Origin of the sequence: Microbacterium gawkjiense (assembly GCF_031932225.1) — a bacterium.
Classification (GTDB): domain Bacteria; phylum Actinomycetota; class Actinomycetes; order Actinomycetales; family Microbacteriaceae; genus Microbacterium; species Microbacterium gawkjiense.
In genome coordinates, this window is sequence record NZ_JAUZVV010000001.1 from 846,304 (window position 1) to 957,361 (window position 111,058).

General features: G+C 71.0%; 112 protein-coding genes (2 of these 112 running past the window's edge). 48 read left to right on the top strand and 64 right to left on the bottom strand.

The genetic code is table 11. From position 1 onward, the window contains the following. From Q9S71_RS04060 to Q9S71_RS04070, 3 genes are all read right to left on the bottom strand, one after another. Window positions 1-386, bottom strand: partial view of an ABC transporter permease gene (locus Q9S71_RS04060; RefSeq protein WP_311861688.1) — the beginning only. It extends 622 nt beyond the left edge of the window; 386 of the gene's 1,008 nt are visible here — the first part of the coding sequence; its start codon is at window positions 384-386; its stop codon lies off the left edge, out of view. Between the two features lie 73 nt (window positions 387-459). Next, window positions 460-2,115 (bottom strand): TIGR04028 family ABC transporter substrate-binding protein, encoded by a 1,656-nt coding sequence (locus tag Q9S71_RS04065; RefSeq protein ID WP_311860680.1) that lies wholly within the window; start codon window positions 2,113-2,115, stop codon window positions 460-462. Window positions 2,116-2,224: 109 nt separating this feature from the next. Further along, window positions 2,225-2,593 carry a VOC family protein gene (locus tag Q9S71_RS04070; protein WP_311860682.1) on the bottom strand — a complete coding sequence of 123 codons (369 nt, stop codon included), beginning with the start codon at window positions 2,591-2,593 and terminating at the stop codon, window positions 2,225-2,227. A 60-nt stretch (window positions 2,594-2,653) separates the two neighbouring features. On the opposite strand from Q9S71_RS04070, the gene Q9S71_RS04075 reads away from it, so the two are divergent. Next, window positions 2,654-3,097 (top strand): MarR family winged helix-turn-helix transcriptional regulator, encoded by a 444-nt coding sequence (locus Q9S71_RS04075; RefSeq protein WP_311860684.1) that lies wholly within the window; start codon window positions 2,654-2,656, stop codon window positions 3,095-3,097. 75 nt (window positions 3,098-3,172) lie between these two features. Here the strand turns inward: Q9S71_RS04075 and recQ are convergent, their stop codons facing one another. Then, window positions 3,173-5,230 (bottom strand): DNA helicase RecQ, encoded by a 2,058-nt coding sequence (recQ, locus tag Q9S71_RS04080; protein ID WP_311860685.1) that lies wholly within the window; start codon window positions 5,228-5,230, stop codon window positions 3,173-3,175. 188 nt (window positions 5,231-5,418) lie between these two features. Here recQ and Q9S71_RS04085 point away from each other — a divergent pair, with 188 nt between their 5' ends. After that, window positions 5,419-5,877 (top strand): GNAT family N-acetyltransferase, encoded by a 459-nt coding sequence (locus tag Q9S71_RS04085; protein WP_311860686.1) that lies wholly within the window; start codon window positions 5,419-5,421, stop codon window positions 5,875-5,877. 103 nt (window positions 5,878-5,980) lie between these two features. After that, window positions 5,981-7,222, top strand: a complete 1,242-nt coding sequence (locus Q9S71_RS04090) for an HNH endonuclease signature motif containing protein (protein WP_311860688.1) — start codon at window positions 5,981-5,983, stop codon at window positions 7,220-7,222. Here Q9S71_RS04090 and Q9S71_RS04095 read toward each other — a convergent pair. Genes Q9S71_RS04095 through Q9S71_RS04110 form a run of 4 tightly spaced genes read right to left on the bottom strand, consistent with a single transcriptional unit; the run spans window position 7,219 to window position 8,500 of the window. Further along, window positions 7,219-7,491, bottom strand: a complete 273-nt coding sequence (locus tag Q9S71_RS04095) for a hypothetical protein (protein WP_311860690.1) — start codon at window positions 7,489-7,491, stop codon at window positions 7,219-7,221. The two genes, Q9S71_RS04090 and Q9S71_RS04095, sit on opposite strands and share 4 nt — an antisense overlap. Next, a complete protein-coding gene (locus Q9S71_RS04100) occupies window positions 7,488-7,685 on the bottom strand; it encodes an N-acetyltransferase (protein ID WP_311860692.1) in 198 nt (65 codons plus the stop codon). The genes Q9S71_RS04095 and Q9S71_RS04100 overlap by 4 nt, the downstream gene beginning before the upstream one ends. Window positions 7,686-7,688: 3 nt before the next feature. After that, the gene (locus Q9S71_RS04105) at window positions 7,689-7,961 is read right to left on the bottom strand and encodes a hypothetical protein (RefSeq protein ID WP_311860695.1); all 273 of its coding nucleotides are present in this window, start codon (window positions 7,959-7,961) and stop codon (window positions 7,689-7,691) included. Then, the gene (locus tag Q9S71_RS04110; protein WP_311860696.1) at window positions 7,958-8,500 is read right to left on the bottom strand and encodes a DUF1697 domain-containing protein; all 543 of its coding nucleotides are present in this window, start codon (window positions 8,498-8,500) and stop codon (window positions 7,958-7,960) included. Before Q9S71_RS04110 ends, Q9S71_RS04105 begins: the two co-directional genes overlap by 4 nt. Window positions 8,501-8,556: 56 nt before the next feature. On the opposite strand from Q9S71_RS04110, the gene Q9S71_RS04115 reads away from it, so the two are divergent. Beyond that, window positions 8,557-9,099 (top strand): pyridoxine/pyridoxamine 5'-phosphate oxidase, encoded by a 543-nt coding sequence (locus Q9S71_RS04115; RefSeq protein WP_311860697.1) that lies wholly within the window; start codon window positions 8,557-8,559, stop codon window positions 9,097-9,099. Here Q9S71_RS04115 and Q9S71_RS04120 read toward each other — a convergent pair. The 8 genes from Q9S71_RS04120 to Q9S71_RS04155 form a co-directional block, all read right to left on the bottom strand. Continuing rightward, window positions 9,096-11,594 carry a DEAD/DEAH box helicase gene (locus Q9S71_RS04120; protein ID WP_311860698.1) on the bottom strand — a complete coding sequence of 833 codons (2,499 nt, stop codon included), beginning with the start codon at window positions 11,592-11,594 and terminating at the stop codon, window positions 9,096-9,098. The genes Q9S71_RS04115 and Q9S71_RS04120 overlap by 4 nt on opposite strands. A 121-nt stretch (window positions 11,595-11,715) precedes the next feature. Next, window positions 11,716-12,897, bottom strand: a complete 1,182-nt coding sequence (locus Q9S71_RS04125) for a glycoside hydrolase family 3 N-terminal domain-containing protein (protein WP_311860699.1) — start codon at window positions 12,895-12,897, stop codon at window positions 11,716-11,718. Window positions 12,898-13,083: 186 nt separating this feature from the next. Next, the gene (locus tag Q9S71_RS04130; protein WP_311860700.1) at window positions 13,084-14,541 is read right to left on the bottom strand and encodes a sodium/solute symporter; all 1,458 of its coding nucleotides are present in this window, start codon (window positions 14,539-14,541) and stop codon (window positions 13,084-13,086) included. Further along, window positions 14,538-14,903: a heavy metal transporter gene (locus tag Q9S71_RS04135; RefSeq protein WP_311860701.1), complete on the bottom strand. Its 366-nt coding sequence runs from the start codon at window positions 14,901-14,903 to the stop codon at window positions 14,538-14,540. The genes Q9S71_RS04130 and Q9S71_RS04135 overlap by 4 nt, the downstream gene beginning before the upstream one ends. Continuing rightward, window positions 14,900-15,619, bottom strand: a complete 720-nt coding sequence (locus tag Q9S71_RS04140) for a LytR/AlgR family response regulator transcription factor (RefSeq protein WP_311860702.1) — start codon at window positions 15,617-15,619, stop codon at window positions 14,900-14,902. The genes Q9S71_RS04135 and Q9S71_RS04140 overlap by 4 nt, the downstream gene beginning before the upstream one ends. After that, window positions 15,616-16,803, bottom strand: a complete 1,188-nt coding sequence (locus tag Q9S71_RS04145) for a sensor histidine kinase (RefSeq protein WP_217529950.1) — start codon at window positions 16,801-16,803, stop codon at window positions 15,616-15,618. Before Q9S71_RS04145 ends, Q9S71_RS04140 begins: the two co-directional genes overlap by 4 nt. Before the next feature lie 23 nt (window positions 16,804-16,826). Continuing rightward, window positions 16,827-17,063 carry a YbdD/YjiX family protein gene (locus tag Q9S71_RS04150; protein WP_311860704.1) on the bottom strand — a complete coding sequence of 79 codons (237 nt, stop codon included), beginning with the start codon at window positions 17,061-17,063 and terminating at the stop codon, window positions 16,827-16,829. A gap of 13 nt (window positions 17,064-17,076) precedes the next feature. Further along, window positions 17,077-19,338 carry a carbon starvation CstA family protein gene (locus Q9S71_RS04155; RefSeq protein WP_311860706.1) on the bottom strand — a complete coding sequence of 754 codons (2,262 nt, stop codon included), beginning with the start codon at window positions 19,336-19,338 and terminating at the stop codon, window positions 17,077-17,079. A gap of 195 nt (window positions 19,339-19,533) precedes the next feature. Here Q9S71_RS04155 and Q9S71_RS04160 point away from each other — a divergent pair, with 195 nt between their 5' ends. The 9 genes from Q9S71_RS04160 (at window position 19,534) to Q9S71_RS04200 (ending at window position 28,384) form a co-directional block, all read left to right on the top strand. Continuing rightward, window positions 19,534-19,842, top strand: a complete 309-nt coding sequence (locus tag Q9S71_RS04160) for a GNAT family N-acetyltransferase (RefSeq protein WP_311860707.1) — start codon at window positions 19,534-19,536, stop codon at window positions 19,840-19,842. 4 nt (window positions 19,843-19,846) lie between these two features. After that, complete coding sequence (locus Q9S71_RS04165; RefSeq protein ID WP_311860708.1) at window positions 19,847-20,818, top strand: pirin family protein; 972 nt, start codon at window positions 19,847-19,849, stop codon at window positions 20,816-20,818. A 45-nt stretch (window positions 20,819-20,863) separates the two neighbouring features. Continuing rightward, entirely contained in the window at window positions 20,864-21,415 is a 552-nt protein-coding gene (locus Q9S71_RS04170) for an ECF transporter S component (RefSeq protein WP_311860710.1), read from the top strand. Between the two features lie 36 nt (window positions 21,416-21,451). Further along, complete coding sequence (locus tag Q9S71_RS04175) at window positions 21,452-23,239, top strand: ABC transporter ATP-binding protein (RefSeq protein WP_422880329.1); 1,788 nt, start codon at window positions 21,452-21,454, stop codon at window positions 23,237-23,239. Further along, a complete protein-coding gene (locus tag Q9S71_RS04180) occupies window positions 23,236-24,039 on the top strand; it encodes an energy-coupling factor transporter transmembrane component T (RefSeq protein ID WP_311860711.1) in 804 nt (267 codons plus the stop codon). The genes Q9S71_RS04175 and Q9S71_RS04180 overlap by 4 nt, the downstream gene beginning before the upstream one ends. Before the next feature lie 21 nt (window positions 24,040-24,060). Further along, a complete protein-coding gene (locus tag Q9S71_RS04185; RefSeq protein ID WP_311860712.1) occupies window positions 24,061-24,897 on the top strand; it encodes a siderophore-interacting protein in 837 nt (278 codons plus the stop codon). A gap of 1 nt (window position 24,898) precedes the next feature. Next, window positions 24,899-25,450 (top strand): ECF transporter S component, encoded by a 552-nt coding sequence (locus Q9S71_RS04190; protein ID WP_311860713.1) that lies wholly within the window; start codon window positions 24,899-24,901, stop codon window positions 25,448-25,450. A 125-nt stretch (window positions 25,451-25,575) separates the two neighbouring features. Then, the gene (locus Q9S71_RS04195) at window positions 25,576-27,120 is read left to right on the top strand and encodes an APC family permease (protein WP_311860714.1); all 1,545 of its coding nucleotides are present in this window, start codon (window positions 25,576-25,578) and stop codon (window positions 27,118-27,120) included. 19 nt (window positions 27,121-27,139) lie between these two features. After that, window positions 27,140-28,384, top strand: coding sequence for a saccharopine dehydrogenase family protein (locus tag Q9S71_RS04200; RefSeq protein WP_311860715.1), 1,245 nt, complete (start codon window positions 27,140-27,142; stop codon window positions 28,382-28,384). Window positions 28,385-28,464: 80 nt separating this feature from the next. On the opposite strand, the gene iolG is transcribed toward Q9S71_RS04200, so the two are convergent. The 7 genes from iolG to iolC are packed head-to-tail and all read right to left on the bottom strand — an operon-like array spanning window position 28,465 to window position 36,690. Then, on the bottom strand, window positions 28,465-29,475 hold the full coding sequence (iolG, locus tag Q9S71_RS04205; protein WP_311860716.1) for an inositol 2-dehydrogenase: 1,011 nt from the start codon (window positions 29,473-29,475) through the stop codon (window positions 28,465-28,467). A gap of 31 nt (window positions 29,476-29,506) precedes the next feature. Beyond that, window positions 29,507-30,424 carry a sugar phosphate isomerase/epimerase family protein gene (locus Q9S71_RS04210; RefSeq protein ID WP_311860717.1) on the bottom strand — a complete coding sequence of 306 codons (918 nt, stop codon included), beginning with the start codon at window positions 30,422-30,424 and terminating at the stop codon, window positions 29,507-29,509. Next, the gene (iolD, locus tag Q9S71_RS04215; protein ID WP_311860718.1) at window positions 30,421-32,346 is read right to left on the bottom strand and encodes a 3D-(3,5/4)-trihydroxycyclohexane-1,2-dione acylhydrolase (decyclizing); all 1,926 of its coding nucleotides are present in this window, start codon (window positions 32,344-32,346) and stop codon (window positions 30,421-30,423) included. Before iolD ends, Q9S71_RS04210 begins: the two co-directional genes overlap by 4 nt. Continuing rightward, on the bottom strand, window positions 32,346-33,254 hold the full coding sequence (gene iolB / locus Q9S71_RS04220; protein ID WP_311860719.1) for a 5-deoxy-glucuronate isomerase: 909 nt from the start codon (window positions 33,252-33,254) through the stop codon (window positions 32,346-32,348). Before iolB ends, iolD begins: the two co-directional genes overlap by 1 nt. 39 nt (window positions 33,255-33,293) lie before the next feature. Further along, window positions 33,294-34,817, bottom strand: coding sequence for a CoA-acylating methylmalonate-semialdehyde dehydrogenase (locus Q9S71_RS04225; protein WP_311860720.1), 1,524 nt, complete (start codon window positions 34,815-34,817; stop codon window positions 33,294-33,296). Further along, entirely contained in the window at window positions 34,814-35,731 is a 918-nt protein-coding gene (locus Q9S71_RS04230) for a class I fructose-bisphosphate aldolase (RefSeq protein WP_311860721.1), read from the bottom strand. The genes Q9S71_RS04225 and Q9S71_RS04230 overlap by 4 nt, the downstream gene beginning before the upstream one ends. Next, window positions 35,728-36,690 carry a 5-dehydro-2-deoxygluconokinase gene (gene iolC, locus Q9S71_RS04235; protein WP_064003527.1) on the bottom strand — a complete coding sequence of 321 codons (963 nt, stop codon included), beginning with the start codon at window positions 36,688-36,690 and terminating at the stop codon, window positions 35,728-35,730. The genes Q9S71_RS04230 and iolC overlap by 4 nt, the downstream gene beginning before the upstream one ends. 151 nt (window positions 36,691-36,841) lie before the next feature. Between iolC and Q9S71_RS04240 the strand changes: the two genes are divergently transcribed. Continuing rightward, window positions 36,842-37,603, top strand: a complete 762-nt coding sequence (locus Q9S71_RS04240; RefSeq protein WP_064003526.1) for a GntR family transcriptional regulator — start codon at window positions 36,842-36,844, stop codon at window positions 37,601-37,603. A 21-nt stretch (window positions 37,604-37,624) separates the two neighbouring features. On the opposite strand, the gene Q9S71_RS04245 is transcribed toward Q9S71_RS04240, so the two are convergent. From Q9S71_RS04245 to Q9S71_RS04255, 3 genes are all read right to left on the bottom strand, one after another. Further along, the gene (locus tag Q9S71_RS04245) at window positions 37,625-38,980 is read right to left on the bottom strand and encodes a CotH kinase family protein (RefSeq protein ID WP_311860723.1); all 1,356 of its coding nucleotides are present in this window, start codon (window positions 38,978-38,980) and stop codon (window positions 37,625-37,627) included. Between the two features lie 146 nt (window positions 38,981-39,126). Further along, the gene (locus tag Q9S71_RS04250; RefSeq protein WP_311860725.1) at window positions 39,127-40,290 is read right to left on the bottom strand and encodes an acyl-CoA dehydrogenase family protein; all 1,164 of its coding nucleotides are present in this window, start codon (window positions 40,288-40,290) and stop codon (window positions 39,127-39,129) included. Between the two features lie 120 nt (window positions 40,291-40,410). Next, window positions 40,411-41,361, bottom strand: coding sequence for a M15 family metallopeptidase (locus Q9S71_RS04255; protein ID WP_311860726.1), 951 nt, complete (start codon window positions 41,359-41,361; stop codon window positions 40,411-40,413). 96 nt (window positions 41,362-41,457) lie between these two features. On the opposite strand from Q9S71_RS04255, the gene Q9S71_RS04260 reads away from it, so the two are divergent. After that, on the top strand, window positions 41,458-42,516 hold the full coding sequence (locus Q9S71_RS04260) for an Rv2578c family radical SAM protein (RefSeq protein WP_311860727.1): 1,059 nt from the start codon (window positions 41,458-41,460) through the stop codon (window positions 42,514-42,516). 1 nt (window position 42,517) lies between these two features. Here the strand turns inward: Q9S71_RS04260 and Q9S71_RS04265 are convergent, their stop codons facing one another. Next, the gene (locus tag Q9S71_RS04265) at window positions 42,518-42,943 is read right to left on the bottom strand and encodes a GNAT family acetyltransferase (protein WP_253035873.1); all 426 of its coding nucleotides are present in this window, start codon (window positions 42,941-42,943) and stop codon (window positions 42,518-42,520) included. 22 nt (window positions 42,944-42,965) lie between these two features. Then, complete coding sequence (locus Q9S71_RS04270; RefSeq protein ID WP_311860730.1) at window positions 42,966-44,981, bottom strand: DEAD/DEAH box helicase; 2,016 nt, start codon at window positions 44,979-44,981, stop codon at window positions 42,966-42,968. A 233-nt stretch (window positions 44,982-45,214) separates the two neighbouring features. On the opposite strand from Q9S71_RS04270, the gene Q9S71_RS04275 reads away from it, so the two are divergent. Then, complete coding sequence (locus Q9S71_RS04275) at window positions 45,215-46,117, top strand: aldose 1-epimerase family protein (protein ID WP_311860732.1); 903 nt, start codon at window positions 45,215-45,217, stop codon at window positions 46,115-46,117. Window positions 46,118-46,120: 3 nt separating this feature from the next. On the opposite strand, the gene Q9S71_RS04280 is transcribed toward Q9S71_RS04275, so the two are convergent. The 3 genes from Q9S71_RS04280 to Q9S71_RS04290 all read right to left on the bottom strand — a co-directional run bounded on the left by Q9S71_RS04280 (window position 46,121) and on the right by Q9S71_RS04290 (window position 50,734). Continuing rightward, window positions 46,121-49,414 (bottom strand): efflux RND transporter permease subunit, encoded by a 3,294-nt coding sequence (locus Q9S71_RS04280; RefSeq protein WP_311860734.1) that lies wholly within the window; start codon window positions 49,412-49,414, stop codon window positions 46,121-46,123. An 86-nt stretch (window positions 49,415-49,500) separates the two neighbouring features. Beyond that, window positions 49,501-50,463, bottom strand: coding sequence for a DNA topoisomerase IB (locus Q9S71_RS04285; RefSeq protein WP_311860736.1), 963 nt, complete (start codon window positions 50,461-50,463; stop codon window positions 49,501-49,503). Window position 50,464: 1 nt separating this feature from the next. Continuing rightward, window positions 50,465-50,734 (bottom strand): DUF7218 family protein, encoded by a 270-nt coding sequence (locus tag Q9S71_RS04290; RefSeq protein ID WP_217529101.1) that lies wholly within the window; start codon window positions 50,732-50,734, stop codon window positions 50,465-50,467. Between the two features lie 185 nt (window positions 50,735-50,919). Here Q9S71_RS04290 and Q9S71_RS04295 point away from each other — a divergent pair, with 185 nt between their 5' ends. Then, entirely contained in the window at window positions 50,920-51,078 is a 159-nt protein-coding gene (locus Q9S71_RS04295) for a hypothetical protein (RefSeq protein ID WP_164499361.1), read from the top strand. Between the two features lie 100 nt (window positions 51,079-51,178). Here Q9S71_RS04295 and Q9S71_RS04300 read toward each other — a convergent pair whose 3' ends face one another. Further along, window positions 51,179-51,937, bottom strand: coding sequence for a MerR family transcriptional regulator (locus Q9S71_RS04300; RefSeq protein WP_311860740.1), 759 nt, complete (start codon window positions 51,935-51,937; stop codon window positions 51,179-51,181). Window positions 51,938-52,073: 136 nt separating this feature from the next. Here Q9S71_RS04300 and Q9S71_RS04305 point away from each other — a divergent pair, with 136 nt between their 5' ends. Both Q9S71_RS04305 and Q9S71_RS04310 read left to right on the top strand, forming a co-directional pair. Then, complete coding sequence (locus Q9S71_RS04305) at window positions 52,074-52,925, top strand: DUF4097 family beta strand repeat-containing protein (protein ID WP_217529097.1); 852 nt, start codon at window positions 52,074-52,076, stop codon at window positions 52,923-52,925. 1 nt (window position 52,926) lies between these two features. Further along, window positions 52,927-53,529 carry a PadR family transcriptional regulator gene (locus tag Q9S71_RS04310; RefSeq protein WP_311860743.1) on the top strand — a complete coding sequence of 201 codons (603 nt, stop codon included), beginning with the start codon at window positions 52,927-52,929 and terminating at the stop codon, window positions 53,527-53,529. 1 nt (window position 53,530) lies between these two features. On the opposite strand, the gene Q9S71_RS04315 is transcribed toward Q9S71_RS04310, so the two are convergent. Then, the gene (locus Q9S71_RS04315) at window positions 53,531-54,091 is read right to left on the bottom strand and encodes a universal stress protein (RefSeq protein ID WP_311860744.1); all 561 of its coding nucleotides are present in this window, start codon (window positions 54,089-54,091) and stop codon (window positions 53,531-53,533) included. A 146-nt stretch (window positions 54,092-54,237) separates the two neighbouring features. Between Q9S71_RS04315 and Q9S71_RS04320 the strand changes: the two genes are divergently transcribed. After that, complete coding sequence (locus Q9S71_RS04320; RefSeq protein WP_064003512.1) at window positions 54,238-54,447, top strand: DUF3073 family protein; 210 nt, start codon at window positions 54,238-54,240, stop codon at window positions 54,445-54,447. A 16-nt stretch (window positions 54,448-54,463) separates the two neighbouring features. Here Q9S71_RS04320 and Q9S71_RS04325 read toward each other — a convergent pair whose 3' ends face one another. Genes Q9S71_RS04325 through purM form a run of 3 tightly spaced genes read right to left on the bottom strand, consistent with a single transcriptional unit; the run spans window position 54,464 to window position 58,306 of the window. Continuing rightward, window positions 54,464-55,696, bottom strand: a complete 1,233-nt coding sequence (locus tag Q9S71_RS04325) for an MFS transporter (RefSeq protein ID WP_311860746.1) — start codon at window positions 55,694-55,696, stop codon at window positions 54,464-54,466. A gap of 18 nt (window positions 55,697-55,714) precedes the next feature. Then, window positions 55,715-57,178: an amidophosphoribosyltransferase gene (gene purF, locus Q9S71_RS04330; RefSeq protein ID WP_311860747.1), complete on the bottom strand. Its 1,464-nt coding sequence runs from the start codon at window positions 57,176-57,178 to the stop codon at window positions 55,715-55,717. A 9-nt stretch (window positions 57,179-57,187) separates the two neighbouring features. Continuing rightward, complete coding sequence (gene purM / locus Q9S71_RS04335; protein ID WP_311860748.1) at window positions 57,188-58,306, bottom strand: phosphoribosylformylglycinamidine cyclo-ligase; 1,119 nt, start codon at window positions 58,304-58,306, stop codon at window positions 57,188-57,190. 88 nt (window positions 58,307-58,394) lie between these two features. On the opposite strand from purM, the gene Q9S71_RS04340 reads away from it, so the two are divergent. Further along, the gene (locus Q9S71_RS04340) at window positions 58,395-59,006 is read left to right on the top strand and encodes a hypothetical protein (RefSeq protein ID WP_064003508.1); all 612 of its coding nucleotides are present in this window, start codon (window positions 58,395-58,397) and stop codon (window positions 59,004-59,006) included. A gap of 7 nt (window positions 59,007-59,013) precedes the next feature. Here Q9S71_RS04340 and Q9S71_RS04345 read toward each other — a convergent pair whose 3' ends face one another. From Q9S71_RS04345 to Q9S71_RS04355, 3 genes are read right to left on the bottom strand one after another with little or no spacing between them, the layout of a single operon-like run. Further along, window positions 59,014-59,334 (bottom strand): hypothetical protein, encoded by a 321-nt coding sequence (locus tag Q9S71_RS04345; protein ID WP_064003507.1) that lies wholly within the window; start codon window positions 59,332-59,334, stop codon window positions 59,014-59,016. 22 nt (window positions 59,335-59,356) lie between these two features. Continuing rightward, window positions 59,357-60,109, bottom strand: a complete 753-nt coding sequence (locus tag Q9S71_RS04350; RefSeq protein ID WP_311860749.1) for an HtaA domain-containing protein — start codon at window positions 60,107-60,109, stop codon at window positions 59,357-59,359. Window positions 60,110-60,145: 36 nt separating this feature from the next. Then, window positions 60,146-60,499, bottom strand: a complete 354-nt coding sequence (locus Q9S71_RS04355; RefSeq protein WP_311860752.1) for a sterol carrier family protein — start codon at window positions 60,497-60,499, stop codon at window positions 60,146-60,148. A gap of 44 nt (window positions 60,500-60,543) precedes the next feature. Here Q9S71_RS04355 and purD point away from each other — a divergent pair, with 44 nt between their 5' ends. Next, window positions 60,544-61,815, top strand: a complete 1,272-nt coding sequence (gene purD / locus Q9S71_RS04360) for a phosphoribosylamine--glycine ligase (protein WP_311860755.1) — start codon at window positions 60,544-60,546, stop codon at window positions 61,813-61,815. A gap of 28 nt (window positions 61,816-61,843) precedes the next feature. Here the strand turns inward: purD and Q9S71_RS04365 are convergent, their stop codons facing one another. From Q9S71_RS04365 to Q9S71_RS04375, 3 genes are read right to left on the bottom strand one after another with little or no spacing between them, the layout of a single operon-like run. Continuing rightward, window positions 61,844-63,334, bottom strand: a complete 1,491-nt coding sequence (locus Q9S71_RS04365) for an MFS transporter (RefSeq protein ID WP_311860757.1) — start codon at window positions 63,332-63,334, stop codon at window positions 61,844-61,846. After that, window positions 63,331-63,954: a PadR family transcriptional regulator gene (locus Q9S71_RS04370; RefSeq protein WP_311860758.1), complete on the bottom strand. Its 624-nt coding sequence runs from the start codon at window positions 63,952-63,954 to the stop codon at window positions 63,331-63,333. The genes Q9S71_RS04365 and Q9S71_RS04370 overlap by 4 nt, the downstream gene beginning before the upstream one ends. A 57-nt stretch (window positions 63,955-64,011) precedes the next feature. Further along, the gene (locus Q9S71_RS04375) at window positions 64,012-64,554 is read right to left on the bottom strand and encodes a hypothetical protein (protein WP_311860759.1); all 543 of its coding nucleotides are present in this window, start codon (window positions 64,552-64,554) and stop codon (window positions 64,012-64,014) included. A 42-nt stretch (window positions 64,555-64,596) separates the two neighbouring features. Between Q9S71_RS04375 and Q9S71_RS04380 the strand changes: the two genes are divergently transcribed. The 3 genes from Q9S71_RS04380 (at window position 64,597) to Q9S71_RS04390 (ending at window position 67,856) form a co-directional block, all read left to right on the top strand. Beyond that, entirely contained in the window at window positions 64,597-65,487 is an 891-nt protein-coding gene (locus Q9S71_RS04380; protein WP_311860761.1) for a phosphoribosylaminoimidazolesuccinocarboxamide synthase, read from the top strand. A 79-nt stretch (window positions 65,488-65,566) separates the two neighbouring features. Then, complete coding sequence (locus Q9S71_RS04385; RefSeq protein ID WP_311860762.1) at window positions 65,567-66,925, top strand: uracil-xanthine permease family protein; 1,359 nt, start codon at window positions 65,567-65,569, stop codon at window positions 66,923-66,925. A gap of 97 nt (window positions 66,926-67,022) precedes the next feature. Further along, window positions 67,023-67,856: a VOC family protein gene (locus Q9S71_RS04390; RefSeq protein WP_311861692.1), complete on the top strand. Its 834-nt coding sequence runs from the start codon at window positions 67,023-67,025 to the stop codon at window positions 67,854-67,856. A gap of 6 nt (window positions 67,857-67,862) precedes the next feature. On the opposite strand, the gene Q9S71_RS04395 is transcribed toward Q9S71_RS04390, so the two are convergent. The 5 genes from Q9S71_RS04395 to Q9S71_RS04415 form a co-directional block, all read right to left on the bottom strand. Further along, window positions 67,863-68,897: a LacI family DNA-binding transcriptional regulator gene (locus Q9S71_RS04395; RefSeq protein WP_311860764.1), complete on the bottom strand. Its 1,035-nt coding sequence runs from the start codon at window positions 68,895-68,897 to the stop codon at window positions 67,863-67,865. Further along, window positions 68,894-70,339 carry a GH1 family beta-glucosidase gene (locus tag Q9S71_RS04400; RefSeq protein WP_311860765.1) on the bottom strand — a complete coding sequence of 482 codons (1,446 nt, stop codon included), beginning with the start codon at window positions 70,337-70,339 and terminating at the stop codon, window positions 68,894-68,896. Before Q9S71_RS04400 ends, Q9S71_RS04395 begins: the two co-directional genes overlap by 4 nt. 43 nt (window positions 70,340-70,382) lie before the next feature. Then, complete coding sequence (locus Q9S71_RS04405) at window positions 70,383-71,309, bottom strand: carbohydrate ABC transporter permease (RefSeq protein WP_311860766.1); 927 nt, start codon at window positions 71,307-71,309, stop codon at window positions 70,383-70,385. Then, window positions 71,306-72,352 (bottom strand): carbohydrate ABC transporter permease, encoded by a 1,047-nt coding sequence (locus Q9S71_RS04410; protein WP_311860767.1) that lies wholly within the window; start codon window positions 72,350-72,352, stop codon window positions 71,306-71,308. Before Q9S71_RS04410 ends, Q9S71_RS04405 begins: the two co-directional genes overlap by 4 nt. Window positions 72,353-72,421: 69 nt before the next feature. Then, window positions 72,422-73,744: an ABC transporter substrate-binding protein gene (locus Q9S71_RS04415; protein WP_064003492.1), complete on the bottom strand. Its 1,323-nt coding sequence runs from the start codon at window positions 73,742-73,744 to the stop codon at window positions 72,422-72,424. A 231-nt stretch (window positions 73,745-73,975) separates the two neighbouring features. Here Q9S71_RS04415 and purS point away from each other — a divergent pair, with 231 nt between their 5' ends. Both purS and purQ read left to right on the top strand, forming a co-directional pair. Beyond that, on the top strand, window positions 73,976-74,221 hold the full coding sequence (gene purS, locus Q9S71_RS04420) for a phosphoribosylformylglycinamidine synthase subunit PurS (protein ID WP_064003491.1): 246 nt from the start codon (window positions 73,976-73,978) through the stop codon (window positions 74,219-74,221). Then, entirely contained in the window at window positions 74,218-74,925 is a 708-nt protein-coding gene (gene purQ / locus Q9S71_RS04425; RefSeq protein ID WP_064003490.1) for a phosphoribosylformylglycinamidine synthase subunit PurQ, read from the top strand. The genes purS and purQ overlap by 4 nt, the downstream gene beginning before the upstream one ends. Before the next feature lie 4 nt (window positions 74,926-74,929). On the opposite strand, the gene Q9S71_RS04430 is transcribed toward purQ, so the two are convergent. Then, window positions 74,930-75,361, bottom strand: coding sequence for a DUF1761 domain-containing protein (locus Q9S71_RS04430; protein ID WP_311860770.1), 432 nt, complete (start codon window positions 75,359-75,361; stop codon window positions 74,930-74,932). 111 nt (window positions 75,362-75,472) lie between these two features. Here Q9S71_RS04430 and Q9S71_RS04435 point away from each other — a divergent pair, with 111 nt between their 5' ends. Next, entirely contained in the window at window positions 75,473-76,390 is a 918-nt protein-coding gene (locus Q9S71_RS04435) for a 2-hydroxyacid dehydrogenase (RefSeq protein WP_311860772.1), read from the top strand. 9 nt (window positions 76,391-76,399) lie between these two features. On the opposite strand, the gene Q9S71_RS04440 is transcribed toward Q9S71_RS04435, so the two are convergent. Then, on the bottom strand, window positions 76,400-76,918 hold the full coding sequence (locus tag Q9S71_RS04440; RefSeq protein ID WP_311860774.1) for an adenine phosphoribosyltransferase: 519 nt from the start codon (window positions 76,916-76,918) through the stop codon (window positions 76,400-76,402). Window positions 76,919-76,992: 74 nt separating this feature from the next. On the opposite strand from Q9S71_RS04440, the gene Q9S71_RS04445 reads away from it, so the two are divergent. From Q9S71_RS04445 to Q9S71_RS04460, 4 genes are read left to right on the top strand one after another with little or no spacing between them, the layout of a single operon-like run. Beyond that, window positions 76,993-78,666, top strand: a complete 1,674-nt coding sequence (locus Q9S71_RS04445; protein ID WP_311860776.1) for a glycoside hydrolase family 13 protein — start codon at window positions 76,993-76,995, stop codon at window positions 78,664-78,666. 1 nt (window position 78,667) lies between these two features. Beyond that, entirely contained in the window at window positions 78,668-79,693 is a 1,026-nt protein-coding gene (locus Q9S71_RS04450) for a LacI family DNA-binding transcriptional regulator (protein WP_311860779.1), read from the top strand. A gap of 10 nt (window positions 79,694-79,703) precedes the next feature. After that, entirely contained in the window at window positions 79,704-80,918 is a 1,215-nt protein-coding gene (locus Q9S71_RS04455; RefSeq protein WP_311860781.1) for an amidohydrolase, read from the top strand. Further along, window positions 80,915-81,730 (top strand): hypothetical protein, encoded by an 816-nt coding sequence (locus Q9S71_RS04460; protein ID WP_311860782.1) that lies wholly within the window; start codon window positions 80,915-80,917, stop codon window positions 81,728-81,730. The genes Q9S71_RS04455 and Q9S71_RS04460 overlap by 4 nt, the downstream gene beginning before the upstream one ends. Here the strand turns inward: Q9S71_RS04460 and Q9S71_RS04465 are convergent. Next, window positions 81,724-82,794 (bottom strand): VanZ family protein, encoded by a 1,071-nt coding sequence (locus tag Q9S71_RS04465; RefSeq protein ID WP_311860784.1) that lies wholly within the window; start codon window positions 82,792-82,794, stop codon window positions 81,724-81,726. The two genes, Q9S71_RS04460 and Q9S71_RS04465, sit on opposite strands and share 7 nt — an antisense overlap. 62 nt (window positions 82,795-82,856) lie before the next feature. Here Q9S71_RS04465 and Q9S71_RS04470 point away from each other — a divergent pair, with 62 nt between their 5' ends. The 4 genes from Q9S71_RS04470 to sufU are packed head-to-tail and all read left to right on the top strand — an operon-like array spanning window position 82,857 to window position 87,512. Then, window positions 82,857-84,911, top strand: coding sequence for an APC family permease (locus Q9S71_RS04470; RefSeq protein ID WP_311860785.1), 2,055 nt, complete (start codon window positions 82,857-82,859; stop codon window positions 84,909-84,911). A 34-nt stretch (window positions 84,912-84,945) separates the two neighbouring features. Continuing rightward, window positions 84,946-85,704 carry a hypothetical protein gene (locus Q9S71_RS04475; protein ID WP_311860786.1) on the top strand — a complete coding sequence of 253 codons (759 nt, stop codon included), beginning with the start codon at window positions 84,946-84,948 and terminating at the stop codon, window positions 85,702-85,704. A 54-nt stretch (window positions 85,705-85,758) separates the two neighbouring features. Next, window positions 85,759-87,054: a SufS family cysteine desulfurase gene (locus Q9S71_RS04480; RefSeq protein WP_311860788.1), complete on the top strand. Its 1,296-nt coding sequence runs from the start codon at window positions 85,759-85,761 to the stop codon at window positions 87,052-87,054. Then, window positions 87,051-87,512, top strand: coding sequence for a Fe-S cluster assembly sulfur transfer protein SufU (sufU, locus tag Q9S71_RS04485; protein WP_217529033.1), 462 nt, complete (start codon window positions 87,051-87,053; stop codon window positions 87,510-87,512). Before Q9S71_RS04480 ends, sufU begins: the two co-directional genes overlap by 4 nt. A 48-nt stretch (window positions 87,513-87,560) precedes the next feature. Here sufU and Q9S71_RS04490 read toward each other — a convergent pair whose 3' ends face one another. Next, window positions 87,561-88,529: an SRPBCC family protein gene (locus Q9S71_RS04490; RefSeq protein WP_311860789.1), complete on the bottom strand. Its 969-nt coding sequence runs from the start codon at window positions 88,527-88,529 to the stop codon at window positions 87,561-87,563. A gap of 26 nt (window positions 88,530-88,555) precedes the next feature. Then, window positions 88,556-88,897, bottom strand: coding sequence for an ArsR/SmtB family transcription factor (locus Q9S71_RS04495; RefSeq protein WP_311860790.1), 342 nt, complete (start codon window positions 88,895-88,897; stop codon window positions 88,556-88,558). Between the two features lie 146 nt (window positions 88,898-89,043). Between Q9S71_RS04495 and Q9S71_RS04500 the strand changes: the two genes are divergently transcribed. After that, window positions 89,044-90,453 (top strand): HNH endonuclease signature motif containing protein, encoded by a 1,410-nt coding sequence (locus Q9S71_RS04500; protein ID WP_311860792.1) that lies wholly within the window; start codon window positions 89,044-89,046, stop codon window positions 90,451-90,453. 132 nt (window positions 90,454-90,585) lie between these two features. Here Q9S71_RS04500 and Q9S71_RS04505 read toward each other — a convergent pair whose 3' ends face one another. After that, on the bottom strand, window positions 90,586-90,924 hold the full coding sequence (locus tag Q9S71_RS04505) for a TraR/DksA family transcriptional regulator (RefSeq protein ID WP_311860794.1): 339 nt from the start codon (window positions 90,922-90,924) through the stop codon (window positions 90,586-90,588). A 97-nt stretch (window positions 90,925-91,021) separates the two neighbouring features. On the opposite strand from Q9S71_RS04505, the gene Q9S71_RS04510 reads away from it, so the two are divergent. Beyond that, window positions 91,022-91,258 carry a hypothetical protein gene (locus Q9S71_RS04510; protein WP_311860796.1) on the top strand — a complete coding sequence of 79 codons (237 nt, stop codon included), beginning with the start codon at window positions 91,022-91,024 and terminating at the stop codon, window positions 91,256-91,258. Here the strand turns inward: Q9S71_RS04510 and Q9S71_RS04515 are convergent. Beyond that, window positions 91,255-91,833 carry a septum formation family protein gene (locus tag Q9S71_RS04515; protein ID WP_311860798.1) on the bottom strand — a complete coding sequence of 193 codons (579 nt, stop codon included), beginning with the start codon at window positions 91,831-91,833 and terminating at the stop codon, window positions 91,255-91,257. The two genes, Q9S71_RS04510 and Q9S71_RS04515, sit on opposite strands and share 4 nt — an antisense overlap. A 136-nt stretch (window positions 91,834-91,969) precedes the next feature. Here Q9S71_RS04515 and purL point away from each other — a divergent pair, with 136 nt between their 5' ends. From purL to Q9S71_RS04540, 5 genes are read left to right on the top strand one after another with little or no spacing between them, the layout of a single operon-like run. After that, on the top strand, window positions 91,970-94,291 hold the full coding sequence (purL, locus tag Q9S71_RS04520) for a phosphoribosylformylglycinamidine synthase subunit PurL (RefSeq protein ID WP_311860800.1): 2,322 nt from the start codon (window positions 91,970-91,972) through the stop codon (window positions 94,289-94,291). Next, complete coding sequence (locus Q9S71_RS04525) at window positions 94,288-94,422, top strand: hypothetical protein (RefSeq protein WP_311860801.1); 135 nt, start codon at window positions 94,288-94,290, stop codon at window positions 94,420-94,422. Before purL ends, Q9S71_RS04525 begins: the two co-directional genes overlap by 4 nt. Before the next feature lie 8 nt (window positions 94,423-94,430). Then, the gene (locus Q9S71_RS04530; RefSeq protein WP_311860802.1) at window positions 94,431-95,162 is read left to right on the top strand and encodes a YqjF family protein; all 732 of its coding nucleotides are present in this window, start codon (window positions 94,431-94,433) and stop codon (window positions 95,160-95,162) included. A gap of 45 nt (window positions 95,163-95,207) precedes the next feature. Beyond that, window positions 95,208-96,071, top strand: coding sequence for a hypothetical protein (locus tag Q9S71_RS04535; RefSeq protein WP_311860803.1), 864 nt, complete (start codon window positions 95,208-95,210; stop codon window positions 96,069-96,071). Between the two features lie 10 nt (window positions 96,072-96,081). Then, window positions 96,082-96,834, top strand: coding sequence for a hypothetical protein (locus Q9S71_RS04540; protein WP_311860804.1), 753 nt, complete (start codon window positions 96,082-96,084; stop codon window positions 96,832-96,834). Between the two features lie 12 nt (window positions 96,835-96,846). Here Q9S71_RS04540 and Q9S71_RS04545 read toward each other — a convergent pair whose 3' ends face one another. The 3 genes from Q9S71_RS04545 to Q9S71_RS04555 are packed head-to-tail and all read right to left on the bottom strand — an operon-like array spanning window position 96,847 to window position 100,042. After that, window positions 96,847-97,773, bottom strand: coding sequence for a glycine betaine ABC transporter substrate-binding protein (locus tag Q9S71_RS04545; protein WP_311860806.1), 927 nt, complete (start codon window positions 97,771-97,773; stop codon window positions 96,847-96,849). Between the two features lie 53 nt (window positions 97,774-97,826). Continuing rightward, on the bottom strand, window positions 97,827-98,753 hold the full coding sequence (locus Q9S71_RS04550) for an ABC transporter permease (RefSeq protein ID WP_311860807.1): 927 nt from the start codon (window positions 98,751-98,753) through the stop codon (window positions 97,827-97,829). Then, entirely contained in the window at window positions 98,753-100,042 is a 1,290-nt protein-coding gene (locus Q9S71_RS04555) for a quaternary amine ABC transporter ATP-binding protein (protein WP_311860808.1), read from the bottom strand. Before Q9S71_RS04555 ends, Q9S71_RS04550 begins: the two co-directional genes overlap by 1 nt. A 364-nt stretch (window positions 100,043-100,406) precedes the next feature. Here Q9S71_RS04555 and Q9S71_RS04560 point away from each other — a divergent pair, with 364 nt between their 5' ends. The 5 genes from Q9S71_RS04560 to Q9S71_RS04580 all read left to right on the top strand — a co-directional run bounded on the left by Q9S71_RS04560 (window position 100,407) and on the right by Q9S71_RS04580 (window position 105,614). After that, window positions 100,407-101,576, top strand: coding sequence for a MalY/PatB family protein (locus Q9S71_RS04560; RefSeq protein ID WP_311860810.1), 1,170 nt, complete (start codon window positions 100,407-100,409; stop codon window positions 101,574-101,576). An 85-nt stretch (window positions 101,577-101,661) separates the two neighbouring features. Beyond that, window positions 101,662-102,045, top strand: coding sequence for a GntR family transcriptional regulator (locus Q9S71_RS04565; protein ID WP_311860812.1), 384 nt, complete (start codon window positions 101,662-101,664; stop codon window positions 102,043-102,045). After that, a complete protein-coding gene (locus tag Q9S71_RS04570; protein ID WP_064002871.1) occupies window positions 102,042-102,938 on the top strand; it encodes an ABC transporter ATP-binding protein in 897 nt (298 codons plus the stop codon). Before Q9S71_RS04565 ends, Q9S71_RS04570 begins: the two co-directional genes overlap by 4 nt. Continuing rightward, entirely contained in the window at window positions 102,935-103,630 is a 696-nt protein-coding gene (locus Q9S71_RS04575; protein WP_311860815.1) for a hypothetical protein, read from the top strand. Before Q9S71_RS04570 ends, Q9S71_RS04575 begins: the two co-directional genes overlap by 4 nt. Window positions 103,631-103,721: 91 nt before the next feature. Continuing rightward, window positions 103,722-105,614 carry an amylosucrase gene (locus Q9S71_RS04580; RefSeq protein ID WP_311860817.1) on the top strand — a complete coding sequence of 631 codons (1,893 nt, stop codon included), beginning with the start codon at window positions 103,722-103,724 and terminating at the stop codon, window positions 105,612-105,614. Window positions 105,615-105,730: 116 nt separating this feature from the next. On the opposite strand, the gene Q9S71_RS04585 is transcribed toward Q9S71_RS04580, so the two are convergent. The 7 genes in view from Q9S71_RS04585 to Q9S71_RS04615 are tightly spaced (at most 52 nt apart) and all read right to left on the bottom strand, a layout consistent with a single transcriptional unit that may run on beyond the window. Further along, a complete protein-coding gene (locus tag Q9S71_RS04585) occupies window positions 105,731-106,021 on the bottom strand; it encodes a chorismate mutase (RefSeq protein ID WP_064002868.1) in 291 nt (96 codons plus the stop codon). Between the two features lie 41 nt (window positions 106,022-106,062). Further along, window positions 106,063-107,604 carry an alpha-L-fucosidase gene (locus tag Q9S71_RS04590; RefSeq protein WP_311860819.1) on the bottom strand — a complete coding sequence of 514 codons (1,542 nt, stop codon included), beginning with the start codon at window positions 107,602-107,604 and terminating at the stop codon, window positions 106,063-106,065. 52 nt (window positions 107,605-107,656) lie between these two features. Next, complete coding sequence (locus Q9S71_RS04595; RefSeq protein WP_311860821.1) at window positions 107,657-108,400, bottom strand: ComEA family DNA-binding protein; 744 nt, start codon at window positions 108,398-108,400, stop codon at window positions 107,657-107,659. Then, a complete protein-coding gene (locus Q9S71_RS04600; RefSeq protein WP_311860823.1) occupies window positions 108,397-108,903 on the bottom strand; it encodes a hypothetical protein in 507 nt (168 codons plus the stop codon). The genes Q9S71_RS04595 and Q9S71_RS04600 overlap by 4 nt, the downstream gene beginning before the upstream one ends. Further along, the gene (locus Q9S71_RS04605; RefSeq protein WP_311860825.1) at window positions 108,900-109,637 is read right to left on the bottom strand and encodes a 4Fe-4S single cluster domain-containing protein; all 738 of its coding nucleotides are present in this window, start codon (window positions 109,635-109,637) and stop codon (window positions 108,900-108,902) included. The genes Q9S71_RS04600 and Q9S71_RS04605 overlap by 4 nt, the downstream gene beginning before the upstream one ends. Then, complete coding sequence (locus Q9S71_RS04610; RefSeq protein ID WP_064002863.1) at window positions 109,634-109,840, bottom strand: DUF2997 domain-containing protein; 207 nt, start codon at window positions 109,838-109,840, stop codon at window positions 109,634-109,636. Before Q9S71_RS04610 ends, Q9S71_RS04605 begins: the two co-directional genes overlap by 4 nt. Before the next feature lie 11 nt (window positions 109,841-109,851). Beyond that, a protein-coding gene (locus tag Q9S71_RS04615; protein ID WP_311860827.1) for an AAA family ATPase crosses the window boundary here: on the bottom strand, window positions 109,852-111,058 show its 3' portion. The gene runs 413 nt beyond the window's last position; 1,207 of the gene's 1,620 nt are visible here — the last part of the coding sequence; its start codon lies off the right edge, out of view — the gene reads right to left on this strand; its stop codon occupies window positions 109,852-109,854.

Sequence of the window (111,058 nt, forward strand, 5' to 3'; positions counted from 1 at the left end):
GGCCGGAACGCGCCGTAGGTGGCGGTGAACGCGATGACGACCGCGAGGAACACGGCGACCGCGAGTCCCAGCACGGCGAGGGTGAGGGTGGACGGCAGCGCGACGGCGACGAGGTCGGCGACGGCCGCGCCGCTCTGGACCGAGTAGCCGAGGTCGCCGCGCAGGAAGGAAGCGACGGTGTCGGCGTACCGCTCGAACAGGGGCCGGTCGGCGCCGTAGGCGGCCCGGATCTCGTCGAGCTGCGCGGGTGTGAGGCCGAGCTCGGGGCTGCCGTACCGCGCGAGCACGCCGTCGCCCGGGAGGGCCGCGAGCAGCAAATACGCGGCGGTGAACGCGAGCAGCAGGACCAGGAGGGCGCCGCCGGCGCGTCGCAGGGCGAAGAGCATGGTCACCTCTCGAGTCGGAACGGGGTGGATGCGGGGAGGGGTCGCCTCCCCGCATCCGGGTCGGTCGTACTTCTTACTGGGCGAGCCAGGTGTTGTAGAACGACGGGCGGCCGATCGACTCGGTCGCGAAGCCGTGGACGGCGTCGACGTAGCCGTAGACCTGCGGTTCCTCGAAGAAGGGCAGGATGTAGGCCTGCGCGGCGAGGCGCTGCTGGGCCGCGGCGGATGCCTCCTGGCGGCCCTCCTCGGTGGGGCTCGAGGCGATCGCCAGCAGCAGCGCGTCGATCTCCTCATCGGCGACCGACCCGTCGGGGTACCCGTTCAGCAGCGCGTTGCGGTTGCCGGAGTAGTACTGCGACTTCAGGACGTCGTAATCGGCGCGGCCGACCATGGAGTGGTACACCTGCAGCTCGCCGGGGACGCCGCGCGCGGCATCCTGCGCCGCCTGGTCACCGGGAAGCAGGGTGATCTCGACGCCGATGTCCTTCAGCTGGTCCTGGATGAGGGTGATCACCTCGCGGGAGCGCGGCTGCGGCAGCGCCTCGTTGACCGTGAGGGAGAGGCGGGTGCCGTCCTTCTCGCGGATCCCGTCGGAACCGGGCACCCAGCCCGCGTCGTCGAGGAGCTTCGTCGCCTGGTCGGGGTCGTACACGTAGAACTCCGACGTGTCGGTGTACCCGCGCGCCGTGGTCGCGAGGGCGCCGGTGGCGAGGGGGTAGCTGTCGCTGAAGAGGGTGTCGACGATCGCCTGACGATCGATGCCGGCGATGAGCGCCTGGCGAACGGCGAGCTCGGAGGTGATCGGATCGCGCAGGCGGAAGCTCAGCCCGTTGTTGACGCCGTTCGTCGCCGAGGCGAGCAGGTGCAGGCCGTCGGCGGAGAACTGCGCCTCGTCGGGCGCTTCGATGCCGCGGGCGATGTGCGCCTGACGCGAGACGACGGTGCCGACCCGCACGCTGTCCTCGGCGGCCACGACGTAGTCGATGCCGTCGAGGTAGGCGCGTCCCTGGTGCTCGAGAGAGGGGGGTGCCCAGTCGTAGTCATCGCGCGCCGTAAGGCTGATCTTGGTGCCGATCTCCTCGGACGCGACGACGAAGGGGCCGCTCCCGATGATCTCGGTCGCGTTGCCCGGGCCGAACTCCTCGCTCGTGCGGTCGAGCGTCTCGTCGGAGAGGAGGCCCGCGTTGATCGCCGAGGTCGCCTGCGCGAAACCGGGTGCGGGGGCGCTGAAGTGGAAGCGCACCGTGTGCTCGTCGAGGACCTCGCTGCTCTCGTAGTTGGTCACCTGCTCCGAGACGGTGAACTTCCGGTCGGGGTCGCCGAGGCCGAGCAGGTCGAAGTTCTTCGCGACGTTCTCGGCATCGAGCGGCGTGCCGTCGGAGTAGGTGACGTCATCGCGGAGCGTGAACGTGTACTCGGTGGCATCCGCGTTCACCTCGGGCAGCTCGGCGGCGATCCACGGCTCGAGCTCGAGGGTTTCGGGGTCCTGGTAGAGCAGGCGGTCGGTGATGTTGTTGATGACACCGCCGTTCGGGTAGAAACCGCCCGACCCCGGGTACAGCGTGTTCCAGGTCTGCGGTTCGAGGTAGGTCAGGGTGCCACCGGTCTGCGGTTCGCCCGCGGCGGCGTTGGAGCTGGGGGTGGTGCCGGCGCCGGCGCAGCCGGCGAGCGCCGCGACGAGCGCGGCGCCGACTGCGGCGGCGAGGGTGGCGCGGAGGGGACGGGTCATGAGGACTCCAGGACGGATGAGGACGGGTGCAGACCTCATCCGAGCACGCCCGCTCCACGGCCGCACGCCGCGTGGTCACGGGAGGTAAGAGTGTTACGTCACATGGGGATCACGCCTTGTCGTGGAGGGTGATCCGGTAGCCGTCCGGGTCGGCGAAGGTGAACGTGCGGCCGAACGGGCCGTCGATCGGCGCGGCGACGATCGTGTGGCCGTCGGCGACCAGGGTGTCGTGGATCGCCTGCACGTCGGTGGCTCGCATCCAGATGGCAGCTCCGACTCCGGGATGGTCGATCGCCGCAAGGTCGGTTCCGGGCACGAGGTCGCGGAGGGCGAAGGCGATCGGGGCGGTGTCGAACACCACTGCGTGCGGGGGTCCGGCGGGTGAGCGCACGAGTCCGAGGTACTGCTCGTAGAACCGCTGCGAGCCGTCGAGGTCGGTGACCTGCAGGGAGACGAAATCGGGTCCGATGGTGGGCATGAGGCATCCTTTCTTTGTGTCAGTTTTCTGACACCGACCACTGTATGTCAGACTTCTGACATGGTCCAGTCGGAAGAGATCGACCTCCCCACATCGCTCGGCTATCTGCTCAAGGAGGCCTCGAGCGCGCTGCGGATCGCAATGGAGGACGTGCTCCGGCCGCTCGGGATGACCGTCACGTCGTACTCCTGCCTGGAGCTGCTGGCGCAGCGACCCGGTCTCTCGAACTCCGAGCTCGCACGGGGAGCCTTCGTCACGCGGCAGAGCATGAACGTGCTGCTGCAGTCCCTCGAGCGCGAAGGCTGGGTGACCCGCGCGACGACCGCGTCCGAGGGGCGGGCGCTGCCGGTGACGTTGACGGATGCCGGGCGGCGGCAGCGCGCGCAGGCGAGTGCCGCGGTCAAGACGGTCGAGGACCGGATGCTCGCCGAGCTGTCCGCGCCGGAGCGTCGCCAGGCGTTCGAGCTGCTGACCCGGATGACGCGCGCCCTCCGCGACGGCTGATCAGGCGTTCGCGGCTCAGGCGTTCGCGGCTCAGGCGTTCGCGGCTCAGGCGTTCGCGGCTCAGGCGTTCGCGGCTCAGGCGTTCGCGGCGATGACGGCGACGACGGCCTCGCCGTAGGCCTCGCGCTTCTTGGCGCCGATGCCGGTGATGCCGTCGAGGTCGCCGACCGAGCGCGGGCGGTGCTCGGCGAGGGCGCGGAGCGTCGCGTCGCCGAACACGATGTACGCGGGGACGCCCTGCTCGCGGGCCTGCTCGGCCCGCCATGCCCGGAGCGCCTCGAACAGGTCGCGGTCGCCCTCGGGCAACGAGTCGGCCGTCGACGACTTCTTCGCGCGGGTCGCTCCCCCACCGGTGCGGCCGAGGACGTCGCGCCGCAGCGGCACCGGCTCCTCACCGCGCAGCACGGCGGCCCCGGTCTCGCCGACCGTCAGCACCCCGTACTCACCCTGCGCGACGAGGATGCCGCGGGCCAGCAGCTGGCGGACGACGGAGCGCCAGTCCTGCTCGGACAGATCGTTCCCGATCCCGTACGTCGAGAGCTTGTCGTGGCCCTGCTGGCGGATGCGCTCGGTCGAGGCGCCGCGGAGGATGTCGATGAGGTGCCCGGCGCCAAACGCCTGGTTGCGCTCCCGCTGCAGGCGGACGATCGTCGACAGGAGCTTCTGCGCCGCGATGAGGCCGTCCCACGTATCGGGCTGGGTGAGGCAGGTGTCGCAGTTGCCACAGGCATCCGAGGACTGGCCGAAGTAGTTCAGCAGGTTCTGGCGCCGACATGAGACGGTCTCGCAGAGGGCGAGCATCGCGTCGAGGTGCTGCCCCATCCGCATCTTGTAGGTGCGGTCGCCGGGCGACTGGTCGATGAGGCGCCGCTGCTGCACGACGTCGCCGAGCCCGTACGCCATCCACGCGACCGCGGGTTCGCCGTCGCGGCCGGCGCGACCGGTCTCCTGGTAGTAGCCCTCGACGGACTTGGGCAGGTCGATGTGGGCGACGAAACGGACGTCGGGCTTGTCGATGCCCATGCCGAACGCGATCGTGGCGACCATGACGACACCGTCTTCACGGAGGAACCTCGACTGGTGCCGGGCGCGGATCGAGGCATCCAATCCCGCGTGGTACGGCAGCGCGTCGACGCCCTGCGTGCGCAGGTACTCGGCCGTCTGCTCCACCGACTTGCGGCTGAGCGCGTAGACGATGCCGGCGGCGCCCTCGGGCTGCGAGCGCACGAACTGCACGAGCTGGCGACGCATGTCGACCTTGGGCTCGATGCGGTACTGGATGTTCGGGCGGTCGAAGCTCGCGACGAAATGCCGTGCGCCCTGCAGGTGCAGGCGCTCGGTGAGCTCGGTGTGCGTCGCGCGGGTCGCCGTCGCGGTGAGCGCCATGCGCGGAACGCCGGGGAACCGCTCGGCCAGGTCGCCGAGCGCGAGGTAGTCGGGGCGGAAGTCGTGGCCCCACTGCGACACGCAGTGGGCCTCGTCGATCGCGATGACGCTGAGCTGCGCGCGCTGCAGGAGCGCGGTCGTCGCGGGGACCGACAGCCGCTCGGGTGCGACGTAGATGAGGTCGAGTTCGCCGTCGAGGAGCGCCTGCTCGACACCCGCGCGCTCGGCCGGGGTCTGCGTCGAGTTCAGGAACGCCGCGCGCACACCGTTGGCGATGAGCGCGTCGACCTGGTCGTGCATGAGCGCGATCAGCGGGCTGACGACGAGTCCCGTGCCGGGGCGGACGAGCGCGGGCACCTGGTACGTGATCGACTTGCCGCCGCCGGTCGGCATGAGGACGACCGCGTCGCCGCCCGCGATGACGTGCGAGACGATGTCGCCCTGGTCGCCGCGGAACGCCGTGTAGCCGAAGACCTCGGTGAGGACCTTGACCGGATCGTCGCCGACGTGGTCACGCCGCTCGAGACGCAGGACGGATGCCGGGGGTGCGGCGGGGCGTGCGGGCTGGGTTCGCGCGGGCTGGGGGCGTGCCGGTTCGGCGCGCGTCGCGCGGGCGACGGACGCGGCGTAGTCGTCGAACCGCGGGTCGGGCGGAGGCGGCGAGTCGAAGTCGTCCGGTGGCGGAACGTCGTCGGGATCCCACACGAGATCGGCGTAGGGGTCGTTCTGCCATCCGCCGTCACTCACCCGGTCAACCCTAGCCGCGGCATCCGACACGGTCTGCGGATGTGGACGGCGCCCGCGCCCTTGCGAGGATGGGGAGACCGACTCGCGAGACTGCACCCGGGCGACGAGGATGCGGCGCCGAACGCAGTCTCGACTCGCTCGTGCAGTCTCGACGCGGGGGCGCGCCGCGGGAACGGGGAGGAGCGGGGATGGAACTGAGCAGGTGCATGACGGCGGATGCCGGTGAGGTCGAGGCGTTCCTGCGCGAGGTCGACCTGACGGTGACCGGGCTGGACGAGCCGTCGGTGCGGCTGTGGGTCGAGCGGGACGAGTCGGGTCGGATCGTCGGTAGCACGGGCTACGAGCTGAGCCGCGACGGACACCACGCGCTGATCCGGAGCGTGGCGGTGGTGTCTTCTTCACGGGCGCGCGGTCGCGGGACCGATCTGGCGAGATTCGCACTCGATCGCGCCGCGGAAGAAGGTGCGACGACCGCGTGGCTGTTCAGCCGCCGATCGGGCGGGTTCTGGCAGTCGCTCGGGTTCGCCGGCGCGGATCTGTCGGAGCTCGCGCGGGTCCTGGCGGAAACGCACCAGGTGCGGAGGTTCATCGCGACGGGGCAGATTACGCGCGAAGTGGCGTGGATGCGGGGGCTCGGCGGGGTGTGAATGAGGCGCCCGGGTGGGGCGCCGAGAGCGGGCGGCGTGCCCGAGGCTGCGGCGGGATGACGGTGCCGGAGGGGATGTCGGAACCCCGTCCTAGTCTGGGACTATGTCCAGTTCGCCCGCTCCTCGCGACGAGGTCCCGGAGGGGATCCCGACCGCGCTGGACTGGGTGGTGATGTGTGCCGACATGGCGACGGTGCATGCGGCGCAGCGGTATGCGTGCATCGTCGAGTTGTGGGATGACGCGATCGCCGATGCGCGGCGGCGGGAGGAACCGGTCGCGTTCGTGGAACGATCGGTGCGGCTCGAGGTCGCAGCCGCATTGCGGATCACTGAGCACGCCGCGGGACGGTTGATGGGTGTCGGGCATGCGCTGCTGCGTCGGTACCCGCAGGTGTGGGAGGCGATGAGCCGCGCGGACATCACCGAAACGCACGCGACGATCATCGTCGACGAGCTCGACCAGGTCGAGACCGTGACCACCGGACTCGTCCACGAGGTGCTGAGCCTCGCGGAGGAGTTGCCGACTGGGCCGTTCCGGCGCGCGATGAAACGGATCGTCGACCGCGAGCAGGAAGCCAGCCTCGCCGAGCAGCACGCCGCCGCGGTCGCGCACCGGCACGTACGGGTGGATGCGGGGGTGGATGGGATGGCGTGGCTGACCGCGCACCTGCCCGCGGTGGAAGCGCACGCGATCGCCGGGCGTCTCACCGCGATCGCGAAGACTCTCGATTCCGCCGACGATGAGCGCACCCTGGATCAGAAACGCGCCGATGTGTTCGGGGATCTGCTCCTCGACGGCGAAACCGACGCGCTGCCCGAGACCGCGCGCGGGATCCGTCCGACTGTGGCGGTCACCGTCCCCGCCCTCACGCTCCTCACCGGCGACGGCCCGGCCGCGCAGGTCGACGGTGTCGGCCCGATCCCCCTCGACCGCGCCCGGGAGCTGTGCGGGGCAGCATCCGGGTGGATGCGGGTGCTCACCCACCCCGAGACGGGAGTCGTCCTTTCTGTCGGACGCGAGCAGTACCGGCCCCCGGCCGACCTTCGACGGCTGGTCGCCTGGCGGGCCGCCCGGTGTATGGCACCCGGCTGCGGGATCCCCGCCGACCGGTGCGACCTCGACCACACCGTCGACTGGCATCACGGCGGGACCACCGCCGCCGACAACCTCGCACCGCTGTGCCGCGGGCATCACACCCTCAAACACCACTCCGACTGGCAGGTCAGAGCGAAACCCGGCGGCGCACTCGAATGGACCTCACCCGCAGGCCGGGTCTACCTCGTGAGGCCCGAACGCCGCATCCCGCAATTCACCGTCGACCCACCCGGACCACCACCGTTCTAACGCTGCGTCAGGTCGTTCAGGCGTGCGACGAATTCCGTGACGGCGTCCCGGCCGATCACGCCGGTCAGCGGCTCGTTGAACCAGCGTTGCCAGATCCGATCGACATCGTCCACCGTCGCCCTCCCGCGCCTCGTCAGGACCCCCGCGAACGCCGAGGCCTCCGGGGCGTACTCGTCGACCGGGCAGCCGTCCTTCCCGCCGGGCTCGAGACCGTACGGATCCACCTCGTTCAGAACCGCCATCACGGCAGCGGTAAGCGGATGCCTCACCGCACCATCCGCGCCTCGACGATGCCCGGCGTGCCGGGATCCGTCTGCTCCGCGCCGTCGAAGGCGAAACCGTTGCGGCGGTAGAAGGCGATCGCGCGGGGATTCTCCTTCGCGACCCACAGGCCCGCCGGACCCGCGGGGATGACGGCGTCGAACAGTCCCTGCCCGATCCCGCTGCCGTGCTGCGCCGCCACGACTTAGAGCATGTAGAGCTGCGGCATCCCCTCATCGGAGATCCCCGACATCGCGAAACCGATCAGCTCACCGTCCGACTCGGCCACCCGCACGACATGCTCCGGTCGCGGCTCGGCGAGAATCCGGGTCCACATCCGCCGACGCCGCTCCAGGACCTCGTCGGTGAAGAAGTCCTCCGGCAGCAGATGCGCGTACGTCTCCCGCCACGTCGCGACGTGCAGCGCGGCGATCGCCTCGGCATCCGCCGCGACCGGCTCGCGGATCACGGCGCTCACGCGCCGCACCACTTCTCGGCGAGCGTCCCGATGACGTTCGCGTTGCGGTTCGTCGCGACCCCCAGCAACGACGCGGCGCCCAGCGGATCGACCGCACCGTCCTGGTACCCGGGCTGCAGCAGCGCGTGCGCCGCGCGCCCCCGCACCACCATCCCACCGCGCTCGTCCGCACGACCCTCGATCTCCGCGATCTGCGCTGCCGAGAGCTCGTCCTTCAGCAGGTAGACGTAATGGCGCGCGAGCCCGGGGTTCGCATCATCCAGCTCACGCGTCTGCCGTGCGACCTCGCGGAATTCCGCGGTCGAGAACACGATCGTCGGCACCTCGAACCCGCGATTCGCGGCGAAGGCCGCCTCCAATGTCCGCTCGATCCGCTGGCGCGACCGCATCCGCGACTCGAAACGGACGTTGCCCGTGTTGATGTGGGTCGCGACCTCCTCGAACCCGACACTCTCGACGACGCGCCGGATGTCTTCCTTCGGGAACACCCGCTTCGCCCCCAGGTTGATCGCACGCAGGAATGCCAGGTAGGTCGCCACGGGGTCAGTCTGCCCGCCCGCACCGACATCGTGACACCTCGGAGCAGGATGGGAGCATGAACGAGCTCACCCGGTGGCTCCGAGCCCAGCCGTCCCTCACCGGATCTCCGCCGCCGCTCGACCCCTCCGACCTCCCGGCCGACCCCATCACCCTCTTCGAGACGTGGATCCGCCACGCCGCCGACGCCGGTGTCGCCGAACCGCGCGCGACGACCCTCGCCACAGCGGATGCCGGTGGTCGCCCCGACGCGCGCACCCTCATCCTCAAAGGGGTCGATGCGGACGGCTGGCAGTTCGCCGGTCCGCGCTCGTCGGCCAAAGGCGCGCAGCTCGCCGAGAACCCCGCCGCCGCGCTGAGCTTCTGGTGGCAGCCCGTCACGCGCGCCGTGCGCGTCCGCGGCGCCGTGCGCGAGGCCGCACCCGACGAGAGCGCGGCCGACATCGCCGGCAGTCCGGCCGGTGCGCTCCTCGCGCCCGGCGACTGGGTGCTCTGGCGCCTCGTCCCCGAGCGCATCGAGTTCTGGCAGGGCTCCCCCGACCGACGTCACACCCGCATCGTCTTCACACGCGACGGCGAGGATTGGACCCGCGAGCTCTAAAGCCGCACGACCTCGGTCACCCGCACGACCGCAGCGCCCTCTTCGACGGATGCCTCGAGGTCGACCTCCGCGCGGATCCGCCAATCGTGGTCGCCCGCCGGGTCGTCGATGATCTGCTCCACCCGCCACACCCCGTCGGACGCCGACGACTCGTCGATGACGCACAACGCGGGGCTGCGGGCCGCCCCGCCGGTGAGGATCTCGTCGTGATCGTCGAAGTACCGGTCGAGGACGTCGGGCCAGGCGGCATCCGGATCCAACTCGACCAGCGCATCGTCGTCCTGCAGCGCGGCCAACTGCACCCGGCGGAACATCTCGTTGCGCACCAGCACGACGAACGCTCGACGGTTTGTCAGCACCGACGGGGGCGCGGGCGGCACGACGGGAGCCTCGGGGTCGTCCGCCGGGTTCACGAGCGCGTTCCACTCGTCAACGAGGCTCGAATCGACCTGCCGCACCAGCTCGCCGAGCCACTCGATGAGATCGAGCAGGTCGTCGGTGCGGGCCTCGGCCGGCACCGTCTGCCGGATCGCGCGGTACGCGTCGGACAGGTACCGCAGCACCAGCCCCTCGCTGCGCCCCAATTGGTAGAACGAGACGAACTCACCGAACGACATCGCCCGCTCGAACATGTCGCGCACGACCGACTTCGGCGAGAGCTCGAAATCGCGCACCCACGGCTGACTCGACGCGAACGTCTCGTACGCCTGCGCCAGCAGCTCGGCCAGCGGCTTCGGCCACGTCACCGCCTCGAGCAGCTCCATGCGCTCGTCGTACTCGATGCCGTCGCGCTTCATCGCCGCGACCGCCTCGCCGCGCGCCTTGTACTCCTGCTGCGACAGGATCGCGCGCGGATCGTCGAGCGTCGCCTCGATGACGCTCACCACGTCGAGCGCGTAATGCCCCGTCCCTGTCTCGCCGTCCTCCGGCGACAGCAGGTCGATCGCGGCAAGGGCGAACGGCGACAGCGGCTGGTTGAGCGCAAAGTTCGGCTGCAGATCGACGGTGAGACGGATGCCGTCGCTATCCGCCACGACGATGTCCGCCGCCACGAGAGTCCGGAACAACGCAATCGCCCGGCGGGCCAGCTCGTACTTCCGCGCGCGCGGTTCGTGGTTGTCGAAGACGAGCGACCGCACGTTCGCGAACACGTCGCCGCCGCGGCCGATCACGTTGATGAGCATCGCCGAGGTCAGCTTCAACTGCGGCGACAGCGGCTCTGGTTCGGCCGCCACCAACCGCTCGAACGACCCCTCGCCCCAGTTGACGACCCCCGTCGGCGCCTTCTTGCGCACGATCTTCTTGCGCTTCGCCGCATCGTCGCCCGCCTTCGCGAGCGCGACGGCGTTCTCGATCTCCCACTCGGGCGCCATCACCACGACACTGCCGTGGGTGTCGAAGCCCGCACGCCCCGCACGCCCGGCGATCTGGTGGAACTCCCGCGCCGACAGCTGCCGCATCTTCGTGCCGTCGTACTTCGACAGCGCCGTGATCATCACCGTCCGAATCGGCACGTTGATGCCGACGCCGAGCGTGTCGGTGCCGCAGATGACGCGGAGCAGCCCGCGCTGCGCGAGCGTCTCGACGAGCCGCCGGTAGCGCGGCAGCATCCCGGCGTGATGCACCCCGATGCCCGCGCGGACGAGCCGCGACAGCGTTTTGCCGAACCCGGTCGTGAAGCGGAAGCCGCCGATCGTCTCGGCGATCGCGTCACGCTGCTCGCGCGTCGTGATCTTCACGCTCGACAGCGCCTGCGCGCGCTCGAGGGCGGCGGCCTGCGAGAAGTGCACGATGTAGACCGGGGCCTCGCCGTTCTCGAGCAGCCCCTCGAGCACCTCGTGCACGGGGCGGCGCGCGTACGAGAAGTCGAGCGGCACCGGGCGCTCCGCGCCGGCGATGTGCGCGACCGGTCGACCCGTGCGCCGCTCGAGGTCGGCCGAGATCGCCGACACGTCGCCGAGCGTCGCCGACATCAGCAGGAACTGCGCCTTCGGCAGGAGCAGCAGCGGCACCTGCCACGCCCAGCCGCGGTCAGGATCGCCGTAGTAGTGGAATTCGTCCATCACGACCTGGTCGATCTCTGCCTCGGGACCGAGCCGCAGCGCGCTGTTCGCCAGGATCTCGGCCGTGCAACAGATGATCGGCGCGTCGGGGTTCACCGACGAGTCGCCCGTGACCATGCCCACGGCATCCGGTCCGAAGATGTCGACGAGGGCGAAGAACTTCTCGCTGACGAGGGCTTTGATGGGAGCCGTGTAGTACGTGCGGCCGCCGCGGGCGAGGGATGCCGCGTGTGCCGCGACCGCGACGAGCGACTTGCCCGTGCCGGTCGGCGTCGCGAGGATCACGTGCGACCCGGACGCGAGTTCGAGGACCGCCTCGTCCTGTGCGGGGTAGAGCTCGATGCCGCGCTCGATCGTCCATTCGAGGAAACCCTCGTACACCGCGTCGGGGGTCGACCCGACGGGGATGCGGTCCCGGAGCGTCGAGGTCATCCCTCGAGTCTGCCTCACGGGCGGCGGGACGGTGTGCCCGGTGCAGGTCGGATCGACTCCGCCGGCCGCCGATCGGCCACGACGAGGTGTTTCGCCCTGCATCCGGCACGCGACGCGCGGGTCAGGGCATGTCGGCCTTCGCGGCGAGCACCCGCGCGGCCGCGGCATCCACCTGCGCCGCGAACTGCGGGTCGCTCTGCGCCTTCGCCAGCACGGCGTCGTACATGGCGGGGAAGACCGACGGTTTCGCCGACACGAGCACCACGTCGACGCCCGCCGAGATCGCATCGACGGCGCGCTCGGCCGGTGACCACGCCGACACCGCCACGGCGGCGGACAGGTCGTCCGAGAACAGCACGCCGTCGAACCCGATCTCGTCGCGCAGGACGCTCACCACCGTGGGCGAGAAGACCGCCGGCCTCGATCCGTCGATGCGGCCGTAGATCGCCGACGAGACCATGACGGCGCTCGGCCCCGCCTCGGTCAGCGGCCGGTACACGGCGACGTCGGGACCGTCCGGGCTCACCGTCGTGTCGACGACATCCGCCGCGGTGTCGGTGTTCGCCGCGACGTGGCCGAGGCCCGGGAAGTGCTTGAAGGTGGGCAGGATGCCGGCATCCCGCATCCCCTCGGCGAACGCACCCGCCTTCGCCGCCACCGTTTCGGCGTCGTACCCGTACTGCCGGCCGTACCCGCCGATGGGCGGGTTGTCGAAGCGGGTCGCCTTGCTCGTGACGATGTCGGCGACGGGGGCGAGATCGAGGTTGATGCCCGCGGCGGCGAGCTCGCGGCCCCATTCCTCGGCGGATGCGCGCAGCTGCGCGTCGCTGAGGTCGGCCTGACGGATGCCGTAGGGCATCGCGTCGAACCCGGGACCCTGCAGCACCTGCACCTCGCCGCCCTCCTGATCCGTCGCGACCCACAGCGGCGCGCCGTCGGGGTGGCCGAGCGCGGTGAACCTCGCGACGACGTCCGCGGTGGCGGCGATCCCGGCGCGCGACCGGCCGCTGAGGAAGATCCCGCCCGCATGGCGGTCGGCGACGGCGGCGAGGGTCGCCGGCGATGCCGTCGTCGCGTTCGTGCCGACCATGAAGAGCTGACCGACGCGCTGTTCGAGCGTGAGGGCGGCGACCGGGTCGGGGGACGGGTTTGCGGGCGGGGTCGGCGTGGGGCTCGCGGACGGGGACGGCGTGGCGGCCGCGGACGGGGACGACGGAGACGGCGACGAGGACGCGGCGCACCCGCTGAGCAGAGACACGACCACGGCCGCACCGAGGACGGACCACCTCCGAGACCGACGCATGCGCACATTCTGCTCTCCCACAACCGGGACGTGGCCGGTCGGAGCGATCGTTCCGGCGGATCTGCGGGGCCGGGGGCCGACGCGGACACGGAAACCGCGGCGAGCCGTTCTCCGGAGAAAATGGGGCATCCAGCGCGTCGGCAGCCCTGACCCCGCAGAATCTCCGGAGAACGGCCAGCGGCCCGCTCAGCCGCGGCCGGGGGTGTGCAGCCGGGCGAGGTAGGCGCCCGCCCGCACGGGCGCGCCGGCGCGGTCGGTGAGCGACACGACGATCGTGACGGCCGTCGCGAGCGGGATGGTCCAGGCCGCCGGTTGCGCGAGCAGCGGCGCCGCGAGCCCGATCCCGCCGACGGCGGCGTGCACGGCGAACGCGACGGCGCACGCGACGCCGCCGGTCACCATGCCCGCCACGGCGCCGCGCGCCGTCAACCGTGACCACCAGATCGACAGCAGCAACACGGGAGACAGAGCGGATGCCGCGAACACGAACACGACTCCGACCGAAGCGACCAGCCCCGCCGGCGCCGTGAGCAGGGCGATCGCGAGCGGCACGACGGCGACGACGACGGCCGACAGGCGGAACGAGCGGACCGAGCCCGAGAACACGTCCTGGCTGATGACCCCCGCGAGCGAGACCGTGAGCCCGGCCGAGGTCGCGAGGAACGCGGCGAACGCGCCGGCGACCACGAGCGCCGTCAGCAGCTCCCCTACGACGCCGGGGAACACCCGCGCGGGCAGCAGGAGCGCGACCGTGTCGGCCACTCCGGGCTGCGCGAGCTCGGGCGCCACCACCCGCGCGAGAAGCCCGATGACGCTCGAGACGGCGTAGAAGACGCTGACCATGACGATGACGAGCACGGTCGTCCGCCGCGCCGACCCACCCGTCGGGCTCGTGTAGAACCGCACCAGCACGTGCGGCAGGCCCATCGTGCCGAGCAGGAGCGCGAGCAGCAGCGACCCGGCGGCATACGCGTCGATGCCCGCGGGTCCCGCCTCGGCGGGAAAGACCACGAGGGGGTCGATCTCGCGCGCCCCGCCGTTCACGGCGAAGACGATGAGCACGGCCGGCACGAGCAGCGCGGTCAGCTTCAGCCAGTACTGGAACGCCTGCACGTAGGTGATCGCCCGCATCCCCCCGGCCGCCGCCGCGGCGGCGACGAGCACCGCGACGAGTACGGCGCCGACCCACGGCGGGATGTCGGCGACGACCTGCAGCGTGATCCCCGCCCCGTGCAGCTGCGGCACGATGTACAGCCACCCGATGAGCAGGCAGGCGGCGCTCGTCACCCGCCGCGCGAGGCGCGAGTCCAGCCGCGCCTCGATGAAGTCGGGGATCGTGTACGCGCCGCTCCGCCGCAGCGGGGCCGCCACGAACAGCAGCACCAGCAGGTACCCCGCCGCGTACCCGATCGGGAACCAGAATCCCTCCGCCCCGCTCAGCAGCACGAGGCCCGAGAGCCCGAGGAACGTCCCCGCCGAGAGGTACTCGCCGCTGATCGCCGACGCGTTCCACACGGGCCGGACGGTGCGGGATGCCACGAAGAAGTCGCTCGTCGTGCGCGAGACCCGCAGCCCGTAGGCCCCGATCAGGACGGTCGCGCCCACGACGGCCGCGACGGCGAGCAGGTCGAGCACCGCGTTCATGCGCCCTCGTCGCGGAGCGCGCGCCAGCGGCGCTCGTTGCGGTTCGCCCCGCGCAGGTAGAGGACCGCGAACCCCGCGATCACGGGGTAGAACCCGAAGGCGTGCAGCAGCCACGACAGCGGCACCCCCAGCACGACGATCTCGTCGAGTTCGGGGATGAGGGTGATGGCCAGCAGCAGCGCGACGGTCACCGTCACGAACCCGAGCAGCGTCCCGAGCGCGAGCCGCAGCTGCGAGCGCCGCAGGGCGCGTGCGTACGCCGCCTCGGCGTCGTCGACGGGCGCGCCCGGCAGCGCGATGCCGCGCGTGGGAACTCCGGGCCGCCCCGACCCTGCGGTGACGCGCACCCGCTCGCGGGTCACGACCCCGCCCGCCCGACGAGCGCCTCGCGGACGGCGGGCAGCAGCCGCCGGCTCACCGGCAGCGCGGTCCCGTCGACCCAGACCGTCGGTTCGGCACCCGCGAGCCGGACCTCGGTGACGGATGCCGCCCGCACGAGGAACGAGCGATGGATGCGGACGAAACCGGCATCCGCCCACCTCGTCTCGAGCTCGGAGATCGGGATGCGGACGAGGTGCCCGGAGGCGGCGTCGGTGTGGAGGCGCGTGTAGTCGCCCTCGGCCCGCACCCAGCGGACGTCGCGGCGGTGCACGAACCGCACCGCCGAGCCGACGGTCACGGGCAGCACCTCGTCGCTCTCGGCGGGGCGATCGCTCTCGGTGATGCGGTCGACGGCGCGATGCAGCCGCTCGACCCGGACGGGCTTGAGCAGATAGTCGAGCGCCTGCAGTTCGAACGCGTCGACGGCGTGCGCGTCGTCGGCGGTGACGAACACGACCGCCGGCGGGGACGCGAGCCCGCGGAGGGCCGTCGCGAGCTCGAGTCCCGACAGCCCCGGCATGTGGATGTCGAGGAACGCGGCGGCGACCGGCCGCTCGGTGAGCAGTCGCAGCGCCTCGGCGCCCGACGACGCCGTCAGCACCTCGCCGATCCGGTCGTCGGCGCGCAGCAGGAAGGCCAGTTCGTCGAGCGCCGGCTTCTCGTCGTCGGCGACGAGGACGTCGATTACGGCGCTCATGCCTCTTCCCGGGTGAGGTGGTGCGGCTGCGACTTCGGGATCCGCATGCGCACGAGGGTACCCGCGCCCGGCGCCGTCTCGACGACGAGTCCGCCCTCGGCGCCGTACAGCTGGCGCAGCCGCGTGTCGACGTTGCGCAGGCCGACGTTGCGACCGTCGGCGGCGCTCGTGAGCAGCGCGTGCAGCTCGTCGGGATCCATGCCCGCACCGTCGTCCTCGACGGTGATCTCGGTGTGGGTCGCGGCGTCCTCCGACGCGATCAGGATCGTGCCGCCGCCCTCCCCCGGCTCGAGCCCGTGCCGGACGGCGTTCTCGACGAGCGGCTGCACCGACAGGAACGGGATGACGGTGGCGAGCGTCTCGGGCGAGATCCGCAGCGTCACCGACAGCCGTCCGCCGAAGCGCGCGTGCTCGAGTTCGAGGTAGGAGTGGATGCTGCGCAGCTCCTCGGCGAGCGTCGTGAACTCCCCCTGGCGCCGGAACGAGTACCGCGTGAAGTCGGCGAACTCGAGCACCAGTTCGCGGGCGCGCGGCGGGTCGGTGGAGATGAACGAGGCGATCGCGGTCAGCGCGTTGTAGATGAAGTGCGGCGAGATCTGGGCGCGGAGCGAGCGTAGCTCGGCCTCGGCGAGCGCCGCCCGCGAGGCGTCGAGCTCACCGAGCGTGGCCTGCGCCGCGCACCAGTCCGCCACCTCCCCCGCCGCGCGCACGAGCGCCGCCCGGACGGGCGCGGCGAACGCGACGAGCACGCCCGAGACCCGCCCGTCCACGCGGATCGGCGCGCCGACCGCCTCGAGCCCGTCGCCGCCGTCGGCGCGGGGGAAGATGCGGCGCTTGCCCGTCTCGGTCACCTGCGCCGCGATGCGGCGGGCCGCGGCATCCAATCCCTCGGTCTGACCGTCGCGCGCGACGATCACGTCGCCGACGACGAGCACGACGGCGCGGCTGCCGAGCACCGCCCGCAGGTGCTTCGCCGCGCGGGCGACGTCGGGGGTGTCGAGCCCGCCGCGCAGGTAGGGCGCGGCGAGGCTCGCCTGGTGCAGCGCGCGGTAGGTGGCCTCCTCCGCCTCGCTGCCGAGCCCGCCCGCGCCGCGCGCGTAGCGTCGCGCGAGCAGCAGTACGGCCGACAGCACGATGCCGCCGACCACGCCGAGCAGGGCGGCGAGGACGACGGCATCGGTCATGCGACGAGCCTAGATCGCGGGCGTCAGCAGCAGCGGGCGCCCGGGTTGCGGTCCTGGTCGTCCATCTTCTGACGCCAGAACTGCCGCTCGGTCATCGGTTCCTCCCCGGGGTGCACGCGCCGGTGGTGCGCGACGTAGGTCGCGTAGGCCGTGTCGCCCATGAGGGTGGTCATGTACCAGCGGATGCCGCGGCCCGCCCGCACGATCAGGTCGAGCATCGCTCGCATCGGCGAGACCGCGGCATCCGTCCGAGTACTCATTTCCGGGGCCCTCTCAGTGCCGGTTCGCCGCGCGCTCGTCGGCGAGGATCGGCTCCCACTGCTTGTCGAGCTCGCGCTCGGAGGGGGTGGCGATGAAGCCGGCCGGGGCGAAGCGGCGCGAGGGCACCGGCTCGTCCTCGTGGTTCTCGCCGCCGCCGCGGCGGATCGCGATGATCGTGACCGCCACCGCGGCGATGATCACGATGATCGCGAGCGTCACGAACACGATCGACAGGGTGCCCTGCACGAAGGTGTTGCGGATGACGGCGCCCATGACCTCGGGGGTGCCGAGGGTCGTGTCGCCGGCGGCGAGCGCGTCGCGGTAGCGGAAGTGGTTCGACCAGTATCCGATCGCCGGGTTGGGCGAGAAGATCTTGTAGGCCGACGCGGTGATCGTCACGACCGCGGCGAACGCGAGCGGCAGGGCGACGATCCACAGCCACTTCACGAACGACGGGCCGCGCTTGGCGATGATCGCGAGGACCACGGCGAGCGCGATCGCGGCGAGCAGCTGGTTGGCGATGCCGAACAGCGGGAAGAACGTGTTGATGCCGCCGAGCGGGTCGGTGACGCCGAGGATGAGGATCGCTCCCCAGCCGGCGACCATGATCGCCGTCGTGATCCACACGCCCGGACGCCACGAGACGTCGCGGAACTTGGGGACCCAGTGGCCGATCGAGTCCTGCAGCATGAAGCGCGCGACGCGGGTACCGGCATCCACCGCCGTGAGGATGAACAGAGCCTCGAACATGATCGCGAAGTGATACCAGAACGCCATCATCGCGGGGCCGCCGAGGGCCTGCTGCATGATGTGCGCGAGGCCGAGCGCGAGGGTCGGCGCACCACCGGTGCGCGAGACGATCGACTCCTCGCCGACCGCGGCCGCCGTGCTCGTGAGCATCTCGGGGGTGAGGTTGACCCCGGTGATGCCGAGCGAGTTCACGAACGCGACCGCACCCTCCACGGTGCCCTGCGTGGCCGCGGCCGACGCGTTCATCGCGTAGTAGATGCCCTGGTCGATCGAGATCGCGGCGACGAGGGCCATGATCGCGACGAACGACTCCATGATCATCCCGCCGTAGCCGATGAAGCGCGTCTGGCGCTCCTTCTCGACGAGCTTCGGCGTCGTGCCCGACGAGATCAGCGCATGGAAGCCCGAGAGAGCACCGCACGCGATGGTCACGAAGAGGAAGGGGAAGAGCGGACCTGCGAACACCGGCCCGGTGCCCTCGAGAGCGAAGTCGGTGACGGCCGGGACGGTGATCTCGGGGCGCACGAGCACGATGGCGCCGGCGAGCATCACGATGACGCCGATCTTCATGAAGGTCGACAGGTAGTCGCGCGGGGCGAGCAGCAGCCACACCGGGAGGACCGCGGCGATGAAGCCGTAGATGATGATGCCCCAGGCGATCACGGTGCGGTCGAGGTGCAGGAACTCCTGTCCCCACGCGGTCTCGGCGACCCAGCCACCGGCGACGATGGCGGCGATCAGGAGGACGAAGCCGATGATCGAGACCTCGGTAACCTTGCCGGGGCGGAGGTACCGCAGGTACAGCCCCATGAACAGGGCGATCGGGATCGTCATCGAGACGGAGAAGACACCCCACGGGCTCTCGCCGAGCGCGTTGACGACGACGAGGGCGAGGATCGCGACGATGATCAGCATGATCAGCAGCGACGCGATGATCGCGGCGGTGCCGCCGATGCGGCCGAGCTCCTGACGGGCCATCTGGCCGATGGTGCGACCGCCGCGGCGCATCGAGAAGAAGAGCACGGTGTAGTCCTGCACGGCGCCGGCGAGGACGACACCCACGATGATCCAGATCGTGCCGGGGAGGAAGCCCATCTGCGCCGCGAGGACGGGACCGACGAGCGGGCCCGCGCCGGCGATGGCGGCGAAGTGGTGGCCGTAGAGCACCCGACGGTCGGTCGGGACGTAGTCCTTGCCGTCCTGCTTGACCTCGGCGGGCGTGGCGCGACGGTCGTCGGGCCGCAGCAGGTGCTTCTCGATGACCTTCGAGTAGAAGCGGTAGCCGATGAGGTAGGTGGCGACGGCCGCGAAAACGAACCAGATCGCGTTGACGGTCTCACCGCGGACGATCGCGAGCATCGTCCAGCCGAGACCGCCGGCGAGGGCGATGAGCGCCCAGACGACGATCTTCAGCGGCGTCCAGCGGCCGTCCTTGGTCTTCTGCTCCTCGGTGAGGGCGACGGGGGGAAGGGAGGGATCGGGTTCGAGCGTGGCGGCCTTGCCACGGCGCGACGGTGCTGACATGGGCGACTCCTTCAGGGCGCGTCTTTGCGTACACGACAGGGTAAGAAGAGGGATACCGCGCCTCCCCGCTCGGACGGGTGCCGCTGCGACGAGCGGCGCGACCGGCGCGACGAACGGCACGGGCGGAGACGCGGGGTCCTGGCGGGAAGACGCACGGGCCGCATACGGTTGACCCACACGACAGAGGGGGTCAACGTGGCACACGACGCCGCACCGACGGTCACGCGCAACGACGAGAAGAACCGCTACGAGATCCACGTCGACGGCGCGGTCGCCGGGTACACGCTCATCACGACCGACGACGCCGGTCGCACGGTCATGCCCCACACCAAGGTCGACCCCGCCTACAAGGGCCAGGGTCTCGGCAAGATCCTCGTCTCCGAGGCGCTCGCCGACCTCGCGCGACGCGACGCCGAGGTCGTCCCGACGTGCCCGTTCGTCGCCGGGTACCTCGAGAGCAACGACGTTCGCGGCCTCACCGTCGTCTCACCCGACGCGGAGTGACCGGATGACCCGCCTCGACGCCGATCCCACCGAGACCGTCGACGCCCCGGCATCCTGCGACGGCCCGCGTTCCGTCCTGCTGACCTCGCGCGAGGTGCCGCTCGGCGGGGTGCGGGGCATGCAGGTGCACCGCGCGCTGCCGCAGCGCGAGCTGCTGATGGTGGGCGCCTGGTGCTTCCTCGACCGGTTCGGGCCGCAGGTCACGACGATGCGGGTCGAGCCGCACCCGCACATCGGGCTGCAGACGGTGACGTGGCCCTTCGCGGGCGAGACGCGGCACCGCGACACGATCGGCTCCGACGTCGTCATCAAGCGCGGACAGCTGAACATCATGACGAGCGGCGCCGGCATCGCGCACTCCGAGTACTCGATGGGCGACGAGCCGTCCGTCACCGACGCGCTCCAGCTCTGGGTGGCCCTGCCCGAGGCGCGCCGGCACGGCGGGCCGGACTTCGAGCGGCACACCGATCTGCCGATCGTCGAACTCGGCGAGGGCGCGGCGGCCGTCGTCGTGGTCGGCGAGCTCGCCGGCATCCGCTCTCCCGCCACCATGTACACGCCCATCGTCGGCGCGGAGGTCTTCATCCCGGCCGGTGCTCGCATACGGATCCCGCTGAACCCCGCGTGGGAGCACGCGATCGTTGGGGTCGACGGTGCGCCGCTCGTGCACTCCGCCGACGAGCCCGTCGCCCTCGGCGACAACGACCTGCTCTACCTCGGCGTCGGGCGCGAGCGGATCGAGATCGGCGCGCCCACCGACGTCACGGTGTTCCTGCTCGGCGGCGAGCCGTTCGAGAGCGACATCGTCATGTGGTGGAACTTCGTCGGGCGCAGCCACGAGGAGATCGTCGCCGCGCGCGACGAGTGGGAGGCGGACACCCCCCGCTTCGGGCACGTCGTCACCCACGGCGACGAGCGCATCCCGGCCCCGCCGCTGCCCACCGTCCGACTGACGAAGCGGCGTCGTCGCGCCTGATTTTGCACGGCCGGGGCCCTCTCGGGCGCGGATAGCCTTGAATCCGTGACCCGCACACTCCTCTCGACGCGCGTGCTGCTCGTCTGCGCCGCGCTCGGAGTGGCGACGGGCCTGCTCGGCGGCGTCGCCGGAGCCATCACCCCGGTCGTCATCGCCGCAGCCCCCTGGGCCTACGGCCTCGTGCTCGGGTCGCACGTGCTGCCGGGGATCATCGCGCAGCAGGTGTTCCGTCTGCCGCTGGTCGCCCTGACGACGCACGTGCTCGCGGCGCTCGTCGCGAGCGCCGTCAACCCGGCGTGGATCGGGCGGTTCCTCGGCACGGCGCTGCTGTTCGGCGCGATCCAGGAGGGCGTCGCCGCCCTCACGCGGTACCGCTCGTGGGGCGCGTGGCGCTTCTTCGCCGCCGCTCTCGTCATCGGGGTCCTCGTCGCCGTCGTCGTGTTCTTCGCGGCGAACCTCGGAAAGCTCCCGGCGTGGGCGCAGATCGCCTACCTCGTCATCGCGCTCGCCGGTCCGGTCGTGTGGACGGCGGCCGGCCTCGGCGTGGGCGAGAGCCTGCGCCGCGCGGGCGTGGCGCGAGGAGTTAGGGCAGGCTAAGCTAAGGCCGACCCGCCCTCCTCGTTTGGACCGTTCGTGAGCCCTGCCGCCTCCGACCCCACCACGGCGCAGGCGCCCCGCGACGACCGGCCGCCCACGCCGCTGCTGCGCGTGCGTGGAGTCGCGATCACCCACGAGGGAGCGGATGCCGCGATCCCGGCATCCGTCACGTTCGACATCGCCCCCGGCGAGGTCGTCCTGCTGCTGGGACCCAGCGGTTCGGGCAAGTCCACCCTCGCCCTCGCGACCAACGGCCTGATCCCGCAGGCGGTGCCGGCGACCCTCACCGGCGAGGTCGCCGTGCGGGGGCGCGCCGCGGCCACGACGCCCGTCGCACAGCTCGCGGCGCACGTCGGCATGGTGTTCCAGGACCCGGACGCGCAGCTGATCACCGGCACGGTCTTCGACGACGTCGCCTTCGGCCCCGAGAACCTGCGGATGCCGGTGGCCGACGTCCTCGCGCGCACCGAAGCCGCACTGCGCCAGGTCGGACTGTGGGAGCGCCGCGGCGAGAACCCGGACCGGCTGTCCGGCGGCGGCAAGCAGCGCTTGGCGATCGCGTGCGCGCTGGCGATGGGGTCGGAGCTGCTGGTCCTCGACGAACCCACCGCGAACCTCGACCCGGCCGGCATCGAGGACGTCTACGACGCGCTGCGCGCGGTCGCCGCCGAGGGTCGCTCGATCCTGCTGGTCGAGCACAACCTCGACGCCGCCGTCGGCCTCACCGACCGCGTCGTCGTGCTCGACGCGGAGGGCCGCACGGTCGCCGACGGCACCGTCGACACGGTGCTGCGCGGGCGCGCCGAGGAGCTCGAGGCGATCGGCGTCTGGCTGCCGGTCTCGACGATGGCCGCCCTCGCCCTACGGCGAGCCGGGTGGGACCTCCCCCGCACGCCGCTGACCCCTGCGGAGCTGACGCAGGCGCTCGAGGCGGCGGAGGCGCCGGTTCCGAGTGCAGGTGATTCGGCACCCGGGAGGGTCGAACGACGCCCTCAACCGCGTCCTGACCTGCATTCGGCACACCCGGCGGTCGAGGTGCGCGGGCTCACCCTCCGGCGCGGGCGGCGCACCGTGCTGCACGGCGTCGATCTGACGGTGCGGGCAGGCGAGTTCGTCGGCGTCGTGGGAGCGAACGGCGCGGGCAAGACGACGCTCGTGCAGGCGATGGCGGGGGTCATCCCACCGCCGCGCGGCACGGTGCGGGTCGACGGGGTCGACGCGTCGCGCACCGGCCTGCGCGAGTTGTCGCGCCGGATCGGCTTCGTCTTCCAGAACCCCGAGCACCAGTTCATCGCGCACACGGTCTTCGACGAGCTCGCTCACGGCCTGCGCGGACGCAGGCTCGACGAGGCCGAGATCCACGCGCGCACCACCGCGATGCTCGAGCGCTTCGGCCTCGAGGGCAAGGCCGACGTGCACCCGTTCCTGCTGTCGGGCGGCCAGAAGCGGCGCCTCTCGGTCGGGACGGCGCTCATCGCGGGAGCCCCGATCCTCGCCCTCGACGAGCCGACGTTCGGGCAGGACCGCGCCCGCGCCGACGAACTGCTGCGGCTGCTGCGCGACCTCAACGAGGCGGGTACGACGATCGTCGTCGTCACGCACGACATGCAGCTGGTCGCCGAGTACGCGCATCGCACGGTCGTCGTCCACGACGGCCGGATCCGAGCGGATGCCGCCACCGCCGACGTGTTCGCCGACGAGACGCTGCTGCGCGAGAGCGGTCTGCGCCGCCCGGCGCTGCAGGAGGCGCTGAGGGGCGTGACGCGGCATCCCGGACTCGCCGGCGTGACCTCACTGCGCGCCCTGAGCGGAGGCGCGTCGTGACCGCCGTCGCCGATCCGTACACCGGCGCCCCCGCCCGGGGCGTGCTCGGCCGCATCGGCCCGCTCGCCAAGCTCGCAGCTCCCCTGCCGGCGATGGTGGCCCTCGTCTTCTCGCGCGATCTGGTCACCCCGCTCGTCTTCCTCGCGATCGCGTACCTCGTGATCCTCACCGGCACCCGCGTGTCGGTGCGGGTCGCGGCGCTGCTGCTTCTCGGCATCCCGATCGGAGCGTCCGTGGTCGGTCTGTCGCTGGGACTGTGGGTCGACCGGGATCTCGTCGACGGCACCGCGCCGATCCTCTCGGTCGGATCCTGGACCCTCCACTCGGGCGCCGTCGAGGTCGGGCTCGCGACGGGGGCGCGCCTCGCGGCGATCCTCGCGCTCGGGCTCATCGCGGGGCTCACGACCACGGGCCCCGACCTCGTCCGCGCGACCGTGCAGCAGCTGCGGGTGCCGTACCGCATCGGGTACGCCGCGCTCGCGGCGATCCGGTTCGTGCCGCGGTTCGGGTACGAGCTCGAAGTGATCCGGCAGGCGCACCGGGTGCGCGGCGCGCACGGCGGGCGCGGACCGTTCGCCGCGATCGCCCGCTGGGCGGGTTACGTCGTGCCGCTGCTGGCCGGCGCGATCCGGCACGCCGAGCGGGTGGCGCTCGCGATGGACGCCCGCGCGTTCGGCGCCCACCGCGACCGCACCGAGCGGTACCTGCTGCCGTGGCGGGCGCGCGACACCGTGTTCGTCCTCGTCTTCTGGGTCGCGTCCGCCGCCATCCTGACCGTGCTGTTCCCCTGGGGCATGTGACCCCGCGATGGAAGGATGCCGATGGCCCGCGCCAGTGCTCTCATGAAGCCCGCACACCAGGAACTGCTGCACCTGCGCGTGCTGCGCACCGAGCGGCTCGCGCCGCACTGGATGCGCGTCACGCTCGGCGGCGGCGACGTCGACCGGTTCACCGCGCGCGGCTTCGACCAGTGGTTCCGCCTCTTCCTGCCCATCGGCGGCGAGGCGGGCCTCGAGCGCATCCCCGCGAAGGCGAACACCCTCATCGGCTACCTGCGCTACCTCCGGATCCCTGAGGGGGAGCGGCCCGTCATGCGCAACTACACCGTGCGCGCATACCGGGCCGCGACGGCGGAGGCCGGTGCCGAGATCGACGTCGACTTCGTGCTGCACGGGCACGGCGACGACGCGGGCCCCGCCTCGGGCTGGGCGGAGCGGGCGCAGCCCGGCGAGAGCGTCGTGATCCTCGACGAAGGGCTCGGGTTCGACCCCGAGCGCGGTGTCGACCAGGTGGTGCTCGTGGCCGACGAGACCGGCGTGCCCGCCGTCGCGGGGGTCCTCGCGTCGCTGCCCTCGACCGCGACGGGCGTCGCGATCCTCGAGGCCCCGACCGCCGACGACGTCCTCCCCCTGGACGCACCGGCGGGCGTCGAGGTGTCCTGGCTCGTGCGCGACGCCGACGCGGCGCCCGGCACGGTCGCCCTCGCAGAGCTCGTGCGGCGGCCGACGGCATCCGGCGCACATCACTTCATCGTGGGCGAGCAGAACCTGCCGACGTCCGCGCGGCGCCACCTCGTCGCGCTGGGGGTCGACAAGTCCGCGATCAGTTTCATCGGCTACTGGCGCAGGACGCCGGCGAAGGAGAAGGTGGGGCGCTGACATGGGCAAGGTGTCGACCGCGTACCTGATGACATGTGCGGCGATCGGGGTTGCGGGCGGGGTGATGCTGGCGTTCGCCTGGTGGCTCTCGACGGCGCTGTTCGCGACCGTGCCGTTCGCCTCGGTCGCGATCGCCGGGCTGTGGATGATGCCGGCGGTCATCGCGCTCCGCCTCATCCGCCGGCCGTTCGCGGGTCTGCTCGTGGGGCTGGTGTTGGGGCTCGTGCTCACGCCCTTCTACACCGCCGGCGCGATCGCGACGACGCTGTTCTGGGCCTTCTTCCCGGAGCTGCCCTTCCTCGTGACGATCTACCGCCGCTGGTCGCGGTGGCTGCACTACGCCGGCGCCGTCGTCGCGGGTGTCGCCTACCCGATCCTCGCGGCGCAGTCGTTCGACCTGTGGGCCATGGCGTTCCCGGTGCTGGTCGCCTTCTTCGTCCTGTGCGCGCTGAGCTGCCTCGTCGCCACGTGGGGCGGGATCGTCATCGCCGACCGGCTGGCGGCCGCCGGTGTCGCCCGTCTGGCCCGGCGCTCGGCGCCGCGCGCGGCCTGACACCGGGTCTCGTGCGGCGTGGAACGCCGGTGCTAGGGTGAGGCCACTTCCCGCTCAGGACGGCGACGGCGCCGCCCGGGTACCCGACCGCGGGAAGGCGGATCGCTTTCCCTGAGGAGGTCGGCGTGACCACGACGCCTGTGCATCTGACCCGTCCGGACGGCAAGGGCCTCGCACGCGGCACCCTGGGCCTGTGGGGCTCGACCGTCATCGGCCTCGCCTCGACCGCGCCGGTGTATTCGCTCGTCGCGACGCTCGGCTACGTCGTCCTCGCCGTCGGGGGGCAGGCGCCGATCGCGTTCGTGATCGCCTTCATCCCGATGCTGCTCATCGCCTTCGCCTACCGCGAGCTCAACAACGACGTGCCCGACTGCGGCACGACGTTCACGTGGGGGACGAAGGCGTTCGGCCCGTGGGTGGGATGGATGGGCGGCTGGGGCGTCGCGATCGCGGGCATGATCGTGCTGGCGAACCTCGCGCAGGTCGCCTCGATCTACTTCTGGGCCCTCCTCGGTCAGGAGTTCGAGGAACCGAACGACTGGCGGATCGTCCTCGTCGCGGTCGCCTTCATCGCCGCGATGACGTACGTGTCGTGGCGCGGCGTCGAGATCGGCGAGCGCATCCAGAACGTGCTGCTCGGCATCCAGTACCTCGCCCTCATCGTCTTCGTGATCGCCGCGCTCACGCAGTTCTTCTCGGGCTCGGCCCCGAACCCGACGGCGTTCGACTGGCAGTGGCTGAACCCGTTCGCCTTCGGCGAGTGGGGCGGGTTCATCGAGGCGATCCTGCTCGCGATCTTCATCTACTGGGGGTGGGACACCTGCCTCGCCCTCAACGAGGAGACGAAGGACCCCAAGCGCATCCCGGGCCTCGCCGCCCTCCTCACCTGCGTGCTGCTGCTGGTCACCTACGTCTCGGTCACGATCGCGGCGATGATGTACGCCGGCATCGGCGAGGACGGCACGGGCCTCGGCAACGTCGACAACGCCGACGACTTCTTCCTCGCGATCAAGGACGGGCTGCTCGGCCCGTGGGGCTGGCTGCTCGTCGTCGCCGTCCTCATCTCGGCCGTCTCGTCGACGCAGACGACGATCCTCCCGACCGCGCGCGGCACCCTCGCGATGGGTGTCTACCGCGCCCTCCCGGCGAAGTTCAAGGACGTCCACCCCCGCTACAAGACACCGTCGTTCTCGACGCTCGTCATGGGCATCGTCGCGAGCGTCTACTACGTCGTGATGACGTCGCTCAGCGACGCGATCCTGCAGGACACGATCCTCTCGCTCGGCCTCGCGATCGCGTTCTACTACGCCATCACCGGGTACGCCTGCGTCTGGTACTTCCGCAAGGACCTGTTCCGCTCCGCGCGCGACACCTGGTTCAAGGGCGTGTTCCCCCTCGTCGGCGCCCTCATGCTGACCTATGCCTTCATCCAGTCGGCGATCGACATGCTGAACCCCGATTACGGCTACTCGGGCACGCTGCTCGGCGTGGGGTCGACCTTCGTCGTCGGCATCGGCGCGCTCGGCCTCGGCGTCGTGCTCATGCTCGCGTGGTTCCTCTTCCCGCGCTCGAAGCGGTTCTTCCGCGGCGAGAGCCTCAACCGCGAGACCCCCGTGCTCGTCCCCGACGACACGAGCACCCTCCCCCGCTCCATCGACGGCGGCATCTGACCGCCCGGAAGGACCCCGCATGCGCATCCTCATCATCGGCGCCGGCGGCGTCGGCAGTGCCGCCGCCCGCATCCTCCGCCGCCGCGACTTCTTCGAGGCCGTCATCATCGCCGACTACGACCCGGCCCGCCCCGAGGCGCTCGTGGCGGAACTCGGCGACGAGCGGTTCGCCGCGGCGCAGGTGGATGCCTCGAGCGCCGAGTCCGTGGCATCCCTGATCCGCGAGCACTCCGCCACCCATGTGCTGAACGCGGTCGACCCGCGCTTCGTCATGCCGATCTTCGACGGCGCGTTCGCGGCCGGGGCGACGTACCTCGACATGGCGATGAGCCTGTCGCAGCGGCATCCGGAACGCCCCTACGAAGAGGTGGGCGTCAAACTCGGCGACGCACAGTTCGCCAAGGAGCAGGAGTGGAAGGATGCCGGACGCCTGGCGCTCGTCGGCATCGGGGTGGAGCCGGGCCTGTCGGACGTGTTCGCCCGCTACGCGGAGGACGAGCTGTTCGACGAGATCGACGAGCTGGGGGTGCGCGACGGGGCGAACCTGGTCGTCGCCGGGTACGACTTCGCGCCGTCGTTCTCGATCTGGACGACGATCGAGGAGTGCCTGAACCCGCCGGTCGTCTACGAGGAGGGCAAGGGCTGGTACGTCACCGAGCCGTTCAGCGAGCCCGAGGTGTTCGACTTCCCCGACGGCATCGGTCCGGTCGAGTGCGTCAACGTCGAGCACGAGGAAGTGCTCCTCATGCCGCGGTGGACCAAAGCAAAGCGCGTCACGTTCAAGTACGGCCTCGGTGACGAGTTCATCGAGGTGCTGCGGGTGCTGAACAAGCTCGGCCTCGACAAGACCGAGCCGCTGTCGGTGAAGGGCGTGCAGGTCTCGCCGCGCGACGTCGTGGCGGCGGCCCTGCCCGACCCCGCCACGATCGGCGACAAGATGAGCGGCAAGACGTGCGCCGGCGTGTGGGTGACGGGAACCGGCAAGGACGGGCAGCCGCGCTCGACGTACCTGTACCACGTGGCCGACAACGAGCAGACGATGCGCGAGGACAACTCGCAGGCCGTCGTCTGGCAGACCGCGATCAACCCCGTCATCGCCCTCGAGCTGCTCGCCCGCGGCACCTGGTCGGGCACGGGCGTGCTCGGCCCCGAGGCGTTCGACGCGAAGCCGTTCCTCGAGCTGCTCGCGGCGCCGAAGCCCGAGGGTTACGGCTCGCCGTGGGGCATGCGGGAGCAGCCGCACCCCGTCGCGTCCGAGGCCTGAGCCGCGGGTCGCACGGCGAGGTCCCGATCCGGCCGGGAAAGATCGGCGGATCACCGGCGCGATCGGGACCTCGACGCGGGTCAGGTGAGGTCGACCTCGACGGTGACGCCCTCGGTCGCCGAGCGCTGCGCGGCATCCGCGAGCAGCAGCGCTGCGCGGCCGTCGTCGAACGTCGGGCTGGCCGACTCCTCACCGCGCACGAGCTTCAGGAACTCCGCCAGTTCGGCGCGGTACGAGGGGGTGTAGCGGGTGACCATGGATGCCTCGAACGGCGCACCTGCGGCGACGCCGTTCGCGTTCGAGAGGCTCACGAGGCTCGTGCCCTGGTTCGCGACGGTGAGGTCGCCCTCGCTGCCGTAGGCCTCGATGCGCTGGTCGTAGCCGGTCGTGCTGTGCCGCGAGTTGATGATCGTGACGAGCGCGCCGGATGCCGACTTGAGGATCGCCGTGGTCGTGTCGAAGTCGCCATGCTGCCGTGCGCCCTCGTCGAAGGTCGTCGTGCCGAACGCGGTGACCGCGACGATGTCGGGCAGGAAGAAGCGCGCCATGTCGAAGTCGTGGATCGTCATGTCGCGGAAGATGCCGCCCGACACCGCCACGTACGCCGCGGGCGGGGCGGCGGGGTCGCGGCTGATGATCGTGAGCTGCTCGAGGCGGCCGATCTCGCCGGCCGCGACCCGCGTGCGGGCGGTATGGAAGCCGGGGTCGAAGCGGCGGTTGAATCCGAGCGCGACGGGCACGCCGGCGGCGGCCACGACGGGCCGGAGCTCTTCGACGCGGCTGATATCGAGGTCGATCGGCTTCTCGCAGAGGACCGGGATGCCGGCCTCCACCGCCGCGCGGATGAGATCGACGTGCGTCGGGGTCGGCGAGGCGACGAGCACGGCGTCGACCTCGCCCGAGGCGAAGACCTCGGCCGGGTCGGTCGTGGTCTTGCCGCCGTACTGCGCCGCGAGGCGCTCGGCCCCGTCGATGAACGGGTCGGCGATCCACGCCAGTTCGGCGTCGGGGGATGCGGCGATGCTCGCGGCGTGCACCTGGCCGATGCGTCCGGAGCCGAAGAGTCCGAAGCGGACGGGGGTGGCGGTCATGTCGTTCCTGTTCTCGGAGGGGGAAGGCGGGTCACACCCACGCGCGGAGCGCGTCGCGGTTGGTGGCCTGGTCGGCGGAGCGGGCCGTGACGAACGCGTCGAGGGCGACGTCGGGGCCGTTGAGCACGTCCTGCTCGACGACGACCCAGCCCTCGTAGCCGCGCGCGTCGAGGGCGGTCATCACCGAGGCGAGGTCGATGTCGCCCTCGCCGAAGGCGACGAACGAGCCGCCCGACCAGACCTCCGGCATCCCTCCGCCGGCGGCGAGCACGCGGCGGAGCGTGGTCAGGTCGACGTCCTTCAGGTGCAGGTGGTTGATCCGGTCGCCCCAGCGCTCGACGGCGGCGAGCGGATCGCCGCCCGCGATGAACAGGTGCCCGGTGTCGAGGGTCAGGTCGACGTCGGTGTCGGCGAGGAACCGGTCGATCTCGTCGGGCGACTCGACGAACGTCCCCGCATGGTGGTGGAACGTCGGCTCGAACCCGGCCTCGCGGACGACGGCCGCGGCGCGGGCGACGTTGTCGGTGAGGCGACCCCAGGCATCCGGGTCGAGCCGGTCGACCTCGGCGCCGCGACCCGGGGCACCGCGGCGGAGCGCGGACCCGTCGTCGGCGAGGGTCGGCAACGGCAGCGCACCCGTGCCGGCCTCGGCGCCGACCGAGAACTGCCGGAGCGCGGCGCGCAGGTCGGGGAGGGCCGCCGCGAAAGCCTCGTCGTCCGAGAACGGCAGCTGCACCCAGCCGCCGGCCAGCGCCATGCCGAAGCGGTCGAGGCGGGCGCGCAGGGCCGCGTCCTCGCCCAGGAAGCCGAGCGGCCCGAGGTCGATGCCCGTGTAGTCGGCGGCGGCGAGGGCCTCCATCATCGCGTCGGGCGAGATCGTCTCCGCGCCCTCGGGCGTCAGCTCGAACACGCCGAAGCTGACCGGTGCGCCGGCGACCGTCGCCTTCATCGGGCACCCCCGCCGAGGAGCGGGCGCTGCGCGGCGCGTTCGCCGACGTAAGCCTCGCGGGCTTGCTGCGTGGACTCGATGGTCGACACCTCCGGGACGGGCACGTCCCACCACCCGGCGTTGTCGGGCGCGTAGACGAGCGGATCGCTGTTGATGTGGATGAACGTCGACCGGTCGGATGCCTTCGCGGCGGCGACGGCCGCGGTCAGGTCCGCCGCGGCATCCGGTCCCTCCGCGATCTCGACGACGTCCATGCCGTAGCTGCGGGCGTTCATGGCGAGGTCGACGGGGAGGACGGCGCCGTTCTGGAAGTTCTTCGCGGCGGGGTCGTACGTGCGGTACTGCGTGCCGAAGCGCTGCGACCCGACCGTCTCGGACAGGTGGCCGATCGAGGCGAAGCCGTGGTTCTGGATGAGGACGACGATGATCTTGATGCCCTCGGCGACCGCCGTCACGAGCTCGCTGTTGAGCATCAGGTACGACCCGTCGCCGACCATGACGATGACGTCGCGGTCGTCGCCCGCCGCTTCGAGGCCGCGCTTCGCGCCGAGGCCGCCGGCGATCTCGTACCCCATGCACGAGAAGGCGTACTCGACGTGATACCCGAGCGGGTCGCGGACGCGCCACAGCTTGTGCAGGTCGCCGGGGAGCGACCCCGCTGCCTGCACGATGACGTCGCGCGGGTCGGTCGCGGCGTGCACGGCGTGGATGATCTCGGGCTGGCCGGGGCGGTCGGCGCCCGAGGGCGCGAACGCACGGTCGACGATCTCGTCCCACTCGACCTTCTGCCGGGCGATCCGCTCCGCGTGGTCGGCCGTCACGCGGAAGCCCTCGAGCTCGCGGCTCAGCGCGACGAGCGCTTCGCGGGCGTCGGCGATCACCGGCAGCTCGGACCCGTGCTTGTAGGCGTCGAAGGCGGCGACGTTGATGTTGACGAAGACGACGTCGGGGTTCTGGAACGCGGTCCGCGAGGCGGTCGTGAAGTCGCTGTAGCGCGTGCCGATCCCGATGACGACGTCGGTCTCCGCGGCGAGCCGGTTGGCCGCGAGCGAGCCGGTCGCGCCGACGCCGCCGAGGTACTGCGGGTGGTCCCAGGCGAGGGAGCCGCCGCCGGCCTGCGTCGTGCCGACGGGGATGCCGGTGGCCTCGACGAACGCGCGGAGCTGCTCCTCGGCCTCGGAGTAGATCACCCCGCCGCCCGCGACGATGAACGGCTTCCGCGCCGAGCGGATCGCGGCGACCGCGCGTGCGAGCGGGCCGCGCTCGGGGAGCGGGCGACGGATGTGCCACTCGCGGTCCTGCAGGAACTCGATCGGCACGTCGAGCGCCTCGGCCTGCACGTCCTCGGGGAGGGCGATCGTGACCGCGCCGGTCTCGGCGGGGTCGGTGAGCACCCGCATCGCGGCGAGCGCGATGGAGTACAGCTGCTCGGGCCGCTGCACGCGGTCGAAGAACTTCGACAGCGGGCGGAACGCGTCGTTGACGGTGAGCCCGATGTCCCACGGCTGCTCGAGCTGCTGCAGCACCGGGTCGGCGACGCGCGTCGCGAACGTGTCGCTGGGCAGCAGCAGGGCGGGCAGGCGATTGGTCGTGGCGAGGGCGGCGCCGGTGAGCATGTTGGCCGCACCCGGACCGACGGATGCCGCGGCCGCATACGTGCCGCGGCGGCGGTGCATCCGCGCGTAGCCGACGGCCTGGTGCACCATCGCCTGCTCGTTGCGGGCCTGGTGGTACGGCATGAGGTCGGGGTCGTGCACGTTCAGTTGCGTGAGCGCCTGCCCGATGCCGGCGACGTTGCCATGACCGAAGATGCCGAAGACCCCGGGGATCGTGCGCTCGCGCACGTCGCCGTCGACGGTCCACTGGTGGGCCAGGAACTCGATGAGCGCCTGGCTGACCGTCATCCGCTTCGTCTCTGCCATCAGGATCGGCCTTCCTCGGTCGGGTACGGGAGTCGCGGATCGATGCCCTGATCCGCCCAGGTGTCGCGGACCCACGCGTGCGCGGGGTCGTCGCTGATGAGCCACGCGCGGTCGGGGTCGGGCCCGGCCATCACGTTGAGGTAGTAGAGGTCGTACCCGGGCGCGGCGACGGCCGGACCGTGGTACCCGTAGGGCACGAGGGCGATGTCGCCCGTGCGGACTATCGCGTTTATGTCGATCTCGCCGGCGGGCGACGAGTAGGTGCTGAACATCCCGAAGGCGGTGTCGGCGGATGCCGCGGACCCTGCCGCCGGCGCGGACTCGAAGTAGTAGATCTCCTCGAGGCGCGACTCGTGGCCGGGGACCTGCTCGTCGTGCTTGTGCGGCGGGTACGACGACCAGTTGCCCTCGGGGGTCACCACTTCGCAGACGATCAGACGGTCGGCATCCAGCGCCTGCGGCGTTCCGAAGTTGTGCACCTGGCGGCTCGACGCACCCGCGCCGCGGAGTTCGACCGGGGTCTCGGCGGCGGCGATGTGCCGCCAGGGACGACGGACGGATGCCGGGGCCTCCGCGACGGCGACGCGACCGCGGCCCGTGAGGGTCGCCGTCCGCCCGACGGGCAGGTACAGGACGTCGGTCGGCCCGTCGAAGACCGACCGCCGGCCCCGCAGCCGCGTGTGCTCGCGGTCATCGCCCTCGGCGTGAGCGACCTCGAACGAGCCCGCGAGCGGCACGACGATGCGCTCGACGTCGGTCTCGAAGAGTTCCACGCGGTCGCCCTCGCCGAGGTCGGCGACACGGATGCCGGTGTGCTGCCAGCCGGGGGTGTCCCGTCCGACGACGCTCTCCCAGCCGCCCGCGGCGAGGTCGCCGCGGCGATGGAACCAGGTGTTCTCGATGCTCATCTTCGCGCTCTCGGGATGCCGCCGCCGGGCGGCGTGCGATCAGGTGTTCTGGGGGAAGCCGAGGTTGATGCCACCGTGAGTGGCGGGGTCGAGCCACCGGCTGGTGATCGCCTTCTCACGGGTGAAGAAGTCGAACCCGTGGACACCGTACGCTTTCGCGTCGCCGAACAGCGACTTCTTCCACCCGCCGAACGAGTGGTACGCGACGGGGACGGGGATGGGCACGTTGATGCCGATCATCCCGACCTGCACCTCGGACTGGAACCGGCGCGCGGCACCGCCGTCGTTGGTGAAGATCGCGGTCCCGTTGCCGAACTCGCCGGAGTTGATGAGCGCGAGACCCTCGTCGTAGCTGGCGACGCGGACGACCGACAGGACGGGCCCGAAGATCTCCTCCGTGTACGCCTTCGACGACGTCGGGACGTGGTCGAGCAGGGTCGGGCCGAAGAAGAAGCCGTCCTCGTGCCCCGGGACGGTGAACCCGCGGCCGTCGACGACGACCGTCGCACCGTCGGCCTCGGCGATGTCGACGTAGGACGACACCTTGTCGCGGTGCACATCGGTGATGAGCGGGCCCATGTCGGGCTCGACGCCGTCCTGGCCCGCGCCGTTGCCGATCCGCAGCTTCGCGATGCGCTCGGTGACCTTCGCGATCAGCTCGTCGGCGACCGGCTCCACCGCGAGGACGACGCTGATCGCCATGCACCGCTCCCCCGCCGCGCCGAAACCGGCGTTGACGGCCTGGTCGGCGACGAGGTCGAGGTCGGCGTCGGGGAGGACAAGCATGTGGTTCTTCGCACCACCGAGGGCCTGCACGCGCTTGCCGTTCCGCGACGCGGTCTCGTAGATGTACTGGGCGATCGGGGTCGATCCGACGAACGAGATCGACTGCACGACGGGGCTGTGGAGCAGCCCGTCGACGGCGAGCTTGTCGCCCTGGAGCACCGTGAACACGCCGGCCGGGAGTCCGGCCTCCTGCCACAACTCGGCGAGCCACAGTGCGGCCGACGGGTCCTTCTCGCTCGGCTTCAGCACGACGGCGTTCCCCGCCGCGATCGCGATCGGCGCGAACCACAGGGGCACCATGACGGGGAAGTTGAACGGCGAGATGACACCGACCACACCGAGCGGCTGCTTGATCGAGTAGACGTCGATCCCCGTCGATGCGTTCTCGGAGTAGGCGCCCTTGATGAGGTGCGGGAACCCGGTCGCGAGCTCGACGACCTCCTGACCGCGGAGGATCTCGCCCATCGCATCCGAGACGACCTTGCCGTGCTCGGCCGTGATGATGTGCGCCAGTTCCTGCTTACGCGCGTTCAGCAGCTCGCGGAACGCGAACAGCACCGTCTGACGCTTCGCGATCGAGAAGCCCGACCACACCCGGAAGCCCGCCTCGGCGGCGGCGATGGCCTCATCGATCTCGGCCTGGTCGGCGAGCGCGACCTCGGCCTGCACCGACCCGGTCGCCGGGTTGTAGACCGGCGCGGTCCGCCCGCTCGTCGAGGCGCGGTGCGCCCCCGCGATCCAGTGGCCGATGACGCGGTTCTCGGAAGAGGTGCTCATGACTGTTCCTTCGTGAGGAGGGAGGAGTGGACGAGACCGGCGGCGATGTCGACCGCTGCTGCGGTGTCGCCGTCGGGCGGGTAGAGGAGGGTGCGTCCGACGGTGAGTCCGCGGACGCCGGGCAGCGCGAGCGCGTCCTGCCACGATGCGAACGTCTCGTCGGGGTCGTCGCCCGAGTCGCCGCCGAGCAGCAGGGTCGGCAGGGTCGTGGCCGCCATGACGCGTTCCATCTCGGGCACGACCGGCAGCTTCATCCAGGTGTACGCGCTGGACCCGCCGAGGCCCGCCGCGATCGCGACCGAGAGGATGACGGCGTCGGTCGACAGGTCGTTGACGATGCGCCCGTCGTTCCGCGTGCTCATGAACGGCTCGAGCATGATCGGGATGCCGGCCCCCGCCGCCGCGGTGACGGCACGGGCCGTCGCCTCGAGGGTCGACGCGGTGGCCGGATCGGCGAGGTTGATGCGGACGAGGGCCTTCGCGAAGTCGAGGTTCGCCGCGACCATCGACGGCACGTCGTAGGCGCCGTAGCGGTCGTCCATCTCGAAGTCCGCGCCGCGGAGTCCGCCGCGGTTCATCGACCCGACGACGATCTTGTCGTCGAGGAGTCCGAGCGCGGCGAGGTCGTCGATGATGTCGGGCGTGCCCAGCACCCCGTCGACGCCCGGTCGGCTGAGCGCGATGGCGAGGCGCTCGAGCAGTTCGTGGCGGTCGGCCATGGCCGTGGCATCCGCTCCGACCGCGAGGGCGCCGCGGGCCGGGTGATCGGCCGCGACGATGAACAGCCGGCCGTCGCCGGAGTCGAGGTGACGGCGCGTGCGGGTCGCGACGGCGTGGCGGATCGCCTCGGGGTCGAACGCGCGCAGTTCGCGCAGTCGCGCGAACGCCTCCTCGGTGATGACTCGATCGCTCACGCCGCGCCCCCCGCGTCCAAGATCGCCTCGACCTCTGCGGCCGTCGGCATCGCCGTCGAACATTCCAGCCGCGACGCGACGATCGCGCCGGCCACGTTGGCGAAGCGCAGGATGCGCTCCAGGCTCCACCCGCTCAGCAGACCGTGGCAGAGCGCACCGCCGAACGCGTCGCCCGCTCCCAGCCCGTTGACGACGTCGACGAGGTACGGCGGAGCCACCACGGTCTCGTCGCGGGTCTTCGCGAGGACACCGTCGGGGCCCTGCTTGACGATCGCGAGCTCGACACCGCGTTCGAGCAGAGCGTCGGCCGCGCGCATCGGTTCGGTCTCGCCGACGGCGACCTCGCACTCCTCGCGGTTGCCCACGGCGATCGTGACGTGCTCGAGCGCGGCGGACACCTGCGCGCTCGCCTCGGCGGGGTCGGGCCAGAACATCGGCCGGTAGTCGAGGTCGAGGATCGTGTGGCGCGCACGGCCGCGGCGCCGCAGGGCGTCGAGCTGGGTCGACCGGCTGGGCTCCTGGCTGAGACCCGTGACCGTGGACCAGAAGATGGATGCCCCGGTCAGCACGTCGCTCGGCAGCTGATCCGGCGTCACCTCGAGGTCGGGGGCCTTGGGCTCGCGGTAGAAGTACAGCGGGAAGTCGTCGGGCGGGAAGATCTCGCAGAGGGTGATCGGCGTCTTGTACGTGCCGTCGACGGCGACGAGGGCGGGGTCGACGTCGAGCCGGTCGAGTTCGGCGCGCAGATAGCGACCGAACGGGTCGTCACCGACCCGCGAGACGAGAGCGACGTCGTGTCCGTAGCGGGCGGCGGCGACGGCGACGTTGGCCGCGCTCCCCCCGAGGAACTTGCCGAACGTCGAGACCTCTTCGAGTCCGACACCCGTCTGCAGCGGGTAGATGTCGACGCCGAGTCGTCCGAGGGAGAGGACGTCGGGAGCAGCGGCGCGAGCAGTCATCCGGCAGCGTGGCCTCGGGTCGCAAACATGTCCTAACAATATCACATAGAGAAATCCGTGACGAGGGCCGGTGAGCCGTTAGCCTGACACGTGATGTTGTCGGTACAAAGGCCGGCGACACCCGTCATCCATCAGAAGGAGCGTGAGGGCTGTGGTCGATGCCGACACCTACTGGCCCGCCGAACTCTTCGCCGATCTCGATCGCACCGGCCCCGTCCCGCTCTACTTCCAAGTGTCCAGCCGGCTCGAGGCCGCCATCCACTCCGGAGCCATCCCCCCGGGCGGACGGCTCGAGAACGAGATCGCGATCGGCCAGCGGCTGGGGCTGTCGCGCCCGACCATCCGTCGCGCGATCCAAGAGCTCGTCGACAAGGGGCTGCTCGTGCGCCGGCGCGGCATCGGCACGCAGGTCGTGCAGGGTCAGGTCACCCGCGCCGTCGAACTGACGAGCCTCTACGAGGACCTCAAGAACACCTCGCACGTCCCCGCGACGCGTGTGCTGGGGCACGAGGTCGTCCCGGCCTCCGAGATCGTCGCGAAGAGTCTCGGCCTCACCCCGGGCGACGACGTCGTCTTCGTGCGCCGGCAGCGCAGCACCGACGGCGTCCCCGTCGCGGTGCTCGAGAACTACCTGCCGTCGGAGTTCGCCGACATCACCCGTGAGCAGCTCGAAGAGCACGGCCTCTACGAGATCCTGCGCGCGCGGGGCGTCACCATCCGCGTCGCGAAGCAGAAGATCGGTGCGCGCAGCGCCCGCGGCGACGAGGGCGAACTGCTCGACATCGACTCCGACGGCCCGGTCCTCACGATGGAACGTGTCGCCTTCGACGACTCCGGCCGGGCGTTCGAGTACGGCCACCACTGCTACCGCCCCGACCTCTACAGCTTCGAGACGACGCTCGTCGCCAAGTAGGCCCGCCTCACGCCGCCGAGGTCAGTCCGCGAGTCGTTCGAAGGATGCCGTCAGGTCCGCGGCATCCGCGGCGATGACGTCGGCGTCGACCAGGTCGCCGGCACCGGCCACGAGCGCATCCGACCAGGTCTGGAGGATGTCCTCTGCGGCGCCCGAGCCGTAGAAGAGATCCTCCAGCTCCTCGAGCTCGCTCTCGTAGAGCGCGTGGAAGTCCTCGTCGGCGAGAAAACGCGAGGCCAGGGTGTTCGAGCCGCCGCGACCCCCGCCGCCGCCCATCTGCGCGCCCTCGTCGTCACCCGGCAGGGTGGGCCGATCCGCACGGGCGTCGCCCTCGGGCGCTCCCACATCACCGCGGTCGGGTGCCACCGCGTCGCCACGGTCGGGCATCGCCATCCCGTCCCCGCCGGCACCGCCCGCTCCGGCACCGCCCGGCGACGCGCCGAAGGCGAGATTGAGATCCCAGTTGACGACGGTCATCAGGCCGGTGTCGGCGTCGTAGGCGAGGTAGGAGTTGTTCCCCGGCCCGTCGATGTCGTCGAAGTTGTCGACGACATCCTGGAACGCGAGGTAGGTCGCGAATTCCGTGACGTCGAGGTGCTGCGACAGTTCGGCGCTGAACGTCTCGTCGTCGGAGTCGTTGATGAACTTCAGGAAGGAGATCAGCGGGGCGAGGTCGTCGTCGCCCGCTTCCTGATCGAAGACGTCCGTGTACGACTCCGGGTCATCGCCGCGGTAGGAGTAGTCCCCGCCCGACTCGGCCTTGTACAGCGCGGTCGCGCCGAGAGTGGAGTCGTTCCAGCTGTCGCCCGGGTTCTCGACGACCAGGCGCAGCGCGGTCGACCCCGCGATCGTGAACCGTGTGGCGGCGGCCTGTTCGCTGGCGAGGCCGGCCAGGTCGAGCAGGTCGAGCGCGACGGCTTCGTTCAAGGAGGTCTCGGAACTGTTCCCCCGGACGACGAAATCGGTGATGCCCTCGTGGTTCTGGCCGTCGACGAACTTGTCGAGCCGGATGATCCACGGGATGCCGCTCGGGTCGTCGTCGCTCGTGACGCTCTTCAGCGACGAATTGCCCTTCAGCTTCAGCCCCGCGCCCTCGTAGACCTCGCCGTCGATCGTGACGGTGACCTCGATCCATTCTTTGTCCCCGGTGCTCTCGTACGTCTCGAGCAGCTCGGCGAGGGTGTCGTCGTCCACGTCGACCGAGATCGAGTGGACGGTGGAGGAGTCCCAGAAGCTGGCCGTCGAGGTCGAGAGACGCGCGGCATCCGTTTCCCCCTCCCTCTCGTCGGTGGCGGGGGCGACGCACCCGGCGAGAACGACGGCACCCGCCGAGACGAGAGCGAGCGAAAGAGCGAGGCGGAGGTGTCGAATGCGCATGCGCCGATCCCACCCCGCCGTCCTTAACCGCGCCTAAGACGCGGCTAACGACAGCATTCGGGTTCGTCGCCCCGCGCCGCCGAGGTCCCGATCGGGCCGGGTAACCGCGCGGGTTTTCCGTCCCGATCGGGACCTCGGTCGTCGGGTCAGCGCTTACCGGCGATCCGGCGCGACACGATGTCGCGCATGATCTCGTTCGTGCCGCCGTAGATGCGGTGGACGCGGGCGTCGAGGAAGGCGCGGGCGATCGGGTACTCCATGATGTAGCCGTAGCCGCCGTGCAACTGGACGCAGGCGTCGAGCACCTCCCACTCGCGCTCGGTGGCCCAGAACTTGACCTGAGCGGCATCCTCGGCGGACAGCTTGTTCTCGCCGTAGAGGGTGATCGCGCGGTCGACGTAGGCCCACAGCGCGTCGACGGTCGTCACGAGGTCGGCGAGGGTGAAGCGCGTGTTCTGGAAGTCGATGATCCGCTGACCGAACGCCTCGCGGTCCTTCGTGTACGCGACCGTCCACTCGACGCCCGCCTGCGCGGCCGCGGCGCCCGCGACACCGATCGACAGGCGCTCCAGCGGCAGGTTCATCATGAGCTGGATGAAGCCCTTGCCCTCTTCGCCGCCGATGAGGTTCTCGTCCGGGACGAAGACGTCCGTGAAGCTGAGCTCGGCCGTGTCGTGGCCGTGGAAGCCCATCTTGTGCAGCTTCTTGCCGTGGTCGAAGCCCGCCATGTCGGCCTCGAGCAGCAGCAGCGAGAAGGCGTCGGGCCGGTTGCCCTCGCCCGTCTTCACGAACACGACGAAGATGTCGGCGGTGGCGCCCGACGAGATGAAGGTCTTCGCGCCGTTGACGATGTAGCCTCCGTCGGTCTTCTTCGCGGTCGTCGAGATGCCGCGCAGGTCCGATCCCGCGCCGGGCTCGGTCATCGCGAGCGCACCGATGATCTCACCGGTCGCCATGCGGGGGAGCCAGGTCTCCTTCTGCTCCTGCGTGCCCATGTGCACGAGGTAGGGCACGGCCAGGTCGTCCTGGATGCCGAAGGCGCCGGCGAGCGATCCCGCACCGGCCCGGATGACCTCTTCATTGACGATCGTGCGGAAGCGGTAGTCCTGCAGCATCCCCGCGCCGCCGAACTCCTCCGGCACGCTGAGCCCGATCACACCGGCCTCGCCGGCCGCGCGCATCGTCGCCCGGTCGATCTCGCCGGCGGCATCCCACTGTTCGCGCTTCTCGTTCGTGACGTAGCGCTTGATGAACTCCTTGATAACGTCGCGGAACGCTTCGTGGTCCTCGTCGTAGATGTTCCGCTCCATGTGCGGACCCCCTTCGTGTCGGCGCGACGCTGCGCTCGTGGGCGGCGTCGCCACCCTCCACTGTACGCGCGCCGTGGGATCGGATGCCAGGGTGAGCGCGACTGAGTTCCGCGGCGTGCCTCAGCCGTAGTCGGGGGCGGGCTCGAGCCCGAAGAACTCCTCGAGGGTGTGGAAGCCCCCGTCGGCGTAGGCGCCGGCCAACTCCTGACCGATGAACCGCAGGTGCCACGGCTCGGCGGAGTAGCCCGTCGTCGCGGTGCGTCCCTCCTCGTAGCGGACGATGAAGCCGTACCGCCAGGCGTTCTCGGCGATCCAGTCCGACTGCGGGGTGCCGCCGAAGCCGTCATGGTCGCCGCATCCGGAGTCGCATGCCACGACGTCCACGGCGAGTCCCGTCTGGTGCTCGCTGTGGCCGGGGCGTGCGCTCCGGAGGTCGGCGGCCGCCTTGCCGCGCATCGAGACGTAGCGGTTGTACGTGTCGACCTGGAAGTCGTAGGGGCGGAACCCGCTGCTCACCCCGATCGTGCCCGCCGCGGCCCGCACGTCGGCCGAGAGCTCGTCGAGCGCCGCCGCCGTCTCGTCGAGCAGCCACCCGCCCGCCACGATCCGGGTGTCCTGCGGACGCGCCTGCGGTGTGGGCCAGTAGTCGATCGGATCGAGGGGATGCCGCTTGTTCGCGACCACCCAGAGGCGCCCCGCCTCGTGCAGGTCGACGCAGGGGGCCGCGCCGTCGGCGATCGCCGCGCGGAACGGTTCGGCGCCGCCGAACGCGGCGATCACGTCGCGGTCGGAACCGTTCTCGAGCGCCACGGTCACGGCATCCGTCTCGCACAAGGCCGGTTCGGCCTCGGGTGTCTCCGGCGTCGGCGTCGGTGTGCTCGCCGGCGCGGACGAGGGCGGAGCGGGGGTGGATGCCGGTTCGGCGACGGCGTCGTCGGGGGCGAGGGCGCGCGGGAGGACGACGACGAGGGCGATGATGAGCGTCGCGACGAGGGCGAGCAGGACGACCGCGCGGCGCTGGCGTCGCCGACGGAGCACCCGCCGCCTCGCGGCGCTCCTCGACTCTGACACGTGACCATTGTCCCAGGCCGGGGAGTGCGTCCTCGATGTTCTACTCTCCCGGGCGCGGCATTGACTCCTTACTCGTATATGTGTTCGACTGGGGAGATGCGGTGGCAGGGGCAGGACATCTCGACGGTCGATGAGGCCGCCCTGCCCGGGCTCGAGTCGATGGGCGGTCTCGTCCGCTCCGTGACGACGCCGGAGTTCGCCGGGATGACGTTCCACGAGGTGGTCGCGAAGTCCGCGCTGAACCACGTGCCGAGCGGTTCCGCGATGCCGTTCTCGTGGACCGTGAACCCCTATCGGGGCTGCTCACATCGTTGCGTCTACTGCTTCGCTCGGCAGACGCACACCTACCTCGACCTCGACGCCGGGGCCGACTTCGACTCGCAGATCGTCGTGAAGGTCAATGTGGCGGAGGTGCTCGCGCGGGAGCTCGCCAAGCCGTCGTGGCGGCACGAACCGGTCGCCCTTGGTACGAACACCGATCCGTACCAGCGGGCCGAGGGCCGCTATCGGCTGATGCCGGGCATCATCGACGCCCTCGCCTCGAGCGGCACGCCGTTCTCGATCCTCACGAAGGGCACGCTGCTGCGCCGCGACCTGCCGCAGCTGACGGATGCCGCGACCCGCGTCCCGATCCACATCGCCATGTCGATCGCGATCCCCCACGAACCGTTGCGCCAACTCCTCGAGCCGGGGGCACCGTCGTTCCAGGCACGGCTCGACACCGTGAAGGCCGCGACGGATGCCGGCTTCTCGGTGACCGTGTTCCTCATGCCGATCGTGCCGCACCTGACCGACGGGGTCGACGTGCTCGACGACGCGATCGCGCGGATCGCGGCATCCGGTGCGCGCCGGGTCGTCTTCGGCGCCCTGCACCTGCGGCCGGGCGCGAAGGAGTGGTTCTGGCAGTGGCTGGAACGCGAGTGCCCGGACCTCGTGCCGGCCTACCGCGGCCTGTACCCGGGCGTCTCGGTCTCGGCGCCGAAGGGGTACCGCTCCTGGCTGTCCGCGCGGGTGCGTCCGCTGCTGCGGAAGCACGGACTGCACGGCAGGCTCGAGGAGGAGGACGCTCCCCCGCGCGGGCTCGGCCCGGTGCGGACCACGGGTCCGGTCATGAAGACGGCGACGCGCGAGCAGGCGGCAGCGATGCTCTTCTGAGTCAGTCGTCGGGGATGAGGCGCTTGCCGAGGACGGAGGTCGCGTCGCGGGCGTAGCCGATGCCGTCGTAGAACTCCGCGACCGCGTCGTTGCCCTCGCGGACCATGAGCATCACCTTCGGGCAGCCGAGCGCTTCGAGCCGTCGCTCCGCCTCGGCCACCAGCATCCGCCCGATCCCCTCGCCGCGCCGGTCGGAAGCCGATGCGAGGTAATACAACCAGCCGCGGTGTCCGTCGTACCCGGCCATGACCGAGCCGACGACGCGGTCGCCGTCCGCCGCGACCAGAAGGAGGTCGGGCCAGACGGCGCGGGCACGCGCGATGTCGCGGTGCGGGTCGTTCCACGGGCGGGTCAGGCCGGCGTCGTGCCACAGGGACACGACCGCGTCGACGTCGGGATCACCGAGCGGGCGGATGACGAGCGGCATCCGCCCACCCTAGTGACACTGCTCAGGCGTCGACGTTCGCGGCCTGACGACCCGTGATCTCCTCGAGCACGTCATCGCCGATGCGCGCCTCGTCGAAAGGCGCATCGATCTCGGCGCGCTCGAGCATCTCGGTCATGCGCCGACGACGCTGACGCGTGATCAGCGTGACGACCGTGCCCGCGCGGCCCGCGCGACCGGTGCGGCCCGAGCGGTGCGTGTACGTCTTGTACTCGTCGGGAGCGTCGGCCTGGACGACCAGGTCGATGTCGTCGACGTGGATGCCGCGCGCCGCCACATCCGTCGCGACCAGCACGTTGACCTTGCCGTCGGTCAGGCGCTGCAGGTTGCGGGTCCGCTTGGCCTGGTTGAGGTCGCCGTGCAGGGCGACGGCGGCGATCCCGGCATCCTCGAACTGCTCGACGAGCATCTCGGAGTACGCACGGGTCCGCGTGAAGACGAGCGTCTTGCCGTCGCGGTCGACGAGCGAGGTGAGGATCTCGGCCTTGTCGCGGTGGTCGATCACGAGGACGCGGTGATCGATCGTGCTGGTCTCCTGCGTCTCGCCCGCAACCTCGTAGACGGCCGGGTCCACGAGGAACTCGTCGACCAGAGCAGCGACCTCGCGGTCGAGCGTGGCGGAGAAGAGCAGCTTCTGCGCGTCGTCCTGCACGAGGCGGAGGATCCGCTGCATCGGCTCGAGGAAGCCCAGCTCGCTCATGTGGTCGGCCTCGTCGAGGACGACGATCCCGACCTCGGACAGGTCGAGCTTGCCCTGCTTCTCGAGGTCCTCGATGCGGCCCGGGGTGCCGATGACGATGTCGACGCCCTTCTTCAGCGCGCCGACCTGGCGGCCCTGCGGGACGCCGCCGTAGACCTGCGTCGTGAAGAGGCCGACGCTCTGCGCGAGCTCCTGCACGGTGCGGTCGATCTGCAGCGCGAGCTCGCGCGTCGGCGCGAGGATCAGCGCCTGCGGCGAACGGCCCCACGCGCGGCGCTTGCCGGCCTGGCCCCGCAGCACACGTTCGACGAGCGGAGCGCCGAAGGCGATCGTCTTGCCCGAGCCGGTGCGGCCACGGGCGAGGACGTCACGGCCCTCGAGGATCGGACGGACGGTGGCCGCCTGGATCGGGAACGGGCTCGTGGCGCCGAGACCTTCGAGGGTGCGCACGATGTTCTGGCCGAGCCCGAGGTCGGCGAACGACGCCTGCTCGACGGATGCGGCATCCACCGCTTCGGCCTGGAGACGCTCGTGCACGACGTCGACGTGTTCCTGGTGCGCCTTCGACTTCTCGGCGGCGTTCCAGTCCGACCGGTTCGCGCGTTCGTCGCGACGGGGCCGGTCGTCCCGGCGGGGGCGGTCGTCGAACGAGCGCGCGGTGCGGTCGGCGCGGTCGAAGCGCGGGCGCTCGGTCCGGCCAGTACCGCGGAATTCGCGTGCGTCACGGCCGTTTCCGGCGTCACGGGGGGCGCGGCGGTCAGAATCTCCGCGGTCGTTGCCACGGTCGGCGCGGTCGAAGCGGGGGCGCTCGGTCCGGTCGAACCGCGCACGATCGTCGCGCTCGGGGCGGCCGTAACCGCGGACATCCTGCCCATCCCGACGCGAATCGGCCCCACGGGGGCCCCGACGATCGAAATCTCCGCGGTCGTTGCCACGCGCGCGGTCGAAGCGCGGGCGCTCGCCACCGGCGCGGTCGAAACGCGGGCGCTCGCCACCGGCGCGGTCGAAACGCGGGCGCTCCGCCCCACCAGCACGGTCGAAGCGCGGGCGCTCGCCACCGGCGGCGCGGTCGCCGCGGGCGTGCGAGCGGATGCCGCGGGCCTCGGCCCGGCCGGCGCGGTCCTGCTCGGTCCAGCGGCCCTTCGCGGGTGCCGAATCCTCGGCGGCGCGGAAGCCGCGGTGCTTGGGGCTCTTGCTGCCGGCGGTTCCGGCGGAGGCCTGGCCGGGGCGGCGCTTGGCGTCCTGGTAGGAGGTCTTCTTGCCGTAGCGGGGCTCGAAGTTCTGCGCGCGGCCGCCGGCCGGCTTCTTGTTCTTGGGCATGCGTGTGCTTTCTGGGTTCTCGCACGAAACAGCGCCGTGCGCGCACGCACGGTGAGACCCGGACTTCCGTCGGCCGGGGGCCATTCCAGTTACTGGTTCCGAAACCGCGGATCGGGTTTCGAGATCGGCCCCGAGGACTACACAGGATGCCCGCGCACAGCGCGGTGTCCTCCGCCGACGGGTCCACGATACCCGGCCCACCTGGGAACCCGCCGCGCCGATACGCTGACCGCATGGCCGCCGATCCCACCGGAACCCGCTTCGCCCTCCGCGCCGCCGACGTCTCGGCCGAGATCACCGAGGTCGGTGCCGCGCTGCGGGCGCTGCGCGTCGGCGGCGTCGACCTCGTCCCTGACTACCCCGACGACGCGCCGACACCCGCGGCATCCGGCATCGTCCTGGTCCCCTGGCCCAACCGCATCCGCGACGGCCGCTGGGAGGACGACGGCGAACTCCGCCAGCTCGCGATCACCGAGCCGAAGCTCGGCAACGCGTCGCACGGGCTGCTGCGGTTCGCGTCGTACCGGGTGGAGGAGCAGACGGATGCCGCGCTCACCCTGCGGGCCGACGTCGTGCCGCAGACGGGGTACCCGTACCACCTCGCCACCCGCGTGACCTATCGCCTCGGCGAGCGCGGCATCCGGGTGACCCACGAGATCACGAACATCGGCGACGGCGACGCCCCGGTCGCCCTCGGGACGCACCCGTACTTCCGGATCTCCGACGTCGACACCGCCGACCTGTCGCTGCAAGTCGAGGCGCAGACCTGGTTCCGCCTCGACGATCAGAGCATCCCGGTCGCCGAGGAGCCGCTCGACGACGAGCACGACCTCCGCACGCCCCGACGCGTCGGCGACCTGTCGCTCGACGTCGCCTTCGCGGGACTCCCCCGCCGCGACGGACGGATCCATGCGCACCTGATCGCCCCGGACGGGCGCCGCCTCACGGTGTGGGCGGGCGAGGGATTCGAGTACGTGCAGGTCTTCACGACCGACCGCTTCCCTGGGCACGACCTGGCCGTCGCGATCGAGCCGATGACGGCGCCGGCCGACGCATTCAACTCCGGCCGGAGCCTGCGACGTCTCGCCCCCGGCGAGAGCTGGACGCTCGAGTGGGGCGCCGACCTCGTCGGCTGACCCTCACTCCTCGCGCCGCGGCTCCTCGTCGGACGCCTCCGGCTCCTCGACCGCCGGCGCCTCGACCGCCGGGATCTCGATGTCCGGGGCCTCCTCGATCACGAGCGCCGTGTCGACGGCGGCCGCGCCGGTGACGACTCCCGCCGAAGCCGCGGCATCCCGACGCGCGCGTCGCGTGAGCGGCGCCTCGGTCGCGGTCGCGGCGGGAACGACGTCGCCGCGCTTGGCGGCGCGACGCTCCTTGGCGCCCTCGACGAGGTTGTAGAGCGCGGGCAGCACGAGCAGGGTCAGCACGGTCGACGACACGAGTCCGCCGATGACGACGATCGCGAGCGGCTGCGAGATGAACCCGCCGTGCCCCGTGATCCCGAGCGCCATCGGCGTGAGCGCGAAGATCGTCGCGAGAGCCGTCATGAGGATCGGCCGCAGTCGGCGCGCACCGCCGGCGAGCACCGCCTCGGGCGTGGACAGACCCTTCTCGCGGTACTGGTTCACGAGGTCGATGAGGACGATCGCGTTCGTGACGACGATGCCGACGAGCATCAGGACGCCGATGAGCGACGCGACGCCCAGCGGCACACCCGAGACGATCTGCAGCAGGATGGCGCCGGTCGCCGCGAACGGCACCGAGACGAGCAGCAGCACCGGCTGCCGCAGCGACTTGAAGGTCGCGACCATGACGATGTAGACGATGAGGATCGCCGCGAGGATCGCGAGTCCCAGCTGCGCGAAGGCGTCCTGCTGCTGCGTCACGACCCCGCCGATCTCGGCGTCGGCGCCCTGCGGCAGGTCGACGTCGGCGAGGGCGGTGGTGACGGCCGCGTTCGAGGCGTTCAGGTCGTCGGTGGCGGGGGTGACGGTGACGGATGCCGTGCGCTGACCGCGCTCGCTGGTGATCGACGACGGTCCCTCGGACTGCTCGACGGTCGCCACCTCGTCGAGGCGTACGAGGCCCGACGCGCTCGCGATCTCGAGCGAACGGAGTTCGTCGATCGTCTGCGGGATGTCGGCCGCCTTCAGGTACACGGTGAGCGACGCGTCGTCGATCTCGACGGTGCCGATCTGTCGCGGCTGCATGGTGTTCGACACGAGCCCGCCGACGGCGACCTCCGACAGGCCCAGCTCGGCCGCCTTGTCGCGGTCGACGGCGACCGAGACGAAGGGGAGGGATGCCGAGAGGTTCGAGTCGACCTGCTCGATGCCCTTCGCGTCCCGCAGTGCGGCGACCACCGCGTCGGTCGCGTCGCGCAGCACGCCGGCGTCCGGCGCGGTGACGTCGACCTCGATGTCGGTCGAGCCGAAGCCGCCCTGCGCCGCCGAGACGACGACCTCACCGGCATCCGGCAGGTCGGCGACGGCCTGCTGCACGTCGGTGCGGATCTGCTCCTGGTCGGCGTCGGGGTCGGTCGTGATCGAGTAGGTGATGCCGGTGCCGCCGCCCGAGAACGCGTCGCGGAGCGCCGAACCGCTCGAGCCGATCGAGGTCTGCACCGTCTCGATGCCGTCGATGTCGAGCAGGACCTCCTCGACGCGCTTCGCGGCGGCGTCCTGGGTCTCGAGGCTCGCGGTGTCGCCGACGTTCTGCGTCACGGTGAAGGTGTTCTGCCCCGAATCGCCGAGGAAGTTGACCTTCATGAGCGGGGCGGCCAGGACGGTGCCGCCGAGCACGAGGACGGCGAGCAGCAGCGTCACCACCGAGTGCTTCAGCGTCCAGCGCAGCACCGGCAGGTACGACGTCTGCAGGCGGCTCGGCGGCGCGGCCGGATCCTCGGGGTCGATCGCTCGACCCGCGGCATCCGTCACCGGCTTGCCCGGTCGCAGGAACCAGTACGCGAGCACGGGCACGATGGTCAGCGCGACGAAGAGCGACGCGAGCATCGCGATGGTGACCGTCAGCGCGAAGGGGCGGAAGAGCTCGCCGGTCAGGTCGCCGACGAAGGCGATCGGCAGGAAGACGGCGACGGTCGTGAGGGTGGAGGCCGTGATGGCGGCCGCGACCTCGCGGACGGCGAGGAGGATCGCCTGCAGCTTGTCGGCGCCGCCGACGTAGTGCCGCTTGATGTTCTCGATGACGACGATGGAGTCGTCGACCACACGGCCGATCGCGATCGTGAGGGCGCCGAGGGTCAGGATGTTGAGCGAGTACCCGAAGGCCTGGATGCCGATGAACGTGATGAGCACGCTCGTCGGGATCGAGATGGCGGTGACGAGGGTCGAGCGCACCGACAGCAGGAAGATCAGGATGACGACGACCGCGAACGCGAGCCCGAGGAGCCCCTCCTGCGCGAGCGCCTCGATCGACTGCTCGATGTAGGGCGCCTGGTCGAAGACGACCGTGATCGTCGCGCCGCTGCCGATGTCGTCCTGCAGCGCGCCGATCGCGTCGCGGACGAGGTGCGAGACGTCGACCGTGTTGGCCGCGGGGAGCTTCGTGATCGACACCGTGAGCGCGGGCTTGCCGTCGACGCGCGAGATCGAGGTCACCGGGTCGGTGTCGAGGACGACGTCGGCGACGTCCCCGACGGTGACCTTGCCGGCGGCGAACTGGTCGGCGTCCGTGGGGACGAGCGGGAGCGCGGCGATCTCGTCGATGGAGTCGAGCTTCGTGCCGGTCTGCACGGTGAGGGTCTGGTCACCCTCGTCGATCGTGCCGCCGGGGAACAGGACGCCGTTCTGGTCGAGCGCGTCGGTGATCGCGGTCTGCGTGTACCCGTCGGCGGCGAGCGCGGCCTGGTCGGGGGTGATCGTCACCCGCGAGGTCTGCCCGCCGACGATCTGCGCGGCGGCGACTCCGTCGAGGTCCTCGATGTCGGGGACGACGGCGTTCTCGAGCCGTGTCTGCACCTCGGTCGCGTTGTCGTATCCCGTGACGGCGAGCGCGATGACGGGGAGGTCGTCGGTCGAGAAGGCGAGGACGCTCGTGTCGAGACCGTCGGGCAGCGTGTCGTCGATGCGGTTGATGGCCTGCAGGATCTTCTGCTCGGCGGTCGCGAGGTCGGTGCCGTAGGCGAAGGATGCCCGGATGATCGACGCGTTCGTCGTGCTCGTCGACGACGTGGACTCGAGGTCGGGGACGGCCTGGATCGCCTGCTCGATCGGCGTCGAGACGTCGTTGTTGACGACGTCGGGGGATGCGCCGGGGTACGTGGTCAGGATCGACAGCTGCGGCAGCTGGATCGGCGGGATCAGCTCCTGCTTGAGGCTCGTGAGGGCCAGTCCGCCGAAGATCGCCGCGACGATCGTGATGAGGGCGATGAGCGCGCGGTTCTTGAGGCTCAGGACAGCGAGGTTCGACAACGGAGGCCCATTTCCACGGTGCAGGTGAGGGATGCGGGGGTGCGCGTCAGTATTTCACGGCACCCCACCCGCGGGGGTGGGAGGGGTCAGGTGAGGATGAGCGTCCGGATGGCGGATTCGGGCGACACGGTGGTGTCGAGCAGGATGCCGCGACGGTAGCGGTCGAACACGCGCGGGTCGATGTACGAGCTGCGCGCGACCGACGGGGTGTTGCCGAGCGTCTTGGCGGTCACCTTGACCGCGAGGACCTCGGCGCGTTTGAGGTCGGACTTCTTCGTCGAAGGCCCGATGCGGGCGAGGGCGTCGGCGGCGGTGATCGTGCCCCGCAGGGTGCGGAAGTCCTTCGCCGTGAACGTCCCCCCGGTCATCGACCGGACGTAGAGGTTGACGTCCCGGGGCGTGAGGGCGACGCGGCGACGCCCGCGGAGGTAGGCGAGCAGCGGCGAGCTCGGCCTGCCCGCGACGAGCAGCTCCACGGCCGCGGCGAGGTCGGGGTCCTCGACCTCCATCTCCTGGCGCTGGCCGCTCTTGCCCGGGAAGCGCAGCGCGACGACGGTGCCGTCGACGACGGCGTCCCGGCGCAGCAGCGTGGTGAGGCCGCGGCTGCCGTGCTTGACGAGGTAGCGTTCGGCTCCCACGCGCGGCGCGGCGAGGTCGAGCAGCCGGAAGGCGGCCGCGAGCACGCGTTCCTGGTCGATGTCCTCGCGACGGATCGACGTCGTGACGCGTCCGCGCGCCCGCGGCAGCGCCTCGGCGAGCTGCAGCGCCCGGGCGTACTTGCCCTTGTCGCGTCCCGCCGTCCACTGCGGGTGGTAGCGGTACTGCACCCGCCCCGCCTCGTCGACGCCGGTCGCCTGGATGTGCCCGTTCGGGTCCGAGCAGATCCACACGTCCTGCCACGCGGGCGGCAGGACGAGGGCGCGCACGCGGTCGGCCTCCGCCTTGGGGAGGGGGTCGCCGTCGGCATCCACGTACCGGAAGCCGGTCCCGGAGCGCAGCCGGCGGTACCCGACATCGGTGCCGGGTCGCACCCGCTTGAGCCGTGGCACGTCAGTGCGATCGGAGCATGTCGATGAGGTCGGCCTTGCGGGCGTGGGAGTACCCGCGGATGCCGAGCTCCTTCGCGCGGCCGCGGAGGTCCGCCACGGTCCAGTCCTCGTAGTCTCCGGACGCGCCGCCCCGGCGGCCCACGGCGCTGCGGCCGTCGCGCGCGGCGGCGTTGGAGATGCGGGCCGCCTTCTCCTTCGAAGCGCCGTCCTTGCGGAGCTCTTCGTAGAGGTCGGGGTCCTTCAGGCTGTTCGAGCCGCGTCCTGCCGGCATGGTGCATCCGCCTCACGTCATCCGTGCGGACAGGGATCGCCCGCGTCCGGCCACGTTATGTCACCGCCCGCAGCGCCTGTCAAGGGCCTGATCCGCCTGGGAGAACGCTGATAGCAATGGGTACGACGCACACCCGCGTCACCCCCGCTCCGGCGGACAACGGAGACAAACAGAGGGAGCCTCCAATGAACCTTGCACTCATCATCATCATCGTGATCGCCATCGTGCTGGCGATCGTGGGTGGCATCACGGAAGGTCTCCAGTTCCTGCTCTGGGTGGCCATCATCGTGGGTGTCATCGCGCTGATCGCCTTCTTGCTGCGGGTCCTGCGCAAGAACACCTGATCGTCTGACGCGCACCCCCAGGCGCGTCAGCGGCGCTCGCCCCCACGAGCGCATCGAGGCCCCCTCCCGATCTCGGTCGAGGGGGCCTCGTCACGTCCGCTCACGACCGGTCGAGGTGGTGGCGCAGCGCGTCCCGGACGAACGTCGCGCCCGCCGTCCCGCCGTAATTCGCACCGAAGCGGTCGTCGGCCACGTACATGTCGGCGAGGCCGAGCACATATCCGCGGAGGTCGCCGCCGTCGGCGGCGGGCGTTCCGGGGATGCTCTCGAGCCACGCGATGTGCCGCGCGGCGAGCTCCTGCGCCTTTTCGGAATCGGGACGGATGCCGCGGCCCGCCGCGTCGCTCCAGTCGGAGGTCAGCTGCGCGCTGCGCTCCATCCAGCCCTTCTTCTCGTCGGCCGACATCCCGCGCCACCAGGCGTCGGAGCGCGCGTACGCGTCGGCGCCCCAGCGTTCGGTGACCTCCTCGCGGTGCACGGTGTGGTCGAAGCCGTCGAACATGTTCTCGGCCATGGGTTCCTCTCCTCTTCTCCTCGCGTCGAGGGTCGATGCGACGGCGGCGATCTGCCGGTCGATGCGCGCGCGTTCGGTCTCGAGCCAGCCCAGGTGGGTGGCCAGCGCCGCGGTCTCGTCGACGTCTTCGGCGAGGACCTCGGCGATGCGGGGCAGACCCAGCCCGAGCTCGCGCAGCAGCAGGATGTGCTGCAGGCGGCGCAGGGCGGCGGCGTCGTAGAACCGGTAGCCCCCGGTGCCCGTCCGCGTCGGCGACAGGAGTCCGACCTGGCCGTAGTGGCGCAGGGTGCGGCTCGTCGTCCCCGCCAGGCGGGCGAGTTCCTGGATCGACCATTCACGCGTCATGACGACCACGCTAGAAGTTGACGCAGCGTCAAGGTCAAGCTCTCGTTGCACATCGGTGTCGACAATTCGAGATATATCGTGTTACCGTACCTGCAACGCGATATATCTTGATTCGCGATCGACCGCAGGAGACAACATGACTCTCGAGAAGTGGCTGGTCCAGCCCGGGGAGACCCGCGTCATCGACCTCGACGGCATCCGTCGGCTCAAGGTGGGACTCGTCGGCGGACAGATCGACGTCGTCGCCCACGACGAGCCCGGCGTCCGCATCGAAGTGCACTCCGTCACGCAGAAAGAACTGCGCATCGAAGCCCGTGACGGTGCAGTGGAGATCGACCACGCACAGCTGCGCTGGGACAACTTCCTGTCGTCGTTCCGCAACTTCGGCAGCGGCGGACCGCAGGCGGAGGTGAGCATCGCGGTTCCGCGCGAGATCGCCCTCACCCTCGGCGTCGTCAGCGCGAGCGCGCTCGTGGCGGGGCTCGTCACCGACGCGAAGCTCAACACCGTGTCGGGTGACATCATCGTCGACGGCCTGACGGGCGACGTGACGGTGAACTCGGTCTCGGGCGACGTGCAGATGCGCGACCTCACCGGCACGCTCAACGCCAACGCGGTCTCGGGCGCGATCACCGCGGCCGGCACGATCCGCACCGCGTACGCCGACACCGTCAGCGGCGCCGTCCTCATCGACTCGGTCGGACCGACCCAGAACGTCTCGTTCAACACGGTCAGCGGCGCCGCGACCCTGCGCCTCGATGAGGCCGTGGCGGCGAAGTACACCCTGCGCACGGTCAGCGGGAAGCTGAGCGTCGACGGGATCGACCGGTCCCAGAGCGGGATCGGCTCGACCTACTCCGGATCGGTGGGCGAGCTCAGCGGCTCGTTCGCGGAGGTCCGCGCCAACACCGTTTCGGGCGACGTCTCCGTCATCCGACGCGTCGCCTCGGCGATCACCGACCCGACCCCCGCGGCAGAGGAGTACTGAGATGCCCCCCGTCTTCTCCCACGGCGACCTGCGCCTCTACCTGCTGAGTCTGCTCGACGAGGCGCCGCGCCACGGGTACGACCTCATGCAGGCGCTGTCCGACCGCACCGGCGGCACGTACACCCCCAGCGCCGGCACGATCTACCCCCGCCTCTCGAAGCTCGAGGAGGAGGGTCTCGTCACCAAGACCGTCGACGGCCGCAAGACCGTCTACGAGATCACGGATGCCGGTCGCGCCGAAGTGGCGTCGCGCTCGGGCGACCTCGCGGGCATCGAGGCCGGCCTCGCGGACAGCGTCCGTCTCATCGCCGACGAGGTGCGCGCGGGCGTGCGGGAGGCCATGCGCAGCCTGCAGGCCGACCTGGCCGCGGCATCCGCTGCGCCGAGCCGACCCGCGGCACCCTCATCTGCCGACCCACGCGCGGCGGCACGCGAGCAGGTGCGACGGGCCGACGAGCTGCTCGCCGAGTTCCGTGCCGGTCTGCGAGCCGACCTGCGCGGTCACGTCGCCCGCGGCGGCGACCTCGCGGCATCCGTCGTCGACGACCTGAAGACCGCGCTCGACGAGACGGCCGAGGCCGTCCGGAGCGCGATGCGCAACTGACTCAGCTGCCGGGCCAGAGCTCCTCGGGCCATTCCTGCCGGTCGCGCCACGGGTCCTCGTCGTCCTTCACGGGCTCCCCCAGGGGGACGACGAGGACGGGGCGCGGCTGCCGGTGCGCGAGGCGTGCCGCGACCGACCCCGTGAAGAACTCCCGGATCGAGTCGCCGATGCCGCGCTTGCGCGTGCCGACGACGATGAGACGGGCCTCGGTGCGCTCGGCGAGGTCCTTCATCGCCAGCGCCGGGTCGCCCGCCAGCATCTCGAGCGACCACGCGACGTCGATGCCCGACAGCGCCGCGGTGGCCTGGTCGCGCAGCTGGGCCTCGAGCGCTTCGCTCGGGATCGCGTCGAGGTTGATCGGCGCCGTGTGGACGTAGCCGTCGGGATCCTCGTACGAGACGAACCGGGTGATGTCGACGTGGGCGATCAGTAGGGCGGCGCCGTGGAGCCGGGCATACTGCGCGGCTTCGCGGAGCACGCGGGCCGGCTGCCCGGGCACGATCCCCGCGATCACGGGGCGATGCGGACGGCGGGTCTGCGGCTGCGATACGGCATCGGACATATCGGATCACCCTTCCTGGATCCCCGCCGCGAGGGCGGTGGGAACGCTCCGTGGTACCCTGAATGCTACTCTTCCCGGCCATTGCCGGACTGTGACTCGTCGGGCTGCCGGACCAAGCCCGCACTCGTGAAATGAGGGGGTTACGCATGGGGCGTGGCCGTCAAAAGGCGAAGAACACCAAGATCGCCCGTGAGCTGAAGTACGACACGTACAGCTTGAACATCAACGCGCTCGAGCGTGAGCTCGGCGCGCCCGGTGACGAGCAGTACGAGGACAAGTGGGCCGACCAGTACGCCGACGAGGACGACGAAGAAGACCCGTCGGCCGCGGCCCCGGCATCCTTCGAGAAGGCCTGACCTCTCGCTCGTCCGCTCACCACGAACCGTGGCGCTGTTCCCACTCCTGTTCGACCGTCTTCCGTCGCGCGATCACGACGCCCGCCGGCACGGCGAGCAGTGAGATCGCGAGGAGCATGACCAGCGGCACCGTCCACGATCCCGTCGCATCGTGGATGAGGCCGACCCCGATCGGCATCAGCATCGTCACGCCGTAACCCAGGCTCTGCGCGAACGAGCTCAGCGCGACCGTCGCGTCGTGCGTGCGCGTGCGCAGCCCGACGGACGTCAGGACGAGCGGGAACAGCAGTGGCAGGATGCCCAGCAGCGTGACCCAGAGCCAGGGGGCGGATGCCGGGGCCACCAGCAGCCCGCCGGCGCCGAGCACCCCCGAGGCCGAGGCGACAATGAACAGCGGCAGAACGACGCCCCGCCGGGCGACGAGCACCGGCACGACGAGCGACGCGGGCAGCCCGATCAGCGCGAAGAGCGACAGCAGCGTGCCGGCGACCTGCGGCGTCACGCCCGCCGTGTCGACGAGGATCTTCGGCAGCCACGCGAACGACGTGTAGGCGACGGCGCTCGAGACGAAGAAGGTGACGGCGAGCGCCCAGGCGGTGGGCAACCGCCACATCCGCCCGAACACCCGTGTGCTCACGGGTTCGAGGTCCACCTCGGCGAGGGCGGCGCGGCGGGCTCGCAGCGCGAGCACGATCCAGGGGGCGAGCCCGGCCAGGGCGAAGACCGCCCAGAGCCCCAGCGACGTGCGCCACCCCGCGGCATCCGCCACGGGCACCGCGACAAGCGGAGGCACGAAGGTCGAGATCGCCATCATCGTCGAGTAGACCGTGGTCATCAGGCCGATGCGGTCGGGGAAGTACTTCTTGACCAGCGCGGGCAGGAGCACGTTGCCGACCCCGACCCCGGCGAACACGAGCGCCGAGCCGAGCAGCAGCCCGTATGCATCGCTGGCTGCCGCGCGTGCCACCAAGCCGAGGGCGACGGCGCCGAGTGCGACGAGCGTGGTCCGCTCGAGCCCGAAGCGACGCTCGAACCCCGAGGCGAGGAGGCCGAACACCGCGAAGCACAGCGGCGGCACGGTCCCGATCAGGCCGAGCACCGCGGCGGGAAGGACGAAGTCCTCGCCGATCGCATCGAACAGCGGCGAGAGCGACGCGACCGCCGAGCGCAGCGAGAACGCGAGCAGGACGATGCCGACGACGGCGAGGATCCGACCACGACGCACGGCGAGGGGATCGGGGGACGTCACCGATTCAGCCTAGGCGGCTCAGGACTCCTGGGTGCCCTCGACCCAGGCGAGGTACTCGTCGCTCACCGTGCCGGTGACGTACCGACCGTCGAAGCAGCTCATGTCGAGGTCCTCGACGTCGGGCGCACCCTCGAGGATCGCGGCCTTCAGGTCGGCGATCTCCTGGTACACGAGGTAGTCGCAGCCGAGCTCCTCGGCGATCTCGGGGATCGTCCGGTTGTATGCGACGAGCTCGTGACGCGACGGCATATTGATGCCGTACACGTGGGGGAAGCGGATGGGCGGGGCGGCCGAGGCGAAGGTCACCGAGGTGGCCCCGGCATCCCGTGCCATCTGGATGATCTCGCGCGAGGTGGTCCCGCGCACGATCGAGTCGTCGATGAGGAGGACGTTCTTGCCCTTGAACTCGGTCGACATCGCGTTGAGCTTCTGGCGCACGCTCTTCTTGCGGATCGCCTGGCCCGGCATGATGAACGTCCGGCCGATGTAGCGGTTCTTGTAGAAGCCCTCGCGGTACTCGATGCCGAGCTTGCGCGCGACCTGCATCGCGGCGGGACGCGAGGAGTCCGGGATCGGCATGACGACGTCGATCGAGCCCTCGGGGGTGTACTTCGCGATCGTGTCGGCGAGGCGCTCGCCCATGCGGAGGCGGGCCTCGTAGACCGAGATGCCGTTCATGACCGAGTCGGGACGGGCGAGGTAGACGTACTCGAACGAGCAGGGCACGAGCTTGGGGTTCGGCGCGCACTGCTTCGTGAAGAGGTTGCCGTCGAGATCGATGAAGACCGCCTCGCCGGGCTCGACGTCGCGGACGACCTCGAAGCCGCCGTTCTCGAGGACGAGCGACTCGGAGGCCACGGTCCACTCGTACCGGCCGTTCTCGGCCCGGCGGGTGCCGAGGATCAGCGGACGGATGCCGAAGGGGTCGCGGAAGGCGAGCAGACCGTACCCGGCGATCAGGGCGATGGCGGCGTACGAGCCCTCCACGCGCTGGTGCACGCGCGTGACGGCCTCGAAGATCTGCTCGTGGTCGAGCTCGAGCCCCGAGATGACGGCCTGCAGCTCGTTCGCGAGGACGTTGACGAGCAGCTCGGTGTCGGAGCTCGTGTTGAGGTGCCGGCGGTCGGTGCGGAAGAGCTCCTCGGTGAGCTCGCGCGTGTTCGTGAGGTTGCCGTTGTGGACGAGGACGATGCCGTACGGGGCGTTCACGTAGAACGGCTGCGCCTCCTCCTCGTTCGAGGCGGTCCCCTTCGTCGCGTACCGCACGTGACCGAGGCCGATCGTGCCGAGGAGCGAGCGCATGTCACGGGTGCGGAACGCCTCGCGCACCATCCCGCGGTTCTTCGCGATGTGGAAGATGCCACTCGACTCCGCTGTCGCGATGCCGGTCGAGTCCTGTCCGCGGTGCTGCAGCAGCAGCAGTGCGTCGTAGACCTCCTGGTTGGCGGGTCCCTGTCCGACGACGCCGACGATTCCGCACATGGGTGTAGCTCAGTCCGTTTCTGCGTAGGAGCCGACGAGACGGACCGCGCCGCCGTCGACGCCCTTCGCGCCCTGCTCGTAGTCGCCGGCCGGCAGTGCCGCATCCGACACCGTCCCGACCTGCCAGGTGTGGATGCCCTCCGCGGAGAGGGTGGATGCCGCGGCGTCGGCGGCCTCGGCCGACACGACGGCGAGGAAGCCGATGCCGAGGTTCCAGGTGCCCTCGGTCTGCTCGAGCGACAACCCGCCGATGTCGGCGAGGACGCGGAACACGGGCGGGGGCGACCACGTGGCGCGGTCCACGTCGACCCACGTGCCGACGGGCAGCACGCGGGCGAGGTTGGCCGCGATGCCGCCGCCGGTGACGTGGCTGAGGGAGTGGATGGCGCCCGGGTGCGCGTCGATCGCGCGCAGCAGCGGCGACGTGTAGAGGCGCGTCGGCTCGAGGAGCTCCTCGCCCCACGTGCGACCGAAGTCGGCGGCGTTGTCGCCGTACCCGATGCCGGCGTTCGCGATGATGTGGCGGATCAGCGAATAGCCGTTGGAGTGGGGACCGCTCGAGGCGAGCGCCAGCACGACATCGCCCGAACGCACCCGGTCGGCGCCGAGGACGGCATCCGCTTCGACCACTCCCGTCGCCGCTCCCGCGACGTCGTAGTCGTTGACGCCGAGCAGGCCCGGGTGCTCGGCCGTCTCGCCGCCGACGAGCGCCGTGCCGGTCGCGGCGCAGCCGTCGGCGATACCGCGGACGATGTCGGCGATGCGCTCGGGGAAGACCTTGCCCGTCGCGATGTAGTCCGTCATGAAGAGCGGCTTCGCGCCGACCACGACGATGTCGTCGACGACCATGCCGACGAGGTCCTGGCCGATCGTGTCGTGCTTGTCGAGGGCCTGCGCGATGGCGACCTTCGTGCCGACGCCGTCTGTCGAGGTCGCGAGCAGGGGCTTCGTGTACCCGAGGAGGGCCGAGGCGTCGAAGAGGCCGGCGAAACCGCCGACGCCGCCGAGGACTTCGGGGCCCTGGGTGCGACGGACGGCCGATTTCATCAACTCGACGGCGAGGTCCCCCGCCGCGGTGTCGACGCCGGCAGCGGAGTAGGGATCGGTGGGAGTCGAGGCCACCCGCACAGCCTACCGGCCCCCGGACGCCGCCTGCTTCCGCCGCGGAGGCGACGCGGAGCGGACGGGGACCACAGGCGAGCCATAGGATGGCGCCATGAGCGGGGCTGAGCGGCCCGAATGGGTGGTGCGGGAGGACGCGAGTACGACGGTGCTCGTCGCCTTGTTCGTGCGCCAGGCACTCGGCATCCGTGCCCCCGAAGAGCTGCCCCACCTGCGGGGAGCCCCCGCGGCACCGCCCGCCGGCGATGACGACGACGCCCGCCTGCTGCAGCGGCAGTGGCTCGCGTACTGGGCGATGGCGGTCGAACCGCAGGCGCACCCCTCGCCCGTGCCTCTCGATCTCGTCGACGGTTACGAGACGCTCGCCGTGCTCCCCGTCGACGGTTTCGACGAGCTGCGCGCCGCCATGGCGCCGCTCGCCGACGATGCCGTCGCCTTCGCGCGGTGGGCCGCCGATCGCTACACGATGCAGGCGCGGGCCGGATCGGCGAGCAGCTACCGGGCCTACGCGAGCGCGATCGCCGAGCACGAGCGCCGCGTCGGCCGCCGGGCGCACTCGTTCGAGCTGAACGTGCAGGTGCTGCCGCTCACGCAGCGCGGCGTCTGGTGGATCGGCTCACTGACGATCGCCGTCACCGACGGCCTGCGCGGCGACGTCGCGGCGTTCGATCCGGCGATCCAGCCGATCATCGCCGAGCTCGCCTGAGGCGGGCTCAGTCCTCGGAGCCCTCGACGCGCTCGCGCTCGATGCGCACGGTGCGGTGCTTCTTGCCGAGTACTCGGTCGAAGACGAGCGCGACGACCGCGCCGACCGCGATCCCGGCGGGCACGCACCACAGCAGCAGGAAGCCGAATACCTGGCTCTGCGAGTAGCGCGCTCCCGTGCTCTCGCTGATCGCTCCGTCGCCGAACGCGAACGTCAGGATGAGGGCGACGAGGATGCCGAGGGCCGCCCCGACGGCGAAGAAGGCCGCGAACCGCGGGGTGCGCCGCAGCTCGGCGGACTCGACGTGCGTTTCGGAGTGCTCGGCCATGCTTCCATTGTCCACCCCCGCCTCAGGGGAGCGGGTCGCCGACGGTCTCCGGCTGGGCGGCGCGGGCGCTGTTGCGCTTGCGCCGCTGGACCGATCCGACGGCGAGGACGACCGTCACGGTCGCGGCGATCCCGACGACGATGAGCGGGACGAGGATGCCGGGGGCCGCGGCATCCTGCTCCTCCTCCTCGACGACCGCCGTGTCGGCGATCGTGGTGCAGTCCGCGGTCACGGTGAGATCGAGGTCCCCGAGGGTGCCCGCCCAGAGCAGGTCGGAACCGTCGGCGGTCGCGTCGGTCTGCGCGTCGACGCCGTCGAGGTTCATGGTGTCGCCCGATTCCGAGACGGCGACGGCGCGGAGGTCGACCTCGGCGAGCGCCGCTTGAGGGATCAGTTCCGTCCCCTCGGGCTGCACGTCGAACAAGAGGGTGCCCGAGCCGCCGTCGATCACGAGGGTTGGGGCGGACAGCGTCGTCTCGACGCCCGCGGCGCTCGTGTAGGCGACGGTCCCGTCGAAGCTGAGGCTGCCGGAGGGGCGGACCGGCTCGAGCACGCCGGCGCCGCCGTCGAACGTGAGGATGCCGCCCTCCGCCGAGATCGCACCGTCGGTCCGCAGCTCATCGGCGCCGGAATCCCAGACGGCCGTCGCCTCGGAGACGACGCACGAGGGCGCCGCGGCGTTCGCGGGTCCCGTGGGAACGAGGACGACCGCGGCCGCACCGATCAACCCGGTGACGAGGGGACGTGTGACGCTCCGGGGGTGCCGTGCCTGCATGGGGATCCTCTCCGCAGGCGATGGTACCGGGACAGGTCAGGGCCGGAGCGGCAGCAGCCCGTCGAGGTTCGCCCGGACGCCCGACGCCCGGACGGTGCCGGCGGTGACGGCGTCGGCCCAGGCGACCTGTCCGGTTGCGAGAGCGATCCAGGTCGCGGCATCCGTCTCGATCACGTTCGGCGGGGTGCCGCGCGTGTGACGCGGTCCCTCGACGACCTGCACCGCGCCGAACGGCGGCACACGGACCTCGACGGAGTTGCCCGGCGCCTTCTCGACCAGCAGCTGCAGCAGGTAGCGGACCGCCATCGCCGTCTCGGGACGTGTCGCGGTGCCGGCGGCGACGGCCGCGAGGGCGTCGCGTCCGTCGCCGGTGCTGATCATGCGGGCCATGGCAGCCACCGTAACGCGCGCAGGCCGGTCGGTAGGCTGGCGGGGTGAAGATCCTGGTCCTCGGCTCGGGCGCGCGCGAGCACGCCATCATCCTCGCCCTCGCCGCCGAAGGCGCCGGGCACGAGATCTTCGCGGCCCCCGGCAACGCCGGCATCGCCGCCGACGCGAGGATCGTCCCCGGGCTCGATCAGAACGACCCCGCGGCCGTCACCGGCTACGCGAACGAGGCGGCGATCGACCTCGTCGTCATCGGCCCCGAAGCCCCCCTCGTCGCCGGCGTCGCCGACGCGCTGCGCGAGCGCGGCATCCCCGTCTTCGGTCCCGGCAAGGCCGCCGCGCAGCTCGAGGGCTCGAAGGCGTTCGCGAAGCGGATCATGGATGCCGCGGGCGTCCCGACCGGTCGCGCGGCGCGCGCGCACACCCGCGACGAGGTCGCCGCGGCGATCGACGAGTTCGGCGCCCCCTACGTCGTGAAGGCCGACGGACTCGCCGCCGGCAAGGGCGTCATCGTCACGTCCGACCGCGACGCGGCGCTCGCGCACGCCGACACCTACTTGCCGAGCGGTCCCGTCCTGGTGGAGGAGTTTCTCGCCGGCCCCGAGGTCTCGCTCTTCTTCGTCTCCGACGGCGACAGCGTGCGGGCGCTCAGCCCTGCGCAGGACTTCAAGCGCGCGTACGACGGCGACGAGGGCCCGAACACAGGCGGGATGGGCGCCTACTCGCCGCTCCCCTGGCTCGGCGAGCGGTTCGGCGGCGAAGACGCGTTCGTCGCGCAGGTGACCGCCGAGGTGGCCGAGCCCGTCATCCGGCAGCTGGATGCCGAGGGCACCCCTTTCATCGGGCTGCTCTACGCGGGCCTCATCCTCACCGAGTCCGGCGTCAAGGTGATCGAGTTCAACGCCCGCTTCGGCGACCCCGAGACGCAGGTCGTCCTGGCGCGTCTGCGCAGCCCGCTGTCACGCCTGCTGCTGGCGGCGGCCAGCGGCACGCTCGAGTCCGAGCCGGCCCCCGAGTTCTCCCTCGAGGCCGCCGTCACCGTCGTCCTCGCGAGTGAGGGCTACCCGGAGGCGCCGCAGACCGGCCGCGCGATAGAGGGGACGGATGCCGCGGCATCCGTCGACGGCGTGCACCTGGCCCACGCCGCGACCGCCACCGCCGACAGTGCGCTCGTCGCCACCGGCGGGCGCGTGCTCAATGTCGTCGCGGTGGGCGCCGACCTCGCCGACGCGCGCGAGCGGGCGTACACCGCCCTCGAGCGCATCACCCTCGAGGGCGGGCACTACCGCCGCGACATCGCCGCCCGCGCCGCGGGCTGAACCCCGCGCGCGCCACCGAGCGCTGCGCTCAGCGCTGCGCGAGGTGCGCGGGGCGGCGCAGGAACAACACGAGCACGACGCCGAGCGCGATCACGGCAGCGGGCAGGAGCATCGCCTGAGCCATCGCGGCGGAGAACCCCTCGGCGACGACGGGAGGCATCCCGCCACCGCCGCCGAAGTCCCCGCCCGTCGCGTCGCCGGCACCCGGCAGGTTCGCCTCGAGGCGCGACTGCATGACGGAGGCGATGGCCGCGGAACCGATGACCGACCCGATCGTCCGGGTCGTGTTGTAGATGCCGGACCCGGCACCCGCCTGCTGCGGCGGCAGGTTGCGCGTAGCGGTCGTCGCGAGCGGTCCCCACATACCCGCGTTGGCGACACCGATGACCGCCGACGGGATCAGCAGCAGGAGGATCGGCGCCTCGGTGTTCATGAGCAGGGAGTACCCGACGAGCCCCGCAGCCATCAGCGTCAGTCCGGGGACCAGCAGCACGCGGGGGTCGACGCGGTCGAGGATGCGGCCCGCGAAGGGGGCGAGCACACCCGAGAGCACCGCCATCGGAATGAGGAGCAGTGCCGACTCGGTCGGCGTCAGCCCGCGGGCGAGCTGGGTGAAGAACGCCATCGGCAGCGCCATGCTCGTCACGGTGAAGCCGACGGCGGCGATCGCGAGGTTGGAGATCGCGAAATTGCGGTCGCGGAAGAGCTGGAGTGGCACGAGCGGCTCGCTCTTCGTACGGCCCTGCGTCCAGATGAAGACCGCGAGGACGACGACGCCGGCGGCGATCATCGCCCACACCCACGCGGCCCAGTCGTAGTGCTCGCCCTCCTGCAGGCCGAAGACGATGAGGAAGAGGGCGACCGCACTCAGCACGACGCCGAGGACGTCGAACCGGTGCGGGTGCGTCTCGAGCTGCGGCACGAGCCGCCACGCGAGCACGAAAGCGACGACGCCCACGGGGATGTTCACGAAGAAGATCCACTCCCACCCGAAGCCGTCGACGAGCAGGCCGCCCGCGAGCGGACCGACGAGGGTGGCGACACCGGCGGTCGCGCCCCACAGGCCCATCGCGGCGCCGCGGCGCTCGGCGGGGAAGGTCCGGGTGATGACCGCCATCGTCTGCGGCGTCATCAACGCGGCGCCGAGGCCCTGCGCGGCGCGCGCGATGATCAGGGCCATGAGCGAGCCCGACAGTCCGCACGCGAGCGACGCGAGAGTGAAGATCGCGAGGCCGATCAGGTACATGTTCTTGGGGCCGAACCGGTCGCCGAGACGGCCGGTGACCAGCAGCGGCACGGCGTAGGTCAGCAGGTAGGCGGACGTGACCCACACGACGTTGTCGAGGTTGCTCGTGGTCGGGTCGAGGGCCGCCTTGATGGCGGGGTTCGCGACCGAGACGATCGTCGTGTCGACGAGGATCATGAAGAACCCGATGACGAGCGCCCAGAGGGCAGGCCAGGGGTTCGTGGGGGCGGCGGGTGCGCCCGGGGCGCGGACGGTGGACGTGCTCTCGCTCATGCGCGTGCGGCTTCTCTCTGTGCCAGATAGCGGTCGGTGGCGGGGATGTCGACGACACCCCAGACGGTGTCGGGACGACGGATGAACTCGACCGCTTCGTCGAGCCAGGCGATGTCGGCGTCGAGGAGCGCCGCCTGGCGGTGCACCTCGATGAGGAACTGGGGGTGCGATCCGTGCGCGATCGCGCGATCGCGGGCGGTCCGATGGGCGTCCAGGGATGCCACGAGCAGCTCCCGACGCTGGGCGAGGAGCGCGAGCACCTCGTCGCGGGGCAGGTTGTGCGCTTCGGTCAGGGCGATGCGGAAGCGGCCCGGGTCGTCGACCGACACGAGCTCGCGGCGGATCCATGCGAGGAGGTCGGCGGCACCGGCATCCGTCAACGCATACGTCGTGCGCTCGGGACGGTTGCCGTCGCGGTCGCTGCCGACCTCGACGATGCGACCCTGCCGTTCGAGGCGGGCCACCGTGTGGTAGATCGTGCCGTGGGTGAGGGCGATCAGCCGGTCGGCGCGGCGCTCGCGCAGCAGGCGCACCATCTCGTACGCGTGCATATCGTCCTCGTGCAGCAGCGCGAGGAGCATGACGGCGGTCGGCGTGAGCGTCGCCGTCCCGTGCGCCATGGAGCCTCCCGGTGAATTAGTCCATGTGGACTATACGCCGGTCCGACGACACCGGGATCACTGGTTGGGACGCAGCACCGCCCACGCGCGCGACACCTCGTCGCCCGTCATCGAGATCTGCACGCCGACCATCCGGTCGACACGGATCCCGGTCGTCCGTCCCGGCCCGCTGCATCCCTGCGTGAGAGCGATGGGCCCGGAGAAGTTCACGGGAGGGTCGTCCTCGCCCACGGCGGGCGACAGGGACAGCGTGATGGTGGCGTCCCGCGGGATGCAGTCGAAGTCGAGCACGTAGTCCTGGTCCCTCACCGCACTGCTCGACACGCTCACGACCGTCACGGGGTCGACGCCGACGGCATCGCTCTCGAACACCAGGCGCGAGGCCTCGAGCGGGTCCTGCTCGGGGACGACGTACGAGGGGTCCACCGATTCCTCGGGTTCGGGCATCGAAGTGGGGGTCGGGGTCGGCGCGGCCTCGGCCGACCTGGTCGGGGATGACGACGGCGTCGGCGCGGCGTCATCGACCGCGGCGGTCGAGACGCAGCCGCTCAGTCCGAACGACACCGCGAGGGCGGTCAGGGCGAGCAGGGGGCGACGCATCCCGCCACGGTACGCGCTCCGCGCGCCCGACATAATGGGCTGGTGACGGATGCCGCGACCCCCCTGCCCGGATGGACCCACGTGTACTCGGGCAAGGTCCGCGACCTCTACCGATCCTCCGACGGAGCCGATGACGGCCGACTGCTCGTGGTCGCCAGCGACCGTGTCAGCGCGTTCGACCACGTGCTCGAGCCGGCGATCCCCGGCAAGGGCGCCCTCCTCACCTCGCTGTCGCTGTGGTGGTTCGAGCAGCTCGCCGGTGCCGACGGCGGCCGCGCGATCGCCAACCACCTCCTCCCCGGCCAGACGCCGCCGGCCGCGACCGACGGGCGCGGCATGGTCGTCCGTTCGCTCGACATGCTGCCGGTCGAGTGCGTCGTCCGCGGCTACCTGACCGGCTCGGGATGGGTCGAGTACCAGGCCGACGGCACGGTCTGCGGCATCCCCCTCCCCACCGGCCTCGGCAACGGCGACCGCCTGCCGGAACCGATCTTCACCCCGGCCTACAAGGCCCCGCTCGGCGAGCACGACGAGAACATCTCCTTCGAGCGCACCGTCGAGCTCGTCGGACCGGAGCGCGCGGCGGAGCTGCGCGACGCGTCGCTCGAGATCTACCGCCGCGCCGCCGCCCTCGCCGAGGCGAAGGGTCTGATCCTCGCCGACACGAAGTTCGAGTTCGGCCTCGACGCCGACGGCGTCCTCACCCTCGCCGACGAGGTGCTCACAAGCGACTCGTCGCGGTACTGGGATGCCGAGACCTGGCGCACCGCCGAGACCCCCGCCGCGCGCATGGCGAGCTTCGACAAGCAGATCGTGCGCGATTGGCTGGCGGCGCATTGGGACAAGCAGGGCACGCCGCCCGTCGTCCCCGACGAGATCGTCGCCCAGACGGCGGCGAAGTACCGCGAGCTGCTCGAACGCCTCACGTCCTGACGGCGTCGCTCCCACGCACTCAGCCGACTCCCAGGTAGCCTGACGCCAGGCATCCCCCCATCACCCGAGGAGTACGCGCATGCCCATCTGGACCCTCCACGGCGACGGCCGTCGCGTCGCCCCCGGTGCCGTCGTCACCCCCCGCGAGCGCCTCGGCTGGGGCAGCACGATCGCCATCGGCGCCCAGCACGTCGTCGCGATGTTCGGCGCCACCTTCCTCGTGCCCCTGCTCACCGGGTTCCCCGTCAGCACGACGCTGCTCTTCTCGGGCCTCGGCACCCTCCTCTTCCTGCTCCTCACCCGGAACCGCCTCCCCAGCTACCTCGGGTCGTCGTTCGCGTTCATCGCGCCGATCACCGCCTTCGGGCCGGGCGAGGGCAAGCCGCTCGACAGCCCCGAGCAGATCGGGCAGGCGCTCGTCGGCGTGTTCGTCGCCGGCCTCCTGCTCGCCGGCATCGGCTTCCTCGTGCAGGCGACGGGAACGCGCTGGCTCGAGAAGCTCATGCCGCCGGTCGTGTCGGGCGCGATCGTCGCTCTCATCGGCCTGAACCTGGCACCCGCCGCCTGGAACAACTTCACGACCGACGCCGTGCTCGCGACGATCACGCTCGTCGCGTGCATCCTGTTCGCGGTGCTGTTCCGCGGCATCCTCGGGCGCGTCTCGATCTTCCTCGGTGTCGTCGTCGGCTACATCGCGGCGCTGATCATGGGCCGCGTCGACTTCACCGGTGTGGCGAAGCTCATCGAGGACCGCGCGTGGTTCGGGTTGCCCGCCTTCCACCTGCCGTCCTTCGGCGACCCGATCGCGTGGGGCCTGCTCCCGATGTTCCTGCCGGTGGTGCTGGTACTCGTGGCCGAGAACGTCGGACACGTCCGCGGCGTCGCGACCATGACCGGCGACCCCACCGTCAACACGCGGACCGGTCGCGCCCTCGTCGCCGACGGACTCGCGACGACCCTCGCCGGCGCGTTCGGCGGCTCGGGCACGACGACCTACGGCGAGAACATCGGCGTCATGGCGGCCACCCGCATCTACTCCACGGCCGCGTACTGGGTGGCGGGCATCATCGCGGTGCTGCTGTCGTTCTCACCCGTCGTGGGCGCCGTGCTCTTCACGATCCCGAGCGGCGTGATCGGCGGCGTGACGACCGCCCTCTACGGCCTCATCGGCGTCATCGGCATCAAGATCTGGGTCGACAACCAGGTCGACTTCTCCCGCCCCGTCAACCAGTACACGGTCGCGGTCGCCTTCGTCATCGCGATCGCCAACTTCACGATGGACCTCGGCCAACTGCAGTTCGGCGGCATCGTCCTCGGCACCCTCGCCGCGCTCGCGATCTACCACGGCGGCAACGCCATCGCCCGGGCGCGCAAGACGGGGGCGGATGACGGGGGCCCGATCGTCCCGATCGGTCAGCTGGGCGGCGACCCGGACTGAGTTCCGGCGCCGCGGGCGTGGGAACAAACGGGAAGCGGCGGCGTTACCGATTCATGTGAATACGCCTACGCCGGACCGTCTCGCGCCCGCGACCTCGATGGGCGCGGTGACGCTCCTGGTTGGAGACCTCGACGGGATGACCCGGTTCTACCGCGACGTCCTCACACTGCAGGTGCTCGATGCGGAGGGCGACACGGTGAAGCTCGGTCGCGCGAACCGCCCGATCGTCGTGCTCCGAGCCGAACCGTCGCTGCGCCACGCCCCCGCAGGTTCCGCGGGACTGTTCCACACCGCGATCCTCTTCGAATCGCAGACGGCTCTGGCGGCGGCACTGTACTCGCTCGCGCGCCACGCGCCCCAGACCTTCACGGGCAGCGCCGACCACCTCGTCAGTCAGGCCTTCTATGCCACCGACCCCGAGGGCAACGGCATCGAGCTCTACTGGGACCGCGACCGGAGCGCCTGGTCGTGGACGCACGGACGGGTGGAGATGGCGACGCTCTTCCTCGACCCGAACGCCTTCATCCGCGAGCACCTGACCGATGCCGCCGCAGCGGGCGCGACCGCCGACGACGCGGCATCCGTCGGTCACGTCCACCTGTCGGTGGGGGATGTCGGGACCGCCCGCTCCTTCTACGTCGACACCCTCGGGTTCGACGTCACGGCGGAGCTCAGCGGTTCCGCCCTGTTCGTGAGTGCGGGCGGCTACCACCACCACATGGCGATGAACGTCTGGAACTCGCGCGGTGCGGGGCCGCGCATGCCGGCGCTCGGTCTCGGCCGCGTCGACCTCGCCCTGCCCGACCGCGACGGTCTCGGCGAACTGAGCGAACGCCTGCGGCACCACGGCGTGCAGGCGGCCGACGACGGTCGGACGGTGACCTTCACCGACCCGTGGCGCAACACGCTGCACGCGACCGCCGTCGCGTGAGCCGCGTCAGGCGGACTCGCGGACGATCAGCTGGGTGTCGAGCAGGGTCTCGCGCGGCGGGTATCCGCCCGACAAGAGGGTGAGGAGGATGTCCGCCATCACCTCGCCCTGCTCGAGCGACGGCTGACGCACCGTCGTCAACGCGGGCGAGACCGACGTGGCGACGGGGGAATCGTCGTAGCCGACGATCGCGACGTCCTCGGGGACGCCGATGCCGGCGCGCGTCAGCTCGGTCAGGACGGCCCCCGCCATCAGGTCGCTCGCGACGAATAGTCCGTCGAACTCGGCACCCGACCGGAGGATCCGCGTGACCGCGGCAGCACCGCCCGCGGCGGTGAAGTCCCCGTCCTCGACCGCGACGGGCGACAGGCCCGCGGCGTCCAGCGCCTCGTGGAATCCTGTCAGGCGGTCGATGCCGCCCGGCATCGTCGTCGGGCCGGTGATCATGGCGAGCCTGCGCCGACCGCGGTCGAGCAGGTGCTGCGTCGCGACACGACCGCCCTCGACGTTGTCCACGTCGACGTAGAAGTCGCGCTCGCGCTCGCGGACGGGCCGACCGCCGTAGACGACGGGCATCGCGGCGGCGATGCGGTCGATGAACGCGTCGCTCGTGTGGTGCGACACGATGATCGCACCGTCGACCGCTCCGCTGCGCAGGTACTCCGTCGCCTTGTCGTTCGGATCGTCGCTGGCGATGATCAGGTTCAGGACGTAGTCGGACTTCGAGATCCGCTTGTTGATGCCGCTGACGATCGCCGCGAAGAACGGGTCGCCGAAGAACCGTGTCGTGTCCTCGGGGACGACGAGCGCGACGGCCATCGTGGCGCGGCTGGCGAGCGAGCGCGCAGCCCGGTTGGGCACGTAGTTGAGCTCATCGATCGCGCGGCGGACGGCGGCGAGCGCGGCGGGGCTGACGGCCGTCGAACCGTTCACGACGCGCGAGACCGTGGAGCGGGACACCCCCGCCGCCGAGGCGACCTCTTCGATCGTCACCGGGGGGTGGAGGACATCGGACACGGTCACCTCGCGGAGTGCAGTCATTCCATCGCTCGGGCGGCGATGACCCGACGATACTCCAGGGCGCTGTCTTTGAACGTCCGTTCCTGAGTGGCGTAGTCGACGCGGATGAGACCGAACCGCTTGTCGTACCCCCACGCCCATTCGAAGTTGTCCATGAGCGACCAGTAGAAGTAGCCGCGGACGTCGACGCCGGCGTCGGCGGCATCCAGGATCGCCGCGAGGTGACCGCGCAGGAATTCGACACGGTCCGCGTCGTGCACCCGCACGGCGCCATCGTCCACGACCGCCTCGTCGTCGTAGGCCGCGCCGTTCTCGGTCACGAACAGCGCTGTCCCGGCATCCTTCGCGTACTCGTCCCAGACCCGCTCGAGCAGGACGGTCAGCGCCTCGGGCTGCACCTCCCAGTGCATCGCCGTGCGGGGCAGACCGCGCTCGTACCAGTGGATGCCGTCGCCCGCCGGCCACGGCGACCCCACCGCGCGGTCGGTCGGGGCATCGCCGGGCAGCGGCGGGTCCGCGGGGGCCGTGCCGCCGACGAACTCGCCGTGGTAGTAGTTGACGCCCAGCACGTCGAGCCGCCGGGAGATGGTGTCGAGGTCGCCGGGCAGCACCGCCGCCTCGAAGCGCGCGACCGCGTCCGCGTCGACGGCGCGGATGTCGGCGACGATGTCCTCCGGGTAGCCGCCGCGGAAGATCGGGTCGAGGAACCAGCGGTTGAACTGCCCGTCGATCCGGCGCGCGGCATCCACGTCCTCGGGTCTGGCGGGGTCCGCCGCCTCGGCGACCGTCAGGTTCAGGGTGATGCCGAGGTTCAGCGCGGGGTCGCGGCGGCGCAGCTCTTCGACGACGAGACCGTGTCCGCGCAGCAGGTGGTGGGAGGCCAGCATCCCGTCGGCGATGCTGAACCGGCCGGGCGCGTGGATGCCGCCGGTGTAGCTGAGGAACGACGAGCACCAGGGCTCGTTGAGCGTCGTCCAGTCCGTCACGCGGTCGCCGAGCGCGTCGTGGACCGACAGGGCGTACTCGGCGAACCTCTCGCTGGTCTCCCGCGCCGTCCACCCGCCCCGCTCCTCGAGCGCCTGCGGCAGGTCCCAGTGGTACAGCGTGAGCCAGGGACGGATGCCGGCACCCAGAAGCTCGTCGACGAGACGCTCGTAGAAGTCGATCCCCTTCGCGTTCACCGGCCCGCCGTCGGGGCGCACACGCGACCACGAGGTGGAGAACCGGTAGGTGTCGAGGCCGAGCTCCTTCATGAGCGCGACGTCGCCGCGGTACCGGTGGTAGTGATCGCACGCGACGTCGCCGTTGTCGGCGTTGATCACGGCGCCGGGCACGCGGCTGAAGGCGTCCCAGATCGACGCGGTGCGACCGTCCTCGAAGGCGGCGCCCTCGATCTGGTAGGCGGCGGTCGCGGCGCCGAAGAGGAAGCCGGTCGGGAAGGGGCGGATGCGGGGGGCGGGCACGGGGGCAGAGTACTCCTGCGCGAGGACGTTCACCGGATGACCGTCAGCCCTTGACCGCGCCGGCCATGATGCCGCTGATGAGCTGCTTGCCCGCGACCACGAAGAGCACCAGGAGCGGGAGCGTTGCCAGGATCGCGCCCGTCAGGACGATCGAGTAGTCGACGTAGTAGCCCGACTGCAGCTGGCTGAGCGCCGTCTGCAGCGTCGGGCTCTGCGGCTTGAGCACCAGCAGGGGCCACAGGAAGTCGGTCCATGCCGTCATGAACGTGAACAGGCCGAGGATCGCCATGGCCGGTCGCGCCGCCGGCACACCCACCGTGAGGAAGGTGCGGAACTGCCCCGCGCCGTCGACGCGGGCGGCCTCGATGAGCTCGTCGGGGATGACGTCCACGAGGTACTGCCGCATGAAGAAGACACCGAACGCCGTGACGAGGGTCGGGATGATGACGGCCCCGATGCTGCCGGTCCAGCCCAGCTCGCGCATGAGCATGAACAGCGGGATGATGCCGAGCTGCGTGGGGATCGCCATCGTCGCGACGACGAAGACCATGAGGCCGTCGCGGCCCTTGAACCGCAGCTTCGCGAACGCGTAGCCCGCGAGGGTGGAGAACGACACGACCGAGACCGTGATGATCGACGAGATGAGGACCGAGTTACCCAGGGCGACCCAGAACGGGATGGCGTCGAGGACCTTCATGGCGTTCGCCAGGAAGTTGCCGCCCGGGATGAGCGGAAGCGTCTCCGCCCGCGTGGCGTTGGTGCCGCTGCCGACGACGAACGACCACCACATCGGGTAAACGCTGCCGATGACGAACGCGGTCAGCAGTCCGTAGGTCAGGAAGCCGGGGCGGCTGCCGATGCCGGCCGGCCCGCTCTCGCGGGGACGTCGACGGCCGCCACGGCGCGGACGCTCGGGCTCGACGACGTCGACCTGCTGGACGGGCAGCCGTGCCGGGATCGCGGTGGTCATCGGGTGCCTTTCGTGGAGTCGGAACGACGCGCGCGGCGCGCCTTGCGGTCGGCACGCTCCGCGCCGCCGGCGATGCCGCGCGAGACGAGGAAGTTGATGAGGCCGATCCCGACGATGAGGACGAACAGGAGGATGGCGACGGCCGAGCCTTCGCCGAGATCGCGGCGGAAGAACGCCAGCTCCCAGAGGTAGAGAACCGTCGTCTGGAACTGCCGGTCGCTGCCGCCGGTGCCGCCGGCCGTCGACACGTCGAACAGCCGGGGCTCCGCGAAGATCTGCAGACCGCCGATCGTCGCGGTGATGATGACGAAGATGAGCGTCGGTCGGATCGAGGGGATCGTGATCGAGAAGAACCGGCGCGCAGGGCCTGCACCGTCGATGGCGGCCGACTCGTAGAGGTCGCGCGGCACCGCCTGCATGGCCGCGAGGAGGATGAGGGCGTTGTATCCCGTCCACCGGAAGTTGACCATCGTGGCGATCGCGATATGGCTGAGGAACGTGTCGTGCTTCCACTCCTGGTCGGGGATGCCGACGAGGTTCAGCACGTTGTTGACGAGGCCGTCGGCCTCGTTGAAGGCGCTGGAGAAGATCAGCGCGGTGGCGACGGGGGTGACCACGAAGGGGATGAGGACGCTCATCCGCCAGAAGGTCGGTGCACGCAGGCCGCGGTCCAGGAGGTAGGCCACGAGAAGCGCCACGGACAGCTGCGGGATCGCCGAGAGCAGGAAGATGCTCAGGGTGTTGCCGATGGACTTCCAGAACGAGTCGTCCTGGAGCACGCTCACGAAGTTGCCCGCACCGACGAACTCGTCCTGACCGCTCAGCAGATCCCAGTCGAACAACGAGACGTTGACCGTGTACAGCAGCGGGAAAAGACCGACGAGGGCGAAGAGGAGGAAGAACGGGGCGATGTAGGCGTACGGCGAACCGCGGTACGCGAATCGCGAAAGGCGCTGGCGTGCGCTGAGGCGCGGCGGTCGAGCTGCGGCATCGGTCGGGGCCTCCGGGCGCACGCGAGGCGGCGGCGAAGCGGTAGTGGTCATGGTGTCCTCTCGTGTGCGCCGGGATGGTGCACGGGTCACCGGCGATGCCGGTGACCCGTGCGGGAGGTCCTAGTCGGACTCGACCTGCTTGGCCAGCTCCGCGAGGGCCTTGTCCCACGCGCCGGCGGTGTCGACCTCGCCCCGGTCCAGCGCGCTCAGCGCGGGGCCGAAGACGTTCTCCTGGATCACCGAGTCGTCCGGTCCCTTGTACTGGGCGACGACACCCTTCGCGCGCTCGGCGAGGATCGCGCCGGTCGGGGCGTCGTTGAAGAACTCGTTGGGCGTCGCGTCGCTCGCGAGGCTCTCCTGCGCCTCGATGGTCGACGGGAAGTTGCCCGCAGCCGCCGACTGCTTGACCTGCTGCTCGGGCTGCGTCAGCCAGTCGGCGAGCTTCGCCGCGGCTTCCTTGTGCTCCGAGGTCTCGGAGACCGACAGCCACGCGCCGCCCCAGTTGGCTGCGCCGCCGGGGAAGACATCCGCGAAGTCCCACCCGGTGGAGGCGTCCCCGCCCGCGCTCTCGACGCGCTCCTTGACGATGCCCAGCATCCATCCCGGGCAGACGAAGGTCGCGAACGTCCCGTCGACGAACGACTTGTTGCCGTTCCAGTCCCACGCCGCCTGCGCGGCGGACTGGCCACCCTCGGTGGCGGCGCCGAGGAGCTCGAAGCGCCGCTTGAGCTCGGCGTTGCCTTCGACGTTCAGCGTCCCGTCGGCGGTGTAGTAACCCTCGTCGAGCTGGTTGACCATGGCGTTCCAGACGAAGCCGGAGTGGTCGTACCACCCCTTGCCGGTGTCGTCGGTGTACTTCTGGCCGATCTCGAAGTAGTTCTCCCAGTCGCCGTCGAGCAGCTCGGCGACGCTCTCGCGGTCGGTCGGCAGGCCGGCCGCCTCGAACGCCGGGGCGTTGTAGCAGATGCCGCTCGGGCCGATGTCGGTGCCGTAGCCGATGACACGACCGTCGGGTGCCGTGGCGGTCTCGTACTTCCAATCGACCCAGTCGGCCTTGCGGTCCTCGATGCCGTAGTCGCGCAGGTCGGCGAAGTTCTCGACGACGCCCTCCTCCATGATCGCGCCGAGCCAGCCCTCCTCGATCGCCACGATGTCGGAGAGCCCGCCGGCGCCGATCTTGGTGAAGAGGTCGGTGCGCGCGTTGCCGCCGGTGTCGATGTTGGTGGCTTCGATCTTCACGCCCGGGTTGGCCTCTTCGTACTCCTTGTAGAGGTCCTCGTAGCCGAAGGTGCCGAAGGTCGTGATGGTCAGGGTGACGTCGTCGCCGCCACCGCCGCTGCCGGTGCCGCCGGTACCGCCGGCCGAGCAGCCGGCCAGGACGAGAGCGGACGATGCGGCCGCGCCGGCGATGATTCCGACGCGTCGCAGAACGCGTGAGTTCACAGGACACTCCTTTGTGGTGTGGACGAGAGCCAGGTGCCGTACTCCGTCTTTGGGAGCGCTCTCATCGGGTTGTGGGAGACGCTATGGGATCGCTCCCACGACTGTCAAGGGAGCGCTCCCACGGCGGGAGTCACGGTTTGGTCACGGACGGCCGCGGTGGAGCGCAACGGCGGCGCGGCGCGGGCTCTAGACTGGTCGCGCACCCTGCCCGCGACATCCCGGAGCTTTCTGATGCCCACCATCGTCGTCGACGTCATGCCCAAGGCCGAGCTCCTGGACCCGCAGGGGAAGGCCGTCGCCGGCGCCCTGCAGCGCCTCGGTCACGCCGGATTCGGCGACGTCCGCATCGGCAAGCGGTTCGAGCTCACGGTCGACAGCGCCGACGAGCAGACCCTCGCCGCCGTCAAGACCATCGCCGACGAGATCCTGTCGAACTCGGTCATCGAGGACGTCGTGGGCATCGAGGTCGTCGAGTGACCGTCCGCGTCGGGGTCATCACCTTCCCCGGCTCGCTCGACGACGGCGACGCGCGCCGCGCCGTGCGTCTCGCCGGCGCCGAGCCCGTCGCCCTCTGGCACGGCTCGCACGATCTCGACGGCGTCGACGCCCTCGTCCTGCCGGGCGGGTTCAGCTACGGCGACTACCTGCGCGCCGGCGCGATCGCCGCGCTCGCGCCGATCATGTCCGAGGTGAAGGATGCCGCGGCGAAGGGTATGCCCGTCCTCGGCATCTGCAACGGCTTCCAGATGCTCGTCGAGGCGCACCTGCTGCCGGGCGGACTGATCCGCAACGCCCACCAGCAGTTCATCCGCCGCGACCAGCGGCTCGTCGTCGAGAACGCCGACACCGCGTGGACGAACGAGTTCCGCCGCGGGCAGGAGATCGTCATCCCGCTCAAGAACGCCGACGGCGGCTACATCGCCTCCGACGAGACGCTCAAGCGGATCCAGGGCGAGAACCTCGTCGCGTTCCGCTACGCCGGCGTCAACCCGAACGGGTCGATCGACGACATCGCGGGCCTGACGAACGAGCGAGGCAACGTCGTGGGTCTCATGCCCCACCCCGAGCACGCGATCGAGCCGGGCTTCGGCCCCGACACCCCCGCCGCCATGCGATCGGGCGTCGACGGTCTGCGCTTCTTCACCGCGGCGGTCTCCGCGGTCGTGCACTCCGCCGCCTGAGCCGTCAGACGGTCCCCGCCGGGGGCCAGACGCCGATGATCACGGCCATGACGAGGACCGTGACGAGCTCGTGCCCGATGTTCATCACCGTGAGCGAGGACGGCCGCCCCTCGAAGGCGTCATGCGTGATGAACCGGGATGCCGTGAACCCCGCCCACAGCAGGATGCCGGTCACGATCGCCGCCCACAGGTACGACCCCTCGTAGAAGTGCCAGGCGATGCTCGTCGCCCCCGCGAGGACCCACGCCGACGCGAAACTGACGAACACCGTCACGACGATGGCGACGGTGGCCGTGGCGGCCGGGCGGTCCATGTCGACACCGGCCAGACGGGCCCATCGCGTGCCGAAGACCTTGGGGGCGTACCAGATCGATCCGACGATCATCGTCGAGAGGGTCGCGAGGATGACGGTCCAGTAGTTGATCTCAGGGATCACGGCGACCTCCGGGTCGGAACGAGGGCGGACGGGCTGTTGGGGCGACAGTAGCGCCACCCCGCCGGAATGCCGCGGAGATCCGCCGTCGGGCTACGGCGGTAGCCTCGGGGCATGGCTTCGATCAGCGTCAGCGTGCCCACCGACCGCCTCGCCGAGGAACTCGCCGACATCGACGGCGCGGACGTGTTCGTGTGGAAGATGGATGCCGCCGCCCCCCGCCCGCGCATCGACATCGTCGTCCCGCCGTACATGGCCGCGGGAAGTCCGCTGCCGTGGCTCGAGGGTGTCGAGGTCGGGCTCGTGCAGGGACAGTCGATCGGCTACGAGGGCATCGCGGAGCGTCTGCCCGACGGCGTGCTGTTCGCCAACGCGACGACGGTGCACGAGGCATCCACGGCGGAGCTCGCCGTCGCACTGACCCTCACGGCGCAGCGCGGCATCGACCGCTTCGTCCGTGCACAGGACGCCCGCGAGTGGCGCCCGTTCCAGGCGACGGGCCTCGCCGACCGCCGCGTGATGGTGCTCGGCTACGGCGGGGTCGGCAAGGCCGTCGCCGCCCGACTCGCGCCGTTCGAGGTGGACCTCGTCGCGGTCGCCTCGACCGCGCGCGACGAGGACGGCGTGCACGTCCACGCCGTCGACGAGCTGCCCGAGCTGCTGCCCGGCGTGGACATCGTCGTCGTCACGCTCCCCGGCGGCGAGAAGACCCGGCACATCGTCGACGACGCGTTCCTGTCGGCGCTGCCCGAGGGCGCACTGGTGGTGAACGTCGGCCGCGGGTCGCTCATCGACACGGATGCTCTCGTCGCACACGCGCGCACTCGCGGCATCCGTGCGGCCCTCGACGTCACCGACCCCGAACCGCTCCCCGCCGACCACCCACTCTGGACGCTCGACGGCGTCGTCATCGCCCCGCACGTCGGGGGCGCGACCGACGCGATGCACCCGCGGGTGGTGCGTCTGCTGCGCCGGCAGATCAGCCACCTGCTGGCGGGCGAGGAGCCCGAGAACGTGGTGATCCGGACCTGAGCGCTCCGCTCAGACGGTGAAGACGCTGTGCACGTCGCCGCAGACGGTGCGGCCCCGCAGGGCGGTGAGCTCCATCAGGACCGAGGTGCCCGCGAGCGTGTAGCCGAGCTGCGCGAGAAGCTGCTGCCCGGCGCGCAGCGTCCCCCCGGTGGCGAGCACGTCGTCGACGAGCAGGACGCGCGCACCGGAGACGAGGTCGTCGGTCATCTCGATCGTGGCGCTGCCGTACTCGAGGTCGTAGCTGACCGACCCCGCCGGACGCGGCAGCTTGCCCGCCTTGCGGATCGGTGCGAGGCCGGTGCCCGAGGCGACCGCGATCGCCCCGGCGAGCAGGAACCCGCGCGCCTCGACGCCGGCGACGACGTCGAACGAGCCGACGTACGGCTCGGCCATGGCCATCGCGATCGTGCGGAGGGCCGCGGCATCCGCCAACAGCGGCGAGATGTCACGGAAGAGGATGCCGGGTTCGGGGAAGTCGGGGATCGTCGCGATGAGCGATTCGGCTCGGGCGAGGGCGTCGGGATTCACTGGGTCGAGGTTACTCGCCTCGCCTGACGACAGCGGATGCCGGGTGCGCAAGCGCTTGCGCTAGGCTGGCGCGCATGACTTCGACCCCCGTCTCGACCGTCACCTCGACGCTGGCCCCGATCGGCGAGAGCCGCCCCGGCGCCGAGTGGTGGCGCACCGCCGTGATCTACCAGATCTACCCCCGCTCCTTCGCGGACGCCTCGGGCGACGGCATCGGCGATCTGCCCGGCATCACCGCGCACCTCGACGACCTCGCTTCGCTCGGCGTCGACGCGGTCTGGCTGAGCCCGTTCTTCACCTCTCCGCAGAAGGATGCCGGCTACGACGTCGCCGACTACCGTGACGTCGACCCGCTCTTCGGTACCCTCGGCGACTTCGACGACATGCTCGAGGCGGCGCACGCCCGCGGCATCCGCGTCATCATCGACCTCGTCCCCAACCACTCGTCCGACAAGCACGTCTGGTTCCAGGAGGCTCTCGCCGCTGCGCCCGGCAGCCCCGAGCGCGCGCGCTACATGTTCCGCGACGGCACCGGCGAGAACGGCGAACTGCCCCCCAACAACTGGGAGTCCGTCTTCGGCGGGCCGGCCTGGACCCGGATCCCCGACGGCCAGTGGTACCTGCACCTGTTCGACAGCTCGCAGCCCGACTTCGACTGGAACAGCCCCGAGGTGCGCGCCGAGTTCGAGACGACGCTGCGCTTCTGGCTCGACCGCGGCGTCGACGGCTTCCGCGTCGACGTGGCGCACGGTCTGATCAAGGCCGACGGCCTGCCCGACTACACGCCCCCGGCCGAGGCCGACTCGATGGGCGGCGCCGAGCCGGTCCCCTACTGGGGTCAGGACGGTGTGCACGAGGTGTGGCGCGAATGGCACCGCGTGCTCGACGAGTACGAGGGCGACCGCGCGCTGTGCGCCGAGGCGTGGCTGCCGACGGTCGACGAGACGGCGAAGTGGGTGCGCCCGGACGAGATGCACCAGGCGTTCAACTTCCCCTACGCGATGAGCGAGTGGGATGCCGCGCAGTTGCGCGTCGTCATCAGCGAGTCGCTGCGGGCCTTCCCCGCCGTGGGCGCGCCGGCCACCTGGGTCCTCTCGAACCACGACGTCATCCGCCACGCGACCCGCCTCGCGATGCCGGGTCACCCGCAGGGGCACGGCGTCGGACCGGCGACCCCCGGCAAGCCCGACCCCGCCGCGGGCCTCCGTCGCGCCCGCGCGGCGACCGCGCTGATGCTCGCCCTGCCGGGCTCGGCCTATCTCTACCAGGGCGAGGAGCTCGGCCTCCCCGAGGCGATGGAGCTGCCCGACGACGTCCGTCAGGACCCGACCTGGTTCCGCACCGACGGCGAGCGCTACGGCCGTGACGGATGCCGCGTCCCGCTGCCCTGGACCGCGGACGACGGCGCCTTCGGGTTCAGCCCGACCGGCGAGAGCTGGCTGCCGCAGCCGGCCGAGTGGAACGCGCTCGCCCGCGACGTGCAGGAGGACCAGCCCGAGTCGACGCTGTGGCTGTACCGCACGCTGCTCGCCACCCGTCGCGCGCACGACCTCGGCTCGGGCGCGCTCGAGTGGCTCGACGGCTACGGCGACGACGTCATCGCGTTCCGCAACGGCGACGTCACCGTCGTCGCGAACGTCGGGTCGACGCCGGTCGCCCTGCCGAAGGGCACGCTGCTCGTCGAGAGCGACGCGTTCCTCGGTCGCGAGCTGCCCGCCGACACCACCGTGTGGATCGCCGCGGACTGACGTGACCGGGATCGACGACGTCGCCCGCGCCGCCGGCGTGTCGGCGGCGACCGTCTCCCGCGCACTCAGCGGGCGCGGGCGCATCTCGGATGCGACCCGCGCCCGCGTGCGCGCCGCCGCCGCCGACCTCGGCTACGTCGTCTCGGCCGCGGCATCCGCTCTCGCGACGGGACGCGCGGCGAACATCGGCGTCGTGGTGCCGCTGCTGGACCGCTGGTTCTTCGCGAACGTGCTCGACGGGATCGCCAGCCGGCTCACCCCGCGCGGGTACGACATGACGCTGTACAGCATGAGCATGGACCGCGCGCAGCGCGACGGGGTGCTCGACGTGTCGTTGCGCCGCGGGCGCGTGGACGGGCTGATCGTGCTGTCGCTCACGCTCGCCGACGACGAGGTCGACCGTCTGCTGGCCCTGGACCTGCCGGTCGTGGGGCTCGGCTCCACGAACCGCCGGCTGCCCGCGCTGCGGATCGACGACGTCGCCGTCGCGCGCCTCGCGACCGAACACCTCCTGGCTCTCGGTCACCGCCGGATCGCGCACCTCGGCGCCGGGTACCCGGGGGACCCGGGCCTCGACATCCCGTCCCTGCGCCGCCACGGGTTCGATGCGGCGATGGCGGATGCCGGCATCCGCGACTCGCGCTTCGTCGCCACCGACTTCACGATCGACGGCGGCTACCGCGCCGCGCGCGCTCTGCTGCGGGAGGCGGAGCCGCCGACGGCGATCTTCGCGGCATCCGACGAACTGGCGTTCGGTGCGCTCTTCGCGGCGCGGGACGAGGGCCGGGACGTCCCGCGGGACCTCTCGGTGATCGGCGTCGACGGCCACGAGATGAGCGACTTCTTCGGCCTCACGACGATCGCGCAGTTCCCGCACGAGCAGGGCGAACGGGCAGCGGACGCGGTCCTGGCGGCCGTGGACGGACGCACCGAACTGGGGGAGCTCTCGTTCCGGCTCGTCGAACGCACCTCGACGAGCGCCCCGCATGGAGGACTTGCTGAGAAATCGGGGGCTCCCGCGCCGTAGGCTCGAAGGTATGCCCCTCGACCTCGAAGCGATCTACACCGATCTGCACCGGCATCCGGAACTCTCGTTCCAGGAGACCCGGACGGCCGGCGTCATCACGCGCGAGCTCGCGGCGCTCGGCCTCGAGTACGAGGAGGGCGTCGGCCGCACGGGTGTCGTCACGGTCGTCCGCAGCGGCGACGGCCCCGTCGTCTGGCTGCGCGCCGACATGGACGGCCTCCCCGTCGCCGAGCAGACCGGACTCCCCTACGCCAGCACCGCCCGCGGCGTCGACCCGGCGGGGCAGGACGTGCCCGTCATGCACGCGTGCGGACACGACATGCACGTGACCGCGCTGCTGGGTGCACTCGAGAAGCTGCAGGCGACCCGCGGCGAATGGTCGGGCACCGTCGTCGCCGTCTTCCAGCCCGCCGAGGAGTACGGCGCCGGCGCGCAGGCGATGATCGCCGACGGCGTCTTCGACCGGTACCCGAAGCCCGACATCGTCCTCGGTCAGCACCTGACCCCGCTGCCGGCGGGAACGATCGGTGTGCGTCCGGGCACGCAGATGGCGGCATCCGACGGCATCACCGTCACCCTGCACGGCCGCGGCGGACACGGCTCGCGCCCGCACGCCACGATCGACCCCGTCGTCATGGCGGCGGCCACCGTCATGCGCCTGCAGACGATCGTCTCCCGCGAGGTCGACCCGCGCGAGATGGCGGTCGTCACCGTCGGCTCGATCCACGCGGGCCTGAAGAACAACATCATCCCCGCCGAGGCGACCCTCGAGCTCAGCCTGCGCTACCCCAACGACGAGGCGCGCGCCGACATCCTCGCGCGCGTCGAACGCGTCGTCCGCGCCGAGGCGGCGGCATCCGGTGCCGAGCAGGAACCCACGATCTCAACCCTCCATTCCCTCCCGCCGACGATCAACGACGCAGACGCGACCGCGCGTCTGACCGCCGCGCTCGACCGCGCGTTCGGCGAGGGCACGGTCGTCGACCCCGGCATGTTCACCGGCAGCGAGGATGTCTCGTGGTTCGCCCGCGAGTCCGGCGCCCCGCTCGTCTACTGGTTCTGGGGCGGTGTCGACCCGCAGCAGTACGCGGATGCCGCCGCTGCCGGCACGATCTCGCGCGACATCCCGACGAACCACTCCCCCTTCTTCGCCCCCGTGCTGCACCCGACCATCGAGCGCGGCGTCGACGCCCTGACCGTCGCCGCGCGGGAGTTCCTCTCGTGAGCAACGACGACTGGCTGCCTTTCGCCCCCCTCGATCCGCAGGAGCACCGCGAGCCGGAGCGCCCCGAGAACCCGAACCGCGTGCCGATGATCCTCGGCGCCATCGCCGGTGTGCTGCTCGTGGCGGTGATCGTCGTGGTCAGCGCCTACCTGCTGCGCGCGACCGAGCCGACGACGGCGGCACCGCCCGCGGCGAGTTCCCCGGCCGCGCCGCAGCCCGCGCCCTCGACGCCGCAGGAGCAGCCGCAGCCGTCCGAGACGCCCACGCCCGAGCCGCCGGCGGCGGCCTCGACGATCGCGCTGAACGGATCGGGCTTCACGATCACGTCCGAGGACGGCGAGTTCACGCACCGATGGGCGGATGACGCGGCCCCCGCGATCGCCGCGCTCACCGAAGCGTTCGGCACGGCGCCGGAGGAGGACTTCGTCAACGGCGACGCCGAGAACTGGGCGTACGACATCTACGTGTGGCCCGGCTTCCGCCTCTACGACGTGTTCCTCGGTGACGGCGGGCGCTCGCGCAGCGAGGTGCCGGCGCCGACCTGGGTCACCGTCGGTGCCGGTCTGCCGGCCGACGTGCAGGTCACGAACGAGTTCGGCGTCGCGGTGGGCGACACCATCGACCAGGCCCGCAGCAAGGGGCCGTTCGACGAGTTCGCCCTCACGAACGGACGCCTGCGCCTGACCTACGGCGAGGGCCGCGGCACGTTCTACAGCAACGGCGAGCGCGTGTTCAGCGCCTTCGTCGAGTCGGACGAGTCCGCGCAGAAGGTCGCGACGATCACGTACACGTTCCGCGCCCGCGGTCAGTGACCGTCGACGCGGGCGGACTCTGACCGCGCGTCGACGAGGTCGCGGCCCGTCGCGAGCCCCGGCAGGCCGCGTCCGGCGCGCGTCGTGAACAGCAGCACGAACGACACGAGCGCGAAGAGGCCGACGAGAAGACTCGTGTCGCCGAGGAGCTGCCCGAGCAGCAGGTATCCGCCGATGCCGGCCGCGAACCGCAGCAGGCGGGCCGCCCATTCGGGCAGCCGTCCGCCGTCGTAACGCAGCTCGACGGCGAGGTCGCCGACCGTGCGGCCGGTCACGAGGACCACGATGAGCCACAGCAGGATCGGGACCCAGCCGGCGGCGAGATCACCGAGGACGGCGTCGGCGACCAGGTCCTCCCGCCGGAGCGCGAACTGCAGGAAGAGCTGGACGACGGTGCCGGCCGCGCCGCCGACGATCGAGGCGCCGAGCAGGTCGCAGAGCACGGCGAGCAGCCGGCGCCCCCGCGTGACGGGGCGGGGCGCCCCGGCATCCGCTGCCTTCTCGAGTCCCCGCAGCCGCGTCGGGACGATGAGGGCGATCAGCGAGCCGACGAGCGAACCCATCGTGTTGGTCGTCAGGTCGCCCACGTCGAAGAGACGGTAGCCGCAGGGGAAGACGCCCCAGACGCCGGTCAGCTGGGTCAGCTCGATGAGCAGCGAGACCGCGAGCCCGGCGACGAGGGCGACGACGAGGCCGCGGCGCAGGGCGACCCGCAGGAGGAACCCGAGCGGCACGAACAGCAGCACGTTGAAGACGACCTGCAGCAGGCGGACGTCGGTGAGGGCCGCGCCGTCCGCGACCGCGCCGACGACATCGTCGACGGTCGGCGCGAGGCTGAGCACCGCGCCCGCGCAGCGATAGTCGTCCGAGGTCGGAAGCGGCAGCAGGGTGTACGTCCACAGCGCCATGAAGTAGACGAGGGATGCCGCCCAGAAGGCCAGCCTGCCGAGGGTCAGGCGCCCGCGGCGCCGGTAGCTGACGGCCACGAGGGGCACGAAGAGCAGCAGGCCTACGACGGCACCGAACAGGACCGCGACGACCGCGGGGAAGAGCTGTCCGGTCATGCCTGGAGTCTAGGGACAGCGCGGCATCCGCTTCGCGTTGCACTGCGTTCGCGGGAGGCGTAATGTCGCCCGCCGTGACCAGTGACAGCCGCGATCCGAACGCGGCCCCCTCCCCCGCCGTGAAGCGCATGCTGATCGGCGAACCCCTCGATACCGAGAAGCTCGACGGACAGCTCCTGCCCAAGAAGCGGGCGCTGCCGATCTTCGCCTCCGACGCGCTCTCGTCGGTGGCCTACGCGCCGCAGGAACTGCTCATGATCCTGCTGCTCGGCGGCACGGCGTTCATGGCCTTCGCGCCGCCGGTGGCGGCGGCCGTCGTGGTGCTGCTGGTCGTCGTGGTCCTCAGCTACCGCCAGCTCATCAAGGCCTACCCCTCCGGCGGCGGCGACTACGAGGTGGCCCGCACGAACCTCGGCGAGAAGGCCGGTGTCGTCGTGGCATCCGCTCTGCTCGTCGACTACGTGCTGACCGTCGCCGTGTCGGTCTCCTCCGGCGTCGACAACATCATCTCGGCGCTGCCGGCCCTCGACCCCTGGCGCGTCGAACTGGCGGTGGGCTTCGTCATCCTGCTGGTCATCGTCAACCTGCGCGGCGTGCGCGAAGCGTCGCAGGCGTTCGCGATCCCCACGTACGTCTTCATCGGGTCGGTCGCCCTCATGATCGTGACCGGTCTGTTCCGGTGGGCGATGGGCGACGCCCCCGTCGCCTCGAGCGCCGACTTCACCGTCGAGGCCGACAGCCTGTCGCAGGTCGCCTTCATCCTGCTCCTGCTGCGCGCCTTCTCGAGCGGGTGCTCCGCCCTCACCGGTGTCGAGGCGGTCAGCAACGGCGTCCCCGCCTTCCGCACGCCGAAGATCAAGAACGCGCAGACGACCCTCGTCCTCATGGGCGGCATCGCCATCGCGCTGTTCGCCGGGCTCACCGCCCTCGCCCTCATCGCGGGGGTGCACTACGCCGAGAACCCCTGCAAGCTGATCGGATTCGACTGCGAGGCGGGACCCCAGCCGAGCCTCATGGCCCAGGTGGCCGCGGCCACGTTCGGCGGCGACTCGATCTTCTTCTTCGTCATCCAGGCCGCGACCGCGTGCGTCCTGCTGCTGGCGGCCAACACCGCCTTCAACGGGTTCCCGCTGCTCGGATCGGTGCTCGCGCGCGACAGCTACGCGCCGAAGGCGCTGAACTCCCGCGGCGACCGCCTCGTCTTCTCGAACGGGATGCTGATCCTCGGCGGCGCGGCGATCGCGATCCTCGTGGTCTTCCAGGCCAACCTGACCACCCTCATCCAGCTCTACATCATCGGTGTGTTCGTGTCGTTCTCGCTCGGACAGATCGGCATGGTGCGCCATTGGCGGCGCGAGCTGCGGCTGCTCAAGACCCGGCCCGCCGCGGCGCGACGCGAGGCGACGGCGGGACTCGTGATCAACTCGGTCGGGGCGGCGTTCACCGTGGCCGTGCTCGCGATCGTGACGATCACGAAGTTCACCCACGGCGCGTGGCTCGTCTTCCTGGCTATGCCGGTGCTCGCGTTCCTCATGATCGGCGTGAACCGCTACTACCGCGACGTCGAGCACGAGATCGAGATGGACGACTCCGTGAAGTTCGGCTCGTCGGGCGACCTCGCCATCATCCTCGTGGGCAAGCTGCAGAAGCCCGTCGCCAAGGCGATCGACTACGCCCTCGCCGCCAAGCACGAGAAGACGCTCGCCGTCCACGTGGCCGTCACGACCGACGACATCGCCGAGCTGAAAGCCGATTGGGAGTACCACCGGATGCCGGTGCCCCTCGTCGTCGTCGACTCGCCCTACCGCCACTACGCCGGGCCGCTCATCGGCTTCATCGAGAAGTACCGCGAGAAGCACGGACCCTCGGTCGTGACCGTCTACCTGCCGCAGTACATCGTCGGGCATTGGTGGGAGACACCCCTCCACAACCGCCGGGCCCGCCGCATCGCGCAGCAGCTGATGATGGTGCACGGCGTCACGGTGACGCTCGTGCCGTGGCTGCTCGACTCGTCGGAGATCGTCTACGGACGGCGTTCGCGCCCCCTCCCCGGCGACGACCGCGGCGGCCGCGTCGAGCAGCGTCATTACGGTTTGGTAGAGCATTCCGAAAACTGATGGATGAAACTCGCCGGGCTGCCATGATGTGCCCATGGCAGAGTCTCGCCGTCCCCGCAACCTCATCCCGCTCCTGACGTTCGCGGGTGTGCTCGCGATCGCGGCCGTCATCGCGATCGTGCTCCTGCTGAACCGCGCGCCGGCCCCCGCCGCCGCGCCGGGAGCAGGCTCGCCGACGCCCGAGGCATCCACTCCGTCCCCGGCGGCGCCCACGCCCGCGCCCTCGGAGACGCCCTCACCCTCGGCCGACGCCTCCGTGCGGCAGATCACGTTGACGGCCGAAGGGTTCGACGCGGTCGACCGTGGCGGGAACCCAGTCTTCTCCTTCGCGTGGAGCGACGAGCCCGAGACCGCGGTGGCAGCGCTCAGCGAGGCGTTCGGTTCCGAGCCGACGAAGGGTCTCCAAGACGGCGACGGCTCGCACTTCCCCGACTACACGCTGTGGCAGTGGTCCGGCTTCGAACTGGGCACGATGGTCGAGACTCCCGATGGCAAGACCCGCACCGAGTACGACGCTCCCGCCTTCGCGACATTCACCGCGAATGCGGTCGGCGATGTCGAGATCGTCGCGGAATTCGGGCTGCGCATCGGCGACCCCCTCGACGAGGCCCGCGCAGCGGGGCCGCACGAGGAGTTCCCCTCGCCGTTCACCGACGGCCAGCGTCTCATCCTCGAGCAGGACCGCTCGGTCACCACGGACCCCCCGACGACGCCTCGCGTGAGCATCATCATCGACGGTGACAAGGCGGATCGGATCTCGTCGATCGCGTATGAATTCGCGTCGAAGCTCTGAGGCCGTCGCCGTCGCACTCGGCCGCAGGCTTCACCACCGGCGTAGCCTAGAAGGGTGACTTCTCCCGCCCTGTCCGAGACCGCGACGCTCGACGCTGCCCGGCTGCGCGAAGACTTCCCGATCCTCCAGCAGGAGGTGAACGGCCACCCGCTGGTCTACCTCGACTCCGGCGCGACGAGCCAGAAGCCGCGTCAGGTGCTGCAGGCCGAGTACGACTTCCTCACCCGCAGCAACGCGGCCGTGCACCGAGGCGCCCACACCCTCGCCGCCGAGGCGACGGACCTGTTCGAGGATGCCCGGGCCACGGTCGCGCGCTTCGTCGGCGCCCGCGACGAGCAGCTCGTGTGGACGAGCGGCGCGACGATGGGACTGAACCTCGTGGCGTACGCGATCGGCAACGCGACGCTCGGGCGGGGGGCACCGGCATCCGCTCGGTTCGCGCTGCAGCCTGGAGACGAGATCGTCGCGACCGAGGCGGAGCACCACGCGAACCTCATCCCGTGGCAGGAGCTCGCCGCGCGCACCGGCGCGGTGCTGCGCCACATCCCCGTGCACGACGACGGCCGCCTCGACCTGGATGCCGCCGCGCAGATCATCGGCGAGCGCACCCGGATCGTGGCGTTCTTGCATGTGTCGAACGTGCTCGGGATCGTGAACCCCGTCGCCGAGCTCGTCGCGCTCGCGCGGGAGGTCGGCGCACTGACGGTGCTCGACGCGTGCCAGTCCGCTCCGCACATGCGGCTCGACCTGCCCGCGCTCGGGGTGGACCTCGCGGTCTTCAGCGGGCACAAGATGCTCGGCCCCTACGGCGTCGGCGGTCTCTACGGCCGCAGCGAGGTGCTCGAGGCGCTGCCCCCGTTCCTGACCGGCGGGTCGATGATCACGACCGTCACGCTGGACGAGGCGGGGTACCTGCCACCGCCGCAGCGGTTCGAGGCGGGGACCCAGCCGATCGGCCCCGCGATCGGACTCGCCGCCGCGGTGTCGTACCTCGAGGATGCGGGCATGGCCGCCGTGCACGCGCACGAGGTGCGCCTGGCCGCGCGGATGCGCGAGGGGCTCGTCGACATCCCCGGCATCCGCCTGCTCGGAGACGCCGAGGGCGCCGAGCGCGTGGGCCTGTGGAGTTTCACGGTCGACGGCGTGCACGCGCACGACGCCGGTCAGTACCTCGACGCGCAGGGGATCGCCGTGCGCGTCGGGCACCATTGCGCCGCGCCGCTGCACAAGCGGTTCGGGGTGACGGCGTCCGTCCGGGCGTCGGCCTCGCTGTACAACACCGACGACGACGTCGATGCGCTGGTGGATGCCGTGAGCGGCATCCGTTCCTACTTCGGAGTGGACGCATGAACGGTCTGGACTCGCTGTACCAGGAGCTCATCCTGGATCACTCGAAGCACCCGCACGGGCGCGGTCTGTCGCCCGAGGAGGGGCGGACGGCGAGCTCGCACCAGCACAACCCGATGTGCGGCGACGACATCACGCTGCGCGTGCGCGTCGACGACGCGGGCGAGCGCATCACCGACCTGTCCTGGGAGGGGTCGGGCTGCTCGATCTCGCAGGCGTCCGCCTCGATGCTCGCGGCGCTGATCGAGGAGGACGGCGGCGACGACGGACTGCCACGGGAGGATGCCGTGAAGCTGATCGACGGCTTCCGCGAGGCGCTGCGCTCACGCGGCGCGATCCCGCTCGACGAGGAGACCTTCGCGGACGCGGCGGCGCTCTCGGGGGTCTCGAAGTTCTCGGCGCGCGTGAAGTGCGCGATGCTCGCGTGGGTCGCGCTCGAGGACGCCCTCGCCCGCGCCTGAGCCTGACGATGCCGGGGCCCGCCCCGCGGCGCGCCGTTGCGCACCCGGTCAGGCCGCCTGCAGCACCTCGCTCTCGAGGCGGGCATAGGAGGTCTCCATGCCGTCGGCCATGCCGGTGGCGAGGATCATGTCGCGGGTCTCGCGGTCGGGGTACTCGATGAGGAGCGTCAGCAGGGTGGCGCCGTCCTCCTCGTAGAACTGCAGGTCGTTGGTCGTCGACGGGCCGTCCATGCCGATCATCTTCTCCGTGCTGACCGAGCGGCGGGGTTCGTCGTCGAGGAGGGTCTCGCCCTCGAAGCCGAAGCGGCTCTCGGGGTTTCCGCCCTCCTCCCACACGTACCGGTAGGTGTCGCCGACGACGCACTCGACCATCGACCACCCGTCGGGGCCCAGCATCCACTTCGTCAGGAGTTCCGGATCGTGGTGGGCACGCCACACGAGATCGCGGGGTCCCTCGACGAGGCGCGTGATGCGCACGTGGGTGTCGTCGAGCAGCTCGACGTTCGTGCCCTTGCCCTGGAACCACTCGCGCAGGCCGTGGAGCACCGTGTCGAGCTGATCCATCGCCATGCGGGACCCTTCGACGGCGCCCATCGCGACGACCTGTTCGAGGGCCTCGGCGGAGGTGAAGTACGTGACGTTCGAGAGGCGCGAACCGCCGGCGGTCTCAGCGAACGAGAAGACCATCCGCATCGACGGGAACTCGGCGATCGGCTGTCCGTCCTCGTCGGCGAACGCGTCGAGCACCTCGAAGCTGCGACCCTCGTCGATGGCGAGGAACTCCCACGTGCCCCGGGACTTCTCGCCCTGCGGGCTCGTCATCGCGTACCGGGCGTGACCGCCGACCGTGAAGTCGAAGTCGGTGAAGGTCGCCGGCCAGCCGGGAGGGCCCCAGAACCGCTCGAGCTGACGCGGCTGGGTGAACGCGCGCCACAGCCGGTCGACGGGGACGTCGACGTCGGCGGTGAGCGTCATCGTGAGGTTCTCGGTGTCGGTGGTGATGTCGGTGACGGGCATGTCCTTCTCCTTCGGTGGACGGTCGGTCAGTTCTCGGGTTCGGCGAGCAACGCATCGAGGCGGTCGATGCGTGCGCGCCAGAGGTCTTCGTACTGCGCGAGCAGCGCGCGGGCGCGGGCGATCATCGCGGGATCCGCCCGGACGAGTCGCTCGCGGCCCTCCGCGCGCTTGACGACCAGCTCGGCCGCCTCGAGCACCGCGATGTGCTTCTGGACCGCCGCGAACGACATGTCGTAATCGGCGGCGAGCGCCGAGATGGACTGCTCGCGCTCGAGAGTGCGGCGCAGGATGTCGCGCCGCGTCGCGGTCGCGAGCGCGTGGAAGACGCGGTCGATCCGATCATCGCTGAGCTCCGTTTGTGCAACCATTTGGTTGTACGTTAGGGCAGCGGATGCCGGGCGTCAAGGGGCGGCGGCGACGGAGCCGAGGATTATCGCCATCAGGGCGAGGATCCGTCCTGCCGGGAGTGGTTCCGTCAGGAATCGATGTCGGTGGTCCGTGGCAGAGTGCAGGTATGACGGATGCGGCGGAAACCCCCGGTGGCGAGGACTATCTCGCCACCCTGGCGGGGGTCGTCGCGAATGCTGGTGACGTGGCCGTCGAGCTTGCGAGGGCGCAGGTCCGGGAGCTGCGGATGCTGGCTGCCGCCGGGCGTCTCGCCGAAGCGCAGATCGCGCAGCGCAACGCGCGCGTGCAGGTCCACGACATGGCGTTGCGGTCGATCGCGGCCGAGGTCGGCGGGGTGATGCGCGTGACGGATCGGACCGTCCAACGCCGGATCGGTGAGGCGCGGACGTTGATCGAAGGGTTCCCGGCGACGGTCGAGGCGTGGGAGCAGGGGCGGATTATCCGCGGGCACGCGATCGCGATCGTCGAGACCGGGACGAGTCTGCCGGCCGAGTTGTGGCCGGAGTTCGAGCAGGTCGCGATCACCCGATGCGAACGGGACACCCCCAACCGTGTGCGGGGAGAGTTGGAGATCCTCGCGCACCGGATGCATCCTCGCTCGTTCGCGGAACGGCACGAGGAAGCTGCGGCTGGGCGGTGCGTGCGATTGGTGCCGGGGCGGGACGGGATGTCCGACGTGATCGCAACCGTCCCGACGGTGATCGCCGAGGGCATCCACGACCGACTCACGCAGCAAGCGCGCGCGATCATCGACACCCGCGACGAACGCATCGCTGCGCGCGGAGGTATCGGTGTCGCGTTCGGGGACGCCGCCGCGACAAGCGGCGACAGCGACAGCGACAGCGACGATGCCGCCTCGATCGTTGCGACCGACCAGCGTTCCACCGACCAGGTCCGCGCAGACGTGTTCGCCGACCTTCTGCTCGCCGGCACTCCCACGCTCGACGACACCCGCGACACCACCGCCGGACCCCTCGGTGCGATCCGCGCACGCGTGCAAATCCTCGTCCCCGCCGCCACCCTCACCGGTCAAGATGACGGGCCGTGCGACCTCGCCGGACGTTCCCCGATCGACCCCGCCACCGCACGGACGCTCGCCGGCGGCACCCACATCTGGGAGCGGCTGTTCCACGACCCGACCACCGGGGTCACCGTCGCAACCGACTCCTACCGTGTCCCCTCCGGGATGCGACGGTTCCTGCAAGCCCGCGACCAGCACTGCAGGTTCCCCGGATGCCGCATCGCCGCCATCCGCTGCGAAGTCGACCACACCCACGACCATGCCCTCGGCGGACGAACAGAACTCACCAACCTGGCGCACCTGTGCCAGCGGCATCACTCGATGAAGCAGTTCACCGCCTGGCGGGTCCGACAACTGGGGGGTGGCGTCCTCGAATGGACGTCACCCCTCGGCAGGACCTACCGCGAAGACGCACCCACCCCGGCCGTCGCCTTCACCCCTGCCGCACCACCACCAGCCCCGCCGACCACACCAGCGGAACCCGCACCCTTCTGACGTCACCCGCGGCCCGCGTCGTGTTGCGGCAGCAGCATCCACACCGACGCATCGCAGTCAGTCCGGCGCACGCGCGATGCCCCGCAAGCGTTCGCCGAACGCCACGAAGCGTCGACCGGGGAGCGCCCCTCGTCAGCCGATCGACGCGCACGCGACGCACATCGTCGCCTGCGGGCGCACCTCGAGTCGCGCCTCGGGGATCGGTCGTCCGCACCGTTCGCAGACGCCGTAGGTCCCGGCATCCACCCGCGCCAACGCCGTCGCCACCTGCGTCAACTCGTCCCGCGTCGAGGCCCGCAAGGCGTCGACACGCTGCCACTCACCCGACAGCGTCGAGCCCTCGGGGTCGTGCTCGTCATCCGCCGTCGCGTCCGACCGGTCGACCCGCAGCGCCGCATCATCCGCCTCGAGCCGGGCGAGCTGCGCGCGCAACTCACGCTCACGTTCCCGCAGACGCCCGATCGGATCCATCCGGTCAGCGTAGGCCTACCCACCGACACGAGGGCCGTCAAGACCGTCGCGACCGCGGCATCCCACCCGCACAGTAGGACCAACGGAAGGAGCCGCCATGGCTGACAACGAAGGCACCGAGAACGAAGGCACCGATCAGGAAGGCGCCGAGCACGCCGACCCCGAGGAGATGCCCGACACCGACGAGCTCGAAGAGCCCAGCGTCGCCAAGGAGCCCGGCGAAGAGCCGAAGGCACCGCCGCAGCAGGACGAGGAACCCAGCCACCACGCCGTCGGCATCGGCGTCATCGACTCCGACCCGAGCGAGACGGACGAGCCCGGCGCTGAGGACTAGGACGACTCCGCCCCGCTGCCCTCGGCGCTGCCGGTGAGCATCCCGTCCTCGTCGAAGACGACGCAGAGCACCCGACGATCGTCGTACTTCCACGACGCCTCGGTCGGGATGTACGACCAGAATTCGAGGAACGAGTCCTCGTAGGCCTCGCCGACGTAATCCTCGAACGCCGAGTAGCAGACCGAGTCGGCAGCGTCCCAGACCGCCTCATCGCCGGGGTACTCACCCGCGGGCAACAGCGACTCCGGGATGTCGGTGTCGGCGTACAGCTCGAACATGTGCGGGTCATCGCACGGCACCGGGTAGACCGCTGAGCTCCACTCGGGGGTCGAGTCGTCCGGTTCGGGCTCGTCGAAGCAATCCCCCACCTCGAGCCCGCTCACGCTGACCTGCAGGTGCGACGCCGGGTCATCGTCCTCCGGCGCCGCCGTCGGGCCCTTCTCCGCCTGCACCATCCCGCGGGCGACCGCGAACACCACCTCCGAGCATCCCGCGAGCATCGGTGTCGCCGCGAGCAGGATGACGCCGACGCCGGCCGTCGTGATGAGGCGCCCACGACGCGGTGCTGTCGACATGTGTTCCCCCAGGAGTGCGCCGAGCTGACGGCGTCAGCGTATCGCTACGGGCCCGACCCGTACACGACGGGATGCGGGTGCCCCGCCGATAGGATGGGGGCGTCCCCCGGCATCCCGAGTCTTGGAGCCCAGCCGCGTGAGCACCCCCGTCGCAGACACTGTCCAGAACGCCGTCGCCACGCCGGAGAAGGAGCAGCCGTACGCGGCGCTCGGCCTCAAGCCTGACGAGTACGACAAGATCCGCGAGATCCTCGGCCGCCGCCCCACCTCGGGCGAGCTGGCGATGTACTCCGTCATGTGGAGCGAGCACTGCTCCTACAAGTCCTCCAAGATCTACCTGCGCCGCTTCGGCCAGAAGGTCTCGGACGAGATGAAGGAACGGCTCATGGTCGGCATGGGCCAGAACGCCGGCGTCGTGGACGTCGGTGAGGGCTGGGCCGTCACCTTCAAGGTCGAGTCCCACAACCACCCGAGCTACATCGAGCCGTTCCAGGGCGCCGCGACGGGCGTCGGCGGCATCGTCCGCGACATCATCTCGATGGGCGCGCGCCCCGTCGCCGTCATGGACCAGCTGCGCTTCGGCGACATCGACGACCCCGACACCGCCCGCGTCGTGCACGGCGTCGTCAGCGGCATCAGCTTCTACGCCAACTGCCTCGGCCTGCCCAACATCGGCGGCGAGACCGTCTTCGACAAGGTCTACCAGGGCAACCCGCTCGTCAACGCGCTCGCGGTCGGCGTCCTCCGCCACGAGGACATCAAGCTCGCCAACGCCACCGGCGCCGGCAACAAGGTCGTCCTGTTCGGCGCCCGCACGGGCGGCGACGGCATCGGCGGCGCGTCGATCCTGGCATCCGACACGTTCGCCGACGGCGGCCCCACCAAGCGTCCCGCCGTGCAGGTCGGCGACCCGTTCGCCGAGAAGGTGCTCATCGAGTGCTGCCTCGAGCTGTACCAGGGCGAGCTGGTCGAGGCGATCCAGGACCTCGGCGCCGCCGGCATCTCGTGCGCGACGAGCGAGCTCGCCGCCAACGGCGGTTCAGGCATGCGCGTCGACCTCGAGAAGGTCCTGCTGCGCGACCCCTCGCTCACGCCCGAGGAGATCCTCATGAGCGAGAGCCAGGAGCGCATGATGGCGATCGTCGCTCCCGAGAAGCTCGACGCGTTCCTCGCCGTCGTGCAGAAGTGGGATGTCGAGACGAGCGTCCTCGGCGAGGTCACCGGTGACGGCCGCCTGCAGATCTTCTGGCACGGCGAGCAGATCGTCGACGTCGACCCCTCGACCGTCGCGGTCGACGGCCCCGTCTACGAGCGCCCGGTCGCCTACCCGACGTGGATCGACGCGCTGCACGACGACTCGGCCGCTGCGCTCGAGCGCAGCGACGACCCCGAGGTCCTGCGCACGCAGTTCCTGCAGCTGCTCGGCAGCCCCAACCTCGCCGACACGTCGTGGGTCACCAACCAGTACGACTACTACGTCATGGGCAACACGGCCCTCAGCTTCCCCGACGACGCCGGCATGATCCGCGTCGACGAGGAGTCCGGCCTCGGCTTCGCGATCGCGACCGACTGCAACGGCCGCTACTGCCAGCTCGACCCGTACGCGGGTGCGCAGCTCGCCCTCGCCGAGGCGTACCGCAACGTCGCCGTCACGGGCGCCCAGCCCACCGCGGTCACCGACTGCCTCAACTTCGGCAGCCCCGAGAATCCCGAGGTCATGTGGCAGTTCGGGCAGGCCGTCGACGGTCTCGCCGACGCCTGCTTCGAGCTCGGCGTCCCGGTCACGGGCGGCAACGTCAGCTTCTACAACCAGACCGGCGACCAGCCCATCTTCCCGACCCCCGTGGTCGGCGTGCTGGGCATCATCGACGACGTCGCCCGCCGCATCCCGAGCGGCTGGCAGGATGCCGGCGAGAACATCTACCTGCTCGGCACGACCTCCACCGAGCTCGACGGCTCGGCCTGGGCCGACACCGTCCACGGTCACCTCGGCGGTCGTCCGCCGAAGGTCGACCTCGCCGGCGAGAAGACGCTCGCGGGCCTGCTGCAGGCCGCGCGCGACGAGATGCTCGTCTCGAGCGCGCACGACCTCTCGGCCGGCGGTCTGGCGCAGGCCCTCGCCGAGGCGACGACCCGGTTCGGCGTCGGCGCCCGCGTCTGGCTGCGCGAGATCATGGAGCGCGACGGGGTGGATGCCGCGACCGCCCTCTTCAGCGAGTCGACCGGCCGTGTCATCGTCTCGGTTCCGCGCGAGGAGGACGTGAAGTTCCGCGGCCTGTGCGAGGGTCGCGGTTACCCCGTGCTGCGCATCGGCGTCACCGACTCGGCCCCCGAGGGCGAGCAGTCGTCCCTCGAGATCCAGGACGTCTTCTCGATCCCGGTGCCCGAGCTGCGACGCGTCGCGAAGGCGACGCTGCCCGCCGCCTTCGGCCCGATCGTCGACGAGGTCTCCGCGTGAGCGACGACCCGGAGTACGCCGATTTCGTCGGGCGCAGGCGCGCCCGCTCGAAGGTGATCGCGTGGACCGTGATCATCTCGATGGTGCTCGTGGGCGGCGGCGCGACCGTGCTCACGCTCCTGTTCGGCTGACCCGGGTCATGGACGCCACCGCTCCTGCTCTTCCCGGGCGTGCGGTGCTGCAGCAGCGCTGGAGCGGGGCGTGTTTCCTGCATTGGCGCGTCGACCCGTCGCAGGTCGCGCCGCTGCTGCCGCCGGGCACCGAACCCGACGTGTTCGACGGGTCGGCGTGGGTGGGCCTCATCCCGTTCGTCCTCAGCGAGTTCCGGTTCCTGCCGCTGCCCCCGGTCCCGTTCGTGGGGCGGTTCGTCGAGATCAACGTCCGGACGTACGCGCGGGATGCCGACGGTCGCCGCGGCGTCGTCTTCCAGACGCTCGAGGCCGAACACCTCCTGCCGGTCCTCGGAGCGCGCGCCGTGTTCGGACTCCCCTACCGCTGGGCAAAGGCGGCGACGCGCACGGACGGCGACGCGATCGAGTACGCGTCGCGGCGGCATCCGGGCTTCGGGGATCGGGTGCGCACCCGCATCCGCGTCACCCCCGGGACCGAGGCCGTCGACGACGAGCTGAGCCGGTTCCTCACGGCGCGCTGGGGCTTCCACGAACGGCACCTCGGCCGGACGATCTGGGCCGCGAATGAGCACGAGCCGTGGCCGCTCGTCCGCGCGACGGTCGACCGTCTCGACGACGGCCTGCTGGTGGATGCGGGCTTCCCCGGCCTCGCGGACCGCGCACCCGACTCGGTGCTCGCGATGCCGGCCCGGCACCCCGGGGTGGTCACCCGGTTCTCGGGCGCACGCCGCGTGCGCTGAGCGCGACCTGGGAGCGCGCCCACCGGTCGCGGCTAGCATGGCGGCATGCAGCTCTGGGTCGTCGCTATCGGAGCCGCGGTGGCGGAGTTCTGGTGGGTCGCACCCGCCGCGGTCGGCGCCGGCGCGGTCAGCGTCCTCGGCGTGCGACGCGGCCGGACCACGCGCGCGCGACGGCTCGGCCTGACCGCCGCGCAGCGCGAACTGCAGCAGGCGCGCTCCGAGGCGGTCGGTGCGCGTGCCGCAGCGCGCGTCGCGCAGGCCGAGCTCGTCCGCGCCGAAGCCGAGCGTGCCGCCGGCCGCGCCCGCCCCGAGGACGTCCGGGCCGCGCGCCGCGCGCTCGAAACCGCCCAGCGCGCGAAGGCCGCGGCGACCGCGACGATCCGTGTCGCCCGCGCCCGCGTGGGCGCCGAGCGCGCCGCCGTCCCCGCCCGCGGCACCGACCCGAAGCACCTCCCGCTCGCGCGCCTCATGGCCGCCCACGACGCGATCGCCGCGCGCTGGATGGAGTACGAGACGGATGCCGCCCGCCGCCTCGCCTTCCCCGCGATGAGCGACGTGCGGGTCCCCGCGACGGCCGAGTTCCTGCGCCTCGAGGGCGCCGCCCGTGAGCTGCGCCCGGCATCCCCCACCGCGAAGCTCACCCCCGAGCAGTTCACCGCCTACCGGTCCGCCGTCGACGAGGTGGGCCGTGCCTTCGCCGCCGCCGAGCAGGAGGCGTGGCGCCGCGCCGGGCACCGCCCCGACGACGCCCCGGCGGACGGACCCGCGGCGCCCGTGTGGACGGTCATCGCCGGTGAGGCGATCGCCCGCTCGGTCGACGGCATCACGCGCGCGGCGGAGGGCGCGGCATCCGCTCTCGACGCCTACCGGTCGCGCCGCGGCGGTCGTGACGATCGTCCCCGCACGTAAGGTGTAGCGGGTGGACGGATTCTGGGCCTTCGCCGGCAACTACTGGTGGCTCGTGTTCCCGCTCTTCGGACTCGCCTCGGCCGCCAGCGGCTCGTGGGCGTCCGCCTCGAAGCGTCGGCACAAGCAGCGCCTGGAGATCATGAAGGCGAAAGCCGAGCTCACCGCCGCCCGTGCCGCCGCCAAGCGCGGCATCGGCTCGGCCTCCGCAGCCGAGGTCGAGGCGCCGTCGCAGTCCCTCGCCGATCAGCTCGACGACCTGCGCGCCGTGCACGACGAGGTCACGCATCGCTGGCTGGACTACGAGCTCGACGTCGCCAAGCTCATCGCCTTCCCGTCGATGAGCGACGGCCGCGACCCGCTCACCGCCGGGTTCCTGCGCGCCAAGAAGGTCGCCGACCGCGCGCGACCGGCCGACGGGTCGAAGCCGTCCGCCGACCAGGTGCGCGAGTACCGCAAGGCCGTCACCGACTTCGAGGTCGCCTTCGACCTCGCCGAGCGCGAGGCCCGTCGGGTGCGCGACTCCGGATTGACCGACGCCGAGCGCAAGCGCCTCGCGACGGCATCGCGCATGCTCGCCGTCGCGACCGACGAGGCCGCCACCCCCGCCGAGCGCCACCTCGCCTACCAGCGCGTGCGCGAGGAGATCGACGGGCTCATCGCCCTGTCGGACGAGGCGGTCGAGGTGCTGGAGAAGAAGGTCGCCCAGCCGCTGACGCAGCGTCCGAACGACGAAGGGGACCCGGCCGCAGCCGGATCCCCCTGACGTCGCCGACGGTCAGTCGGTGACGATCGTGTCGTAGGCGTCGGGGTTCTCCTCGAGCCACGCGTCGATCGCCTCGGCCTCCTTGCCCTCGCCGTACTCGTTCACAACCATGTCCTCGAGCGAGGCGTACTGCTCGTCGTCGAGGGTGATGCCCTTGATGAGCTCCGCCGCCTCGGGGTACTCCTCGGCGAAGCCGTCCGTGCCGAGGAAGTGCAGCGCCTCGGCCTCTCCCATTGCACCCTTCGGGTCCTCGAGGTCCTTCAGGCCGTACCGGTCGTTGGCCCAGAACGGCCGCCACGACGTCACGACGATGTCGCGCTGTGCCGCCTCGGCACTGTCGAGCTCGGTGAGCATCGCCGCGGTCGACGAGGTCACGAGCTGGTAGCTGTCGTCGAGACCGTACGCGGGGATCATCGACTCCTGCGTCTGCTTCGTCAGACCGGCACCGGGCTCGATGCCGTAGATCTTGCCACCGAAGCGGTCGGCGTTCGCCTCGAGGTCCTCGATCGAGTCGATGTCAACGTACTCGGGGACGGCGATCGTCAGCTTCGCGCCGCCGTAGTACTCGCCGAGGTCCTCGATCTTGTCGCCGTACTGGTCCATGTAGGACTTGTGGGTCAGCTCGGGCCAGGCCGACGGGTAGATGTCGACGTCGCCCTGCGCGAGACCCGCGTAGAGGGGACCCGCCTCGGTGAGCTCCTGCATCTCGACCGTGTAGCCGATCTTCTCGAGCTGGTCCTCGAGCAGGTACGCCGTGCTGAGGCCGTCGGTCCACGAGGGCAGGAAGCCGAGGGTGATCGTGCCGAGGCTCTCCTCGCCGCTGTTCGAGCCTCCGGCGCTGGTGCCGCCGGCGACGTCGTTGCCGGTCGCGCAGCCGGCGAGGGTGAGGGATGCCGCGGCTCCGATCGCGAGGATGCCGGTCAGGTGTCGCTTGTTCATGAGTGCCTTCCGTATGTGATTACTGGTTCCGTATCGTGCAGGTCGGGGTGGGGTCAAACGGCGACGGGCTCCTGGGCCGGGGCGGGGGTCGCGACGCGCGCGTCCTTCGGGGCGCGACGGCGGGCGAGGGCGCCGAGCAGTGAGCCGCGCTGGCTCTTCAGGTCGCCGAGCGCGCCGGTGAGGCGGTCGAGGTAGACGGCGAGGATCACGACGCTGAGGCCGGCCTCGACGCCCTTCGCGATGTCGACGGTCGACATGGCCTGGACGATCTCCTTGCCGAGTCCGTCGGCGCCGGCGATCCCGGCGATGACCGCCATCGACAGCGCCAGCATGATCAGCTGGTTGACGCCCGCCATGATGCTCGGCATCGCAAGCGGCAGCTGCACGCCGCGGAGGATCTGCCCCGGCGTCGCGCCGAAGGCGTGGCCCGCCTCGACCGTCTCGCTGTCGACGCCGCGGATCCCGAGCTCGGTGAGGCGCACACCCGGAGGCAGCGCGAAGATGACCGTCGCGACGACACCCGGCACGACGCCGATGCTGAAGAACACGATCGCCGGGATCAGGTAGACGAACGCCGGCATGCTCTGCATGAGGTCGAGCACGGGGCGGAGCACCGCACTGAAGGTGTCGTTGCGCGCAGCCGCGATGCCGAGGGGCACCGCGATGACGACGGCGATGATCGCGGCGACGAGGACGAGCGCGAGCGTCTGCATCGAGGTCACCCACTGGCCGACACCCAGGATGATGACGAAGCCGATCACGGTGACCAGGGCGAAGCGCCATGAGCGCAGCAGCCAGGCGAGCGCCGCGAACAGAGCGATCACGACCACGATCGGGAGCGACAGCAGTCCGTTCGCGAGCGTGTCGACGAACCAGCCGACGATCGCCGAGACGCCCGACAGCAGCCACCCGAGGGTGTCGCGGATCCAGGCGACGCCGGCCTCGGCCCACTCGCCGAGGGGGATGCGGAACCCGCCCATCAGCGCACCTCCTCCTTCTCGACGGCCAGGTCTTCGTCGGCGAGGGCCTCGTCGATGACCGAGCCCGGGACCGGGTCGAGGATGACGGGGATCTCGGTGGTCTCGGTCGTCGAGGGGCCGAGGGCGGTGAGCAGCGTGATGCGCGGGATGACGCCGACGAGGCGACCCTCGGCATCCGTCACCGCCAGCGGCAGCGGCGACTCGGCGGCGGGGACGAACAGGTCCATGAGGACGTCGTCGCGGCCGACGGCCTGCGGCACGGGGCGCAGCAGCGACGAGATGGTCGTCTCGCCGCGGCGGACGAGCTTGAGCGCGTCGCGGTCGGTGATCATGCCGAGGAGCTTGCGGCTGCGGTCGGTCACGTAGACGGCCGCCATGCGCGCGTCGCGCATGGTGCGCAGCGCCGTGCGGGGACCGGCGGCCACGGTCACCGAGACCGAGCCGGGACGCTCCATGACGTTCGCCGCCGTGAGCACGCGCGCACGGTCGACGTCCTGCACGAACTGCTCGACGTAGTCGTTGGCGGGGTCGGTGAGGATGTCCTCGGGGGTGCCGATCTGCACGATGCGCCCGTCGCGCATGACCGCGATCCGGTCACCGAGGAACATCGCCTCGTTCAGGTCGTGCGTGATGAAGATGATCGTCTTCTGCAGGGTCTGCTGCAGTTCGAGCAGCTGCTCCTGCATCTCGCGGCGGATCAGCGGGTCGAGCGCGCTGAACGCCTCATCCATCAGCAGGATGTCGGTGTCGGCGGCGAGCGCGCGGGCGATGCCGACGCGCTGCTGCATGCCGCCCGACAGCGCCGACGGCAGCTTGTCGCCCCAGCCCTCGAGGCCGACGAGAGCGAGGATCTCCTCGGCCTTCGCGAGGCGCTCGGCCTTGCCGACGCCCTGCAGCTCGAGCGGGTAGGCGACGTTGGCGGCGACGGTGCGGTGCGGCAGCAGGGCGAAGTGCTGGAACACCATTGCGATGCGCTCGCGACGGATGCCGCGCAGCTTCGCGGCCGGGATGCCGGTGATCGGCTCGCCGTGGACCAGGACCTCCCCGCCGGTCGCGTCGTGCAGGCCGTTGAGCATGCGGATGATGGTGGACTTGCCCGACCCCGACAGGCCCATGATCACGAAGATCTCGCCCTTCTCGACGCGGAAGCTCGCGTCGATCACGGCGGCGGTACCCGCATCGCGGACGGCGTCCCGGCGCTCTCCCGCCTGCAGGCGCTTGACGGCCTGGGCGGGATTGCGTCCGAAGACTTTGAACAGGTTCTTCGCTTCGACAGCGGCAGTTGTCACGTGCTTCCCTCGGCGGGCGCGCACGCGTCCGCATAGGTAGCGCCCGGGTGGCGATCACCGGCATCCGCACGAGCGAAAACGTCACTCGAGTGCAGCGCTCCGACGACGAACATCGGGCTCGTCGTCCAGACCGCCGACCATACGCCCGCCCGTCGCCGACACCACGGGATGTCGGTTCGAGCGGCCGCGGACTGGTCGTCGAGGGCACAGGGCCCACCTCGACGCTAACGAAGATCGTTGACCGGGATCAAATCGATCCATCGGGTTGCATGAATCGCCGACGGTCGGTATCACGCGCGCGCCGGGGCGACGACACGGCGTCGGGGATCCGCCAGAATCAGGAGAGCCCGAGAAGAGGAGCGCCATGAGCGAGTTCGCACGACGGATCGACGGCACGACGATCGAGCAGTTGCGCTCGACGGGGGCCACCAAGTGGTCGGCGGATGACGGGACGCTCGGCGCGTTCGTCGCCGAGATGGACTTCGGGATCGACCCGACGATCACGGCCGCCCTGCACCGCGCGGTGGATGCCGGATCGTTCGGGTACATGCCGCGGGGGATCTCGGCGGATCTCTCGGCGGCGACCGCCGAATTCGTCGCGCGTCGGTACGGGTGGCAGGTGGCGGCATCCGACGTGCAGCCGATCCCCGACGTCATCATGGGTCTCGAGCTCGCGATGGAGCACTGCTCCGCCGCCGGGTCGAAGATCATCGTGCCGACGCCGTCGTATATGCCGTTCCTCTTCGTGCCGCCGATGCGCGGGCGGGAGGTCATCGAGGTGCCGCTCGCCGTCCGCGACGGTCGGTACGAGTTCGACCTCGACGCGCTGCAGCGCGCCTTCGACGACGGCGGTGGCCTCCTTCTGCTCTGCAACCCTTACAACCCGGTGGGGCGCGTGTTCTCGCGGGACGAGCTCGTCGCGATCTCAGAGGTCGTCGAGCGCAATGGCGGCCGCGTGTTCTCGGACGAGATCTGGGCGCCCCTCGTCTACGGCGGCGCCACCCACACCCCCTATGCGACGGTCTCCCCCGCCGCGGCGCAGCACACGATCACGGCGATGAGTGCGTCGAAGGCGTGGAACCTGCCGGGGCTCAAGTGCGCGCAGCTCGTGCTCACGAGCGACGCCGACCGCGAGACATGGGAGAAGCTGGGCCCCTTCGCCGGTCACGGCACCAGCAACCTCGGCGCCATCGCGAACGCGACGGCCTACCGCGAGGGCGACCCGTGGCTCGCCGACCTCGTGCCCTACCTCGAACAGAACCGCGACACCCTCCTCGACCTGCTCGCCGAGGAGATCCCCGGCGCCTGGATGCCGAAGCCCGAGGGGACGTACGTCGGCTGGATCGACTTCCGCGCCGTCGGGCTCGGCGACCGCCCCGCGGACTTCTTCACCCGCGAGGCCGGCGTCACCCTCACCGAGGGGTCGATGTGCGGCGTGGCCGGCACGGGCTTCACCCGCCTGATCTTCGCGACGCCGAGGCCGATCCTCGAGCAGATCGTCCGCCGCCTCGGGCAGGCGGTCCGCTCCGTCTGATTCCGGCCGCACGACCCTCTTGACACTCCTCGGGTTCAATGGTTACCTACTCATGTAACTAACCAACGAACAACGCGGAGTCGGAATGGTCGATGAAGGACGCCCGCTCTTCCTGCAGATCGCGGAGAGCATCGAGGACTCGATCATCGACGGCAGCCTGTCCGAACAGGACCAGGCCCCGTCGACGAACGAGCTCGCCGCCTTCCATCGCATCAACCCGGCCACCGCGGCGAAGGGGATCACGATGCTCACGGACAAGGGTGTGCTGGTCAAGCGACGCGGCATCGGCATGTTCGTCGCCGACGGTGCGCGCGAACTCCTGCTCACCGAGCGACGCTCGGCCTTCGCCGACCGCTACCTCGACCCGCTGATCGCCGAAGCCCGCAAGCTCGGCCTCGGCCCCGACGACCTCGCGCGCCTGCTGACGGAGCGCGCCACCGCCTCCGGAACGAAAGGAACCGCACGATGACCGCCGTCATCGAGGTGAAGAACCTCACCAAGCGTTACCGCGACACCACCGCCGTGGACGACATCTCGTTCACCATCGAACGCGACTCGATCTACGGGCTCCTCGGCCGCAACGGCGCCGGCAAGACCACCGTCATGTCGATCCTCACGGCGCAGAACTTCCCGACCGCGGGCGAGGTCCGCGTGTTCGGCGAGTCGCCCTACGAGAACGCCGCCGTGCTCAGCCGCATGTGCTTCGTGCGGGAGAGCCAGAAGTACCCCGACGACGCGACGCCGCTGCACGCGTTCCGCATCGCGCGGCTGTTCTACCCGCACTGGGACCAGGCGCTCGCGGACAAGCTCATCCGCGAGTTCCGGCTGCCCGTGAAGACGCGCATCAAGAAGCTGTCCCGCGGTCAGCTCTCGGCCGTCGGCGTCATCATCGGCATCGCGGCCCGCGCCGAGGTCACCTTCTTCGACGAGCCGTACCTGGGGTTGGATGCCGTCGCCCGCCAGATCTTCTACGACCGGCTGCTCGAGGACTACGCGGAGCACCCGCGCACCATCATCCTGTCGAGCCACCTGATCGACGAGGTCTCGAACCTGCTCGAGAAGGTCATCGTGATCGACGGCGGCCGGATCGTGATGGACGAGGACACCGAGTCCGTGCGCGGCCGGGCCGCCACGGTCGTCGGCGATTCGGCGGCCGTCGAGGCGTTCGTCGCCGGCCGCGAGGTGATCCACCGCGAGACCCTCGGCCGCGTCACGAGCGCCACGGTGATCGGCGAGCTGACCGCTGCGGACCGCGCCGAACTGGCGGCATCCGGTCTCGACGTCACCCCCGTCTCACTGCAGCAGCTCATCGTGCGGCAGACCCAGAACGCCGCCACCACCGACGAAGGAGCACTCCGATGAACCGCACCCTCAACGTCGTGCGCATGCAGCTCGTCAACCGCGCCACCTACATCTGGGTGCCGTTGATCATCCTCGGCGGCACGCTCCTCATCAGTCTCGCGATCTTCGGGCTCATCTCGAGCAGCGGCGCCGACGCGCAGATGTTCGGCGGCGGCGCGCAGGCACCGCTGTGGTACTTCGGCGTCGTCGGCGTGCAGGCCCTCACCCTGACGTTCCCGTTCTCGCAGGCCATGAGCGTCACTCGGCGCGAGTTCTACCTCGGCACCCTGCTCACCGCTGCACTGACGTCGTTCGTGCTCGCCGCCCTCTTCATCGTGGGCGGGCTCATCGAGCAGGCGACGGACGGCTGGGGCCTCGGCGGCTACATGTTCTACCTGCCGTGGGTCTGGTCGCAGGGCCCCGTCGTCGCGGGACTGTTCTTCTTCGGGCTCGCGATGCTGTTCTTCGTCGTCGGGTTCTGCGCGGCCACCGTCTACAAGCGGTGGGGCAACCTCGCCCTCACGGTCGTGCTCGTCTCGCTGGGCTTCGTGCTCATCGGTGCGATGTGGCTCGTGGGGCAGCTGCGGGCGTGGGGTGATCTGTTCGCCTTCTTCGGCTCGCTCACGCCCATCGCGGTGACCGGTGGGATGGTGCTGGTCGGCGCCCTGCTGGCCGCCCTCTCGTACGGGATGCTGCGACGCGCCATCGCGTGACGGAGCCCTCGTGACCGGCGCGGCCGGGGATCGCACTCGCGGTCCCCGGCCGCGCTACGATGCGGAACACCGACCCGACGCTGGGAGCACCATGGCACGTCTGAGCCCCGATCCGACGACCGACTTCGAGGCCGCGAGGGCTGCGGTCAGGGCCGAACTCGGCGGACCGGATGCGGCGTTCGACGCCCGTCTGCAGGAGTCCCTGCCCGTGCTGCACGACCTGTTCCGGCAGCTCTACGGCGAGCGCGAGGACGGCCGCGAGGCGCTGGCCGCCGTCGTCGCGTCGGCCGCCGCGAGCTGGCGCGACCGGCCCGACGACCTGAAGGCGCTCGACCGTCGGCGCACGGCCGACCCGGAGTGGTACCTGTCGGAGCGGATGCTGGGCGGTGTCTGCTACGTCGACCGGTACGCGGGGTCGCTCCGCGGCATCCGGGATCGCATCCCCTACTTCCGCGAACTCGGGCTCACCTATCTGCACCTCATGCCGCTGTTCGCCTCGCCCGAAGGCAACAACGACGGCGGGTACGCGGTGTCGAGCTACCGCGCCGTCGACGAGAAGCTCGGCACGATGGACGACCTCGCCGAGCTCGCCGCCGACCTGCGCGAGGCCGGGATCTCGCTCGTCGTCGACTTCATCTTCAACCACACGAGCAACGAGCACGAGTGGGCGCGGAAGGCGGTCGCGGGTGAGCCGGGGTACGAGGACTTCTACCTGATCTTCCCCGACCGGACGATGCCCGACCGGTACGAGGAGACCGTCCGCGAGATTTTCCCCGACGACCACCCGGGCGCGTTCGTGCAGCTGGATGACGGCCGCTGGATCTGGGCGACGTTCTACCACTTCCAGTGGGACCTCAACTATGCGAACCCCGCGGTGTTCCGCGCGATGGCGGGCGAGATGCTGTTCCTCGCGAACCAGGGCGTCGAGGTGCTGCGGATGGATGCCGTCGCCTTCATCTGGAAGCGGCTCGGCACGACGTGCGAATCGCTGCCCGAGGCGCACCTGCTGCTGCGCGCCTTCAACCAGGTGCTGTCGCTGGGGGCCCCGTCGGTGCTCTTCAAGTCCGAGGCGATCGTGCACCCCGACGAGGTCATCACCTACATCTCGACCGACGAGTGCCAGCTCTCGTACAACCCGCTGCAGATGGCGCTCGGGTGGGAGGCTCTTGCGACCCGCGACGGACGCCTCCTGCAGAAGGCGCTCGACGAGCGTCACGCCCTGCCCGCCGGCACTGCGTGGGTCAACTACGTCCGCAGTCACGACGACATCGGCTGGACCTTCGCCGACGAGGATGCCGCGGCCCTCGGCATCGACGGCTACTCCCACCGCCGGTTCCTCAACGACTTCTACGTGGGCCGCTTCCCCGGCACGTTCTCGCGCGGGGTGCCCTTCCAGGAGAACCCGAAGACCGGCGACGCCCGGGTGACCGGGACGACGGCGTCGCTCGCCGGCGTCGAGGCGGGCGACCCCGGCGGCGAGGATCGCGTCATCCTCGCGCATGCGCTCGCGCTGTCGACCGGCGGCATCCCCCTGCTCTACCTCGGTGACGAGCTGGGGCAGCTCAACGATTACGGCTACCGCGACGACCCGGCCCACGCGGGCGACAGCCGGTGGGTGCACCGACCGGCGGCCGACTCGGCCGCGTTCGCGGCGCGCCACGATCCGTCGACGGTGGCGGGGCGCATCCACTCCCGACTGACCAAGCTGATCCACACGCGGCAGCGGACGCCGGAGTTCGCCGACATCCCGCTGACCCCGTTCCATACGTCGCATCCGTCCGTCGTCGGGTTCCAGCGCATCGGCGGGGGCGTCGTGCTCGTGCTCGCGAACGTCGGCGACGACGCGGTCGTCGTCGAGGCCGACACCCTCTCGGGGTTCCGGGCCGACACGACCGACGTCGTCACCGGCGAGGGCGTCGACCTGTCGGGCGGGCTCGAGCTGCCGGCGCACGGGTTCCGCTGGTTGCGGGTGCGGCCGGTCTGACGCGCGCTGTCACGGGATGCAACGGATGCCGGGCGGCGCGCCGCGGCATCCGTTCCTCCCCCGGCGTGTCGCCCCGGATCCATTGCATCCGTGAACGCCGGCGGCGCAGCTGGGGTTCAGCGCTCCTCGGCGGCCTCGGTGTGGTGGCGGATGACCTCGGCGACGACGAAGTTGAACCACTTCTCGGCGAACTCGGGGTCGAGGTCGGCTTCGAGGGCGAGGCGGCGCAGGCGCGCGGTCTGCTGCTCCTCACGGGAGGGATCGGACGCCGGCATCCCGTGCTCCGCCTTGAGGACGCCGACCTGCTTCGTGCAGCGGAATCGCTCGGCGAGCATGAAGACGAGGGCCGCATCGATGTTGTCGATGCTGGATCGCAGGGTCTGCAGCTGGGCGTTCGGGTCGGTCATCATTCCTCCGGCGTCGAGCGTATCGCGGGCGGCGCAGCGGCTCAGCCGTGCAGGAAGTCCTTGCGCGCCGGGACGTGCTCGGGCTCGAGCCACACCTTCACGACCGCACCGACCTCGGACGTCGGCGTCCCGGGCAGGGTGACCCGCAGCGCGTCGACGTCCTGCGACCACTCGGCCGCACCGGAGCCGAGCACCGTCAGCTCGCGGATGCGCCGACCCAGCAGGCCGCTCCCCCGACCCCACGAGCGGATCGTCGCGACGCCGCCCTCGGGCCACCGCAGCACGATGGCGTAGACGTAGTCGCCGGTGACGTCGGTGCGCGTCGTGAAGCGCACGTCCTCCGACGTGTAGGGCGCGAAGCCGTCGTCGATCATCGATCCGGCGACCACCTCGGTCGGCCCCTCGCCGGGGATCAGCCACGGACGCGACCCGAAGATCGCCTCGCCGTTGACCGTCAGCCAGTCGCCGATGCCCTCGAGCAGCGCCCGCTCGGGACTGGCGATCGTCCCATCGGCCTTCGGCCCGATGTTCAGCAGCAGGTTGCCGTTCTTCGCGACGACGTCGACGAGTTCGCCGACCAGGTCGTCGAGACTCTTGTAGTCGTGGTCCTCGATCCACCCCCACGACGTCTTGCCGACCGAGCTGTCGTTCTGCCACACGTCGGGACGGATGCCGCCCATCGCGCCGCGCTCGATGTCGTAGACCGCGGTCCCCTCGGCGAACGCGGTCCACTTGTAGTTGATGACGACGCCGCGACCCCATTCGTGACCGCGGTTGTAGTAGTACGCCGCGAGCTGCCGGATGTACGGCTCGAACGCGGGCTGCTCGAGCCACCAGTCGAACCACAGCACCTGCGGCCGGTACCGGTCGATGATCTCGACCGTCCGCAGCAGCCAGTCCTCGAGGAACAGCTCGTTCGGGGCGGTCTCCTCGCGCTGCGCAGGACCGTAGAAATCCGAGAACCGCGCATCGCGGACGTCGGAGTCGAACCGCATCCCGCCGTTCATGAAGAACCAGTGCTCGGCCCGGTGCGACGAGGCGCCGCGCACCATCCAGGTGTCGTCGACCGCCGTCATCAGGTCGCCGAAGATGTCGCGGCGCGGACCCATCTGCGCCGCGCTCCACCGCGAACGAGCGGTGTCGTACATCGCGAAGCCGTCGTGGTGCTCGGCGACGGGCACGACGAACTGCGCACCCGCGCGGCGGAACAGCTCCGCCCATTCGGCCGGGTCGAAGCGGTCCATCGTGAACGACGGGATGAAGTCCTTGTACCCGAACTCGCGGTGCGGGCCGTAGGTCTCACGGTGATGTGCGAACGCCCGGTCGGCCTCGAGGTACATCGTCCGCGAGTACCACTCGCCCTGCGCGGGCACCGAGGGGATGCCCCAGTGGATGAAGATCCCGAACTTCGCGTCGCGGTACCAGAGCGGCGGCTCGTAGCCCCGCAACGAATCCCACGTCGCGTCGTACGGGCCGGCGTCGATGACCGCCTGCACGGCGGCGAGGGCGGCGGAGTTGTCGCTCACGTCGACGCGCGGCGGAAGGGATGCCGGGTCGAGCGGCTCGAGGGGGGATGCGGCCATTGCCCGATCCTCCCGCCCTCGCCCGCCGGAATGCAACGTTGTATTCCGGCGATCAGAGGTCTACGCGTCGACCGAAGCGACGCTCTCCCCGCGGCCTCGGCGAGCACGTCGCCGCCGACCGCAGCCGGACGATCTCATGCGGCTGCAGTCCCGCCGCCTCGCCGAACTGCTCGACCGACACGAACCCGCCCTGCTTCGTCCGCGCCCGCACGGCCCGTCGCGCCTTGCTCCGGTTCATCCCGGGCAGCTCGGCGATCTCGTCCGCGGACGCGGTCTGCACATCCACCGGCTCGACCGGCTCCCGCGGCTGCAGCAGATCCGCCGACGTCGCCCCGACGGACTCCGCCACACGGGTCGTCTCGCGCTCGGGCGCGGGCTTCGACGCCCGCTTCGAGCCCCGGCGACTTCTCCGCGACGGACGAGCGGATGCCGCCGCGGCAGGCTCCGCCGCGCGCCGCCACACGGCGGGTCGGTTCTTGTCCTTCCCGGCGACGCGACGCTCCCACAGAGTCCGCAGCCACGCCGGGTTGAGCGCAAGTGCGACCACGATGCCGGCGAGGTGCACGATCGCGGCGACGATGTCGGTGAACCCGCCCCAGACCTCGACGCCGATCGTGAACCCCAGGACGCCGCTCGCGAGGGCGGCGACGTACGCGGCGCCGCGCTGCGAGACGGCACCGACGATGAGGAAGCCGATCCACGCGAACCCCGGCCCGAAGAACACCGGCACGAGCCAGGTGCTGACCCCCAGCATCCAGCCCCACCCGGGCACCGCCTCGCGGGTCGGACTGCTCACGCGTTCTCCCGCACGTTCAGCACCATCGTGACGGTGTCGTCCTCGTCGCGGGTCTCGGAGACGAGCTCGAACCCGGCCTGATCGGCGCGGGCGCGGATGCGCGCGGCGACCGCCTGCTGCACGTGCCGCGCGTAGGCGGCATCCAGTCGCGTCATGAGCTCGGCCGCGTCCGCCTCGGTCACCTCGTGCCCGTCGAGGCGCGACAGGTGCGCGCCCCAGACGTCGCCCTCGGTGCGGGACATCACGAGCTCGAGCCCGTCGATCGTGGCGGTCAGCTCGCCGTCGACCAGCGACGTGCCGGTCGCGCCGAGGTCGGCGAGGGCCGCCGCGAGCAGGTTCGCATCCTTCATCCGCGTCTGCACCGCGATCGGCACGGCCGCGGGCGGCGCCCCCGGCTCGGTCGTCGCGTCCCGGTTCTGCGCGACCGCCCCGAGCACACCGGTGCCGCCGAGGGCGGCCGCGGCGGCGAGGGCGGCGGGGACGAGGATCAACGAGATGCTCATCGGGAGGGTTCCTTCCTGAGGGATGCCGCGCGGTCGCCGCGCACACCCAGATCGTCCAGCAGGGCGGCGAGCGCCGCATCCGTCGCCCACCCGTTCACGGCGACGGTGCCGTCGGCGGCGATGCGCACTTCGAGGGCGTCGCCGCCGCCGTCGCGCGCGATCCGCTCGACCTCGGCCGCGTACCGCGGGGTGAGGGCGCGGATCGCCTGATTGCGCGACCCGATCCACGGCCGCCGCGTGTCCGGGAGGTCGGCGAGGTAGGGCCCGTCGCACAGCAGGTCTGTCGCCGCGAGCAGGCGCGCGATGTCCGGGCGGTCCCGGCTCCACTCCTGCAGCCGGTCGAACGTGTACCCCGAGAACGCCATGACGCCGAGGCCGGCGCCGCGGAACGCCTCGGCGACGATGGCGAGCGCGTCGGCCTGGTCGAAGGGCTCGCCGCCGAGGAGCGTGATCCCGTCCGCGCCGGCCGCGACGGCGGCATCCACCCACTCCGCGGCCCGTTCGGCCGGCTCGTCCAGGCGGGCGCCGCGTGTCGCCCAGAGGTGCGGGTTGAAGCAGCCGGGGCACCGCACGGCGCAGCCCTGCACCCAGACCGCCGCCCGCACACCCGGACCCTCCGCCGCCGTCGCGGGCACGAACCGCGACCAGCGCAGCTCCGGCTGCCCGGGCGGGGGCGGCGTCGTGCCGAGCAGGCTCGCCCGCCCGCCGACACCGCGCGATTCGACGAGGGTCATCGGCCCCGGTCCTCCTGCCGCAGCTCGTCCTCGGCCGTGGCGGCGACCCGCGTGTAGTCCTCGGTGAACTGCGACGAGGCCGTCTCGGCGTCGAGCAGCGCCTCGAGCTGCTCGATGTAGTCGAGGCACTCGGGCCCCGTCATACCGAACGTCTCGGCCGCGACCGATCCGTCGGCCCGCAGCTGCACGACGAGCTTCTTCATCCCGGTCCTCCTCAGTAGTCCACGGTCCGGCCGCCGCGACGCGACGACAGGATGCCGTCGGCATCCTCCCCGCCCGCGGGGGTGTCGTGCGCGTCGAGGTCTTCGGCCCCGGTCGCGCGGACGGCGCGCTGCGCGGCCCAGGCGCGGATGCGCTGGACCTCTTCGGCCTGGGTCACCGCGAGGGGGATCATCGTCTCGACGACCCGGTTCACGACGTCCGCCGTGATCGCCTGGCGGCCGCCGAACCCCTCGTACAGGGCGGCGACGACGGCCTGCTCGATCTCGGCGCCCGAGTGGTTCTCGCTCGCCGCGACGAGCGACGAGACGGCACCCCGGTCCTCGGCGACCGCGCGCAGGCCGTTCGCGGGCGTCGCGTGGGCGGCGAGCTGCAGCGACCAGATCGCCTCGCGCTCGACGGCCGTGGGCAGGTCGACGAAGAAGATCTCGTCGAACCGTCCCTTTCGCATGAACTCCGGCGGCAGGGCGTCGATGTTGTTGGCCGTCGCGACGACGAAGACCGGATGCCGCTTCTCCTGCATCCAGGTCAGGAAGGTCCCGAACACGCGGGCCGTCGTCCCGGAGTCGCCCTGCCCCGTCGTGTTCGAGAAGCCCTTCTCGATCTCGTCGACCCACAGGATGCAGGGCGCCACCGCCTCGGCGGTCGCGATCGCGGTGCGGAGGTTCTGCTCGCTGGAGCCGACGAGACCCGAGAAGATGCGTCCGATGTCGAGGCGCAGCAGCGGCAGCCCCCAGGAGGCCGCCGTCGCCTTCGCCGTCAGCGACTTGCCGCAGCCCGGCACACCCGTGATGAGCACGCCCTTCGGAGCCGGCAGGCCGTACTCGTGGGCGCTCGGCAACCATGATCCGTTGCGGCGCTCGAGCCAGCGCTTGAGGTTGTTCAGGCCGCCGACGTCGTCGAGGTCGATGTTCGCGGTGACGAACTCCAACACCCCGGACTTGCGCACCACCTGACGCTTCTCGTCGAGGACGACCCCGATGTCGTCTGCGCTGAGGCGTCCGTCGTTGACCATCGCGCGCGCGAAGGCGTTCTCGGCTTCGGCCATCGTGAGTCCGAGCGCCGCCTGGACGAGAGCCTCGCGGGCCGCGTCATCGGCGGCGACGCGGATCTCGCGGGCGTTGTTGTCGATCATCGTGTCGAGCAGATCGCGGATCTCGTCGGCCGTCGGCAGGGGGAAGTCGAACAGGTGCGTCAGCTCG

Excerpts from the sequence above, each read along its gene's own strand:
- Q9S71_RS04065 (WP_311860680.1), bottom strand. The coding sequence starts at position 2,115 with ATGACCCGTCCCCTCCGCGCCACCCTCGCCGCCGCAGTCGGCGCCGCG.
- Q9S71_RS04070 (WP_311860682.1), bottom strand. The coding sequence starts at position 2,593 with ATGCCCACCATCGGACCCGATTTCGTCTCCCTGCAGGTCACCGACCTC.
- Q9S71_RS04075 (WP_311860684.1), top strand. The coding sequence starts at position 2,654 with ATGGTCCAGTCGGAAGAGATCGACCTCCCCACATCGCTCGGCTATCTG.
- Q9S71_RS04085 (WP_311860686.1), top strand. The coding sequence starts at position 5,419 with ATGGAACTGAGCAGGTGCATGACGGCGGATGCCGGTGAGGTCGAGGCG.
- Q9S71_RS04090 (WP_311860688.1), top strand. The coding sequence starts at position 5,981 with ATGTCCAGTTCGCCCGCTCCTCGCGACGAGGTCCCGGAGGGGATCCCG.
- Q9S71_RS04115 (WP_311860697.1), top strand. The coding sequence starts at position 8,557 with ATGAACGAGCTCACCCGGTGGCTCCGAGCCCAGCCGTCCCTCACCGGA.
- Q9S71_RS04120 (WP_311860698.1), bottom strand. The coding sequence starts at position 11,594 with ATGACCTCGACGCTCCGGGACCGCATCCCCGTCGGGTCGACCCCCGAC.
- Q9S71_RS04125 (WP_311860699.1), bottom strand. The coding sequence starts at position 12,897 with ATGCGTCGGTCTCGGAGGTGGTCCGTCCTCGGTGCGGCCGTGGTCGTG.
- Q9S71_RS04130 (WP_311860700.1), bottom strand. The coding sequence starts at position 14,541 with ATGAACGCGGTGCTCGACCTGCTCGCCGTCGCGGCCGTCGTGGGCGCG.
- Q9S71_RS04140 (WP_311860702.1), bottom strand. The coding sequence starts at position 15,619 with ATGAGCGCCGTAATCGACGTCCTCGTCGCCGACGACGAGAAGCCGGCG.
- Q9S71_RS04145 (WP_217529950.1), bottom strand. The coding sequence starts at position 16,803 with ATGACCGATGCCGTCGTCCTCGCCGCCCTGCTCGGCGTGGTCGGCGGC.
- Q9S71_RS04150 (WP_311860704.1), bottom strand. The coding sequence starts at position 17,063 with ATGAGTACTCGGACGGATGCCGCGGTCTCGCCGATGCGAGCGATGCTC.
- Q9S71_RS04155 (WP_311860706.1), bottom strand. The coding sequence starts at position 19,338 with ATGTCAGCACCGTCGCGCCGTGGCAAGGCCGCCACGCTCGAACCCGAT.
- Q9S71_RS04165 (WP_311860708.1), top strand. The coding sequence starts at position 19,847 with ATGACCCGCCTCGACGCCGATCCCACCGAGACCGTCGACGCCCCGGCA.
- Q9S71_RS04185 (WP_311860712.1), top strand. The coding sequence starts at position 24,061 with ATGGCCCGCGCCAGTGCTCTCATGAAGCCCGCACACCAGGAACTGCTG.
- Q9S71_RS04190 (WP_311860713.1), top strand. The coding sequence starts at position 24,899 with ATGGGCAAGGTGTCGACCGCGTACCTGATGACATGTGCGGCGATCGGG.
- Q9S71_RS04200 (WP_311860715.1), top strand. The coding sequence starts at position 27,140 with ATGCGCATCCTCATCATCGGCGCCGGCGGCGTCGGCAGTGCCGCCGCC.
- iolG (WP_311860716.1), bottom strand. The coding sequence starts at position 29,475 with ATGACCGCCACCCCCGTCCGCTTCGGACTCTTCGGCTCCGGACGCATC.
- Q9S71_RS04210 (WP_311860717.1), bottom strand. The coding sequence starts at position 30,424 with ATGAAGGCGACGGTCGCCGGCGCACCGGTCAGCTTCGGCGTGTTCGAG.
- iolD (WP_311860718.1), bottom strand. The coding sequence starts at position 32,346 with ATGGCAGAGACGAAGCGGATGACGGTCAGCCAGGCGCTCATCGAGTTC.
- iolB (WP_311860719.1), bottom strand. The coding sequence starts at position 33,254 with ATGAGCATCGAGAACACCTGGTTCCATCGCCGCGGCGACCTCGCCGCG.
- Q9S71_RS04225 (WP_311860720.1), bottom strand. The coding sequence starts at position 34,817 with ATGAGCACCTCTTCCGAGAACCGCGTCATCGGCCACTGGATCGCGGGG.
- iolC (WP_064003527.1), bottom strand. The coding sequence starts at position 36,690 with ATGACTGCTCGCGCCGCTGCTCCCGACGTCCTCTCCCTCGGACGACTC.
- Q9S71_RS04245 (WP_311860723.1), bottom strand. The coding sequence starts at position 38,980 with ATGCGCATTCGACACCTCCGCCTCGCTCTTTCGCTCGCTCTCGTCTCG.
- Q9S71_RS04250 (WP_311860725.1), bottom strand. The coding sequence starts at position 40,290 with ATGGAGCGGAACATCTACGACGAGGACCACGAAGCGTTCCGCGACGTT.
- Q9S71_RS04260 (WP_311860727.1), top strand. The coding sequence starts at position 41,458 with ATGCGGTGGCAGGGGCAGGACATCTCGACGGTCGATGAGGCCGCCCTG.
- Q9S71_RS04265 (WP_253035873.1), bottom strand. The coding sequence starts at position 42,943 with ATGCCGCTCGTCATCCGCCCGCTCGGTGATCCCGACGTCGACGCGGTC.
- Q9S71_RS04270 (WP_311860730.1), bottom strand. The coding sequence starts at position 44,981 with ATGCCCAAGAACAAGAAGCCGGCCGGCGGCCGCGCGCAGAACTTCGAG.
- Q9S71_RS04275 (WP_311860732.1), top strand. The coding sequence starts at position 45,215 with ATGGCCGCCGATCCCACCGGAACCCGCTTCGCCCTCCGCGCCGCCGAC.
- Q9S71_RS04290 (WP_217529101.1), bottom strand. The coding sequence starts at position 50,734 with ATGCCGGCAGGACGCGGCTCGAACAGCCTGAAGGACCCCGACCTCTAC.
- Q9S71_RS04295 (WP_164499361.1), top strand. The coding sequence starts at position 50,920 with ATGAACCTTGCACTCATCATCATCATCGTGATCGCCATCGTGCTGGCG.
- Q9S71_RS04300 (WP_311860740.1), bottom strand. The coding sequence starts at position 51,937 with ATGACGCGTGAATGGTCGATCCAGGAACTCGCCCGCCTGGCGGGGACG.
- Q9S71_RS04305 (WP_217529097.1), top strand. The coding sequence starts at position 52,074 with ATGACTCTCGAGAAGTGGCTGGTCCAGCCCGGGGAGACCCGCGTCATC.
- Q9S71_RS04310 (WP_311860743.1), top strand. The coding sequence starts at position 52,927 with ATGCCCCCCGTCTTCTCCCACGGCGACCTGCGCCTCTACCTGCTGAGT.
- Q9S71_RS04315 (WP_311860744.1), bottom strand. The coding sequence starts at position 54,091 with ATGTCCGATGCCGTATCGCAGCCGCAGACCCGCCGTCCGCATCGCCCC.
- Q9S71_RS04320 (WP_064003512.1), top strand. The coding sequence starts at position 54,238 with ATGGGGCGTGGCCGTCAAAAGGCGAAGAACACCAAGATCGCCCGTGAG.
- purF (WP_311860747.1), bottom strand. The coding sequence starts at position 57,178 with ATGTGCGGAATCGTCGGCGTCGTCGGACAGGGACCCGCCAACCAGGAG.
- Q9S71_RS04340 (WP_064003508.1), top strand. The coding sequence starts at position 58,395 with ATGAGCGGGGCTGAGCGGCCCGAATGGGTGGTGCGGGAGGACGCGAGT.
- Q9S71_RS04345 (WP_064003507.1), bottom strand. The coding sequence starts at position 59,334 with ATGGCCGAGCACTCCGAAACGCACGTCGAGTCCGCCGAGCTGCGGCGC.
- Q9S71_RS04350 (WP_311860749.1), bottom strand. The coding sequence starts at position 60,109 with ATGCAGGCACGGCACCCCCGGAGCGTCACACGTCCCCTCGTCACCGGG.
- Q9S71_RS04355 (WP_311860752.1), bottom strand. The coding sequence starts at position 60,499 with ATGGCCCGCATGATCAGCACCGGCGACGGACGCGACGCCCTCGCGGCC.
- Q9S71_RS04365 (WP_311860757.1), bottom strand. The coding sequence starts at position 63,334 with ATGAGCGAGAGCACGTCCACCGTCCGCGCCCCGGGCGCACCCGCCGCC.
- Q9S71_RS04370 (WP_311860758.1), bottom strand. The coding sequence starts at position 63,954 with ATGGCGCACGGGACGGCGACGCTCACGCCGACCGCCGTCATGCTCCTC.
- Q9S71_RS04375 (WP_311860759.1), bottom strand. The coding sequence starts at position 64,554 with ATGCGTCGCCCCCTGCTCGCCCTGACCGCCCTCGCGGTGTCGTTCGGA.
- Q9S71_RS04385 (WP_311860762.1), top strand. The coding sequence starts at position 65,567 with ATGCCCATCTGGACCCTCCACGGCGACGGCCGTCGCGTCGCCCCCGGT.
- Q9S71_RS04390 (WP_311861692.1), top strand. The coding sequence starts at position 67,023 with ATGGGCGCGGTGACGCTCCTGGTTGGAGACCTCGACGGGATGACCCGG.
- Q9S71_RS04395 (WP_311860764.1), bottom strand. The coding sequence starts at position 68,897 with ATGACTGCACTCCGCGAGGTGACCGTGTCCGATGTCCTCCACCCCCCG.
- Q9S71_RS04405 (WP_311860766.1), bottom strand. The coding sequence starts at position 71,309 with ATGACCACCGCGATCCCGGCACGGCTGCCCGTCCAGCAGGTCGACGTC.
- Q9S71_RS04410 (WP_311860767.1), bottom strand. The coding sequence starts at position 72,352 with ATGACCACTACCGCTTCGCCGCCGCCTCGCGTGCGCCCGGAGGCCCCG.
- purS (WP_064003491.1), top strand. The coding sequence starts at position 73,976 with ATGCCCACCATCGTCGTCGACGTCATGCCCAAGGCCGAGCTCCTGGAC.
- Q9S71_RS04435 (WP_311860772.1), top strand. The coding sequence starts at position 75,473 with ATGGCTTCGATCAGCGTCAGCGTGCCCACCGACCGCCTCGCCGAGGAA.
- Q9S71_RS04445 (WP_311860776.1), top strand. The coding sequence starts at position 76,993 with ATGACTTCGACCCCCGTCTCGACCGTCACCTCGACGCTGGCCCCGATC.
- Q9S71_RS04455 (WP_311860781.1), top strand. The coding sequence starts at position 79,704 with ATGCCCCTCGACCTCGAAGCGATCTACACCGATCTGCACCGGCATCCG.
- Q9S71_RS04465 (WP_311860784.1), bottom strand. The coding sequence starts at position 82,794 with ATGACCGGACAGCTCTTCCCCGCGGTCGTCGCGGTCCTGTTCGGTGCC.
- Q9S71_RS04470 (WP_311860785.1), top strand. The coding sequence starts at position 82,857 with ATGTCGCCCGCCGTGACCAGTGACAGCCGCGATCCGAACGCGGCCCCC.
- Q9S71_RS04475 (WP_311860786.1), top strand. The coding sequence starts at position 84,946 with ATGGCAGAGTCTCGCCGTCCCCGCAACCTCATCCCGCTCCTGACGTTC.
- sufU (WP_217529033.1), top strand. The coding sequence starts at position 87,051 with ATGAACGGTCTGGACTCGCTGTACCAGGAGCTCATCCTGGATCACTCG.
- Q9S71_RS04490 (WP_311860789.1), bottom strand. The coding sequence starts at position 88,529 with ATGCCCGTCACCGACATCACCACCGACACCGAGAACCTCACGATGACG.
- Q9S71_RS04495 (WP_311860790.1), bottom strand. The coding sequence starts at position 88,897 with ATGGTTGCACAAACGGAGCTCAGCGATGATCGGATCGACCGCGTCTTC.
- Q9S71_RS04500 (WP_311860792.1), top strand. The coding sequence starts at position 89,044 with ATGACGGATGCGGCGGAAACCCCCGGTGGCGAGGACTATCTCGCCACC.
- Q9S71_RS04505 (WP_311860794.1), bottom strand. The coding sequence starts at position 90,924 with ATGGATCCGATCGGGCGTCTGCGGGAACGTGAGCGTGAGTTGCGCGCG.
- Q9S71_RS04510 (WP_311860796.1), top strand. The coding sequence starts at position 91,022 with ATGGCTGACAACGAAGGCACCGAGAACGAAGGCACCGATCAGGAAGGC.
- Q9S71_RS04515 (WP_311860798.1), bottom strand. The coding sequence starts at position 91,833 with ATGTCGACAGCACCGCGTCGTGGGCGCCTCATCACGACGGCCGGCGTC.
- Q9S71_RS04530 (WP_311860802.1), top strand. The coding sequence starts at position 94,431 with ATGGACGCCACCGCTCCTGCTCTTCCCGGGCGTGCGGTGCTGCAGCAG.
- Q9S71_RS04535 (WP_311860803.1), top strand. The coding sequence starts at position 95,208 with ATGCAGCTCTGGGTCGTCGCTATCGGAGCCGCGGTGGCGGAGTTCTGG.
- Q9S71_RS04545 (WP_311860806.1), bottom strand. The coding sequence starts at position 97,773 with ATGAACAAGCGACACCTGACCGGCATCCTCGCGATCGGAGCCGCGGCA.
- Q9S71_RS04550 (WP_311860807.1), bottom strand. The coding sequence starts at position 98,753 with ATGGGCGGGTTCCGCATCCCCCTCGGCGAGTGGGCCGAGGCCGGCGTC.
- Q9S71_RS04560 (WP_311860810.1), top strand. The coding sequence starts at position 100,407 with ATGAGCGAGTTCGCACGACGGATCGACGGCACGACGATCGAGCAGTTG.
- Q9S71_RS04565 (WP_311860812.1), top strand. The coding sequence starts at position 101,662 with ATGGTCGATGAAGGACGCCCGCTCTTCCTGCAGATCGCGGAGAGCATC.
- Q9S71_RS04570 (WP_064002871.1), top strand. The coding sequence starts at position 102,042 with ATGACCGCCGTCATCGAGGTGAAGAACCTCACCAAGCGTTACCGCGAC.
- Q9S71_RS04575 (WP_311860815.1), top strand. The coding sequence starts at position 102,935 with ATGAACCGCACCCTCAACGTCGTGCGCATGCAGCTCGTCAACCGCGCC.
- Q9S71_RS04580 (WP_311860817.1), top strand. The coding sequence starts at position 103,722 with ATGGCACGTCTGAGCCCCGATCCGACGACCGACTTCGAGGCCGCGAGG.
- Q9S71_RS04585 (WP_064002868.1), bottom strand. The coding sequence starts at position 106,021 with ATGACCGACCCGAACGCCCAGCTGCAGACCCTGCGATCCAGCATCGAC.
- Q9S71_RS04590 (WP_311860819.1), bottom strand. The coding sequence starts at position 107,604 with ATGGCCGCATCCCCCCTCGAGCCGCTCGACCCGGCATCCCTTCCGCCG.
- Q9S71_RS04600 (WP_311860823.1), bottom strand. The coding sequence starts at position 108,903 with ATGAGCATCTCGTTGATCCTCGTCCCCGCCGCCCTCGCCGCCGCGGCC.
- Q9S71_RS04605 (WP_311860825.1), bottom strand. The coding sequence starts at position 109,637 with ATGACCCTCGTCGAATCGCGCGGTGTCGGCGGGCGGGCGAGCCTGCTC.
- Q9S71_RS04610 (WP_064002863.1), bottom strand. The coding sequence starts at position 109,840 with ATGAAGAAGCTCGTCGTGCAGCTGCGGGCCGACGGATCGGTCGCGGCC.